109 protein-coding genes and 1 pseudogene (2 of these 110 running past the window's edge) are annotated in these 115343 nt (G+C 48.8%); 29 read left to right on the top strand and 81 right to left on the bottom strand.

Annotated features, from left to right (window positions below; all coding sequences use genetic code 11):
- The 8 genes from sdhA to zapA all read right to left on the bottom strand — a co-directional run.
- Positions 1-69, bottom strand: partial view of a succinate dehydrogenase flavoprotein subunit gene (gene sdhA, locus BUA12_RS01290; protein WP_072707561.1) — the 5' end (the start) only. The gene continues 1701 nt to the left of window position 1, outside the view; only the first 69 of its 1770 coding nucleotides appear in the window; the start codon lies at positions 67-69; its stop codon lies off the left edge, out of view.
- 17 nt (positions 70-86) lie between these two features.
- Positions 87-698: a succinate dehydrogenase cytochrome b558 subunit gene (locus BUA12_RS01285; protein WP_072707560.1), complete on the bottom strand. Its 612-nt coding sequence runs from the start codon at positions 696-698 to the stop codon at positions 87-89.
- 136 nt (positions 699-834) lie between these two features.
- Positions 835-2601, bottom strand: a complete 1767-nt coding sequence (uvrC, locus tag BUA12_RS01280) for an excinuclease ABC subunit UvrC (RefSeq protein WP_178138209.1) — start codon at positions 2599-2601, stop codon at positions 835-837.
- Positions 2602-2660: 59 nt separating this feature from the next.
- Positions 2661-2975: a thioredoxin gene (trxA, locus tag BUA12_RS01275; RefSeq protein ID WP_072707558.1), complete on the bottom strand. Its 315-nt coding sequence runs from the start codon at positions 2973-2975 to the stop codon at positions 2661-2663.
- A gap of 181 nt (positions 2976-3156) precedes the next feature.
- Positions 3157-5487, bottom strand: coding sequence for an endonuclease MutS2 (locus tag BUA12_RS01270; protein ID WP_072707556.1), 2331 nt, complete (start codon positions 5485-5487; stop codon positions 3157-3159).
- Between the two features lie 10 nt (positions 5488-5497).
- On the bottom strand, positions 5498-7192 hold the full coding sequence (gene polX / locus BUA12_RS01265; RefSeq protein ID WP_072707554.1) for a DNA polymerase/3'-5' exonuclease PolX: 1695 nt from the start codon (positions 7190-7192) through the stop codon (positions 5498-5500).
- A 28-nt stretch (positions 7193-7220) separates the two neighbouring features.
- Complete coding sequence (locus BUA12_RS01260; protein ID WP_072707552.1) at positions 7221-7754, bottom strand: CvpA family protein; 534 nt, start codon at positions 7752-7754, stop codon at positions 7221-7223.
- Positions 7751-8026: a cell division protein ZapA gene (gene zapA / locus BUA12_RS01255; RefSeq protein WP_072707550.1), complete on the bottom strand. Its 276-nt coding sequence runs from the start codon at positions 8024-8026 to the stop codon at positions 7751-7753. The genes BUA12_RS01260 and zapA overlap by 4 nt, the downstream gene beginning before the upstream one ends.
- A gap of 119 nt (positions 8027-8145) precedes the next feature.
- Here zapA and rnhC point away from each other — a divergent pair, with 119 nt between their 5' ends.
- Positions 8146-8817 carry a ribonuclease HIII gene (rnhC, locus tag BUA12_RS01250; protein WP_072707548.1) on the top strand — a complete coding sequence of 224 codons (672 nt, stop codon included), beginning with the start codon at positions 8146-8148 and terminating at the stop codon, positions 8815-8817.
- Between the two features lie 176 nt (positions 8818-8993).
- Here rnhC and pheT read toward each other — a convergent pair whose 3' ends face one another.
- The 6 genes from pheT to BUA12_RS01220 all read right to left on the bottom strand — a co-directional run bounded on the left by pheT (position 8994) and on the right by BUA12_RS01220 (position 15235).
- Positions 8994-11396 carry a phenylalanine--tRNA ligase subunit beta gene (gene pheT / locus BUA12_RS01245; protein ID WP_072707546.1) on the bottom strand — a complete coding sequence of 801 codons (2403 nt, stop codon included), beginning with the start codon at positions 11394-11396 and terminating at the stop codon, positions 8994-8996.
- Positions 11383-12435 carry a phenylalanine--tRNA ligase subunit alpha gene (gene pheS / locus BUA12_RS01240; RefSeq protein ID WP_072708833.1) on the bottom strand — a complete coding sequence of 351 codons (1053 nt, stop codon included), beginning with the start codon at positions 12433-12435 and terminating at the stop codon, positions 11383-11385. Before pheS ends, pheT begins: the two co-directional genes overlap by 14 nt.
- Positions 12436-12762: 327 nt before the next feature.
- Positions 12763-12990: a hypothetical protein gene (locus tag BUA12_RS01235; protein ID WP_072707544.1), complete on the bottom strand. Its 228-nt coding sequence runs from the start codon at positions 12988-12990 to the stop codon at positions 12763-12765.
- A gap of 63 nt (positions 12991-13053) precedes the next feature.
- Positions 13054-13293 carry a hypothetical protein gene (locus BUA12_RS01230; protein WP_072707542.1) on the bottom strand — a complete coding sequence of 80 codons (240 nt, stop codon included), beginning with the start codon at positions 13291-13293 and terminating at the stop codon, positions 13054-13056.
- Between the two features lie 137 nt (positions 13294-13430).
- Positions 13431-14168 carry a TrmH family RNA methyltransferase gene (locus tag BUA12_RS01225; RefSeq protein ID WP_072707540.1) on the bottom strand — a complete coding sequence of 246 codons (738 nt, stop codon included), beginning with the start codon at positions 14166-14168 and terminating at the stop codon, positions 13431-13433.
- Positions 14162-15235: a M42 family metallopeptidase gene (locus tag BUA12_RS01220; RefSeq protein WP_072707538.1), complete on the bottom strand. Its 1074-nt coding sequence runs from the start codon at positions 15233-15235 to the stop codon at positions 14162-14164. The genes BUA12_RS01225 and BUA12_RS01220 overlap by 7 nt, the downstream gene beginning before the upstream one ends.
- A 146-nt stretch (positions 15236-15381) precedes the next feature.
- On the opposite strand from BUA12_RS01220, the gene BUA12_RS01215 reads away from it, so the two are divergent.
- The 6 genes from BUA12_RS01215 to BUA12_RS01195 all read left to right on the top strand — a co-directional run bounded on the left by BUA12_RS01215 (position 15382) and on the right by BUA12_RS01195 (position 19816).
- Positions 15382-16449 (top strand): NAD(P)H-dependent flavin oxidoreductase, encoded by a 1068-nt coding sequence (locus BUA12_RS01215; protein WP_072707536.1) that lies wholly within the window; start codon positions 15382-15384, stop codon positions 16447-16449.
- Positions 16450-16484: 35 nt separating this feature from the next.
- On the top strand, positions 16485-16592 hold the full coding sequence (locus tag BUA12_RS13265) for a VOC family protein (protein WP_331463066.1): 108 nt from the start codon (positions 16485-16487) through the stop codon (positions 16590-16592).
- Positions 16576-17019 carry a VOC family protein gene (locus BUA12_RS13260; RefSeq protein WP_143146058.1) on the top strand — a complete coding sequence of 148 codons (444 nt, stop codon included), beginning with the start codon at positions 16576-16578 and terminating at the stop codon, positions 17017-17019. The genes BUA12_RS13265 and BUA12_RS13260 overlap by 17 nt, the downstream gene beginning before the upstream one ends.
- A 68-nt stretch (positions 17020-17087) precedes the next feature.
- The gene (locus BUA12_RS01205; RefSeq protein WP_072707533.1) at positions 17088-17924 is read left to right on the top strand and encodes a hypothetical protein; all 837 of its coding nucleotides are present in this window, start codon (positions 17088-17090) and stop codon (positions 17922-17924) included.
- Between the two features lie 33 nt (positions 17925-17957).
- The gene (locus tag BUA12_RS01200; protein ID WP_072707531.1) at positions 17958-18788 is read left to right on the top strand and encodes an SDR family NAD(P)-dependent oxidoreductase; all 831 of its coding nucleotides are present in this window, start codon (positions 17958-17960) and stop codon (positions 18786-18788) included.
- Positions 18789-18922: 134 nt separating this feature from the next.
- The gene (locus BUA12_RS01195; RefSeq protein WP_072707529.1) at positions 18923-19816 is read left to right on the top strand and encodes an RluA family pseudouridine synthase; all 894 of its coding nucleotides are present in this window, start codon (positions 18923-18925) and stop codon (positions 19814-19816) included.
- A 124-nt stretch (positions 19817-19940) separates the two neighbouring features.
- Here BUA12_RS01195 and BUA12_RS01190 read toward each other — a convergent pair whose 3' ends face one another.
- A complete protein-coding gene (locus tag BUA12_RS01190; protein WP_072707527.1) occupies positions 19941-20405 on the bottom strand; it encodes a thioesterase family protein in 465 nt (154 codons plus the stop codon).
- Between the two features lie 64 nt (positions 20406-20469).
- Positions 20470-21030, bottom strand: coding sequence for a TetR/AcrR family transcriptional regulator C-terminal domain-containing protein (locus BUA12_RS01185; RefSeq protein ID WP_072707525.1), 561 nt, complete (start codon positions 21028-21030; stop codon positions 20470-20472).
- 255 nt (positions 21031-21285) lie between these two features.
- On the opposite strand from BUA12_RS01185, the gene BUA12_RS01180 reads away from it, so the two are divergent.
- The 3 genes from BUA12_RS01180 to BUA12_RS01170 all read left to right on the top strand — a co-directional run bounded on the left by BUA12_RS01180 (position 21286) and on the right by BUA12_RS01170 (position 23526).
- Complete coding sequence (locus BUA12_RS01180; protein WP_072707523.1) at positions 21286-21522, top strand: C4-dicarboxylate ABC transporter; 237 nt, start codon at positions 21286-21288, stop codon at positions 21520-21522.
- 413 nt (positions 21523-21935) lie between these two features.
- Positions 21936-22907 carry a sensor domain-containing diguanylate cyclase gene (locus BUA12_RS01175; protein ID WP_072707521.1) on the top strand — a complete coding sequence of 324 codons (972 nt, stop codon included), beginning with the start codon at positions 21936-21938 and terminating at the stop codon, positions 22905-22907.
- 196 nt (positions 22908-23103) lie between these two features.
- Positions 23104-23526 (top strand): universal stress protein, encoded by a 423-nt coding sequence (locus BUA12_RS01170; RefSeq protein ID WP_072707519.1) that lies wholly within the window; start codon positions 23104-23106, stop codon positions 23524-23526.
- Positions 23527-23604: 78 nt separating this feature from the next.
- On the opposite strand, the gene BUA12_RS01165 is transcribed toward BUA12_RS01170, so the two are convergent.
- The 3 genes from BUA12_RS01165 to BUA12_RS01155 form a co-directional block, all read right to left on the bottom strand.
- Complete coding sequence (locus BUA12_RS01165) at positions 23605-25251, bottom strand: alpha-keto acid decarboxylase family protein (protein WP_072707517.1); 1647 nt, start codon at positions 25249-25251, stop codon at positions 23605-23607.
- 80 nt (positions 25252-25331) lie between these two features.
- Positions 25332-26405, bottom strand: a complete 1074-nt coding sequence (locus tag BUA12_RS01160; protein WP_072707515.1) for a C45 family autoproteolytic acyltransferase/hydrolase — start codon at positions 26403-26405, stop codon at positions 25332-25334.
- Positions 26406-26534: 129 nt separating this feature from the next.
- Positions 26535-28109, bottom strand: coding sequence for a flotillin family protein (locus tag BUA12_RS01155; protein ID WP_072707512.1), 1575 nt, complete (start codon positions 28107-28109; stop codon positions 26535-26537).
- 227 nt (positions 28110-28336) lie between these two features.
- Between BUA12_RS01155 and BUA12_RS13305 the strand changes: the two genes are divergently transcribed.
- A complete protein-coding gene (locus BUA12_RS13305; protein WP_084669804.1) occupies positions 28337-28816 on the top strand; it encodes a DUF378 domain-containing protein in 480 nt (159 codons plus the stop codon).
- 153 nt (positions 28817-28969) lie between these two features.
- On the opposite strand, the gene BUA12_RS01145 is transcribed toward BUA12_RS13305, so the two are convergent.
- Positions 28970-30154 carry an NAD(P)/FAD-dependent oxidoreductase gene (locus BUA12_RS01145; protein ID WP_072707510.1) on the bottom strand — a complete coding sequence of 395 codons (1185 nt, stop codon included), beginning with the start codon at positions 30152-30154 and terminating at the stop codon, positions 28970-28972.
- Between the two features lie 98 nt (positions 30155-30252).
- A complete protein-coding gene (locus BUA12_RS01140; RefSeq protein WP_084669802.1) occupies positions 30253-31131 on the bottom strand; it encodes a DMT family transporter in 879 nt (292 codons plus the stop codon).
- 239 nt (positions 31132-31370) lie between these two features.
- Here BUA12_RS01140 and BUA12_RS01135 point away from each other — a divergent pair, with 239 nt between their 5' ends.
- Both BUA12_RS01135 and BUA12_RS01130 read left to right on the top strand, forming a co-directional pair.
- Positions 31371-32561 (top strand): cation:proton antiporter, encoded by a 1191-nt coding sequence (locus tag BUA12_RS01135; RefSeq protein WP_072707506.1) that lies wholly within the window; start codon positions 31371-31373, stop codon positions 32559-32561.
- A gap of 147 nt (positions 32562-32708) precedes the next feature.
- On the top strand, positions 32709-33716 hold the full coding sequence (locus BUA12_RS01130) for an NADP-dependent oxidoreductase (RefSeq protein WP_072707504.1): 1008 nt from the start codon (positions 32709-32711) through the stop codon (positions 33714-33716).
- Positions 33717-33797: 81 nt separating this feature from the next.
- Here the strand turns inward: BUA12_RS01130 and BUA12_RS01125 are convergent, their stop codons facing one another.
- The 26 genes and pseudogenes from BUA12_RS01125 to BUA12_RS00995 form a co-directional block, all read right to left on the bottom strand.
- The gene (locus BUA12_RS01125; RefSeq protein ID WP_072707502.1) at positions 33798-35471 is read right to left on the bottom strand and encodes a glutathione ABC transporter substrate-binding protein; all 1674 of its coding nucleotides are present in this window, start codon (positions 35469-35471) and stop codon (positions 33798-33800) included.
- 175 nt (positions 35472-35646) lie between these two features.
- Positions 35647-36990, bottom strand: coding sequence for an MFS transporter (locus tag BUA12_RS01120; protein ID WP_072707500.1), 1344 nt, complete (start codon positions 36988-36990; stop codon positions 35647-35649).
- Between the two features lie 36 nt (positions 36991-37026).
- Entirely contained in the window at positions 37027-38130 is a 1104-nt protein-coding gene (locus tag BUA12_RS01115; RefSeq protein WP_072707498.1) for a 5-methyltetrahydropteroyltriglutamate--homocysteine S-methyltransferase, read from the bottom strand.
- A gap of 491 nt (positions 38131-38621) precedes the next feature.
- The gene (gene rplT / locus BUA12_RS01105) at positions 38622-38981 is read right to left on the bottom strand and encodes a 50S ribosomal protein L20 (RefSeq protein WP_072707494.1); all 360 of its coding nucleotides are present in this window, start codon (positions 38979-38981) and stop codon (positions 38622-38624) included.
- Between the two features lie 26 nt (positions 38982-39007).
- Positions 39008-39208, bottom strand: coding sequence for a 50S ribosomal protein L35 (gene rpmI, locus BUA12_RS01100; RefSeq protein WP_072707492.1), 201 nt, complete (start codon positions 39206-39208; stop codon positions 39008-39010).
- 24 nt (positions 39209-39232) lie between these two features.
- Complete coding sequence (gene infC, locus BUA12_RS01095) at positions 39233-39763, bottom strand: translation initiation factor IF-3 (protein WP_072708831.1); 531 nt, start codon at positions 39761-39763, stop codon at positions 39233-39235.
- A gap of 208 nt (positions 39764-39971) precedes the next feature.
- Positions 39972-41915, bottom strand: a complete 1944-nt coding sequence (gene thrS, locus BUA12_RS01090; RefSeq protein WP_072707490.1) for a threonine--tRNA ligase — start codon at positions 41913-41915, stop codon at positions 39972-39974.
- A gap of 302 nt (positions 41916-42217) precedes the next feature.
- On the bottom strand, positions 42218-43144 hold the full coding sequence (dnaI, locus tag BUA12_RS01085; RefSeq protein WP_072707488.1) for a primosomal protein DnaI: 927 nt from the start codon (positions 43142-43144) through the stop codon (positions 42218-42220).
- 4 nt (positions 43145-43148) lie between these two features.
- The gene (locus BUA12_RS01080) at positions 43149-44501 is read right to left on the bottom strand and encodes a replication initiation and membrane attachment family protein (RefSeq protein ID WP_072707486.1); all 1353 of its coding nucleotides are present in this window, start codon (positions 44499-44501) and stop codon (positions 43149-43151) included.
- Positions 44488-44961: a transcriptional regulator NrdR gene (nrdR, locus tag BUA12_RS01075; protein ID WP_072707485.1), complete on the bottom strand. Its 474-nt coding sequence runs from the start codon at positions 44959-44961 to the stop codon at positions 44488-44490. The genes BUA12_RS01080 and nrdR overlap by 14 nt, the downstream gene beginning before the upstream one ends.
- A gap of 113 nt (positions 44962-45074) precedes the next feature.
- Positions 45075-46082, bottom strand: a complete 1008-nt coding sequence (locus BUA12_RS01070; protein ID WP_143146082.1) for a glyceraldehyde-3-phosphate dehydrogenase — start codon at positions 46080-46082, stop codon at positions 45075-45077.
- A 68-nt stretch (positions 46083-46150) separates the two neighbouring features.
- Complete coding sequence (gene coaE / locus BUA12_RS01065; protein ID WP_072707481.1) at positions 46151-46750, bottom strand: dephospho-CoA kinase; 600 nt, start codon at positions 46748-46750, stop codon at positions 46151-46153.
- A gap of 21 nt (positions 46751-46771) precedes the next feature.
- Positions 46772-47635 carry an Fpg/Nei family DNA glycosylase gene (locus BUA12_RS01060; RefSeq protein WP_072707479.1) on the bottom strand — a complete coding sequence of 288 codons (864 nt, stop codon included), beginning with the start codon at positions 47633-47635 and terminating at the stop codon, positions 46772-46774.
- Between the two features lie 8 nt (positions 47636-47643).
- Entirely contained in the window at positions 47644-50244 is a 2601-nt protein-coding gene (gene polA, locus BUA12_RS01055; RefSeq protein ID WP_072707477.1) for a DNA polymerase I, read from the bottom strand.
- A gap of 107 nt (positions 50245-50351) precedes the next feature.
- Positions 50352-51838, bottom strand: a pseudogene (locus BUA12_RS01050) (AbgT family transporter).
- 194 nt (positions 51839-52032) lie between these two features.
- Positions 52033-53304 (bottom strand): NADP-dependent isocitrate dehydrogenase, encoded by a 1272-nt coding sequence (gene icd / locus BUA12_RS01045; protein ID WP_178138221.1) that lies wholly within the window; start codon positions 53302-53304, stop codon positions 52033-52035.
- 14 nt (positions 53305-53318) lie between these two features.
- Positions 53319-54437 carry a citrate synthase gene (locus tag BUA12_RS01040; protein WP_072707473.1) on the bottom strand — a complete coding sequence of 373 codons (1119 nt, stop codon included), beginning with the start codon at positions 54435-54437 and terminating at the stop codon, positions 53319-53321.
- Between the two features lie 255 nt (positions 54438-54692).
- Complete coding sequence (locus tag BUA12_RS01035; protein ID WP_072707471.1) at positions 54693-55484, bottom strand: hypothetical protein; 792 nt, start codon at positions 55482-55484, stop codon at positions 54693-54695.
- 109 nt (positions 55485-55593) lie between these two features.
- Positions 55594-57354 carry a pyruvate kinase gene (gene pyk / locus BUA12_RS01030; RefSeq protein WP_072707469.1) on the bottom strand — a complete coding sequence of 587 codons (1761 nt, stop codon included), beginning with the start codon at positions 57352-57354 and terminating at the stop codon, positions 55594-55596.
- 13 nt (positions 57355-57367) lie between these two features.
- Positions 57368-58327: a 6-phosphofructokinase gene (gene pfkA, locus BUA12_RS01025; RefSeq protein WP_072707467.1), complete on the bottom strand. Its 960-nt coding sequence runs from the start codon at positions 58325-58327 to the stop codon at positions 57368-57370.
- A gap of 109 nt (positions 58328-58436) precedes the next feature.
- Entirely contained in the window at positions 58437-59390 is a 954-nt protein-coding gene (locus BUA12_RS01020) for an acetyl-CoA carboxylase carboxyltransferase subunit alpha (RefSeq protein ID WP_143146057.1), read from the bottom strand.
- Positions 59390-60244 (bottom strand): acetyl-CoA carboxylase, carboxyltransferase subunit beta, encoded by an 855-nt coding sequence (accD, locus tag BUA12_RS01015; protein WP_072707463.1) that lies wholly within the window; start codon positions 60242-60244, stop codon positions 59390-59392. The genes BUA12_RS01020 and accD overlap by 1 nt, the downstream gene beginning before the upstream one ends.
- A gap of 26 nt (positions 60245-60270) precedes the next feature.
- Positions 60271-60684, bottom strand: a complete 414-nt coding sequence (locus BUA12_RS01010) for a FadR/GntR family transcriptional regulator (protein ID WP_072707461.1) — start codon at positions 60682-60684, stop codon at positions 60271-60273.
- A gap of 3 nt (positions 60685-60687) precedes the next feature.
- A complete protein-coding gene (gene ystJ / locus BUA12_RS01005) occupies positions 60688-61917 on the bottom strand; it encodes an NADP-dependent malic enzyme (RefSeq protein ID WP_072707459.1) in 1230 nt (409 codons plus the stop codon).
- Positions 61918-61989: 72 nt separating this feature from the next.
- The gene (locus tag BUA12_RS01000; RefSeq protein ID WP_072707457.1) at positions 61990-65130 is read right to left on the bottom strand and encodes a DNA polymerase III subunit alpha; all 3141 of its coding nucleotides are present in this window, start codon (positions 65128-65130) and stop codon (positions 61990-61992) included.
- A gap of 16 nt (positions 65131-65146) precedes the next feature.
- Positions 65147-66118, bottom strand: coding sequence for a DHH family phosphoesterase (locus BUA12_RS00995; protein ID WP_084669792.1), 972 nt, complete (start codon positions 66116-66118; stop codon positions 65147-65149).
- A 76-nt stretch (positions 66119-66194) separates the two neighbouring features.
- Between BUA12_RS00995 and BUA12_RS00990 the strand changes: the two genes are divergently transcribed.
- Positions 66195-66551, top strand: coding sequence for a YtpI family protein (locus BUA12_RS00990; RefSeq protein ID WP_072707455.1), 357 nt, complete (start codon positions 66195-66197; stop codon positions 66549-66551).
- 172 nt (positions 66552-66723) lie between these two features.
- On the opposite strand, the gene BUA12_RS00985 is transcribed toward BUA12_RS00990, so the two are convergent.
- From BUA12_RS00985 to cysK, 4 genes are all read right to left on the bottom strand, one after another.
- Positions 66724-67962 (bottom strand): DRTGG domain-containing protein, encoded by a 1239-nt coding sequence (locus tag BUA12_RS00985; RefSeq protein WP_245772719.1) that lies wholly within the window; start codon positions 67960-67962, stop codon positions 66724-66726.
- 111 nt (positions 67963-68073) lie between these two features.
- Positions 68074-68757, bottom strand: coding sequence for a metal-dependent hydrolase (locus tag BUA12_RS00980; protein WP_072707452.1), 684 nt, complete (start codon positions 68755-68757; stop codon positions 68074-68076).
- 53 nt (positions 68758-68810) lie between these two features.
- On the bottom strand, positions 68811-69329 hold the full coding sequence (locus BUA12_RS00975; RefSeq protein WP_178138208.1) for a GNAT family N-acetyltransferase: 519 nt from the start codon (positions 69327-69329) through the stop codon (positions 68811-68813).
- 165 nt (positions 69330-69494) lie between these two features.
- Complete coding sequence (gene cysK / locus BUA12_RS00970; RefSeq protein WP_072707450.1) at positions 69495-70412, bottom strand: cysteine synthase A; 918 nt, start codon at positions 70410-70412, stop codon at positions 69495-69497.
- 180 nt (positions 70413-70592) lie between these two features.
- Between cysK and BUA12_RS00965 the strand changes: the two genes are divergently transcribed.
- The gene (locus BUA12_RS00965; RefSeq protein WP_245772718.1) at positions 70593-71117 is read left to right on the top strand and encodes a hypothetical protein; all 525 of its coding nucleotides are present in this window, start codon (positions 70593-70595) and stop codon (positions 71115-71117) included.
- A gap of 34 nt (positions 71118-71151) precedes the next feature.
- Here BUA12_RS00965 and ald read toward each other — a convergent pair whose 3' ends face one another.
- On the bottom strand, positions 71152-72264 hold the full coding sequence (ald, locus tag BUA12_RS00960) for an alanine dehydrogenase (RefSeq protein WP_072707446.1): 1113 nt from the start codon (positions 72262-72264) through the stop codon (positions 71152-71154).
- A 159-nt stretch (positions 72265-72423) separates the two neighbouring features.
- On the opposite strand from ald, the gene BUA12_RS00955 reads away from it, so the two are divergent.
- On the top strand, positions 72424-72945 hold the full coding sequence (locus BUA12_RS00955) for a universal stress protein (protein WP_072707444.1): 522 nt from the start codon (positions 72424-72426) through the stop codon (positions 72943-72945).
- 44 nt (positions 72946-72989) lie between these two features.
- Here the strand turns inward: BUA12_RS00955 and BUA12_RS00950 are convergent, their stop codons facing one another.
- The 5 genes from BUA12_RS00950 to sppA all read right to left on the bottom strand — a co-directional run bounded on the left by BUA12_RS00950 (position 72990) and on the right by sppA (position 77450).
- Positions 72990-73451, bottom strand: coding sequence for a hypothetical protein (locus tag BUA12_RS00950; protein ID WP_072707443.1), 462 nt, complete (start codon positions 73449-73451; stop codon positions 72990-72992).
- 141 nt (positions 73452-73592) lie between these two features.
- Positions 73593-74783, bottom strand: coding sequence for an acetate kinase (locus tag BUA12_RS00945; protein WP_072707438.1), 1191 nt, complete (start codon positions 74781-74783; stop codon positions 73593-73595).
- Positions 74784-74792: 9 nt separating this feature from the next.
- Positions 74793-75707: a class I SAM-dependent methyltransferase gene (locus tag BUA12_RS00940; protein ID WP_072707436.1), complete on the bottom strand. Its 915-nt coding sequence runs from the start codon at positions 75705-75707 to the stop codon at positions 74793-74795.
- 139 nt (positions 75708-75846) lie between these two features.
- On the bottom strand, positions 75847-76434 hold the full coding sequence (locus tag BUA12_RS00935; RefSeq protein ID WP_072707435.1) for an RDD family protein: 588 nt from the start codon (positions 76432-76434) through the stop codon (positions 75847-75849).
- Between the two features lie 11 nt (positions 76435-76445).
- The gene (gene sppA / locus BUA12_RS00930; RefSeq protein WP_072707433.1) at positions 76446-77450 is read right to left on the bottom strand and encodes a signal peptide peptidase SppA; all 1005 of its coding nucleotides are present in this window, start codon (positions 77448-77450) and stop codon (positions 76446-76448) included.
- A gap of 86 nt (positions 77451-77536) precedes the next feature.
- Between sppA and BUA12_RS00925 the strand changes: the two genes are divergently transcribed.
- Positions 77537-78337 carry an NAD kinase gene (locus tag BUA12_RS00925; RefSeq protein ID WP_072707431.1) on the top strand — a complete coding sequence of 267 codons (801 nt, stop codon included), beginning with the start codon at positions 77537-77539 and terminating at the stop codon, positions 78335-78337.
- A gap of 19 nt (positions 78338-78356) precedes the next feature.
- Here BUA12_RS00925 and thiI read toward each other — a convergent pair whose 3' ends face one another.
- From thiI to BUA12_RS00910, 3 genes are all read right to left on the bottom strand, one after another.
- Positions 78357-79556, bottom strand: a complete 1200-nt coding sequence (thiI, locus tag BUA12_RS00920; protein WP_072707429.1) for a tRNA uracil 4-sulfurtransferase ThiI — start codon at positions 79554-79556, stop codon at positions 78357-78359.
- Positions 79553-80680: a cysteine desulfurase family protein gene (locus BUA12_RS00915; protein WP_072707426.1), complete on the bottom strand. Its 1128-nt coding sequence runs from the start codon at positions 80678-80680 to the stop codon at positions 79553-79555. The genes thiI and BUA12_RS00915 overlap by 4 nt, the downstream gene beginning before the upstream one ends.
- 70 nt (positions 80681-80750) lie before the next feature.
- The gene (locus BUA12_RS00910) at positions 80751-82445 is read right to left on the bottom strand and encodes a septation ring formation regulator EzrA (RefSeq protein ID WP_072707423.1); all 1695 of its coding nucleotides are present in this window, start codon (positions 82443-82445) and stop codon (positions 80751-80753) included.
- Between the two features lie 104 nt (positions 82446-82549).
- On the opposite strand from BUA12_RS00910, the gene BUA12_RS00905 reads away from it, so the two are divergent.
- The 3 genes from BUA12_RS00905 to BUA12_RS00895 all read left to right on the top strand — a co-directional run bounded on the left by BUA12_RS00905 (position 82550) and on the right by BUA12_RS00895 (position 84457).
- On the top strand, positions 82550-83020 hold the full coding sequence (locus tag BUA12_RS00905; RefSeq protein WP_072707418.1) for a GAF domain-containing protein: 471 nt from the start codon (positions 82550-82552) through the stop codon (positions 83018-83020).
- Positions 83021-83242: 222 nt separating this feature from the next.
- Entirely contained in the window at positions 83243-83845 is a 603-nt protein-coding gene (gene rpsD / locus BUA12_RS00900) for a 30S ribosomal protein S4 (RefSeq protein ID WP_072707417.1), read from the top strand.
- Positions 83846-84019: 174 nt separating this feature from the next.
- Positions 84020-84457, top strand: a complete 438-nt coding sequence (locus tag BUA12_RS00895; RefSeq protein ID WP_245772717.1) for a c-type cytochrome — start codon at positions 84020-84022, stop codon at positions 84455-84457.
- 36 nt (positions 84458-84493) lie between these two features.
- On the opposite strand, the gene BUA12_RS00890 is transcribed toward BUA12_RS00895, so the two are convergent.
- From BUA12_RS00890 to BUA12_RS00870, 4 genes are all read right to left on the bottom strand, one after another.
- The gene (locus tag BUA12_RS00890; protein WP_072707415.1) at positions 84494-84676 is read right to left on the bottom strand and encodes a hypothetical protein; all 183 of its coding nucleotides are present in this window, start codon (positions 84674-84676) and stop codon (positions 84494-84496) included.
- Positions 84677-84742: 66 nt separating this feature from the next.
- Positions 84743-85921 carry a M20 metallopeptidase family protein gene (locus BUA12_RS00885; RefSeq protein ID WP_331463065.1) on the bottom strand — a complete coding sequence of 393 codons (1179 nt, stop codon included), beginning with the start codon at positions 85919-85921 and terminating at the stop codon, positions 84743-84745.
- Entirely contained in the window at positions 85921-86514 is a 594-nt protein-coding gene (locus tag BUA12_RS00880) for a GNAT family N-acetyltransferase (RefSeq protein WP_245772716.1), read from the bottom strand. Before BUA12_RS00880 ends, BUA12_RS00885 begins: the two co-directional genes overlap by 1 nt.
- Before the next feature lie 394 nt (positions 86515-86908).
- Positions 86909-87820, bottom strand: a complete 912-nt coding sequence (locus BUA12_RS00870; RefSeq protein WP_072707407.1) for an alpha/beta hydrolase — start codon at positions 87818-87820, stop codon at positions 86909-86911.
- Positions 87821-87911: 91 nt separating this feature from the next.
- On the opposite strand from BUA12_RS00870, the gene BUA12_RS00865 reads away from it, so the two are divergent.
- Both BUA12_RS00865 and BUA12_RS00860 read left to right on the top strand, forming a co-directional pair.
- Complete coding sequence (locus tag BUA12_RS00865) at positions 87912-88475, top strand: histidine phosphatase family protein (protein WP_072707405.1); 564 nt, start codon at positions 87912-87914, stop codon at positions 88473-88475.
- A 15-nt stretch (positions 88476-88490) separates the two neighbouring features.
- Positions 88491-89546 (top strand): C45 family autoproteolytic acyltransferase/hydrolase, encoded by a 1056-nt coding sequence (locus BUA12_RS00860; RefSeq protein WP_072707404.1) that lies wholly within the window; start codon positions 88491-88493, stop codon positions 89544-89546.
- Here BUA12_RS00860 and BUA12_RS00855 read toward each other — a convergent pair.
- The 3 genes from BUA12_RS00855 to BUA12_RS00845 form a co-directional block, all read right to left on the bottom strand.
- Positions 89543-90733, bottom strand: a complete 1191-nt coding sequence (locus BUA12_RS00855; RefSeq protein WP_072707402.1) for a DUF418 domain-containing protein — start codon at positions 90731-90733, stop codon at positions 89543-89545. The genes BUA12_RS00860 and BUA12_RS00855 overlap by 4 nt on opposite strands.
- A gap of 95 nt (positions 90734-90828) precedes the next feature.
- Entirely contained in the window at positions 90829-91098 is a 270-nt protein-coding gene (locus tag BUA12_RS00850; RefSeq protein WP_072707394.1) for a hypothetical protein, read from the bottom strand.
- Positions 91099-91123: 25 nt separating this feature from the next.
- Positions 91124-92269 carry an MFS transporter gene (locus BUA12_RS00845; protein ID WP_072707392.1) on the bottom strand — a complete coding sequence of 382 codons (1146 nt, stop codon included), beginning with the start codon at positions 92267-92269 and terminating at the stop codon, positions 91124-91126.
- 119 nt (positions 92270-92388) lie between these two features.
- Between BUA12_RS00845 and BUA12_RS00840 the strand changes: the two genes are divergently transcribed.
- Positions 92389-92880 (top strand): hypothetical protein, encoded by a 492-nt coding sequence (locus BUA12_RS00840; RefSeq protein ID WP_072707391.1) that lies wholly within the window; start codon positions 92389-92391, stop codon positions 92878-92880.
- A gap of 25 nt (positions 92881-92905) precedes the next feature.
- Here the strand turns inward: BUA12_RS00840 and BUA12_RS00835 are convergent, their stop codons facing one another.
- Positions 92906-93853: a dipeptidase gene (locus BUA12_RS00835; RefSeq protein WP_072707389.1), complete on the bottom strand. Its 948-nt coding sequence runs from the start codon at positions 93851-93853 to the stop codon at positions 92906-92908.
- A gap of 205 nt (positions 93854-94058) precedes the next feature.
- On the opposite strand from BUA12_RS00835, the gene BUA12_RS00830 reads away from it, so the two are divergent.
- The gene (locus BUA12_RS00830) at positions 94059-95390 is read left to right on the top strand and encodes a YjiH family protein (RefSeq protein WP_072707387.1); all 1332 of its coding nucleotides are present in this window, start codon (positions 94059-94061) and stop codon (positions 95388-95390) included.
- A gap of 37 nt (positions 95391-95427) precedes the next feature.
- Here the strand turns inward: BUA12_RS00830 and tyrS are convergent, their stop codons facing one another.
- On the bottom strand, positions 95428-96690 hold the full coding sequence (tyrS, locus tag BUA12_RS00825; protein ID WP_072707385.1) for a tyrosine--tRNA ligase: 1263 nt from the start codon (positions 96688-96690) through the stop codon (positions 95428-95430).
- Between the two features lie 391 nt (positions 96691-97081).
- Between tyrS and BUA12_RS00820 the strand changes: the two genes are divergently transcribed.
- A complete protein-coding gene (locus BUA12_RS00820; RefSeq protein ID WP_072707383.1) occupies positions 97082-99616 on the top strand; it encodes a transglycosylase domain-containing protein in 2535 nt (844 codons plus the stop codon).
- 53 nt (positions 99617-99669) lie between these two features.
- Here BUA12_RS00820 and BUA12_RS00815 read toward each other — a convergent pair whose 3' ends face one another.
- Both BUA12_RS00815 and acsA read right to left on the bottom strand, forming a co-directional pair.
- Positions 99670-101337 carry a formate--tetrahydrofolate ligase gene (locus BUA12_RS00815; RefSeq protein WP_072707382.1) on the bottom strand — a complete coding sequence of 556 codons (1668 nt, stop codon included), beginning with the start codon at positions 101335-101337 and terminating at the stop codon, positions 99670-99672.
- A gap of 272 nt (positions 101338-101609) precedes the next feature.
- On the bottom strand, positions 101610-103322 hold the full coding sequence (acsA, locus tag BUA12_RS00810) for an acetate--CoA ligase (RefSeq protein ID WP_072707380.1): 1713 nt from the start codon (positions 103320-103322) through the stop codon (positions 101610-101612).
- A gap of 101 nt (positions 103323-103423) precedes the next feature.
- Here acsA and BUA12_RS00805 point away from each other — a divergent pair, with 101 nt between their 5' ends.
- Genes BUA12_RS00805 through BUA12_RS00795 form a run of 3 tightly spaced genes read left to right on the top strand, consistent with a single transcriptional unit; the run spans position 103424 to position 105864 of the window.
- Positions 103424-104056, top strand: coding sequence for a GNAT family N-acetyltransferase (locus BUA12_RS00805; protein WP_072707378.1), 633 nt, complete (start codon positions 103424-103426; stop codon positions 104054-104056).
- A gap of 18 nt (positions 104057-104074) precedes the next feature.
- Entirely contained in the window at positions 104075-104719 is a 645-nt protein-coding gene (locus BUA12_RS00800) for a CBS and ACT domain-containing protein (RefSeq protein ID WP_072707376.1), read from the top strand.
- Positions 104716-105864, top strand: coding sequence for an acetoin utilization protein AcuC (locus BUA12_RS00795; protein ID WP_072707374.1), 1149 nt, complete (start codon positions 104716-104718; stop codon positions 105862-105864). Before BUA12_RS00800 ends, BUA12_RS00795 begins: the two co-directional genes overlap by 4 nt.
- Positions 105865-105905: 41 nt before the next feature.
- On the opposite strand, the gene ccpA is transcribed toward BUA12_RS00795, so the two are convergent.
- From ccpA to BUA12_RS00750, 9 genes are all read right to left on the bottom strand, one after another.
- Positions 105906-106898 (bottom strand): catabolite control protein A, encoded by a 993-nt coding sequence (ccpA, locus tag BUA12_RS00790; protein WP_072707372.1) that lies wholly within the window; start codon positions 106896-106898, stop codon positions 105906-105908.
- Positions 106899-107049: 151 nt separating this feature from the next.
- Positions 107050-107532 carry a YtxH domain-containing protein gene (locus BUA12_RS00785; protein WP_072707370.1) on the bottom strand — a complete coding sequence of 161 codons (483 nt, stop codon included), beginning with the start codon at positions 107530-107532 and terminating at the stop codon, positions 107050-107052.
- A 38-nt stretch (positions 107533-107570) separates the two neighbouring features.
- Positions 107571-108092: a DUF948 domain-containing protein gene (locus BUA12_RS00780; protein WP_072707368.1), complete on the bottom strand. Its 522-nt coding sequence runs from the start codon at positions 108090-108092 to the stop codon at positions 107571-107573.
- Positions 108093-108181: 89 nt separating this feature from the next.
- Positions 108182-109480, bottom strand: coding sequence for a UDP-N-acetylmuramate--L-alanine ligase (gene murC / locus BUA12_RS00775; protein WP_072707366.1), 1299 nt, complete (start codon positions 109478-109480; stop codon positions 108182-108184).
- A gap of 25 nt (positions 109481-109505) precedes the next feature.
- Positions 109506-111206 (bottom strand): DNA translocase FtsK, encoded by a 1701-nt coding sequence (locus BUA12_RS00770; protein ID WP_072707364.1) that lies wholly within the window; start codon positions 111204-111206, stop codon positions 109506-109508.
- A gap of 9 nt (positions 111207-111215) precedes the next feature.
- Positions 111216-111809 (bottom strand): YtpR family tRNA-binding protein, encoded by a 594-nt coding sequence (ytpR, locus tag BUA12_RS00765; RefSeq protein ID WP_072707362.1) that lies wholly within the window; start codon positions 111807-111809, stop codon positions 111216-111218.
- Positions 111810-112616, bottom strand: coding sequence for a DUF1444 family protein (locus BUA12_RS00760; RefSeq protein ID WP_072707360.1), 807 nt, complete (start codon positions 112614-112616; stop codon positions 111810-111812). It lies immediately after the preceding gene.
- 20 nt (positions 112617-112636) lie between these two features.
- A complete protein-coding gene (locus tag BUA12_RS00755) occupies positions 112637-113626 on the bottom strand; it encodes a PTS sugar transporter subunit IIC (RefSeq protein ID WP_072707358.1) in 990 nt (329 codons plus the stop codon).
- 17 nt (positions 113627-113643) lie between these two features.
- Positions 113644-114723 (bottom strand): M42 family metallopeptidase, encoded by a 1080-nt coding sequence (locus BUA12_RS00750; RefSeq protein WP_072707356.1) that lies wholly within the window; start codon positions 114721-114723, stop codon positions 113644-113646.
- A 71-nt stretch (positions 114724-114794) separates the two neighbouring features.
- On the opposite strand from BUA12_RS00750, the gene BUA12_RS00745 reads away from it, so the two are divergent.
- Positions 114795-115091 (top strand): hypothetical protein, encoded by a 297-nt coding sequence (locus tag BUA12_RS00745; RefSeq protein ID WP_072707355.1) that lies wholly within the window; start codon positions 114795-114797, stop codon positions 115089-115091.
- Between the two features lie 11 nt (positions 115092-115102).
- On the opposite strand, the gene BUA12_RS00740 is transcribed toward BUA12_RS00745, so the two are convergent.
- Positions 115103-115343, bottom strand: partial view of a MalY/PatB family protein gene (locus BUA12_RS00740; protein ID WP_072707353.1) — the 3' portion only. The gene runs 962 nt beyond the window's last position; the window shows 241 of its 1203 coding nt (coding positions 963-1203); its start codon lies off the right edge, out of view; its stop codon occupies positions 115103-115105.

The following is a 115343-nucleotide window of genomic DNA, read 5'->3' as shown; positions in this document are numbered from 1 at the left end:
TGCCGCTTTAATCGTCGCCATAAGCCCGGCCAAACCGCCGCCAACGACGATGATCTTATTATTCGCCATGTTTTACACTCCTCTAATTAAATAAACGCTAATATTGCCTGGATACCGATAAAACTCACTATTACGAATACAAGCAGTGACACATATCCCATGATTCTCTGGGATCTGTCGGATTGCGTGATGCCCCATGTGATCGCAAAGCTCCATAAACCGTTAGCGAAATGGTAAACGGTTGCAAGGATGCCCACAATATAAAATACAAGCCATAATGGATTTTCAACAATATCCGCCACGAGGTCAAAATCCAGATCAGCACCCATGAATACCTGCACCCTTGTCTGATAGACGTGGATTGCTATGAATATGAAAGACAGGACCCCTGTCACCCTTTGCAGTAAAAAGCTGATATTACGGTATGTGCTGGGATAACCGTATTTATACTGGGCTGTGAAGGCTATGTATATACCATAAATTCCATGGAACAGTATCGGGACATAAATAACAAAAACTTCCAGAAATATTACAAATGGTAAGTTGCCCATAAAACCGGCCGCTTGGTTGAAAGCCTCCTCACCTCTGGTTGCAAAGTGGTTAACCACCAGGTGCTGAACTAAGAACACACCCAGAGGAATCACACCAAGCAACGAGTGGATCCGGCGTATTAAAAAGCTTGAATCTTGTTTCGACACTTGAATTCCCCCCTAACTATACTATCATTACGTTTTCACAATCTCTATTTTACGCTTATGGATATTATAAATCAAGGCACTTTCAAGTGTATTTGGCAATGTTATTATAACATTGTGAAAATTTAATCGCAGTTCGTCATGTGATGCTCTCGATAATATGCTCCGCCACTTTTTTAGGTATGCCGATTTCAGTGAAATCCTCCACACCTTTTTCCTTCATACGCTTGATCGATCCGAAATGTTTCAACAGTTTCTGCTTCCTCTTCGGACCGACACCTTCAATATTATCAAGCACAGACATCGATTGTGACTTGCTGCGCAGATTCCTGTGGAAACTGATCGCAAACCGGTGGACCTCATCCTGGATGCGCTGAAGCAGATAGAAGCTCTGTGAATTTTTCTTCAACGGCACGATTTCCGCATCATCCCCGAACAGCAGTTCAGCTGTCTGGTGCTTATCGTTTTTTGCAAGACCAGCCACAGGGATGTCCAGTGACATTTCATCAAGCAGCACCGATTTCACAGTGTTCATATGGCCGATCCCGCCATCCACGATGATCAGGTTGGGCAGAGGGAGTTTTTCTTTCAGCACCCTCGTATACCTTCTTCTGACCGCCTCCGCCATTGAAGCGTAGTCGTCGATGTTCTCGACCGTCCTGATCTTGAATTTCCTGTAGTCCTTCTTGCTTGGCCTGCCATCCACGAATGAGACCATGACGCTGACCGGATCCACGCCCTGGATGTTCGAATTATCGAATGCCTCAATGCGTATCGGCGTCTCGATATCCAGCGCTTCACCCAGCGCTTCAATGGCTTTGACGGTCCTTCTTTCATCACGTTCGATGATTTCAAACTTGTTCTCCACGGCAATCCGTGCATTCTTATGGGCAAGGTCCACCATCTCTTTTTTGGCACCGCGCATGGGCTGCAAGACTTTCGTGTCGATGATTTGTGAAATGATGTCTTTATCGAATTCTTTCGGTATATGGACTTCTTTTGGCAAAAGATTCGATTTGAGGTCATAGAACTGGACGATGTAACGGTGAAATTCCTCTTCCACATCATCTTTGATGGGGAAGAGTTCCGCTTTCTTCTCTATCAGATTGCCGTTCCTGATCAACAGGACGGAAACAGACATCCAGCCCTTCGCCACGCTGTAGCCGAATACATCCCGTGCCGTCATGTCCGCGGTCATCATCTTCTGCTTCATCATCGTATTCTCTATATGGCCCATCAAATCACGGTATTCCTTCGCCTTCTCGAATTCCAGCGATTCAGCAGCCTTTTCCATCTTGATTTTAAGGTCATCCATGATTTCCTCGGTCTCACCGTTCAGGAACCGTGTGATCCCGCGTTTCATCTCGTCATATTGATCCTGCTCCACGTTGAATACACACGGTCCGAGACACTGGCCGATATGATAGTAGAGACACAGTTTATCCGGCATGGTGTTACATTTCCTGAGCGGATAGATGCGGTCGAGCAGCTTCTTCGTCTCATGGGCGCTGTAGGCGTTCGGGTAAGGTCCGAAATATGTGCCCGTCGAGGGTTTGACCGTCCGCGTCACAAGTAATCGGGGGTGCTTCTCCCTGGTGATTTTTATGAACGGATAGCTTTTATCGTCTTTGAGCAGGACATTATATCTCGGATAGTGTTTTTTGATCAAATTCAATTCAAGGAGCAGGGATTCCACTTCAGTGGATGTGACGATGAAATCGAAATCCGTGATCTCCCGCACCAGCCGCATGGTCTTCTCATCATGCGCCCCGGTGAAATATGACCTTACACGGTTCCTTAGATTTTTGGATTTGCCGACATACAGTATTTCTCCGTATTTATCCTTCATCAGATAACATCCGGGCTCAGCCGGCAGTACCGAGAGTTTCAATTTTAATTCAGACATACTCATCCCTCTTTAAACTTATATGTACAAAAAAACCGCCAGGATTGGCGGTTAAATTATTAAGCGTGTTTTTCAATCAATGCAACCAGCTGTTCTTTAGGCTGGAATCCGACGACTTTATCAACCGGCTCCCCGTCCTTGAAAAGAATCAGTGTCGGGATACTCATAACTTCATATTCACTTGCAGTGGCGCCGTTGGCATCCACATCGAGTTTTGCGATGTTTGCTTTACCTTCAACTTCAACCGCAACCTCTTCAAGTACTGGAGCAATCATTTTACATGGTCCACACCAAGTTGCCCAGAAGTCCACCAATGTAACACCGTTGGAAACTTCTTCTTTAAAATTCTGATCGTTCACATCATATAATGCCATGTTAATATACCTCCATTATTTCCAGTTTATAAATTGATTATAACTTATTGTCTTTAAGTCCACAATCGAATTGCTTATGCGAAGAACAATAAATAGATTATTCCCGCAATGAACATGAGGACGCCCACCGCAATCAGCACCTTCGCCAATTTCAGCATATCAAAGTTATCCAAACCGTCACCTACTTCATTTCAACTATCGTCACTCCGAACCCGCCTTCATTCGGATGCCCCATCCTGTATGACTTCACTTTCGGGTGCTGTTTCAAATGTTCCTGCACGCCTTTTTGCAGTGCGCCCGTACCTTTGCCGTGGATGATCTCCACCTGGCTGTAACTGCTCAGGAGCACCTGATCCAGATACCGGTCGAGCGCCATGATGGCTTCTTCATATCTACTGCCTCTGAGGTCCAGGCTGCTTTTAACCACCGATTTGCCGGTCCGCCTTGCGACGGGTCTCGTGACCTTCTCTTTTTTTCGCTTCTTCAGTTCCTTGAGCGGGATGTTCATCTTCAGTATGCCCATCTGTACGATGGCTTCATCTTTTTCGATTGAAAGGATTTCCCCCTTCTGGCCGTAGGACAGGACGTCCACGCTGTCACCCGCCTCGAAACTTTCGGTCTTTTCATTCTCCACCTGCTGTTTCAACGATTCCTGATGATAGCTGTCCCGGAGACCTTTGCGTTTTTCGATGATTTCATGCTCTTCAAGGTTTTTGGCTCCGTCCGCCTTCATACTGTTCAATTCTTCAATGATTCCTTCTGCCTTCACCTCACTCTGCCTGATGACCCTGTTGGCTTCATGACGGGCTTCCTTGAAGAGTTTTTCCTTATGCTCCTGATACTGGTCATACTGCTCCTTGAGCTCACCCTGCAGTTGCCTCGCTTCCTGAAGCAGCCTTTCCGTCTCCTCTTCATATCCACGTGCATTTGTCGTATGGCTTTCAAGTGCAGTGATCATATCATTGACATCTTTCGAATCGGACTTGACGAGTTCTTTCGCCCTTTCGATGATGGATGGATCAAGCCCGAGCTTATTTGAAATCTCGAATGCATTGGAGCGCCCGGGGATGCCCATAAGCAGCCGGTACGTCGGTGAAAGCGTATTGACATCAAATTCGACGCTTGCATTCACGACATCATCCCGTGTGTAGCTGAAGGATTTGATCTGAGGGTAATGGGTCGTCGCTATCAGGGTCGACCTTTTGGCAAGCAGGTTTTCTATGATGCCGATCGCAAGGGCCGCCCCCTCTTCCGGATCCGTCCCTGCACCGACTTCATCCAGCAGGACGAGCGTTTCATCATCCGCATTGTCGATGATCACTTTCGTATTGGTCAGGTGGCTCGAGAATGTGGAGAGAGACTGCTCGATGGACTGTTCATCACCGATATCGCTGTAGACTTTCTTGAATACCGGCAGGACACTGCCGTCCCTCGCCGGAACCGGTATGCCCGCCTGTGCCATCAGCTGGCTCAGCCCCACCGTCTTCAGCGTGACGGTCTTACCGCCCGTATTCGGGCCGGTGATGATGACAGCCTGCGTATCCTCATCAACCATGATATCGTTTTTGACGACTTCTGCGCTGTCTATCAGAGGATGGAACGCGGCTGGAAGGTATATTCTCCGCGTGTCGCTGATTTCAGGTTTCGTACCGCCGATGCTCATGCCGTACTTTGCTTTCGCAAACACCATATCCAAATGATGCAGGTTGTCATCGGTCATGGAAAGTTCCTCCGACACTTCCGCAGTCCTTGCACTCAGATCATAAAGTATCCTTTCGATCTCCAGGGCTTCCTCATCCCTCAGGCTCTGTATGCGGTTGGTCATCTGGACCACCGCCATCGGTTCCATGTACACCGTCTGACCGCTCTGGGACATGTCATGCACGATGCCGTTGAAATCCGAACGGTGTTCAATCTTGACCGGGACGACATAGCGGTTGTTCCTCATCGTGATGATGCCATCACTCAGTTTCCTCTGCTGGTTGCCGCGGATGAGATCGTTCAGCTTCTCACGGATCTTTCCTTCTTCAGCATTGATCCTCCGCCGTATGCGGAGCAGATTTTCCGAAGCATGGTCCAGTACACCGGTCTCATCGACCGTAGCCGAAATCTTTTTATAGAGATGATGTATATCCGGCAGGTTCATGATGAAGTGGGAAATCCGTCCCACTTCCACTTCATCGCTCTCAAATTCCTCGAACAGATTATATAAAGAATGCTTTCTGAAAAGCATGTTTTTAATTTCGTTGAAATCACCGATCGATAACATACTGCCGATGAGGGCCCTGCCTACATGTTCCTTGATATCCGTGATGCCCGCCATTTCGACATTGCGGTACCTCAGGATGGTGGAAGCGTCATCCACTTCTTCTATCATGGTGCGCACCTCGTCCATATCATTGGAAACAAGAGCCGGAGTGACGGCCTGTCTTGTCTTATCACTTACGGCATGGCCCCTCATCTGTGAGAGTATCTTATCGAATTCAAGTGTTCTGAAAGTACGTTCATTCATACTAAAACCTCTATTTTTGCTTATTTAAGAAATCCCGGAATTCATCCCGCGTCATCGTGTTGATCACCTGGTTCTTCCTGATGAGACCCTTTTGCAGTGTGGCCACACCATACTTCATGAAGTCCAGGTGTTCCGTATGATGGGCGTCCGTATTGACCGTGAACATGACATCCTTATGGCGGATGACTTCTGCACCGAGGTCGAGCCTCATCGGATTCGCATTGACTTCAAGCGCCGTCCCCGTCTCTGCCGCAAGTTCAAACAATCTCTCCATATTGACGGGATAGCCCTCGCGTCTGCCGATCAGCCTGCCCGTGGGATGTGCGATATGACGGACATGGGGATTGCGGCAGGCGGACTCCAGCCTGTGCATGATCTCCTCTTCCGTCTGCTGGAAGCTCGAGTGGATGGCGGCGATGACGTAGTCCAGTTCTTTTAATATATCATCGGAGTAATCCAGTGTGCCGTCTTTCAAAATATCCATCTCGGTGCCTGAATAAACATCGATTTCTTCATATTCTTCATTGATGGCCCTGATTTCCTCAAGCTGGGCCATCAGACGTTTTTCATTCAGGCCGTTGGCGACCCTGAGACTCTTGGAATGATCCGTGATGACGATGTAGTCATATCCTTTTTCGATGCAGGCTTCGACCATTTCACGGACTGAAAAGGCTCCATCACTGTAGACGGTGTGCATATGGATGTCACCTTTGATATCTTCCGGCGTGACGATTCCACCGACATCAAGATCAGTCTCTTCACCCGTTTCGCGCATAGCCGGCGGGATATACTCCAGCCCGAAGTGGCTGTAGAACTCCGCCTCGGATTTGAAAGTGATCGTTTCCCCGTTCCTTTCTACCCCGTACTCGCTGATTTTTTCGTCACGTTTTTTTGCGATCTGGCGCATCTTCACATTATGTTCCTTCGAACCCGTGAAGTGATGCAGGGTGGAGTAATACTCACCTTCCGTCACGAAGCGAAAGTCCACGTTGATCTCATCCAGGTCGTCACGGATGATGATGGAGAGCTTCTTATCCCCTGACACCACAGTTTCTTTGACGAAATCCCTTGAGGTGATTTCATCCGTGAAGGCCTGAGGGTCATTGGTTATCAATATATAATCGATATCCCTGCTCGTCTCTCTCATGCGGCGCGCACTTCCGGCGACATCGAACCGCTCGACATGCCCGCTTTCCAATAGATGAGCCTCTACAATCTCCCTGAATTTCAGGATCTGGTTGATTGCGTATCTTTCAGGACGCATCAATATATCATCGATCGCCTGGCTGATGTTCTCTTCAGTCTTCTTGCCGAAGCCCGAAAGTGCGCTGATTTCTCCGTTTTGACAGGCGGTCTTCAGGTCTTCCAGTGTGTCGATGCCGAGCGCTTTGTAGATCTTCGCGATCTTTTTCGGTCCGAGCGTCGGGATCTTCGTCATCTGTACAAGACCGCCCGGTACGCTGTCCTCCAGTTCGGCCAGGACAGAGGACCCACCGGTTTCCACGTATTCGACGATCACGTCGTTGACACCTTTGCCGATGCCTTTGATATCGATGAACTTGTCGATCTCGGAAAGCGAACGCGGATCCGTTTCGAGGGCCTGTGCCGCTTTTCTGTATGCGGAGACTTTGAACGGGTTCTCCAGTGAAAGTTCCATATATGTAGCGATGTTTTCAAGTAATCTGATGATATCTTTTTTAGTCATGATTTCCTCCAAAAAAAGAGCCATATCTCTATGACTCAAGTTGTAACCACTCCATGAATCTGTCGGAGAGGACAAATGTGTTTTCCAGTATGAAATTAGCCAATCCTGAATCTTCGATAAGCGTTTGGATAAATTCTAAAGGGACCATTGACAGCATGAATAATATCACTGTCAGCACATAAATCATTTCAATGAGGCCAAGCACCGCACCGAATATTTCCCCGACGACACCGAATACCGGAATCTGCTGAAAATAATCAAAAGCACTGACGACGAGCTGTATCAATATCTTGGAGACTATGAAAATGATGAAGAACGCAGAGATGTCATAATAAGCATATTCAGCGTCCATGATATCCGGGAATATGGGGTTCGACAGCGTCTCCGTCGTCGATGGATACGGGAGTATCAAATCCAGTCGGTTGGCCAGGGTTTCATAGTTCAATGCGGCGATGGTGACTGCGGCCAGCGTTCCCACCAGGTGGAAAAACTGTAATATGAAACCTCTCCGGTAACCGACAACCACTCCGATTATAAGTAATATTAAAAGAATTAAAGTCATACGTCTCTTCCTTGATCAGTTTGTTCTTCAGGCTGCTCTTTTACGAGCTCATCATACTTTTGCTGAAGTTTTACATAGTCATCCATTACATTCACTGCTGTCAGAACTGCCTTTCTCGTCGTATCCAGGCCGGCACTCTTCGAGCCGATCTCCCGCATCTTCTGGTCGACAAGGTGTGCGATATGCCGGATATGTTCAGGTTCGTCCGTGCCGATGATGGTATACTGCTGATCGTAGATATCGACATATATACGGTTCCTGTATTCAGCCATGGCGTCACCGCCTCCTTTATCCAAACTGTTTACAATTATGTTATCATTAATTTATTATACTTATCGTGAATGATTTTAACAAGTAAAGTAATTAGAAAATAAAAAAGGGAATCTGATATATGAACTATGATGAATACAATACCATAGGCAGCGATGAAGCCGGTGTGGGCGATTACTTCGGTCCGATGACCGTGTGCGCCGCTTATGTACCGAAGGCCAAAATTGCACTGCTGAAGGAACTCGGCGTGAAAGATTCAAAAAACTTGTCCAACAACACGGTGATGAAGATCGCCGGAGACCTGATCCATACTGTCACCTACTCACTTGTCGTACTGGACAACCCCTCCTACAACAAGAAGATAGATGAAGGGTGGAACATCGTGAAACTGAAGGCGGTACTGCACGACCACTGCATCCGCAATGTCCATGACAAGCTGGCAGAAGATGAACGGGGTGGCATCGAAAAAATCGTGATCGACCAGTTCACCACATTGAACGCCTATAACAAATATGTCCCAGACCCGTTCATGATCGACAAGATCCATCAGGAGACGAAGGCTGAGAGCAAATCCCTTGCAGTCGCCGCAGCGAGCATCATCGCAAGGGCGAAATACCTGGAACAGATGGCGAACCTCGATGCCGCCCTCAAAGATAAAGTGCCGAGGGGTGCAAGCAAGCAGGTCGACGCCTTCGCGGCACGGCTCGCCAAAAAACACGGCATGGATTATCTCGACAACCTCACGAAAAAACACTTCAAGACGCGGGAGAAGGTACAGGCGCTGATGAAATAGCCCATGGACGCATTGGATGGGAGAGTTACTCGATTAAGTCGATGTAAATCTTAAGGATAATCGAATAAATTCCAATAAATCGATTAAATCTGTAAAAACCACAAATATCATCGAGACCATCAAAAATCCACAAATAAAAGCTGCAGGAGACACTCAAATCTCCTGCAGCTTTTTTATCATCCTCTCAATACATATCCTTCATCTTTCAACGCCTCAAGCACAGGTTGATGGATTGCTTCGACCGCTTCATCCGTCAGCGTCTCTTCCTTGTTCAGGTAAGTGAGCCGGATGGCGACGGACTTCTTATCTTCTTCTATCCGTTCGCCTTCATAAACATCGAACACATAGACATCAATCAAGTATTTCTCAGCAGCATTTTCGATGATTTCGACGAGTGTGCCGGCAGTGATGTCCCTGTCCGCCACAAGCGCAATGTCCCTCATGATCGACGGGTACTTCGGCAGCACTTCGTATTCGATGGTGCCCGACTTCACAGCAAGCAACGCATCGAGATCCACTTCGAAGACGACCGTCTGATCCAGATCGTGATCCTTTTCATGTTTTGGATGCAGCTCACCGACGAACCCGATATATTTTTCACCCAGCGTGATGTTCGCAGTACGTCCCGGATGCATCTCTGCATAGCTCTCTGATGGGACGTATTTGATGTCATCCTTCAACCCGAGTTTTTCGATCACACTGTCAAGAATGCCCTTCGCCGCATAGAAATCCGCCGGCACATGGCTGCCGAGCCAGTCCGTATTGTTCATCCTGCCCGTCAGTACGCCGCCAAGCTTTTCAATTTCCTCCGGCTGTGCATGCTGACCTTTGGAAATGAAGACCTTGCCCACTTCAAACAGCTGCACATCTTTTTGCTGACGGCTGGTATTGTACACCGCATTGTCGACCAGGTGCGGCACCAGGCTGTTACGGAGCACGGCCCTGTCCTCGCTCATCGGCATCATGAGGCGCAGGCCTTCGGTCCGTTCCGTGAACTGCGACGCCTTCTTCTCGCTTGTCAGTGCATAATTGATGGACTGTGACAGACCGAGTGCTTCAAGCTGATGGCGGATGATACGGTGCTTCTGCTGTGCATCGGTCAGCCTGCCCGGCGTGATGGTTTCGAATTTCGGAAGCGACGTCGGCAGTGCCTCATAACCGTATATCCTCGCAACTTCTTCTGTGATGTCTTCCGGAATCTGCAGATCATCCCGGCGTGACGGCACATGGATTTCAAGCTCATCACCACCCGACACCGTTTCAAGACCGAGTTTAAAAAGTGTTTCCTCGATCTCTGCCGTTTCAAGTTCCATACCCAGCCTGTCGTTGATGAAATCCGTCGACGTCCTGATCACTGAATCACTTGTATCCAGTGTCCCGTCGGAATTGTAACCGATCTGTACTTTACCTCCTGCATACTCCTGCAGGAGATAAGCCGCACGCTCGAGGGCCGGAATCACGAACTCATGGGAGACCCCCTTTTCAAAACGGCTGCTCGCTTCACTCCTCAGGTTCAGCCTGCCGCTCGTCCTGCGGATGGCCACCGGATCGAACACAGCGGACTCGATCACGACGTTCGTCGTCTGATCCGTCACCTCGGAAAAATCGCCGCCCATCACACCTGCGAGCGCAACAGGCCCTTTGCCATTCGTGATGACGATATCACTTTCATGCAGCGTGCGCTCTTTCTCGTCGAGCGTCGTCATCTTTTCATCCTTGCGCGCAAACCTCGTCACGATTTCTTTCGAACCAAGCTGATCGTAGTCGAACATATGAAGTGGCTGTCCGTATTCAAGGAGTACGTAGTTTGAAATGTCCACGACGTTGTTGATCGGGCGGATGCCTGCTTTCACCAGCCTGATCTGCATCCATATCGGTGCAGGCTTTATTTCCACATCTTTGACGACACGGAGGGCGTAGTAAGGGACCGCTTCACCATCCTCATTCTTCACGGTCACATCCACGTTTTCACCCGTTTCGGTGAAATCCGTCGACGGACGCTTCACTTCGCCGCCGTACAATGCTTTCGTTTCATAGGCCGCACCGATCATCGAGAGCGCATCTTTCCTGTTCGGGGTGAGGTCGAATTCCATCACCGCATCATCAAGATATACCGCAGGCAGTGCAGGTCCACCCGCTTCCTGCTCCCCGCTGAAGATGAAGATGCCGTCCTGGAACTCCTTAGGGACATACTCTGACGGTATGCCGAGCTCATCCAGCGAACAGATCATCCCTTCGGACACTTCGCCGCGCAGTTTCGCTTTTTTGATCTTGATGCCACCCGGCAGACGACCGCCCACCTGGCAGACGACCACATATGTGTCCGGCGCGACATTATCGGCGCCGCAGACGATCTGCTTCACTTCCCCGCCTGTGTCCACCCGGCACAGGTTCAGCTTGTCCGCATTCGGATGCTGCTTCACATCCTCCACGTAACCGATCACCAGATTTTTGATATCCGATGTATAATCGATGATGTCATCCACTTCGATGCCGCCGCGTGTGATCCGTTCCGACAATTCCTCTACATCCGCATCCACATCTATAAACTCATTTAACCACTCTTTAGAGACTCTCAAGTGTTTCGCCTCCATCTTCTGTTTGTTTGAATTGATTGATGAACCTTAAGTCGTTCGTATACAGGTGACGGATGTCCTCGATGCCGTACTTGAGCATCGCCACCCTGTCCGGGCCCATGCCGAATGCAAATCCGCTGTATTCGTCCGGGTCATACCCCGCCATCCTGAGCACATTCGGATGCACCATCCCGGCACCGAGAATCTCTATCCAGCCGGATTTCTTGCATACGCTGCATCCTGCACCTTTGCATTTGAAGCATGAGATGTCCACTTCGACGCTCGGCTCCGTGAACGGGAAGAAACTCGGGCGCAGGCGGATTTCACGTTCCCCACCGAAGATTTCCTTGGCGAAAAGCTCGAGCGTGCCCTTAAGGTCGCTCATGTGTATGTTCTTATCGATGACCAGCCCTTCAATCTGCGTGAACTGATGGCTGTGCGTCGCATCATCGCTGTCACGGCGGTACACCTTACCCGGGCAGATGATCTTCACCGCTTCTTTACCCCCACGTGCTTCAAGCACACGCGCCTGCACCGGTGATGTATGGGTCCTGAGCAGGATTTCCTCGGATATGTAGAACGTATCCTGCATATCGCGTGCCGGATGTGATTTCGGCAGATTGAGCGCCTCGAAGTTGTAGTAGTCCGTTTCGACTTCATAACCTTCCTGGATCTCATAACCGAGCCCGAGGAAGAAATCCTCGATATCTTCAATGATTCTGGATATCGGGTGCTGGGAACCGATGTTGAACGTGCGGCCCGGAAGGGTCACATCGATCGTCTCACTTTTCAGCCTTTCCTCCAAAGCCGCCGCTTCAATTTCAGCGCGCTTTTCTTCAACCGCTGCATCGATGTGCTGACGCAGTTCGTTCACTTTCTGTCCGTACGCCGGACGCTCTTCATTGGAAAGGTTCCTCATTTCTTTCATGAGACCCGTCACTTCACCTTTTTTACCGAGATACCGGACTTTCAAATCCTGAAGGCTCCTTGCATCCTCCACGGTCTTCAAAGACGCGTCGAAATCATCCTGAATCCGGGACATTTGCGATGTATCCATTTTATTCACTCCTTTAAAATAAAAAATCCCGCCCTTGAAACATCAAGGACGGGATTCCGCGGTACCACCTAAATTTCTGCATGATTAAATACAGACACTTCAAAAGATAAGGGTTTTACCCGTCACTTCATCCGTCAGGTGAACCTGACCCCATTCACCGTACGGCATTTCAGTCATGTGCCGCACTCCCTGAAGGTGAATGCCGGGGTCATTTATTCCTGTCTTCATGTGAAGCCTGCATTTTCATTTATAGAATCATTATAAGTCAAAAAATTAAAAAATCAAGCTTCCACGGGATTTTATGTGCTGGCGCTAATCGGCATCTTCCGCTTCTTCCTCAGACTGCCCCTCGCCTGTTTCATCGGCAGCGCCTTCATCAATCTCCTGAGTTTCTTCACCGGTTTCATTATCCGCCTCATCCTGGTCGCCTGTACCATGGTCCATTTCTTCAGCATCTTCGCCCAGGTCGGCATCGTCCTCGCCGCATGCGCCGAGCACCAATATCGAGGCCAAACCGCCGGCCAGTAAATATTTCTTCATATCCATCCTCCTAAAAATCATTGTCTCCGGTTGCATCTTTCACCTTAACACATGAATCAAATGCTATTCGGAATCTTCATCCTCATCATCAACATCAGATTCATCATCGAGCGTGTCCTGACGGTCCGACTCGTCATCTTCAGACTCTTCTTCGCCATTATCCGCATCGATTGCCGTGCCGTCCTCTTCCGCTTCCTGTTCCGTATCCACAGCATCATCGCTCATCTCAGGTTCTTCTTCGTCGCCACAGGCACCGAGCAGCAGTACAGATGCCAAACCGCCGGCCACCAGATACTTTTTCATAATAACCCTCCTAATGATTTTAATAATCGTTGTTAACATGTGTTTACCCAAACCCGGCACAATTTATTTATATTTCCTTAAAATTCAACGGATAAAGGCTCCATGACCTTATCATCATGGAGCCTGCAGACCTTGATTCATGATTTAAAATGATGCATCAGTATGCCACCGGCGATAGCGACATTCAGGCTCTCGGACCGTCCCGGCATATGGATCTTCACCGTACGGTCCACAAACCCGAGCAATTCGCCGCTGACTCCGCGGCCTTCGTTGCCGAGGACGACGAGCAGCCTGTCCGGTTGGGGGACCTCATCCAGGAACTCCGCATCCCTCAAGCTCGTACCGATGGTCATCCCGTCAAACTCCCGTATGGCCCCACCGGCATCAGCGACCTCTATGCTGATGTGGAATGTGCTGCCCTGTGCACTGCGGAGCACTTTATCACTGAAAGGGTCCACAGTCCCGCGGGAGACCACTACACGGTCGAAGCCGAATGCGTCCGCCGTGCGGATCAGACTGCCGAGATTGCCGGGGTCCTGCACATCATCCAGCACGAGCACTTTATCGCCCGAAACTTCAGGCGGCACATATGTGAGGGCCGCCATGACGCCCTGCGGGGCCTCAAGCTGCGATAGGGACTTCAGCACGGGCGCACTCACATAAACCACTTCAAAATCCGATGCATCGAAAGTGAAGGTGTAGTCCGCTTCAGCGATGAGGTAGTGGATCCTCTGACCTGCCGCCACCGCTTCCTCCACGAGATGTTCACCGTCGATCAGAAACATCCCCGTTCTGCTGCGCTCTTTCCTCTTATGCAGCTTACGCAGATTTTTGATGCGGGTATTGTCTTTTGAAGTGATGACCTCTCTTACCAAATGATGTTCTCCACTGTGTCATCGTCCAGCGATTTGACGATCTCGGTGATCAGTTTCACTGCATTGTTGACATCTTCCTTATGCAGGATGGAGACGTTGGAATGCATGTACCTGAGAGGCACCCCGATGTTGACGGAAGGCACCCCTTCGTTCGCAACGTGGAAACCGCCGGAATCCGTACCGCCGCCCGGCACCGCCTGGAACTGGAAAGGGATGCCGTTTTCTTCGGCGACCTTCTGGATATGGCGGCGGAAGCCGACATGGCCGATGTTGGAGGCGTCCATCAGGACGACAAGCGGGCCGTCACCGAGCTTGCCCTGGCCGTTTTCAGGCTTCATCCCCGGCGTGTCCCATGCGATGCCGACATCGACGGAAATCGCAAGGTCCGGCTTCACGGTGTTGGCGGAAGTCTTCGCACCGCGGAGGCCCACTTCTTCCTGTACAGTGGCGCCGCTGACGACGTTGATGCCGAGGTCTTCGCCTTCAAGATTCTGAAGCACATCGACCGCCACGACACAACCCATACGGTTATCCCATGCTTTTGCGAGCAGGTAGTTCTTGTTCGCCATCTCGGTGAAATCCATATAAGGTGTGATCTGATCGCCCGGTTTCACCCCCGCTTTCAGTGCCTCTTCCTTATCTGCAACACCGATATCAATGAACATATTCTTGATTTCAACCGGCTTTTTGCGCTCTTCAGGCGAGAGGGCATGCGGCGGCTTTGAACCGATGACGCCTGTCAGTATGCCGTCGTCCGTGATGACGTTCATGCGCTGTGACAGCATGACCTGATTCCACCAACCGCCGATCGGTGTGAACTTGATGAAGCCGTTATCGTCGATTTCTGTGACCATGAAGCCGATCTCATCCAGGTGCCCGCCGATCAGGAGCGTCTTTTCACCATTTTTGGCACGGCGCTTGCCGTAGATGCTGCCGAGGTTGTCCGTGATGATCTCATCACTCACCGGCTCGATGTATTCTTTCATGACCTGTTTCACATCATATTCAAAACCAGAGATGCCGTGGGCATCCGTCAAACTTTTCATCAATGTCAGTTGTTTATCCATTATGAGTCTCCTTTATCTTGTATTCCCCATCATTTTATCATAACCATTTCCATATCCGAAATAATAATACCGCTTTCAAAATCCCGGTAAAATGTTAGAATTGAAGTGCATTATTACATTCACGACTCAATGAAGAGGTGGAAAATATGTGGCACCAGACCGAAGTGACAAGACAATTGGACATCCGGTATCCGATCATCCAGGCACCCATGGCAGGCTCGACCACGCCTGAACTTGTTGCAGCAGTCTCCAATCAGGGGGGACTCGGCAGCATCGGTGCAGGCTATTACACTCCGGAAAAACTGCGTGAAGATATCAGAAGCACACGGGCACTTACGGATAAACCCTTTGCAGTGAATCTGTTCGTGCCGGAATACAATGAAGTCACCAACACCGAAATCCATCGTATGAAGGAAGTGCTCGCACCTTATCATGAAAATCTGGGAATCACCCAGGATGAACCGGAACTCAAACATGATGATGATTTCGACCACCTTGTCGACGTCATTGCCGAGTCCGGTGTGAAAATATGCAGTTTCACTTTCGGCATACCGGAGACTTCAACTATCAGGAAACTTAAAGCAGCGGGCGTCACCCTCATCGGCTGCGCCACCACGGTTGAAGAAGCGGTGATGAACGCTGATGAATGCATGGATATGGTCGTCATGCAGGGATATGAAGCCGGCGGCCACAGGGGCTCATTTTTAAATGATGCTCTTACCTCCACTGTCGGCACGATGGCACTCGTACCGCAGGCGGCCAATGCGGTGGATATACCCGTCATCGCGGCAGGCGGCATCATGGACGGCCGCGGCGTCTATGCGAGCCTTATCCTGGGAGCATCGGCTGCACAGCTCGGCACGGCATTCCTCACAACAAAAGAAAGTGCCGCACCCCGCATCCATAAGGATGCGATACTTGCCGGAGAAGAATCCGGGACGGTACTGACACGGGCCTTCAGCGGAAAATATGCAAGAGGCATAAGGAATGACTTCATGGCTGATATGGAGGCGTTTCAGGACGAAATACTCCCTTATCCATTCCAGAACCAGACAACGAAAAAGATGCGGAGTGAGGCGGCGAAGGCCGGAAGAAGCGACCTGCTGCACCTCTGGAGCGGCCAGGGCTTGAGGCTCGCCCGTGAGGGGGAGGCTGCGGAAATTTTCAGGGAGATCGTGAGAGAGGTGGAGACCATTTATGGCACTGGTCAATAGTGTTGTATGAGTCAAATCCTGAGGGGGAACTGAATATGATGATCAAAAAAATCGACCATATGGTGATGACCGTCTCAAGTATCGAGCAAACTTCAAAATTCTACAGGGATGTTTTGGGCATGGAGGTTGGTAAGATTTGGTGAAGACAGGACCGCTTTGAAGTTCGGCAGCCAGAAGATAAATCTCCACCAGGAAGATTCCATGATAGAACCTCGGGCTGCGTCGCCTGCAACAGGTTCTGCGGATGTATGCTTCATTACCGAAAAGTCCCTTCAAGATGCAGTCAACCACCTGGAGCTGCATGGTATCGAAATCGAGATTGGCCCGATCAACAGGACAGGCGCCGGCGGGAAGATCATATCACTGTATATAAGGGACCCGGATCACAACCTGATCGAGTTGTCGAATGATTTGCAGGCGTTATGGGTGGACGTGGGTGGGATCCGAATTGAAAACAGACCTTGGACAGGTCTGCTTGTCATTTGGTCGCCTGAGGATTTCAAGTCAGTCCTGCTTCGGCGGCCATGGGCCATGGATATTCCACTCCGCTGCTCACCTTCCAATGTATAATTAATTGCTATAAAGTCCGGGTATGATACTTTATAATAAAATCATAAATTCAAAAGATGGAGGACACCATGGAAATCACACTGCATAAAGACATCGCTGCGCATCTGCAGGATAAAAATATGATCCCCAACTACCCTGCATCCGGACACGGTGTGATATGCGAGGCGGAAGATGAAATACTCTCCTATCTGTATTACTCACTGAATCCCTACCACCCTTCAACACTTTACTTGAGGTTTGCCGTGCTGGATAAGAGTATAAAACCTGAAACTGTAGTTGATATGTATGAAAAATTGAAGTCGACCCTTCCTCTCTCCGACATCATCCTGGAGGTCCACTGCAGGCACGGGTTATATGAAAAGCTCATTGATGAACACGGCTTTGAGAAGTTCAGAGAGACTTACGAGCTTGAAGTGGACATCACTGAAATGTTCAGTCATTTCGATGGTGATGAAGCGGGAGGGGAAGTGACTGAGAAGAATTTCGAAATGACCGGCGAGCTGCTCGACATTTCTAAGAAAGTGTACGAATCCGTCCATCAATTAATTCCATTAAGGGAGATGAGCCTTGCCGGATGGGAGGGCCTCATCACTGATGAGTTGGATTTTAAAAATTCTATAGTGATTTATGATGAAACCGGAAAAATTACCGCTTATATGCTGATGTATGAGAATGATGAAGCATCAGTGGATGTCGGTTATTGTTATTATGCAGATACGGAAGCAAAGCAAAGTCTCATCTCAACGTTCAAAGATACATTGCTTCACCTGCTGGAAAAGGATTTTGAACAGATCAATCTGGAAGTGGACACGACGGACGGATATGCATATGAATTCTTCAAAAGTATTGTGGCGGATGAACAACCGGTACTCGTGAGCTATATCAGCCGGCAGCCGCAAGTATGAGGCATCATACACCATCATAAGAAGGAGGGGCTTATGAAACGTTTATCTGAATGTACAGTGCTGATCACCGGATCGACAGACGGTCTCGGTAAGGCGGCAGCGGAATGGTTTGCAGGAAAAGGTGCGGAAGTGCTCCTGCATGGCAGAAACGAAGATAAAGGAAGACGTACGCTTGAGGATATAAAAGAGGCAACCGGTAATGAAGAGCTGGAGTATTACAACGGGGACTTCTCCTCCCTCCGGTCCGTCAGCCGGGCAGCCGAAGATATACGTTCCGGTGGAAAGCAGATTGATGTCCTGATCAACAACGCAGGCATCGGCGGCGGACCGAAGTCCGGCAGTGCGCGCAATACAAGCGAGGATGGCTTTGAACTAATCTGGGCGGTCAACTACCTCGCGCAGGTATTGTTCACAAGAAAATTGCTCCCTTTATTGAAAAAGGATGCCAGAATCGTAAATGTCGCTTCCATCGGGCAGGCCGAGCTGGATTTTGATGATTTGAATACGGAAAAGAGTTATGACGGCTTTCTTGCATATGCACGCAGTAAACTGGCGTTGATCATGTTCACTTTCGACCTTGCTGAAGAATTGAATGATGAAGGAATATCCGTCAATGCCCTCCACCCTGCGACACTGATGGACACGAATATGGTCGATGAACATTTCGGCAGTTCGCAGTCTTCGGTGGCACAGGGACAGGAGGCACTCGCATTTCTTGCAGCTTCTGCAGATTTGGAAGATGTGACGGGTGAGTTTTATGACGGGAAAAACCGTTCAAAAGTATTGATGCAGGCATACGAGCCAGAATCGAGGCAAAAGCTCCGGGAAATCACCGAAGATGGACTGAAGGAGTTCATGAAATAAGTTCAATTAGTAATCGAGGTCCCTAGTATAGTAGAATTGAATTATAATATCATGACCGACTGTGGAAGTATTGAACGCTTTCTCTTGTGAAGGAAACCGGTATTTGAAGGAAAATCGATATGGAGGAAGTAGGAATGAAAAAAAGAAACGTTATAAATAAGCCTGAAGCGGAATGGACAGTGGAAGAACCTGCGGCATTGCTCGAATATTTGTTTGAAAAGATGCCCTCACGCAGCCGGAAAGCAGTAAAAGGTATTCTGAGCCGTGGCCAGATCAGTGTAAACGGCGAAACAACGACCCAGTTTGACGATGCACTCAAACCGGGTGACCGTGTCGAGATGGAGACGCGCACCGGAAAGCATGATGCAAAGATCAGAGGCCTTAAAATCCTGCATGAAGATCAGGACATCATCGTGATCGATAAAGAAGCGGGTATCCTGTCCATCGCATCTGAAAAGGAAAATCAGATGACCGCCTACCGTCAGCTGTCTGATTATTTACAGAAGGTCCATCCTAAAAACCGCATTTTTGTCGTCCATCGTCTGGACCGGGACACTTCCGGGGTGATGATCTTCGCAAAAAATAAGCAGGTCCAGCAGAAGCTGCAGAACGACTGGGGCAGCATCGTGTCAGAACGCACGTATATCGCACTCGTGGAAGGCAAAGTCGAAAAAGGGGGCACGGTCACTTCATGGCTCTCGGAAAACAAGGCACTGATCATGCGCTCCAGCCAGAACCCTGAAAAAGGAAAAAAAGCCATCACACATTATAAAGTGCTGAGATCCAACAACCATTTTTCGCTGCTGCAGGTGAACCTGGAAACCGGGCGTAAAAATCAGGTCCGTGTGCACATGCAGGATATCGGCCACCCAATCGTCCGTGATAAGAAATACGGCGCACAGACCAACCCCATCAAAAGGATGGGACTCCATGCACAGGCCCTTGAATTCAAACACCCGGCGACAGATGAATATGTGCGATTCGAATCAAAAGCACCGGCTGCGTTTTCCCGCCTGTTCAAAAAATAGCCCCATACTCCGCTCCCGCGCGTTGCCGGTGGGCGGATATTTTTATGTCAGAAGTCAATAAAATCCTTCGCCAAAGATTTAATACAAAAAATTAGACTGCCGGTTCTTAAGCCGGCAGTCTTCTTCATCTTCTGATACCAATCATACGTCCGATTTCCTTCGGTGTTTCCATGGCCCCCTGGCCGTCATAATACGCTTTGACAGCCTGATCAAGCACTTCCGGGAACTCACCCGGCCGGCCGGTTTCAGTATCCATGCCCATATACATCACTTCATAAGTGGCACACTGCGTCCCCTCTTCATTATGGAGGCTCATGAAGACATGCATCCTCTTGGCATCAAAGTCGTAAATCCTGATTTTGATCGTGATTTCTTCACCCGCAAACACTTCTTTCTGATAAACGATATGATTCTCCAGGGTGAAAGTGGTGAAAGACAATGCCTTGACCTTCTCCCCATCAAGTCCGAGATGTTTCATCCATTCAAGCCCGGCGTCGCTGAAGGCGCGGCTGTACTGGCCGTCATTCATATGGCCGTTGTAATCGAGCCAGGATTCAGGCACCGTGGTGCGGTATTCATATAAACCCATAGTCATCTTCCTTTACAAGTATTATATCCACTGTACCATCAGTCCATGAAAATTTAAACGGCATTCACCCATCCGATGTCAGATCCAATATGGAGTTGGATATCAGGTAGACATAGGCTTCAAATACTTCACCGGCCGGGGTGGCCGGCTCCTCTGTGATCCATTTCTCGAGAATATAGACGAGCCCTGAAGCATGGTACATCTCAACCACTGTCTGTGTGAGTGCAGATAAATTCTCATCAAGGTTCAAACCGTGCTTATCGTACACTTTATTGTAGAACAGCTGCATCTTGTCCCTGAGGACCGCTTCGAAGGAATTCTGTCCGTGCACCTGGAATGCCTGCGCATAAAAATCCCGGTTCTTTTCAAAATAGCTGAAGATCATCTTCAGCGATTCCCTTTCCATATCCGCCTCCATCATCGTATGTATTGCCTGGAAAAGCTCCTCTTCAAGGATCACTGAAAACAATTCGTATTTGTCCAGAAAATGATTGTAGAATGTCGCCCGCTTCACACCGGCATTTTCAGCAATCATCTGTACGGTGATTTTTTCAAACGGATATTGCGGAAGCAACATTTTAAAACTTTCTATCAACAGCGGCCGTGCATTTTTCTGTTCTGTCATGCATTTCCCTCCCGGTATCGTCCAAACAATTGAATTCCTGTTTTTCATATGACAATTCATCCATCCTGTTCCCGAATCCCGACAAATCTAATCTGAATGTATTCAAATCTGCACACCTTCTCCGATACGTTTGTTAGGCATATGCCGGTAATGGTTAATTTATAAGTAGAAAGAAAGACAAAGGAAGGCGATCATTCAGATCACCCCCTGGACGTCTTCCTCCTGAAACTATTTCAATGGAAAGGTGGTAAATTCATGAGTGAACATACTGAAAGACAATCAGAAAACAGTCTGAACAACACGACAGGACTGTGGGTCGGATGGATTGGTATCATCCTCGGTTTGATCGGTTTCTTCTGGCAGCCGGTTTTCCTCGGTATCGCAGCGATCATCCTTGGGATCCTCGGTCTGTTCTCCCCTCAGAAAGCACTTAATGGCGTCGCTTTGGCAATAGGTGTCATCGCGCTTATATACGGCATAGCCATATTATAACCTGACATTCAAGATAAGACTTTAAGAGATGATTGATGACAGCCCGGCCTCTTTAAAGGTTCGGGCTGACTTTTTACATAGAAATCTTTTGGTGAGAGGTTTCATTTTGCATTATGATCCTCTGGTCCGTGTTGAATATATGGACACCCTCCAGGAAACTTAAAAACAACAAGGTGCATACAATTCTGAATAACCTTCATTTCATGATGAGCCATTTCATTCTTATAATCATGAATCATTCTATAATTCCTTACTAAAGCGAGTAAAGGTATATATCGATTTTCATGCTCCCCGAATGATCATCCATTCTTAATGAATGGCACTATATATACCGATTTACCAGTCCCCGCAATTGAATGTCTTTCGCAAGTAGATTAAACTGAAGAGACATAAAATTCCACAGGAGGCACATGATGCAAAGCGACACAGAGTACTCAAGAGAAGAATTGATCAAAGAAATCGATTCATTGAAAAGGTTGAACAAGGAGCTGCTGGATACATTCCATGAGACGGAGAGGCTGGAGTTCGGATGGACGGGCAACCTGGGACAGTGGTTCTGGGATTTCACGGTCAATGAAGTGACATACAACCCGATGAAGGCCACGGCGCTCGGCTATACGAAAGAAGAGCTGCCGGAGAAGGTGGCCTATGAATTTTTCACGGAAAAACTGCATCCGGACGATTACGAACCCGTCATGCAGATGATGCGGGACCACCTCGAAGGCAAAATACCGGTCTGGGAAGTGAGGTACCGCATCCGGGCGAAGGACGGTTCATGGAAAGTCTACCAGGACCGTGGGAAGGTCACGGAACGGACGGAGGACGGCGCACCTCTTTTCCTAAAAGGCATCGTGTTCGACGTGACTGAGGAGGAGCAGGAAAAAGCGCAGCTGAAGAGGAAGAACAGCAAACTGAGGAGCCAGATGAGGATGGATGCCCTGACTTCCCTGTATGCTCGGCAGAGCGTGCTTCTGGAGCTGTCCTACCTCAAGGAGAGGGAAGATCCCCAGTCCATCATCGTTCTTCGTATTGACGATTATGCAAAATATGAAGAGGAGCTCGGCGTCGTGATGAGCGAAAACATTTTAAAGACCGCAGGTGGCATCATCCGGAGTGCAGCCGGCGGGAATCATTTCGCGGGGCGCTACCGGGAAACGGTCTTTATGATCCTGCTTGATGATGTGCGTGAGGAAGAAGCTTATGCAATGGCTGAAGAAATACGTGAGACGGTCATGACCACCGTATTCGAAGTGCCCCGGGACATTACGGTCAGCGGCGGCGTCGCGGCGTACATACCCGGTGAAACGGTCAGCGAACTGCTCCAGACGGTCACGGAGAAGTTGGTCGCAGCCCAGCGTCAGGGCGGCAACCAGGTCATCAGGTGACCCGGGGATGCCCTGAAGTTCACTCTCCCCTGCAATGGACAAAAGCATTGGGATGTTAAGCACAGTACCCTTTTTATATTCGATTGATGTTTTACACCCCTTTTAAATGGAAATCTAATATAATGAATGGCATAATAACATGAAAAATGATAATTTCTTTTTATCAATATTTAAAGACTTGAAAGGATGTGGGCTTATGTACGGAAAAATTTTGCTGCCGTATGATTTTGGCAACACTTTCACCAACGTCCCGGAACAGTTGGTGAAACTGACCAATAAAAATCCAAATGCTGTCATCACCATATTCCATGTCATCTCGGAAAATGAAATGGCGGATAATGTGAAATATCACGGTAAACATTTTGATGACATCGAAAAAGGTAAAGTTGAGGAACTCAAGCCTTTCACCGACCAGCTTGACGAACTGGGATTGAATTATGAAATCGTTATAAGATCAGGGCGGGTCATCAACGAACTGTTGAATGAAATCAAGGAAAATGAGTATGAAGTCGTCATCATGAGCAACAAGCGTGCCAAAATGGAACTCAAGCATGTACTGGGGCATGTCACACATAAAGTGGCAAAACGCGTCAACACGCCTGTCATGATCATCAAATAACTTGTGCTCTTCTGTCTAAAGAAAATACTAAAAAACACCCTTTTTTCAAAGGGTGTTTTTTTCTCATTCAACGGACTTTTAATCATCTTTTGCGTGTTCCCTTAAATTATGCAGATAAAGCGGCGCATCCATCGGATCCGTGACGAAGAGTTCTATGACACTAGGCCCATTAAAGTCTTCCGCATTTTCAATCGCCTCCTCCAGCGCTCCGTTTGTAGTCACCCGGGCTTTGAACACTTCCGTGACACTGGAGAAAGTATCGACCAGCGACATGTAATCCCACACGGGCACATCATTATACTCTGCATAAGGCCTGTCCGTGTTCAAATACCGTTCAATCGTATAGCCCTGGTTGTTCAACAGGAATATGACGGGCTTATAGCCTTTTTCAATGATGGTGCTCAGCTCCTGGGCCGTGAACTGGAAGGCACCCTCCCCGATGAACAGCAGTACACGGCGGTCCCTAGCCGCCACCGAGGCTCCGAGTGCCGCCGGTGTGCCATAACCGATGCTCTGCCATGCACCATGGGATATGAACGTTGTGCCTTCGGGCAGCTTCACCTGGCTCATGCCGTAAGAAAGCGTCCCTGTATCAACGACGAGTATATCATTCTTTTTAAGCATCCTTTGGAAGCGCGGGTAATAAGACTCCGCCGCAATTTCCTCTTCCGGTCCGCCGGCTGTATCATCATAGATGGAAGGCGGCGTCTCCACTTCCCCTTCTCTCCGGTTTCCGGATTTCTGAAGTGCTTCCAGTGCATCTGCTGCATGGATGCCTTCATACTTCTCACCCGCGACCTCGACTGAATGTGGATGGATGATGATCATCTTTTCGGTGTCGAGTTTTGCAGTATATTTTGAAAGGTTGAAGTCGGACCAGAGCATACCGACTGCAATGATGCAGTCGGCTGCCTCGACGCTCTTCTGCACTTCAGGATCGCCGAAGGCGCCGCCGTACATGCCGATGTACTGGGGATGCTGTTCATTGAAACCACCCTTCCCCTGCATCATCTGTGCCACCGGCACATTGAGCGCCTCGGCAAGCGATTGCACCTCCGGCTCGAGATGAAAGCGCAATGTGTTGAAGTCGACAAGCATCACTGGTTGATCCGCCTCTTCCAGCTGCACCTTCGCTCGATCCACAGCCGCTTCAAGACTCTTTTCATCTGTCTCCTCTACTGCTTCGGCAGCTTTCACCTCTCCAACCGGTTCAGTCACCTGATCGATCGGAAAATCCAGATAGACCGGTTTCTTCTTCTTTTTTGCGATGCGGATCGCTTTTGGAATCTCGGTGCCTGCATTCTCCTTCGTCACTTTGACGGCATAGGCAGTGATGTGTTCATACATATGCCTGAACACTTCAAAATTACCGTCCATCAATGTGTGATGGACATGATCTCCAGCCTCCTGCGCATCGAGATCCGGGGAACCTGCAATGTGTACCAATGGGATGTTCTCACTGTATGCTCCGGCGATGGCGTTCGAAGCACTCAATTCACCGACCCCAAAAGTCGTGATCAGTGCCGCAAGGCCCTTCACCTGTGCATATCCATCTGCTGCATAACCCGCGTTCAGCTCATTTCGATTATCGATCAGATCGATGCCATCGTAATCTTCCAGTGTATCGAGCAGGGAAAAGTTGAAATCTCCCGGCACACCGAAAATTTCGGTGATGCCCTCCGCCTTCAAATGATCGAATAGAAATTCTCCAACGGTTTTTGTCATTAACCAACCACTCCTATCTTGAAATGCGTTAATTAAGTGTTCCCCATAAGGGGCCGGATTAATCAACGGCATAGGAAGAGTTATCCCAGCACCCTGCTTTCACGGGTCATGTCTTCCATATTCACGAACGGGCGGTCGAATTCGAGCAGGCCTTTAATCTGTTTCACATACACATCATCGCCGGCGAGCCATTTGCCGAAATCGAAGATGACCGGTGCGCGGCCCGGTCCCATGGCAAACCATGCCTTCAGTTCTTCCGGAAAATAAACTGAAGTGTGGATGGTTCCGGCCGAGGCATCATATTTGTTTGAAAATATACCGTGTGCCGGATCGTTCATCACCTTATATGACTCATAAGCATTGTCCGCACCCTGTTGGCGGGTCTCGATCCTTTCTTCACGTCCCCGTGTCTCCTCCTGGCGGTAGCGGTTTTCCTCGTTCAATATATGAAAATGATTCGTGCATACATTCGCTGCCCTCACCACGACCTTCCTCGGGGACGCTTCGACAACATATGACCTGCCGCTCGTATCCATGACGGGGTAGCTGAATGAATGCCTGTGCGGAATATCCTTCAGCATTTCCACCGCTTCATCGACATCTGCACAGTTTTCAAGGATCAGCCGGCCGATCATGTTACAAATGAAGCCATCATCCGATTTCTTGCTGTGGGTGAAATTATAACCCAGGACAAGACCTTTTTCGTTCATGCCGTCGATCCTTCCCGTGATCTGCATCGAAGGACCGATCACCGCATATCCGCCGTCGGTCGGCTGATAGAACATGTACCGGCCTTCATAACCTTTCGGATGGCTGTCGTAATTGCGGACCATGAAATCATCACCTGTATAAATCGAACAGCCGCTCGTGACATATTCAAGATAATACCCGCCGAACTGGCGGATCGCATCGGGTGCCTCCATCTCCAGCGCATCAGCAAGACCTTCGATCTCCTCCAACAACAACGGGGAGAATTTTTTCATGACTCCGGTGAATTCATCCTCATCAATTATGAAGTGCCGGTGCTGCCGGGGTTTCCACTGGCGCTCACGGTTCGTCAATATGGGCGAATCTTTCAGCATCATCCCCTGGTGATATCCGAAGTCATAATGCGTGCCCCTGAATTGGATGACATCGCTGTAATACTGTTTCATTATGCGTTCACTCCTGCTTTTTTCTTTCTATCAGTGTACGTCATTCAGCTTCCGAGGGGAAATTTACGGCCTGTAAATGCTCGCCCCGGTTATACGGCAATAAAAAAATGACTCCGCAGAGTCATTTTCTTAGTAACCTTTATAATCCTCATAATAATCATCGACCGGATCGCTGTCCGGACGGTCTTCAGCGGGCGGCTCCAGGCCGTCTTCCGTGCCCCCGGACTCATCGGCACTTTCGTCTTCGGAAGTGGATGGATCATGTGGTGTCGGTTCATCTTCCTCGATTTCCCTGTATTCCGCTTCACTCTGCTCCCCTGCAGAAGCGGATAAATTGTTCAGGAACCCTTCCAGATCGAACCCTGTCATCTGCCCCATGCTTTCCTGCAGCTTTGCCATTGTACCCGTGACCGTGTTCGGCAGCGAACTCATCTGTTCACCTTTACCGCTGTCCAGGATTCGGATGGATTCGACATTGCTTAAGGAGTCGCTCACGGCTCTTGCGAACTCAGGCATGATTTCGATCAGCTGTTCAAGAATGATGACGTCCTTATGTTCAGCCATCGCCTTGGCACGGCGCTCGATCGCTTCAGCTTCCGCAAGGCTCTTCTCCCGGATGACTTCCGCCTCAGCCTTACCTTCGGCCATGCGGGCTTCAGCCCTCGCCTCGGCCTCTTTGGTCTGTGCATAGTAATCCGCCTCAGCCTGCTGCCTTCTGATCGCGACCTGCTGGCGTTCCAGCTCGACGTCGTTTTCACGCTCCAGCTGACGGAGTTTCAAATCATTCTGTTTCTCCTGTTCGCGGATTTCAAGACGCTGCCTTTCGACTTCCAGGCGGCGTTCTTCCTCTTCAAGCTGACCTGCAGCCCTTGCAGCGGCATTTTCCTTCTCGGTCTCCGCCAGGATCCTCGCATCTTTCAAATCCTTCTCTTTACGGCTTTCTGCGATGTTCATCTCCCGCTTGTACTGTTCATTGGAGATGTCTTCATTATCTTTCGCCTGCTGGATTTCCGTTTCACGTCTGTTTTCGGACTCTGCGATTTCCGCTTCTTTCTTCACCCGCGCAATTTGCGGACGCCCGAGATTTTCAAGATAATTCTCATCATCCCGGAGATCGGATAAGCCGAGTGATGTGATTTTGAATCCCATCCTGTTCAGCTGGTCCTGAGCGATTTCACGCACCTGCTCATTGAAGCTCTCACGGTCCTTATTGATCTGCTCGACCGTCATCTTGGACAAAATCGCACGGAGGTTCGAGTTCAGGACCTCGGAAATCTCATGTTCGATATCCTCCTGGTCTTTGCCCAGGAACTGCTCTGCATATTTCACTATGCCGTCGAGATCATCCGCGACTTTGACCGTTGCCACGGCCTGGCCGTAAATGCCGACACCTTCCAATGTGTAGACCTTAGGTGTCGATATCTGCAGCTGGAATGACTTCAGTGACACCCGGGTCCCCGTCTGGAACAGTTTCAATCTGTGACCGCCGCCACGGATGACTTTCATGTAGCGGCCCTGATCATCTTTATAGATGTTGGTCTCCTTCGTCTCATCCCCAAGATTCGGACCTGTAACAATCAACGCTTCGTTGGAAGGCACCGTCCGGTATCTCGCTTTCATGAATAGATACCAGCCGACAGCGGCAATCAGCAGCACGGCCACAATCGCAATGACTATAATCAACGTACCCGTTATTTCAAACATATATAAACCCCTTTCCCTTTTTAAACATTCATTTCTTTAAGAGTTCCATAAATCACTGACCGAGTCAATGGATAACAAGGCTTTTACATCTTTTCAACCATAAATGAAAAGACTGGAGGAGATGGGTGCTTTCTGTCCTCGATCCTTAAAAATATATGCATTTTACGTTTAGCCCTTTTTTATAAGGGAATACTTTCAGTAGCATGAAATAACAAGGAGGAGACTTTATGAAAGCATTGGACATGATTGCTTTGGCACTCGTGATCATAGGTGGATTGAACTGGCTGCTTGTAGGGCTGTTCGAATTCGACCTTGTGGCATCAATCTTCGGAAGCCAGGAAGACATCGGGGCCAAAATAGTTTATATCCTGGTTGGTTTGGCAGCACTGTACTCCTTAAAATTCTTTGGTCTCATCAACGACCATCATGAGATCGCAGATCGTTCCAATAGAACGGCAGCTACAAGTACTACGGGCACGACGGATACAGGTACAACAGGTACAGGTACTACTGGTGCGACCGGTACTACTGGCGCAACTGATGCGACCGACACTACAAAAGGCGCTGACGCGAGAACCGCCGGTGTTTCCGATCGAGATGATACGGTTGACCCTACCAAAGGTTCCACAAAGAACAAAACTGTAGATGCTGATACACGTACCGGTGCCGATACAAGAGATGTCGACGACCTGACGGACAAAAGATAAGCAGCATCATATCTATTCACAAAACGATTCATATATTAAAAGTCCTGTTCAGAAAGGTTTCTGAACAGGACTTTTAATATATGGCACTTTTTTATGCAAGGTACGATCGATTAAAAAGATGACTGCCGATCGGCAGTCATCTTTTTGACTCGTCTATGCCTTTCCGTTTAACAGTCCGTACCAGTACATGAACGGCAGCATATTCTTCTTGAACTGGTAGAACAGTTTCTTATCATCGGACTGATCCAGGAAAGTGGTTTCCTTCGGTATGTTGTCATAACCGAATTCCGCCAGGATCAACTCTCCGTACTCTGTAGCGACCGGACATGCCGTTTTGCCTTCATATATATGGCTCGGGTCTTTGTCCTCCATGCGTTCAATGAGATTATCGACAAGGATTTTGTATTGTTCCCTGACTGCAGCACCCATCTTCACCGTCGGCAGGCTGGCGGCGTCCCCGAGTGAAAATACAGTCGTGTAAGTGTTGTGCATCATGGTGTGCTTATCTACATCCACCCAGCCCCCGTCATCAAGCAGCCCGGATCCATTCAATGCGGCCGGTCCATGCATCGGCGGTGTGATGACCAGCATCTCAAACGGCACCGTATGCCGCTCTCCTGTTTCATGGTTTTTGAACACCGCTTCTTTCTCCTCACCCCGGACTTCAACCAGTTCCTCATTCAGTTTATAATCGATGTTTTTTGCTTCCAGCTGCTCTTTCAGGCTGTCACTGTATTTCTTCACCTCGAATATTTCAGCACGGCCCGACCTGAAGACAATATTGGCCTCACGATCATGTTTCTTAATGTAATCATCCATGGTGAATATCGAGTTTTCAGCTGAAACTCCACCTTTGATTTTTGACCGGGGTCTTGATACCACTATATTCCCCGTCATCGTATTTTTGAGCGATTCATACGTGTACCCTGTCAAATTGTACAGGTAGTTTGTAGTGACGCCGTTTTTACCGAGTGCGGCCTTAGCCCCCTTGATCGAGTCAAAATCCAATTCAAGGCCCATCGCCACCACCATGAAGTCGTAGCTGACCGTCGTCCCCCCTGCTGTCACTTCCCGTTTGACGGGATCAACACTGTCCACAAACGCCTTCATCCATCTGGCGCCTTTCGGTATCACTTTTTCCGTCGGTTTCTTCGTCGATTCGGGCTTCATTTCCCCGCTCCCGACAAGCGGCCAGCCCGGCTGGAAGAAGTGATACTCACTCGGTTCTATGATGAGGACTTCATTTTTCAGATCTTTTTTCTTGCTTAATATGCTGCTTGCGGTGGAAATCCCGCCGGCACCGCCCCCAAGTATGATCAAGCGAAAATGTCTTTTCATTCGTGCACCTCCGTTAAGATAAAACTTCTTATCTTAACTTCAATACCCTTATACCATAAAAATCATTCGTATTTACAGACTGTCATAGTGTAATCGGGTCATGTTTTCACATGTTTCCCCCGCCCCTGACTCTTCAGGAAGATATAGACGCCGCCCAGTACAATCACTCCGCCCACAAGCTGAAGGGGCCCCAGAGTTTCTGAAAGTATGAAGAAGGCGAGTATGGAGGCCCCCACCGGTTCGAGCAGCATTGCCATCGACACGGTGGTGGGGCTGACTTCATATAATAAGTAGTTGAATATGACGTGTGCAATCGTCGGGAAAATCGCGAGCAGCACGAATAACAGCCACTCTCCTGGCGGATATTCAAACAGTTCGGTATTTGTGATGATGTTGTAGGTCAACAGGAACACCCCGGCGATGCTGAAGACGAGGAAACTGTAAACCCAGTGCTTCAGGCTGCGCACTGCATTCTGCCCGATCATGAAGTAGCAGACGACCGCCACTGCTCCCAGGAACGAGAGGAAGTTCCCCGTGATGGCACTCAGGTCCGTAAGGCTGAAATCCCCCCAGCTGATGAGGACGACCCCGAGGAAGGAGACGAACACTGAAACCGCCACTCTGGCACTCACCTTTTCCCTGTACACCAGGTAGGCCCCGACCATCGCGATGATCGGCTGCAGCGCGAGGATGACCGTCGAACTTGCGACGGATGTCAGGTGCAGGGATTCGAACCAGAAGCCGAAATGCATGGCGAGGAACAAGCCTGCAATGATTAAAGCGCCCCACTCCCTTGCAGTCAGCTTAAGTAACTCGCGCCTGTATTTATAGACGACAGGTGCCAGCAGGAGACTTGCAAAAAACATCCTGTACATACTGATGATGCTTGCCGGCGCCCCGGACAGTTTCACGAATATGGCAGCGAACGCAATGCAGATGACGGAAATGGCGAGTAAGACGAGCACTGATTTTTTCAATATGTATTCCGGCCTCCTTCCGGGCATGATCTTCTTTTAATATAATGGCATTCTTTACATACAATCATACCAGAGTGTGATTGTATTTTGTGAACACTCTCCCCGGCCTTTTCAATGATGAACTGACCACCTGGAAATCTCATTAAAGGATGGTTGTGCAGTCCTCGGGGAGATGTGAAGGGTTTATGTAAAACTGACGAGGGAATTGAAAGTTAACTATACACAGGGGGGGTGTCGTCTTGTCCGCTTCACAGATGATACTGCTTTTATTGATCGGTTATATTGTTTTTACCATCGATAAAAAGCAAGAGAACTTTCCGGTACCGGTCATTTTAGTGCTGTGTGGTGTCAGTCTGCACTTCATGCCCTACTTTTCTTCAATTGAAGTGACGGAGAGCATGGTTTACCATGTGTTTCTTCCGGCGCTGCTGTTCACCGCCGCCTATCAGTTCCCGGCAGAAGGCTTCAGAAAAAATGCCGGCATCATCACTTTCCTCGCCACCGTCGGAATAATCTTGACAGTGGCACTGCTCGGCGCACTGATATATGTATTGAGCGGCCCCTTCGTTTCCATATCGTTCCTCGGCGCGCTTCTGATTGCATCAATCCTCACACCAACCGATCCGGTGTCCGTCACATCAATCATCAAAAGCGCTTCCGGTGATATGAAGGTGGTCGAAGTGGTCGAGGGTGAATCGTTGATCAATGACGGCACGAGCATCGTCATTTTCAGTACACTCGCCGGCATGTTCACCGGGAGCGAATCGGTCAGTATCTTATCATTTTTTTGGGAATTCCTCCTTGTTTCATTGGGAGGGACATTGCTTGGTCTCGCATTGGGATGGCTGATGGGCAAAGCCGTACATCTCACCCATCACAAGCAATATCAAGTGATGTTGAGTATCATATTGGCTTATGGCACCTTCAACCTGGCTGAAGCCATCGGTGTATCCGGTGTGCTCGCAACAGTTTTTGCAGGCATCATGCTGTCCTTCGAATATGGGCGGGCCACCAGGGAAGATCACTTCAGGGAGGCGCTGGATGGCTTTTGGGGCATCGCTGAACTGTCGATACTTTCACTGCTTTTCCTGTTGATTGGCGTTCAGGCGGCCAAATTCCTTGTCTTTGACGGATGGGGGTTTGCATTCATCATCTTTGCCCTTGCCCTGCTCGTCCGTTTCATCATCATTACAACCACCACTCAATTATTTCCGCACTGGCGCCGGCATATCAGTTGGCGGGAATCGGTGTTGATTTCATGGTCGGGCCTTAAGGGTTCCATGTCCGTTTATCTCATATTGAGCCTCTATGCCCAAAGCAGTCCAGGAGATGCCGAACTGATCATTTCCCTCTCATTTGCCGCTGTTTTGTTGTCACTCGGCATTCAAAGTCTTGGTGTATCACCGCTATCCAGGAAATTGATGAAATGATGTTTTTTTGAAATCAATGGTTTTTACCGTATGAACCGACCTGGAGTCATGAGGACCCTCCATGATGTAACTGAATCCATTATTTGAATCTCGTGCATACCGGGTAAGGGAGAAGTGAACCATTTCATTACACTGAGGAGGATTATCTTGAAGAATGAACAAATTGTTTTGGCAGAGCACCCGGACGGGGTGCCCGGCGACGAGGTTTTCAGATATGAGGAAGTTGAGACGGGCTCACCCGGTGACGGGGAACTGCTGATAGAAAGTGTCTATATATCAGTCGATCCGTACATGCGCGGACGGATGAACGATGCGAAATCATATGTTGAACCATTTAAGATTGATGCACCGCTGGCCGGCCACATCATCGGCAAAGTCGTCGAATCCAATGCGGACGGTTTTGAAAACGGGGATGTCGTGACAGGTGCCCTGCCGTGGAAGAAATTCATTACCGTCTCGGGTGATGCGGTCAATAAAGTGCCGTCGACGGAAGTGCCGCTGTATCTATACCTCAGCACACTCGGCATGCCGGGGCACACCGCATACGGTGGTCTACTGAATATAGGAAAGCCACAGGAAGGTGAAACCGTCGTCGTCTCTGCAGCATCGGGCGCCGTGGGGTCCGTCGTCGGACAGATCGCCAAAATCAAAGGTGCAAGGGTCGTCGGGATTGCAGGCGGTCCTGAAAAAGTGAAGCACCTCACCGACAATCTCGGGTTCGATGAAGGTGTGGACTACAAGGCCGATGATTATGCCGAAAGGCTTGCTGAAGCGGTGCCTGATGGAATCGATGTGTATTTTGAAAATGTCGGCGGCCCGGTGTCGGATGAAGTGTTCAACCATTTGAACCGTTTTGCCAGAATACCCGTGTGCGGTGCAATTTCAGCCTACAACAGTAAAGAGGACAACGGGCCGCGCGTACAGGCCAAACTGGTGAAATCCCAAGCCCTGATGCAGGGATTCCTCGTCGGCCAATTCAAGGATGAGGCTAAAGAGGCCAGCGAGCAGCTCGCAAAATGGATAGAAGAAGGGAAGATCAAATCCGAAGTGTCCATTGAGGCAGGCTTCGATAAGCTGCCGAAAGCATTCAGGAATCTTTTCACCGGGGACAACCTCGGCAAACAGATCGTCAAAGTGTCGGATGCACTGGATTAAAACAGCTGAACACTTTTAAAAGTTCTGATCAAATTTAAACCCACCAGTCTGCACTGGTGGGTTTACTTGTTGCATATCTTTTTATTCGCTTAAAGTCACATCTCGGAAATCCGGCTTATTATAGTTGTTGATGTACAATCCTTCCACGTCACTGCGCTGGGCGTTCATGCTGAGCGCCTGCCTCATATAGATCATCGGTGCCTCGTCCACAAGGATTTCCTGCAATTCATGGTAAATTTCCACACGTTCTGCCTCATCAGTCGTCGTCCTTCCCGCTTCAAGCAGTTCATCGATCCTTTCATCATCGGTGAAGGTGCGGTTCCCCTGGCTGCCTTCCATTGATGAATGGAACAATGGCCATACGGACTGGTCCGGGTCGCCTGTCGGATTCGGCCAGCCGAGGATGAAGATGTCATGATCGCCAGTGCCGGTCTCTTCAAGGTAGGCACCCCATTCCAGCTGGTCGACGGTGGCATCCACATTGATTTCCTGCAGTGCTTCCTGCAGGTAGATCGCGACATCGACCCGCTCCGGCGCATCATTGGTGATGATGCTGATGTCAAAGCCGTCTTCATATCCGGCTTCCGCCATCAGTTCCTGTGCGCGTTCGACATCATGTTCAAGCCCTTCCAAATCCTCATCATGCCCGAGCAGTTCGGGCTGGATCGGCCCTGCAGGAATCCTGCCGGTGCCGCTGTATATGCCGTCGATGATTTCCTCTTTATCCACGACATGCGAGATCGCCTGCCTCACCCTTTTATCGTCAAGTGGTTCTTTTTGCGTGTTGAACCCGATGAATTCCACTGCGATATTATAGAGCGTGTAAGATTCGGTTTCATCGTTATCCTCGATGCGCTGCAGATGGTTCGGCTCGAATCCGCCGATCATATGGGATTCGCCCGTCTCGAGCTCGGCAATCCTCGAACCGGTCTCCGAGACGACCCTGTAGGTCACTGTATCCAGGTTCATCGCTCCGCCCCAGTAATCATCGAATCTCGATAATGTGGTGCTCTCACCGGGATTCCTTTCCTCGAATTGGGCATAGTTCGTGCCGATGGGCTGTTGTTCCACCACAGTCCCCACTTCGCCTGAGATGTCATCCACTACAGCTTCATACTCCTCGCCGCCGGCTTCCCTCAATTCATAATAGTCTTCTACAGTCATATCCGAACCTGCAGATTCAAGTGCCGATCCGTAGTCTTCATCGATGACCTCCTTGCTGATCATGCTCGCACCGTCACTTGTCAGGTGGTTGAGGAGCGGTGCAAACGGATATTCCGTAGTGATCTCGACCGTATACTCATCGACGACCGCCACTTCCTCTATCATTTCAAACAGGTTCATCCTCGCTGATGCGGTCGCAGGATCCAGCAGACGGTCGAAATTCGCCTTGACTGCTTCTGCATTGAATACGCTGCCGTCATGGAACGTCACATCTTCACGCAGGTTGAAGACCCAAGTGTTGTCATCCGTCTGTTCCCAGTCCTCGGCAAGGAGCGGCTCGATCTCCATTTCCTCATCCTGCGTGAGCAGCGTTTCATAAATGTTGGTGTTGACCTGATCTGATGGCAGATCACTTACAGCGTGCGGATCGAGGGAAGTCAGATCACTGCCGTATGATACGACGAAATCCCCGCCGCCCTCAGCTTCGCCCTCCGTCCCATTTTCTGCTTCCGGATCCACATCCCCGTCATCCGTGCAGGCCACAAGCAAAAGAAGCACCGGCAGCAGTAGTAATGGTAGCTTTTTATTCATCCTATTCATCCTTCCATAATGATGGCATACATTTCCTACTCGTAAAGTATGATATACAAGAAGAAGGACGAATGCAAGACCTTGATCCGGCCAAAATCAAAGTGGCTGGAAAAATTAAAAAGTGGGTCCCTTTATGTTAAGGGACCCACTTTTATATTTGATGAATGTCTTTATTTTAAGTCTCACCTGCAACGGGCGCGGCAGTCTGCACCGTCTTACCGCTTCTTTCACGGACGAACAATAATGCAGTGCCCCCGAGGAGGCTTGGTATGGCGAATGCCATGAAGGCAGTCTGCGGCTCCAGGTTCGTCATCAGCACCAAACCAATCAATAACGGCGCTGTGATGGAGCCGAGCCTGCCGATGCCGACGGCCATGCTTAGGCCGGTTCCCCTGATATCCGACGGATAGAAGGCGCTGATGTATGGGTTCACCAGATTTTGCGTACCACCCGTACATGCCCCGCCGATCGCGATCAGCACATAGATGAGCAGCGGCTGCTGCGTGATGCTCAAAGCGATGAAGCATACAGCGCCGATCAGGTACATCGTGAGGAGCACATTCTTATGGCCGATCCGGTCGACCATATAACCACCGGTGAGCGAGCCGATGATCTGGCCGAGTGCAAGTATCATGATGAACGACATGCTTGAGGCGACATTGAACCCTGACTCCTGCATCATCGTCGGCAGCCATGTGTTCAGACCGTAAATCATCATCAGGCAGCTGAACACCATGACCCAGAAAGCGATTGTTGTGATCGCACGGTTGTCCGTGAACAACTGTCCGACCGGAAGGCCTTTGGAACCTTTTTTGGCTGCTGTATAAACGAATTCATCCGCCTTATCATAATTGCCGCCAGGATTCGCCCTGTTCAGTATTTCAGCAACTTTTTCCTTATGCCCTCTCGGCAGGTGGTAGGAAATCGATTCCGGGAACTGTTTGATCAGGAACGGCAGTGCGAGCAGCGGCAGTGCGCTCAGCAGATACATGAACCGCCATCCCAGGCTCTCAATGAAATACATTGCAGTGAGGGAGGCGATGATGGCTCCGATCGAATAGCCGGTGTACATCATTGCAACAGTCAGGGCCCTGTTCTTCTTCGGGGAATATTCGCTCATGAATGAGATCACGACAGGCATCAGACCGCCCATCCCGATTGCTCCGATGAAACGGAACACCAGAAACATCGTTGCACTTGTCGCAAGGCCTGCCAGTGCATTGAATACACTGATGAGCACGAGGCAGATGACCAGTATGCGTTTCCTCCCGATGACATCGGAGAAGGAACCGAGCACGAAAGTGCCGAGCATCATGCCGATCAGGGCATAGCTGCCGATGGCACCGCCTTCGGCAGCGGATAAGCCGAAGTCTTCCATCATGTGCGGAAGTCCTATTCCATATAATGCGATATCGAATCCGTCAAAAGCGATGGCAAAGAAACACCATAGAAACACGAGCAGATGGAACTTATTGAAGCGGCTTTTATCGATCGCCTCTTCCACGTGCACTTTCCGCACATTAACCCCTCCTGATATAAAAAATCTATTGTTTGATTATGACCATACTTCTCCTGCAATCTGGACGACATGCCGGATCTTCTCCCACTGCTCGTCCTCAGTCAGCAGGTTGCCCTCCTCTGTCGAGGCGAAGCCGCACTGCGGACTGAGTGCCAGCTGATCGAGCGGCACGAATTTTGAAGCTTCTTCAACGCGCTTCTTCACTTCTTCCTTGTCTTCCAGTTCGCCGTGCTTTGAAGTGATGAGTCCGAGGACGATCGTCAGGTCATCCCGTTCCACGTGGCGCAGCGGTTCGAACCCGCCGGCACGCTCCGTATCATACTCGAGGAAGAAGCCATCGATGTTGAGCTTTCCGAAAATTTCTGCAGCCACCGGCTCATAACCTCCTGAAGAGATCCATGTGGAGCGGAAGTTTCCGCGGCAGATGTGCATCGTAATCTTGAGATCTTCCGGACGGTCCGCCACTGCCTTGTTGATCGTCTCGAGATATTTCTCCACGAGATGATCAGGATCCAGCCCCTTTTTCTTCAATTGTTCTTTCTGCTCATCCGAGCAAAGGTATGCCCATGCCGTATCATCCAGCTGCAGGTATCTGCATCCTGCATCATAAAACTTCCTGATTGCCGTCTTGTAAGCTGCCGCAAGGTCTTCGAAGAAGATTGCTTCATCCGGGTAGACCGCCGAATCCACTTCACCTCGGAAGTGCAGCATGCTCGGGCTCGGTATCGTCACTTTTGCCGTGTGCTCCCCTGCCTGCTCGTTCAGGAATTTGAAGTCCTCCAGGAAAGGATGCTCATCAAAGCCGAGTTGACCGGTGACTTTGATGGCACGTGATTTCGTCGCTTTGCCCTGGAACTGAATGCCGTCGCCACTCCAGTAACCTTCGACACCCGTCAGGTGCTCGAGGAAATCGAAATGCCACCATGCACGGCGGAATTCACCGTCTGTGACCGCTTCAAGTCCGGCTTCTTTCTGCTTTTTCACGACTCTCTTTATTTCTTCATCTTCTATTTGTCTGAGCTCCTCTGGAGTGATTTCCCCCGCCTCAAGCTCGCGTCTCGCATTTTTGATCCGTTCAGGCCTGAGGAGGCTCCCCACCTGATCCGCACGATATATGTTTTTAGTATTTACCTTTGTCATGACCACCACTCCAATTTATGTATTGGATAAATGCTACCATGTCTATGGGATATAGAATAACAGTATTTTTGAATAACTCGATATAGCTTTTTGCTATATCAGGAATTGAAGTGTGACAGGTGAAGGATGGCTGCGCTTACAATTTTGGAGGAATGATCCTGAAAGTCGATTATCTTCACGGATTTTTCCAACTTAATCGATTTCAGGGACGATATTCGATTATCTTCGTGAAATTCCTCCAACTTAATCGATTTCAGGGACGATATTCGATTATCTTCGTGAAAGTCCTCCAACTTAATCGATTTCAGGGACGATATTCGATTATCTTCATCGGATTAGTCTGACTTAATCGAAGTGCCATATAATTTACGCTTCGGCTGCGCCCCGGTAGAAGCCAAATTACCCTGGTCTCCCAGCCCCTCAAAAAAAGCATGACAAAAAACCCCGCTGCATCTGTTCAGCGGGGTTCCAATACCTATATATTATATTACTTATTTAGACAAAGCGTCTTTCGCTTTGTTTGCAAGCTCAGCAAATGCCGCTTCATCAGAAATCGCAATTTCTGAAAGCATTTTTCTGTTCACGTCGATGCCTGCCACTTTGAGGCCATTCATCAGACGGCTGTAGCTGATGTCATTTTGACGTGCTGCTGCGTTGATACGTGTAATCCAGAGCTTTCTGAATTCACGCTTTTTATTTTTACGGTCACGGTATGCATACTGACCTGATTTGATTACCTGCTGTTTTGCTGTTCTGAACAGAGTACTCTTGGAACCGACGTACCCTTTTGCCTGCTTTAATACTTTTTTACGTCTTTTACGTGACGTCAATCCGTTTTTTACACGTGTCATCGTTTATTCCTCCTTGAAAAAGTGTTTTATTTAGCGCGTGCCAGTAAGTGCTTCAGTCTTTTTGAATCTGATTTGGCAACTAAAGTCGCCTTTCTCAGATGACGTTTTTGTTTTGTAGACTTGTTTGCGAATAAGTGGCTTGTGAACGCTCTGCCACGTTTGAATTTACCTGTGCCGGTTTTCTTTACGCGTTTTGCGTAACCTTTGTGTGATTTCATTTTTGGCATTTTTCTGACCTCCGAATTTAATGGTTATTTGTTTTCTGTGATGGGTGCAACAACCAGGAACATGGAACGGCCTTCCATTTTAGGTCTCTGTTCGACTGTTGCAACATCTTTGAGTTCCTCAGCAAAACGTTCCAATACTTTACGACCGATATCTTTGTGGGTGATTGCACGACCGCGGAAACGTATGGAAACTTTGACTTTATCTTCTTTGGCAATGAACTTCTTCGCATTTCTCAATTTAGTGTTGAAATCATGTTCTTCAATCGTTGGCGAGAGTCTGATTTCCTTTAAACTGATTGTCTTCTGCTTTTTACGTGCTTCTTTATCTTTCTTCTGCTGTTCGTACCTGTACTTTCCATAGTCCATGATGCGGGCAACAGGCGGCTTGGCCTTAGGTGCAACCAGTACCAGATCCAATTCCACACGTTCTGCCATTTCCATAGCTTCCCTCGTCGGTTTGACACCGAGCTGTTCACCGTCCTGTGCAATTAAACGAACCTCTTTGGCGCGAATACGATCATTAATGATTGTTTGGTCTTTTGCTATCTTTGACACCTCCAGAATATTTAAGACGAACAAAAAAATAGCGGGTGCATGTAAATGCGCCCGCTAATCACCATCAATACATTCATGCAGCATACGAATCCCGTATACGCATAGTATTTTTGAAACCCGGTCACTGCTTTATAAGCGTTTGCGGGTGAGAAGCGGGTGCTCCTTCTTGTCCGTTCTTATCAACTCTTACTACTATACAGGCCACCTGTTATTTTGTCAAGCTTTTTTTGAGCCTGATTTCATCGACGAGGTGCCAGACGAATTCTTCCTTCTCGAAAGTGTTCTGTTTCTCATCCCCATATTTGCGGACGTTCACTTCATTGCTTTCAATTTCCTTATCGCCGATCACCACCTGATAAGGGACTTTACGCATCTGTGCATCACGGATCTTGTAGCCGAGCTTCTCATTGCGGTCATCGATGCGGACGCGGATGCCGTGTGATTTCATCTCGTCCTGCACGCTTCTCGCATAGTCGTAATGAAGGTCGAGGTTGACCGGGATGATTTCCACCTGCTGCGGTGCGAGCCACAGCGGGAATGCACCCTTGTACTCTTCAGTCAGGAATGCGACGAAGCGTTCCATCGTGGAGACGACGCCGCGGTGGATGACGACTGGACGGTGTGCTGCGCCGTCACTGCCTGTGTAAGTCAGGTCGAATTTTTCAGGCAGCAGGAAGTCCAGCTGCACCGTGGACAGAGTCTCTTCCTTGCCGAGTGCGGTCTGCACCTGCACATCGAGCTTCGGGCCGTAGAATGCAGCTTCGCCTTCAGCTTCCACATATTCCAGGTCCATCTCATCGACTGCTTCCTTCAGCATCGCTTCCGCTTTCTGCCACATCTCATCATCATCGAAGTATTTATCCGTATCCTCGGGATCACGGTAGCTCAGACGGAAGGAATAGTCTTCGATGCCAAAATCCTTATACACTTCGATGATCAGCTGGACGACGCGGATGAACTCTTCCTTGATCTGATCGGGTCTCACGAAGACATGGGCATCGTTCAAAACCATGCCGCGGACGCGCTGCAAGCCGCTGACCGCCCCGCTCGCTTCATACCGGTGCATCATGCCGAGCTCTGCAATGCGGATCGGCAGCTCCCTGTATGAATGCTTTTCATTTTTATAAATCATCATATGGTGCGGACAGTTCATCGGCCGGAGCACGAGTTCCTCGCCATCCATGTCCATCGGCGGGAACATATCTTCGTGGTAATGATCCCAGTGCCCGCTCGTCTTGTACAGATCGACACTCGCCATGATTGGTGTATATACATGGTCATAACCGAGGGAGACTTCCTTATCGACGATGTATCGCTCGATTTCTCGGCGGATCGTCGCGCCGTTCGGCAGCCATAAAGGCAGCCCCGCCCCCACTTCCTGACTGTTCTGGAAGAGTTTCATCTCCTTGCCGATTTTACGGTGGTCACGCTCTTTGCGTTCTTCCAGCAGTTGAAGATGGGCATTCAGGTCTTTCTTGTTGAAGAACGCGGTGCCATAGATCCTCTGGAGCATCTTGTTATCCGAATCACCGCGCCAGTATGCACCTGCCGTCGATAACAGCTTGAAGGATTTAATTTTGGATGTCGTCGGCACGTGGACCCCGCGGCAGAGATCTGTGAATTCCCCCTGGGAATAGATGGTGACGGACTCATCTTCAGGAATCGCCTCGATCAGCTCCTGCTTGTATGGATCGTCCTTGAACAGCTCCTTCACTTCATCACGTGAGAGGACCCGGCGTTCAATCTCCACATTCTCATCCACGATGCGCTGCATCTCTTTTTCGATTTTCGGGAAATCTTCTGAGGAAATGCTCTCCTCCATATCGAAGTCATAGTAGAATCCTTCATCTATGACCGGGCCGACACCAAACTTCACATCACCGTATAATCTCTTCAGTGCCTGCGCCATCAGGTGCGCCGTCGAGTGCCTGAGCACTTCCAGCCCTTCTTCATTCTTGTTGGTGAACAGTTCTATGTCGCTGCTCGCTTCGATCGGCCGGCGGAGGTCGTACATCTCACCGTCGACCTTAGCAGCAACCGCCGCCTTTTTCAGCCCTGGGCTGATTGATGCGGCAACCTCCTCCGGTGTCACGCCGAAATCATATTCTTTAGCATTGCCGTCAGGAAATTTGATTTTAATCGCTTCTGTCATAACATTCATCCTCCCATAAAATAAAAAAACGCCCCTCTGTATAGTAGAGGGACGGCTATAACCGTGGTACCACCCTGATTCACGACCGGCGCACGCCGGTCATCTCAAGTCGGGATGTAACGGTCCCGGCCGGCCGGGCATTAACCGGCAAATCGAAAGGTAGTGACGGCCGACGGTTTAATGCACATCTTTCAGCAGATGATATGCTCTCTTTGAAAAAACCCATCAGTGTCTCGTCCTTTGAATTTTATTAATGAAATTTACAGATTAATTATACTTTAAAAATTATTTTAACGCAACAGTCACCTTGTCCTGTAGTTATCGCCGGTCATCCGGACTTCTTTGCACAGGGCGCGTATGCGCTCCGTCATCCGCCTGGCCTTCGTCTCTTCCACACCATTCTCCTTCGTCCGTGAATACCGGTACTCGAGCTCATCGATCGAGAAATTGGAGCTGATGAACGTCGGCAGCTTTTCGACCATGCGGGAATGCAGTATGCCCGTGATCACTTCGTCCCGCGCCCACGGGGTGACATCTTCGGCACCGAGGTCATCGAGGATGAGCACATGTGCACTTTTGATGGCCCTGTACTTTTCATCCGTCGTGCCGTCCCTGAACCCGGACTTCAGGTCACGGAGTATTTCAGGCACATAGACGATCAGGGATGAGACGGACTTATCCTTCAATTCGTTGGCGATGCATCCGAGTATATAGGATTTGCCGATGCCGAATTCACCGTGGATATACAGCCCCCGGCTCTCTTCACCGGAAGCGACCGCCTCCGTCACCTGAATCGCCTCTTTCAACACTTCGCTGCGGTTCGAATCCTCATCGAGGTAGATCGTGTCGAACGTCGCATTTTTGATGTCTTCAGGCACATGATAGGATTGGATCAGATTTTCACGCTTCCTGAATTCATCATTCCTGACCTTGATCGGGCACGGCGTGTAGAACATGTTCGCACGGCCGTTCCGGATTTCAATGTTGATGATATATCCGTCAGGATGATTGTCGCAGCCGCCTGCGCTGTTTTCACTGCATTCGAGCGGCTGATCTGCATAATGCTTCAAAGTGATCAGGTCGTTTTTGATCATCGAAGCGGTCAGCGGATTTTCCTCATCTTGAATCAGGTCCACAATTTTGGGGTTGCGGATGAGTTCCTGGTAAATCCGTTCGTTGTTTTCTTCTATTTTCCTGTTGTTTTTAATGAATTGGTTGATCGGCTCCATACTATCACCTGTTTTTTCTGAATTCCTCAATCATCTTCTGCAGTTCCGGGTCATCTTTGGCGGTCTTCTTCACAGTGCCGGACGTTTTATCCGGCTTTTCTTTTTTCGTTTGTTTCTGCACCGCCGGGGCGTCCTGCTTCTTCGACATCCATTTCGGTGCCTTTTCACCCTGGCGTTCGGAAGGTATGAACCGCCGCTTCCGCTTCTCCTGCTGTGCATCCCGCTCCTTTATGGCAGCGATAGCTTCATCTGGGTGCTGGTACCCTTTTTCCATCCAGTCCTTAGCGATGGTCATCGTGTAATTATAAGGCAGTTCGCCTTCCATTTTCAAATAAACATATTCAAGCAGTATATTGACGACACCGTGGCTGAGCGTCGTATTGACTATGATGTCGGTGACCAGTTTCAAATCGATGTCCGTCGGCATGCCATGCCGCAGATCACGCAGCCGGTCGATCGGGTTCGTTTCATTCAGCATCCGGATATAGCCTGCATCCGAATCCGAACGGCCCTCTCCGGTGTTTTCACCACCGGGGGCTTCAAGGACGGGGCTGACCTGTTTCGATTCCATCTGGAAATACTTCCTCGCTTCATATTTCAGTTTGGCCGTGTCGATGCCGTGGTAATTCGATGTCACCTTCAGCAGTATATTCTTCATGTCATATGCATTCAGGTTGAAGAGTACACTCAGTTTCACGATCAGCATCCGGACTTCTTTCGTGAAGTATTTACGATCTATGATGGTGCCCTTCAGATGGGTGAACAGGACCTCGAAGTCGAAATCATCGAGATCCACATTGACGCCGGCCGATACAGCTTCCTGTTTGAAGTTCTCTTTCGGCAGTGTAAACGCGGGGTCGTTATTCGGGTTGAAGACTTCGGTGAATTTCGCCGTCACTTCAGTGATGTTTTCCGGGAGCGCCGGATATACGAGGCGCTCTTTTCTGATTTTGTACTGGGCATTCCCTACTTTTCCGTAAAGGTACATGCTCAGCATCGGATCTTTGAAGAAGACTGCGGGGCTGAGCGGGAGCAGCAGTTCATAGACGAACAGGTCTTCATGTGCATTGTTCGAGACATGGCTCTTCAGCAGGCCGATGCCCTCCAGCTTACGGATCATTTCCATCAGGTCGGACAATGATATGGACAAGGCATCCATGAATTCCTTATGGAAACGGATCGCGAGCGGCTCATGATGCTCCGTCGATTCGAACATGTAAATATAAACCATCGATGCCTTTGGACCGATCAATGGCAGATACAATTCATTCAGGCTCGTCATATAGTCTGCACCGGCGTGCATCGGCCTGTAGATGATGAACTCGGTATTCGGCTTCAGACGATTATTGATGTTCATCGTCGTTGCTGCCTTTTGTCAGCTGATTCAGAGCTTCCATCAGCTGGTCTATATCTTTGAATTCCTTATACACGGAGGCGAACCGGACATAAGCCACCTGATCAAGCGTCATGAGCTCCTGCATGACGAACTCCCCGATATCATTTGATGAAACTTCCGCCTTATTGAGGTTTCGTAAGCTCGCTTCGACCTGGTCCGTGCGTTTTTCAAGCTCTTTGTAGGGTATCGGCCGCTTCTCGCACGCCCGGAGCAGTCCTGCAAGCACTTTATCCCTGTTGAAGACTTCCCTTGTGCCGTCTTTTTTCACTACGACCAGAGGTGTGACTTCTATCCGCTCGAATGTAGTGAAGCGAAACCCGCAACGCTCACACTCACGCCGGCGCCGGATCGCTGCCATTTCATCCGTATGGCGTGAATCGACCACTTTTGAGCTGCTGTGCTGGCATTGTGGACATTTCATAAATGATCACCCCTTTTTAACGTTTTGTTCCTTTATATTATATCAAATTTTATGCATTCTCTATAGAGATAGAAATAAAAAAAGCCCGGAAATCACTCCGGGCTTGGGACAGCTTATAGTTTTTCCGCAATCTTTTCAGCCAGTTCGACGGTGCGCACGGAATACGCCCACTCGTTGTCGTACCATGCCAGCACTTTGACTTTATTGTCGTCCATGACCATGGTGAGGCTTGCATCGATGATGGAACTTCTCGAATCAGTGTTGAAGTCCCTGGAAACAAGCGGCTCGTAAGTGACACCAAGGATGCCTTTCATATCGCCATCGGCATACTTTTCGAAAATTCCGTTCACTTCCTCCGCCGTCACTTCCTTCTCAAGGTCCACCACCAGGTCGACGAGGGAGACGTTTGGTGTCGGTACACGAAGCGCCATGCCGTCAAGTTTCCCTTGAAGCTGAGGCAGCACTTCACCGAGGGCTTTTGCGGCACCCGTGGAGGTCGGTATGATGTTTTCAGCAGCCGAACGCGCACGGCGCAGGTCCTTATGCGGGTTATCTATACTCTTCTGATCATTTGTATATGCATGGACCGTCGTCATCAGACCATTGATGATGCCAAACTCGTCATCCAGTATTTTTGCGACCGGAGCGAGGCAGTTCGTCGTACATGAAGCATTTGAGAATACTGTATAATCATCCACACTTAGGTGTTCATCATTCACACCGACGACGACCGTCTGTACTTTGCCGCCTTTGGTCGGACCGGTCAGAACCACTTTTTTGGCCCCTGCTTTGATATGTCCGGAAGCTTTTTCCTCACTGTTGAATTTGCCGGTCGCCTCGAACACGATGTCAACACCAAGGTCGGACCAGGGTAAATTCTCAGGATTACGGTCGCTTACAATCTTCACCTCGTGGTCATCGATGAGCAGCGCACCTTCTTTGGGCTCCACTCTTTTCTGCCACTTTCCGTGAGTTGAATCGTAATTAATCAGATGAGCAAGCGTTTCAGCCGGGTAGCTTGCATTCACTGCCACAACATCCAAATGTTCGGATTCTGATGCAATCCTGAAAACCATCCTGCCGATTCTGCCCAACCCGTTTATCGCAACTTTTTTCATGATAAATCTCCTTCGTGTTATACTTTTCATAAATAGTATAACACATTTAATTTCTTAGAAAAGCCCATTTATTACAATTCTTCATTTTGCAATTCTTTCAGGAATTCATCGATCTGCCTGAACAAATTTTCCTCTTCGCCGTTATTGTCAAACACACGGTCACTGAGTGCTTTCTTCTCATCAAGGGACATCTGGCTGTTGATCCTCGCTGCAGCATCCGCTTCATTCAGACCGTTTCTCGACATCAGCCTGTCCAACTGATTTTCCCTCGTCACATAGACTGTCACGGTCAAATCACACTTTTTGTCCAGGCCGTTTTCAAACAGCAGCGGTATGTCCAGGAAGACATGGTCTTCTTTTATGAATGCCTCCTGGTCCGCATTCATCATCCGCCGGATTTCCGGGTGGGATATTTGATTCAGTTTCTGCCTCTCTTCCGGATCATTGAAGATGATCTTGCCGAGGGCCGCCCGGTCGATCTCTTCATCGTCATCCAGAATGTGCGCGCCGAAAGCATCGATTATCTTATGATAGCCCGGACTGCCCTTTTCGGTCACTTTCCTCGCATAGACGTCCGCATCCAGCACTTTGAAACCCTGTTCTTCTATGTATGCGGATGCTGTGGACTTACCACTCGCAATACCGCCCGTCAAACCGATCACCTTATACATCGCTGCAATCCTCTCTTAGAGCTACCGCTGGCACTTCGTACAGTAGAACGTGTTGCGCCCGGCGATGACCCTGGTCATTATATTATGCCCTGCAGGGCAGGTTTTCCGCTGGTATACCTTGAACCGATTCTGCATTTCCCCGCTCCCTCCGGTCGAGCTCCGGTAATCGGATATGGTCGATCCGCCCTGGGACAACGACAGCTCGAACACATCGACGATCGAATGAAACAGTTCCCTGAGCCTTTTGACTGAAACGTTCCCGGCTTTTCTTGTCGGCAGGATGCCTGAATCATAAAGGCTCTCACAGGCATAGATATTCCCTGCCCCTGTCACCACGGTACTGTCCATGATCACCGCCTTGATCGCTTTTCCGGCATTCCTCGGGTGCTTCACAGCACTGATGAAATGTTCCAGCGCCCCTTCATCGTCATATTCCGGCGCCATCCTGACAACGGGAAGGAAATCGCCCAGCCTGTCTATCGTCCTCAGTTCGCCGAACCGGCGGATATCTGCATACACAAGCATCGTTTCGTCGGACAGGTGGAATATGACCTGCCAATGTTTCCTGAAGTTCTGTTCGACGATTTCATCCAGCGTCTTCAGATGGAAAAATGCACCGCTCATCCCCAGATGACCGATCATGTATTTCACCTCATCATCATTTTGAAGGATGAAGTACAAGTATTTTCCGCGGCGTCCGAGCGAAATGATATTCATATTTTCCGCGTTGTCTGTAAATGTGTCCACCGGCTCTTTGACGATCGTCAGTTTTCCGGAGTTATGACCGCTTCTCACCTTCTCCGAAACTTCAACTCTTTCTATCTTCAGGTTCTGAACCGTGGACAGTTCCCTTTTCACCAATTCAACTTCCGGTAATTCCGGCACATCCTCACCTACTTCACTTCGTACCAGTCACTGCCGTAGCCGTGTTCGACTTTCAGCGGCACACCGATATCGAGTGCATTCTCCATAATATTTTTAATCACTGTGATGAAATCTTCGACTTCGTCTTTCGGTACATCGAAGATCAGCTCATCGTGGATCTGCAGCAGAAGCTCGGCCTTGAAACCCTGGGCCTTTTCATCTTTGGCATAATTGACCATGGCGAGCTTGATGATGTCCGCTGCACTGCCCTGTATCGGGGAGTTCATGGCCGTCCGTTCGGCCACGCTCCTTGCATTGAAATTTTTATTGTGGACATCCGGGATGTAGCGGCGCCTGTTGAGCAGCGTCTTCACATAACCGTCCCGCTTGGCATCCTGGATGATCGAACTCATGAATGCTTTGACTTTCGGGAAGGAGGCAAGATAATTGTCGATGAAAGTCTTCGCCTCCTTACGTGTAATGCCGAGGTTCTGGCTGAGCCCATAGTCGCTGATCCCGTAGACGATGCCGAAGTTCACCGCTTTGGCATTCCGTCTCATCGTCGATGTGACATCTTCACGTGCCACGTTGAACACTTCCATCGCCGTCTTCGTATGGATGTCGAGGTCGCTCGTGAATGCCTCCTGCATCGTCTCATCCCCAGTGATTGCAGCAAGGACGCGCAGTTCAATCTGTGAATAATCCAACGCGAGCAGTACATGGTTTTCATCTTTGGGTACGAATGCACGCCTGATGCGCCGTCCTTCATCCAGGCGGATCGGTATGTTCTGCAGGTTCGGCTCAACTGATGACAGCCGTCCGGTCTGTGCAAGCGTCTGGTTGAAGCGTGTATGGATTCTGGAATCCTCCCGCACTTCCTTCTGCAGGCCGATCACGTACGTCGACTGGAGCTTGGATATCGTGCGGTAATCCAGCAGATGCCGGATGATTTCATGTTTGTCCTGCAGTGCTTCCAGCACATCCACGGCCGTCGAGTATCCGGTCTTCGTCTTTTTGATGACAGGCAGGCCGAGTTTTTCAAACAGCACCACACCCAGCTGTTTCGGAGAGTTGATGTTGAACTCCTCCCCGGCCAGTTCATAGATGTGCGACTTCATCTCCTCAAGTCTTCCCTCGATCTCCTCTTCCATTTCAACAAGGCGCCCAGGCAGGACGCTTATCCCCCTGAGTTCCATTTCTGCGAGCACTTTGGAAAGCGGCACTTCAAGATCATGGTACAGGTCCGCCATTTCATCCTCGGCAAGCTTTGCCACCATTTCATCTTTTGCGTTGTGGACGGCCATCACCTTATCCTTAAGGAATTCGATCATTTCTTCTTCGGACGGGGTCTTCTTGTTGCGCCCTTTGCCGTAATGGAAGTCATCGCTGTTGATATTGATGCCGTAGGGGCTCACCGTCTCCGCCACATCGATGATCTTTTTCGACGGGTCCAGCAGGAAACTGGCCATCATGATGTCATGCGTGAAACCGGTGAACCCGATGCCGAGCTGGCGCAGCAGCGCAATCTGTCTTTTGATGTCATACGCGTTCACTTCTTCGCGTGCGTCCAGGAATGCTTCCAGGGCTCCGGCATCAACATCATCGATATTTTTGACGTAAACTTTTTCCCCGTCGGTCACTGCGATGAATTCCGGCCTGTGATATAAATAGTTGGCCGCATGGACTTCAAGGTGGAGGGAGACTTTCTTCCCAAGTTCAGAGAGTTCCCCCGTCATCGCGACATCGAATGCGCTGATATCTTCGGTCTCCGCTGCATCCATCTTTTGAAGCAGGGAATTGAACTCATATTCTTTGAACAACTCATATTTCTTGTCTTCGGAATCATTCCTGAATTCAAGGTCGTCGATTTCAAAATCCAGCGGCACCTCCCTGTGGATGGTCGCAAGGCTCTTGCTCATGAGTGCTTCTTCATTGAACGCCTTCAGCTTCTCCTGAAGTTTTTTGCCGCCTGCCGCCTCGGCATTCTCAAGCACCTTCTCCACCGTGTCGAACTGATGCAGCAGCTTGAGGGCAGTCTTCTCCCCGACGCCCGGTATGCCAGGTATATTGTCGGACTTGTCTCCCATCAGCCCTTTCAGGTCGATGATCTGTCCGGGTTCCAGGTCATAGATCTCCCTGATGCGCTCAGGTGTGTATGCTTCGATGTCACTGATCCCCTTTTTGGTGAAGTATATGACAGTGTGCTCACTTGCAAGCTGGGTGAGGTCTTTATCCCCAGTGATGATGATCGTCTTCATCTTCTCTTTATCAGCCATGTCTGAAAGTGTCCCTATGATGTCATCCGCTTCGTACTCATCCAGCTCGAAACGTTTGATGCCATAGGCATCGATCAGCCGCCTGATCGGTGCGAACTGTTCCCCGAGCTCCGGCGGAGTCGACTGCCTTCCGCCTTTATAGTCCTTATACTCCTTATGCCTGAAAGTGGACTTTCCTGCATCGAAAGCGACGAGGAAGTGTGTCGGCTCTTCTTCCTTTATGATGCGCTCGAGCAGCCTCGCATAACCGAAGACCGCATTCGTATGCAGGCCGCTTTGATTGGATAATAGGGGCAGCCCGTAAAACGCCCTGAAAGCCACACTGTTGCCATCGATTAAAATTAACTTCTTCATGAACCAGTCTCCTCAGATTGTATTATCATCACTGTAAATTATACATGTCTTAAATCGATAAAGAAATGAAAAAAGGCACAGTATGAACTGTGCCTTTGAAAAATTGCTTATCCAGGATAATGGATGGGTGCATCCGGGCCGAGCGGAATGCCGAGCAGCATCCAGACGATCAGCATTATGCTCCAGGTGACGAGGAAGAAGATCGAGTACGGCACCATCACTGAAATCAGTGTGCCGATGCCGATGTTCCTGTCATACCTCTGTGCAAATGCAATGATGATCGCAAAGTATGTCATCAACGGTGTGATGATGTTGGTCGATGAATCGGCGACGCGGTATGCCATCGTGGTCAGTTCCGGCGAATAGCCGAGCTGCATCATGATCGGCACAAAAATCGGTGCCATCATCGCCCACTTCGCACTTGCGCTTCCAACGAACAGGTTGATGAAAGCCGTCACCAGAACGAAACCGATGATCAGCGGAATCCCCGTCAAATTCATGTTCTCAAGCATGTCTGCCCCGTAGACGCCGATGACCAGACCCAGGTTCGATTCGTTGAAATAGGCAACGAACTGACCCGCTGTGAACGCAAGCACGATGAACATGCCCATCGAGGCCATCGTTTTGGTCATCTGTGCCGCCACGTCTTTATCATTCCTGATCGTACGGGTCACGATGCCGTATACTAGACCCGGGATGAAGAAGAGTATCGCGATGATTGGCACCAGTGCATCCATGAACGGCGACTGGATGATCGTATCGAGGTATGCCCCCTCGTCCCCGCGCATCGGTGATGCCGGGAAGGCGACGAGTGACGCCGCAAGGATCAGGCCGACGATGACCGAGATGAATGCGAGCAGCATCCCTCTTTTTTCAACTTTCGTAAGGGGTGCCATGTAGTCCTCTTCTTCTTCATCGGTGTCCGCACCATCAGAAAGTGAAAACTTCCCAAGTCGCGGTTCGACGATCTTATCAGATACGAACCAGCCGACAAGCGTCAGTACAAATACACTTGTTGCGATGAAGAACCAGTTCATCGTGACGTTCATCGTTTCCGCGTAGGCAGGGTCTATCGTCGCGGCAGCTGCAGTGCTGAGCTCTGCGAGCATCACATCCGTCCCGCTGAGGAGCAGGTTTGCCGAGAACCCGGCCGAGACCCCTGCAAATGCAGCAGCCAGTCCTGCCAGCGGATGCCTGCAAACACCAGTCCTGCTGTGATCAGGCTTTTAGGTATGGATAATACAAATCCGCGCAATGCAGCGCTGATCAGACCTGAATGTTCGGCGACCCCGATGCCGAGCATCGTCACCAGGACGACGCCGAGCGGTGCGAAGTTTATGAAATTATCTGTCATAGTCAGGAATATGTAGTTGATGCCTTCCACACTCAAAAGGTTTGTGACTTCTACAGTCCCCTCTTCCTCTCCCGGATGCTCAACCGATACGTCCATCATCGAGAAAATCCACGATCCGATCAAAGTCAGACCTGCAAGTATCGCAAACAATGTGACCGGATGAGGCAGTTTATTGCCCAGCCATTCTATAAAGTCCAGAAACTTTTGGAAGAACCCTTGATTACTTTTACCATTTTCCATTCAAACTTCCCCCCTAAAAAAATAAAAATCACCATGAAGGTGAGATGCCGCGTCACATTATAAACGCTTACACCCTGATTTTCAAATATCCCCGTCCGTGGACCGGGAGTTGGAAGTATGGCGGGAAAGAGCAGTTATACGAATGCCCGCCCAATAAAAAAGCATGGCACAGAGTGCCATGCTTCATCACTTTATTAGTCCATGTTTTTGACGAGTTCTTCACCGAATTCGGAGCATTTGACTTCTTTTGCACCGTCCATCAGTCTTGCAAAGTCATAAGTCACAACTTTGGAAGCGATCGTCTTTTCCATTGCCTTGGTGATCAATTCAGCCGCTTCGGTCCATCCGATGTGCTCAAGCAGCAGCACACCTGAAAGGATGACGGATGAAGGGTTCACTTTGTCCTGTCCTGCGTATTTCGGCGCAGTACCGTGTGTCGCTTCAAAGATCGCATGACCGGTTTCGTAGTTGATGTTCGCTCCCGGTGCGATGCCGATGCCGCCGACCTGCGCAGCAAGTGCATCCGAAATGTAGTCACCGTTCAGGTTCATCGTCGCAACCACGCCGAACTCCTTCGGACGGAGGAGGATCTGCTGCAGGAAGATGTCCGCAATCGAATCCTTGATGATGATCTTGCCGGCGTCTTCAGCTTCGCCCTGTGCTTTATCCGCAGCTTCGCGGCCGTCTTTTTCAACGATTTCATCGTATTCCTTCCATGTGAACACTTTATCCCCGAATTCCCTTTCAGCGAGGTCGTAGCCCCAAGCTTTGAAGGCACCTTCCGTGAATTTCATGATGTTGCCTTTGTGCACGAGTGTCACGGATGGACGGTTGTTGTCGATCGCATAATTGATCGCTGCACGCACGAGGCGCTCCGTCCCTTCTTTTGATACCGGCTTGATTCCGATGCCTGAAGTTTCAGGGAAGCGGATGTTTTCAGATCCCATTTCATTCCGGATGAAATCGATGACCTTTTTGACATCGTCCGTTCCTTCCTGGAATTCGATGCCGGCGTAGATATCTTCAGTATTTTCCCTGAAGATCACCATGTCGGTATCTTCCGGGCGTTTGACCGGTGAAGGTACACCGTCGAAATATCTCACCGGACGCAGGCATGTGAACAGGTCCAGCTTCTGACGCAGTGCCACGTTCAATGAACGTATGCCGCCGCCGATGGGTGTCGTGAGAGGCCCTTTGATCGCAATCAGATATTCATTGATTGCATCGAGTGTGTCCTGAGGCAGCCATTCGCCTGTTTCATCATATGCTTTCTGACCTGCCAGCACTTCTTTCCAGTCGATTTCCTTTTCACCGTTATATGCTTTTTCTACAGCGCCGTCCAGCACTTTTTGAGCAGCATTCCAGATGTCCGGTCCTGTGCCGTCACCGATGATGAATGGGATGACGGGATTGTCTGGTACATTGAGTTTTCCATTATTGGTTGTAATTTTTTCACTAGCCATTATATTGCCTCCAAATTTTATGATCTGTTTTCGATTGGTTCGTATTTCCTGTCCGTGGCACCGACGTATTCAGCTCTTGGTCTGATCAGTCTGTTGTCTGCGTATTGTTCCAGGATGTGCGCTGTCCAGCCGGACGCACGACTCATTGCGAAGATTGGTGTAAACAGGTCCGATTCTATGCCGAGTGAATGATATACAGTCGCACTGTAGAAGTCCACGTTCGGCAGCAGGCCTTTCTCCTCTTTGACGATGTCCGCAATCTTCGTTGAGATTTCAAACAGTTCACTGTAACCATTTTCATCAGTGAGCTTCATGGACATATCTTTAAGATACTTCGCCCTCGGATCCCCGTCTTTGTAAACCCTGTGGCCGATACCCATGATCTTTTCTTTATTATCAAATTTTTTCTGTAAGTAACCTTCTACATTGTCGAGGGAACCGATCTCTTTCAGCATTTCCATCACCTGCTCGTTTGCACCACCGTGCAGCGGGCCTTTGAGCGCACCGATTGCAGCCGTCACACCGGAATATACGTCAGACTCGGTACCGACACATACGCGGGCGGTGAAAGTCGAAGCGTTCAGCTCATGGTCCGCCTGCAATACCAGCACTTTGTTCATTGCCTCCACTTCCGTGTCCGTCGGCTCTTCCCCGTTGAGCATATAAAGGAAGTTGGCAGCATACGTCAAACCCTCTTTAGGTTTGACCACTTCTTTGCCCTCCCTGATCCGTGCAAATGCAGCAACCAGTGCCGGCATCTGGGCAAGAATCCGCACCGCCTTGTTTTTCGATGCCTCGACCGAGCTGTCCTCGGCGTTTTCATCATAGTGGGCCGTCAGTGACAGGCCGGTTCTTATGGCTGACATCGGGTGGACCTTGTCAACCGGATATAATTCAAAATGCTTATAGATGTTGTCATCCAAAGTCATCAAATTGAACAATTCATCAGTGAATGCATCCAATTCCTGCTGATTCGGCAACTGATCATTCCACAAGAGATAAACCACCTCTTCGAACAATGCATTTTCAGCAAGATCGTCAATTTCATATCCACCGTACGTCAATTGTGACCCGATGATGGAACTGATCTTGGAATCAGCAACAACTACCCCTTCTAAACCTTTGTTTTCAGGCATTTCAAATCCTCCTCTAAATTACTATTACTAATATTCATAGTTTCTCCCATTATATCAAATAATAAATGATTGTGAATGAATCAATATAAGCCCAAAGGTTGTGAAAGCATTTACAAAAACGCTTTCAATCCCCATCGCCAAAGGATTTATGCATTATTTATACATTGTGATCACGTATGATAAGAAACGTTTAATTATCTTATCATACGTGATAAGTTTTCATTATAAAAGACCAATTAATGAATAATTGGTCTTTTACATGCCGCTCGGCTTTTCGATAACGGGTATATTATTGATGTTTTCAATTGTAAAAGTCGAAGACAGCTCCGTTTCTTCACCGTCGTTCACCAGTACGGCCGTCATCTCACCGCCGGTATAACGGTATTCTTCGTCGAAAGTCAGAGTGATTTCACCGGAGACATCATCGGCCGCCTGCAGCAGATCAGCCATTTCTTCGCTCATCAGATTTTCCGCATCTTCCGCATCTTCGACCTGCATCATCAATTCGTATCCGTCTTCAGAGCGCTCCACTCCGCCGGAACGGTACCGATCCAGGTCACTGATCAAATCCCTGTAGGCTGTGCCGTCTATATCCATTGCTTCCGCCTGCTGCTCAAACTGATTCCCGCTGTATATATGATGTTCGTCTTCAAAGATGTAATGGGTCACCGTCGCCTCGATATGGTTGATTGCCACTTTCAGTTCATCCTGGTCGCTGTGTGTGGTGATCATCCGCACCGCATCGGATGTATCGCCGTCTTCAATCAGGAAGACCTGATTCAATTCATAACTGTCGGTCTCTCCCCACTCATCCTGGGCGGCATCGATCAATTCGTCAGCGGACGTTTCAGGCTCGCCGTTGGCCTCTTCCCGGTCTTCCTCACCATTTCCTGAAGATTCTTCTGTTGTTTCTTCTGTTGTTTCTGTGGTATCAGCCGTTTCACCCGACCCTTCTTCGGAGGAGCCGGCATCTTCCTCATCGCCGTTACATGCAGACAATATCAGAACAAGAGTAAACATCGTCATCAATAAAAAACGCTTTTTCATATGAACACCTCAAAATTATTATACCAGTGAAATTTTCATAGTAAAACAAAAACATGAATAAAAGACGCCTGTCAGCGTGATTGAAGCTGACAGGCGTCTTTCGGGGGCCTTAAAGTACATTCGCATGCCCGCTGTAAATGGAATGCTGTTCTGCATCTATCGTCACCAATTCACCATCTTCGAGCAGCTCGAATGCTTTTGCAGCGCCGACGATGGTCGGGACGCCGAGGTTCAGGCCGATGATTGCACCATGTGAAGTCAGTCCGCCCTCTACCGTGACGAGTCCTGCCGCTTCTTCCAGGAGCGCCGTCATTTCGGGTTCCACAGACTGGAGCACGACAATTTTATCTTTAAGGTCTTTTGATTTCAGTTCCTCGAAATCACGGGCCGCCACAACTTCCCCCACCGCACTTCTCCTGCCGATCCCCTGTGCTTTCAGCAGCACATCACCGACTACATGCAGTTTCATCAGGTTTGTCGTGCCGGCATGGCCCGTCGGCACACCTGCAGTGATGATCAGCAGGTCGCCGTTGCTCGCATACCCTTTTTCCAAGGTGACGGCGACGGACATGTTGAGCAGGGTGTCCGTATCTTTGGTCGCATCTTCCACGATGGGATGGACGCCCCACACGAGTTCCAGCTGCCTCGCCACATATCCATACGGTGTAACGGCAATGATATCCGCCTGTGGTCGGTATTTGGATATCATCCTCGCCGTATGGCCGGACTCCGTTGCAGCGACTATCGCCTTCGAGTTCAGGTTCAGTGCCGTATGGGCCACTGAAACTCCGATGGCTGTGACAAGGTTCGGCTGCTGGACTTTCGTCCGTGCAGACAACATTTTTTTATAATCCTGTGCTTCTTCGGCGGAAACCGCAATGGAAGCCATCGTCCTCACCGCTTCCACCGGATAGTCCCCGGCTGCCGTTTCCCCGCTCAGCATCACTGCATCCGTACCGTCATAAATGGCGTTTGCCACGTCACTGGCCTCAGCGCGCGTACAACGCGGATTCACCTGCATCGAATCCAGCATCTGGGTCGCCGTGATCACGGGTTTACCGATCAAATTGCACTTCCTGATCAGATCTTTCTGGACCATCGGCACGCTCTCCGGCGGTATTTCCACGCCCAGATCTCCGCGTGCCACCATCAGGCCGTCGGATATTTCAAGGATGGAGTCGATATTATCGATGCCTTCCTGGTTTTCAATTTTCGGAATGATATTGATATGTGTGGCATTGTGCTTTTCAAGAAGATCGCGTATTTCAAGCACATCTTTGTTCCTTCTAATGAAACTTGCGGCGATGAAGTCCACTTCCTGCCCGATGCCGAAAATGATATCCTTTTCGTCCTTTTCCGTGATGCCCGGGAGGTTGACCGAAACCCCCGGCACATTGACGCCTTTTTTATTTTTGAGCACACCGTCATTCAGGACCTCGCAGAGTATTTCATTCGAAGATTTATCGATGTTCTTTATCTTCAGTTCCACCAAACCGTCATCCAGCAGTATTCTGCTGCCGGAGTCGACGTCATCGATCAGTCCTGCATAAGAAATCGAGAACTTCTCGGATGTCCCTGTGACTTCGTCCATGCTGACGATGATATCCTGCCCTTTCTTCAGTTCGACTGCACCATTTTCCATGGAGTGCGTCCTCATTTCCGGCCCTTTTGTATCCAGCAGTATACCGATCGTCTTATCCAGTTTCCGGGCCACTTCCCGGATATTTTTGATACGCGCCGCATGTTCTTCGTGGTCGCCGTGCGAAAAGTTCAGCCTGGCGACGTTCATACCTTCATTCATCAGTTTTTCAAGCATTTCCGGTGACTCTGAAGCTGGTCCGATGGTACAGACAATCTTAGTGTTTCTCATTAATTGCATCCTCCTAAATTGATAACTCTTGTGATAGTTTATATAAAACTCTGTCGATCTGATGATCCTCTGCAAATACTTCATCGAATGATGTCTCGGTCAGACGGTTGTTCTCAATGCCCACTGCACAGCCGGAAACGCCGTCTTTCAATAGATCCACCGCAAATGCACCGAGTCTGGATGCAAGCACCCTGTCGCTGCCCGTCGGCTTGCCGCCGCGCTGCATATGGCCGAGTACACTCTCCCTCGTATCGACATTGATGTATTTCCTGAGTTCCCTGCCGCACTCACCTGCAGACATCACACCTTCGGCAACGATGATGATCGAATGCTTCTTGCCCCGGTTCATGCCGGCTTCTATCCGTTCCGCGACAGCTTTGACATCGGATACATCTTCGGGTATAAGAATGGTCTCCGCGCCGCCGGCGACGCCCGCCCAGAGAGCGAGGTCTCCCGCGTCCCTGCCCATCACTTCAATGATGAACGTTCTTTCGTGGCTGGTCGCCGTGTCGCGGATTTTATCGACGGCATCGACGATCGTATTCAATGCCGTGTCAAAACCGATGGTGAAATCAGTGCCGTTGATATCGTTGTCAATCGTTCCGGGGACGCCGACCGTCATGATGCCTTCCGCATCCAGCCTCTCGGCACCTCTGTAACTTCCGTCGCCGCCGATGACCACAAGCGAATCGATTCCGCGTCTGCTCAGATTCTCAATGGCATTTTTCCTGACACCTGCATCGATGAACTCCGGGCATCTTGCCGAGAAAAGCTTTGTCCCCCCCCTTTGGATGATGTCACCGACATCACCGAGTTCAAGCTTCTCTATATTATCCGTGATCAGGCCCTGAAACCCCTGGTAAACACCATAGACTTCATAACCTTCAAAAATACTCTTCCTCACCACTGCACGGATGGCCGCGTTCATGCCGGGCGAATCTCCGCCGCTTGTCAAAACTGCCAGTTTTTTCATATATAGTCCCCCATCTGGTTACTTACTCTAAAAGTATCATATACATTTTATTCTAGCCATTATTTGTACCCGCAAAACGTCCCCAATAAAAAAGCAGCCCGGAGGCTGCTTATGTCTGTTCTTCATATTCACCGATTGCCATATATTTCTGGAATCTGTCCTCAACGAGCTCATCACCCGACAATTTTTCAAGCTGCGTGAGGTGATCGGATAATGTCTCATCCAGACTTCTGAACACATAATCCTTATCGTTATGCGCACCGCCGTCCGGCTCCTTGATGACTGTGTCGGCGATGCCGAGCGATTTCAGGTCGTCTGCAGTGATCTTCAGTGATTCTGCCGCAATCTCTTTCAATGAAGCATCCTTGAACAGGATGCTCGCGGCACCTTCCGGTGAAATGACCGAGTAAGTGGCGTTTTCAAGCATCAGCAGACGGTTGCAGACGCCGAGCGCCAGGGCTCCGCCCGAGCCGCCCTCCCCGATCACTATACTGATGACAGGCACTCTCAAACCCGCCATTTCAACCAGGTTCCGGGCAATCGATTCACTCTGCCCGCGCTCTTCTGCGGCCTTCCCCGGATATGCACCTTTCGTGTCGATGAAGCATATGACCGGCCGGTTGAATTTATCCGCCTGCTTCATCAGCCTGAGTGCTTTCCTGTAACCGTCAGGGTGTGCCATGCCGAAATTGCGCCGGATGTTGCCTTTTGTATCCCGGCCCCTCTGGTGGCCGATCACAGTGACGGGTGTGCCCTTGTACATGGCTATCCCCCCGACGATTGCCGCATCATCGGTGTAAACACGATCGCCGTAAAATTCCATGAAGTCGTCGAATAAAGTTTCGATGTACTCGAGGGTGGTCGGCCTGTGCATGTATCTTGCGATTTCCACCCTTTGCCACGGCGTCAGGTTTTCATAAATTTCTTTTTTCTTTTCATCGACCTTATCTTCAAGGAAACTGATTTCCTTTGTAAGGTCCAGTTTGTTTTTGGCAGCATACTTCTCCAGCTCTTTGATCTTGTCCTGGAGTTCCTTCAACGGTTTTTCAAATTCGAAAGCCATCATCTCACCTCGCTGTGCATGGATAAAATCCGACTTAAATAGTCGCGCATGTCGCGTCTGTCCACAACTTCATCAAGCTGCCCGTGTTTGAGCAGAAATTCGGCAGTCTGGAAATCATCCGGCAATTTTTCTTTGATCGTTTCCTCGATCACCCTCCGGCCGGCAAAGCCGATCAGGGCACCGCGTTCAGCCAGATTGATGTCGCCGACCGATGCAAAGCTTGCCGATACACCGCCGGTGGTCGGGTGCGTCATGTAGGCGATATACAGCAATCCAGCATTGTGATGCCGCTCCACTGCCACACTGACTTTGGCCATCTGCATCAGGGAGATGATGCCTTCCTGCATCCTCGCACCGCCGCTTGCGGTGAAGACGATGACGGGCAGTTTCTTTTCCGTGGCATGGTTGAAGGCACGCGCCAGCTTCTCACCTACTGCGGCGCCCATGCTGCCCATGCGGAACCTCGGATCCATGATGGCGATCACCACAGGTGCACCGTCAATCAGACCCTCGCTCACGATCACAGCTTCGTTCAGACCCGTTTTCACCTTGTCACTCTCAAGCTTCGACTCGTAATTTGGAAAATCCAGCGGATTCACCGACGTGATCCCTTCGAACAACGGTGTCTCCGACCCTTCGTCCAGCAGGGCTTCCATCCTGTCGGTGCTCGTGATCATCAGGTGATGATCACAGTTCGAGCAGACGTTGAGCCTTTTATAGAGCTCCTTTGAATACAGTATCTTCTTGCAGTTCGGGCATTTCGTGATGATCGACTCACTGTTTTGAGATACACCGGGCTCTTCTTTTTTATCGTTCGCTTTTTTGTTCAACTTGAAAAATAAATCCCTTAACATATTTGAATTCCCCATTTTTAAACAGCTTATCGTCCTGTATATTTTTTTAATATCACATAAATTTTCCTCATGATCTTATTGTCATAAGAGAGGACGGTTTCATCACCGCCGGTTTTCCTGCCTACGTACTCTTCCATCATGTGCTGGACTTCGCTCAATTCCCGCCTCTGCTTATCCGTGCGGACCAGATATTTTGCGATCAGTTCGAACAGCTGATGGCTGTCGATGTCAGCAAGGTACGTGCCTTCGCCCCGCTTGACATATATGATCCCCAAAAACTCGAGGGCCCTCAGCGCCTCCCGGACACTCTGCCTGCTGACATTCAGGTTTTCACTCAAATATCTTTCACTGGGGATCTTTTGTCCGACCTGGATCCGTTCGGAATCGATGATCATGTAAATTTCCTCTATAACAGCTTCAAGTCCTTTTTTTTCACTCATATTTTACCCCGATTCAGTTAAGTCGATCGTTTTGTCGTAGACATCCTGGGCGTCCACCTTGATCCTGCTGACACCCGAATGCATCGCCGCTTCAGCGACCGCCCTGGCCACCGATGGCGCGACAAGCGGATTGAACGGGTCAGGGATGACATATTCATTGCTCAGTTCGTCTTCCGGAATCAACTCGGCAATGGCACGCACCGCCGCTTTTTTCATTTCCTCATTGATATGGGTGGCGCGGACGTCGAGCGCCCCCCTGAAGATGCCGGGGAATGCGAGGACATTGTTGATCTGATTCGGAAAATCACTGCGGCCCGTGCCGATCACCCTCGCCCCTGAAGATAACGCAATATCCGGCATGATTTCGGGGTTCGGATTCGCCATGGCGAAAATTATGGACTCATCCGCCATCGACCTCACCATATCTTCCGACAGTGCATTGGCGACAGAGACACCGATGAAGACATCGGCACCTGCGATCACCTCTTCAAGCGTCCCTTCAAGGTTGTTCATGTTCGTGTATTTACTGATATCTTCCTTGATGGGGTTCATGCCATTCGGACGCCCTTCATAAATAGCACCTTTGGAGTCGCACATGATCATATCCTTCACCCCGAAGCTGTGCAGAAGTTTGACGATGGCGACGCCTGCGGCCCCTGCGCCGTTCAACACCACTTTTATATCCTTAAAAGAGCGCCCTGTCAGCTTCAGTGCATTCAAAAGACCGCTTAAAGTGACGATGGCCGTACCGTGCTGGTCATCGTGGAAGACGGGAATGTCCGTCTCCTTTTTCAGCCTTTCTTCTATTTCAAAGCAGCGCGGTGCTGATATGTCTTCAAGATTGATTCCGCCGAACACCGGGGTCATCAGTTTGACCGTATTGACGATTTCATCGACATCGTTCGTCTTCAAAGCGATTGGAAAAGAATCGACACCTGCAAATGCCTTGAGCAGTACGCTTTTGCCTTCCATGACGGGCAGGCTGGCTTCTGCACCGATATTGCCGAGCCCGAGTACCGCAGAACCGTCCGTAACCACCCCGACGGTGTTCCCCTTGATCGTATAATCGAAGAGGGTTCTCGGATCTTCATATATTTCCTTGCATGGCTCAGCCACCCCCGGTGAGTAAGCCAGGCTCAAATCATTTTTATCCTTCAGCTCGACTTTCGAATTTACACTGAGTTTTCCCTGGTTAATTTTGTGCATGTGCAGTGCGTCATCTCTTAAAGACATTCAATCAACCTCTCTTTTTTGGTGGTCATACCACTCTGTATATTACCAAATTATCATAATTTACACAACAACTTATGCCATAAATCTCAAGTCAGACGGTTCAATGATATTTTGCAGATTTTCCAGGCTGTGACCGGCTATCCTGCCAATGATGCGATTCTCTTCGAATGAAAAGACGATGATCCCCGACTCGCCCAAAAGGTGATCGAAGTCGTATTTATCCTCATTCCTCACATAGATCTTTTTCACGCTTTTCAAATAATTTTCTTTGAAAGCTGCCAGTTCTTCCACCTTTTCAATGATCATCTGCGCCCGGCCCTTCCTTTCATCAAGCTTCCCCCGCACAACGAGCACACCTGCCTCGAGCTTCGGATGCTCGGTGAAATAGACGTTCGGAAAAATCACAGCGTCCATGTCGGTGATGCCGTCCGTGATTTTGGCAAATGCCATATTCTGCCCTTTTTTGGTCTTGATGACCTTCAACTCTTCAAAGAACACAAGGTAGGTGCCGTATAATTTCTGCTGGCTGAACATGTTGAACGGAATGGACTGGTTCTCATGCTGGATCAGCTTGATCGGATGACTGGAAAGGTAGAAGCCGAGTGCGGCCTTTTCGCCTTCGATCTTTTCCATCTGCGTCATCTCCTCCACATATTCATATTCCTTTTTGACATTGAAACCGAGCGCGCTTAAGAACGATTCGGTTGAGAACTCCTCTGCATTGATATCTTTCAGATGGCCCATCGACTGGAGCATGGTTTTGCGGTTTTCTTCAAATCCGTCCAGCGCACCTGAAAGGATCAGATTTCTGAGCACCTTTTCCGATAAATTGATGTCGGCCCGCGTCTTCAGATCATATATATCTTCGAACGGCCCCTCCGACCTCGCTTTCAGGATCGATTCCGCCGTCTTATATGTGACACCTTCAATCATCCCTAAGCCGAGTCTGACACCTTTTTCCGCCGTGTTGCTGTACCGGGACCTGTTGATGTCCGGTGGGAGGATTTTGATTTTCAGGAGTTTCATCTCTTCGATCAGTTCATTGATTTTGGCATGATTGCCGATGTTCTGCATCAGTATCACTGAATAAAAGATATCCGGGAACCGCGTTTTTATATAGGCCATGATGTATGCGATCTTGGAATAGGCCACCGCATGGCTTTTCGGGAAACCGTAATCTGCAAACTTCATGATGAGGTTGAAGATATGCTCGGCGAGTGATTCTGCATATCCTTTATTTTTTGCCCCGTCAATGAAGTTCTCTTTTTCCCTGTACAGCGTCTCCCGGTCCTTTTTACTCATCGCCCGCCTTAATATATCCGCCTGGGCGTATGTATAACCGGCGATTCTGCTTGCAATCAGCATGATCTGTTCCTGGTAGACGATGACCCCGTTCGTCTCCCTCAATATATCCTCCAGGTCTTCATGGGGATACGTCACGGTTTCCGGCTCATGCTTGCCGCGTACGAAGTTTGGTATTTCCTTCATCGGGCCCGGGCGGTATAAGGCCAGAACGGCGGCAAGATCCATGAATTCCGTGGGTCGGACCTCCCTCAGCACATTGCGGATGCCCGCCGATTCCAGCTGGAAGACACCGAGGCCGAGCCCGTGCCCGAGCATTTTATAGACCCTCGGATCTTCTTCAAGATCATGGATGTCGATCGAGCCGCCCCTGTAACTGATCATGTTCACCATTCTTCTGATCAGGGAAAGGTTTCTGAGCCCGAGCACATCGATTTTGAGCAGCCCGGCACCCTCCACTTCGTTCATCGGCCATTGGCTGATCGTGTGTCCTTCAGTGAACATGATCGGAATGTTCTCCGTAAGTTTCGTCTCGCTCACCAGCACCCCGGCCGCATGTGTCGAGGCATGTCTCGGCAGTCCTTCGACGGAGAGGCATACTTCCCTGTACAGCTTGTACTTGTCATCACCCGACATCAGCCTTTCGAAGGCGTCACTGCTGAAAGCCTTATCGAGTGTGACGTTCAATTCCGGGCCGATGATGCCGGCGATGTATTTCAGTTCCTCATCACTGAAATTCAAAACCCTGCCGACATCCCTTGCCGCCATTTTGGCACTGAGGGTGCCATAGGTGATGATGTTGGATACGTTCATCCGGCCGTACTTATCTATAAGATACTCCACAACTTCATCCCTGTTCGTATCTTCAAAGTCGATGTCGATGTCCGGCATCGTCACACGTTCAGGGTTCAGGAAACGTTCGAACAGCAGGTTGTATTTGAGCGGATCGACTTCGGTGATGTTAAGAAGGAACGATACGAGGCTCGCACTGGACGAACCGCGGCCGGGCCCGACATATATATCATTACTTTTCGCATAATTGACCGCATCACTGACGATGAGGAAATAATCGGAGTACCCCATGCTCGTGATGACATCAAATTCATATCTCAGCCGTTCGGTATATGCCGCACTGCCGTCCGTCTTCTCCTTGAGCTGCCTGTTCAGCTGCCGCCGGAGGAATGCATCCGAATCATCATTATCAGGGTGCGGGAAATGCGGGAGCGTGGTGCCGACTTTCGGCACCGGCACATTGCATTTGCCGACGATTTCTTTATTCGCATCGAGAAACGGCCACATTTCCTCCGGCACATCTTCTTTTTTCAATATGTATTCCCCACCGGTGATTTCGGTGAGTTCATGCGGTTCCAGCCGGTCGTTGTCCCGGATGGCGTTCAGCACTTTAAGCGCCTTCCTGTCCTCCTTCCGCATATATCTTGAAGTGTGTATGAACACACGTTTATGGCTCGTCCCTTCTATATGGTGAGCGGCATATTTATCGTCGGGGTCTGTCGGGAGTTCCTCCAGCAATGCTGTACCGGTACCGGATTTGGCGATGCAGACACAGCCCTGGACATTTTTCATAAAGAAGTCTTTCGGGGTTTTGGTGATGCCTTTATATGAAAGCATCGCAGAGGTTCTGATGAGGGAGCGGTACCCCTCGTCATTTTTTGCATATAAGATGAACGGGATGCCGCCAAGGCCGTCGTCAATGAGTATCTCCATGCCGGCGAGCGGTTTGATGCCGTAAGCCGGTGCTTTAGACAGCAGCTGATAGATGCCGTGCATATGGTTCAAATCGGTCACAGCGACGGCAGTCTGTCCATCTTCCTTCAGAAGATTCAAAAGAGGATCAATTTTAATATTACTGTTCAGAAATTCGTAACTCGAATGGACATTCAAATTGATCATTTCAATCTCCTCCTAATCATTCCTGTTCGATTTTTTCTTCCAGTGCCCGGATGAGGCTTTCAACTTCATCCTTATGGCCAAGCGTGATGCCTGCGGCAAGCGGATGGCCGCCGCCGCCGAAGTGCTGTGCCACGTCATTGATCACCGTGGATTTTGAGCGCAGCCTGACTCTGACTTCGTCCCCTTCCTCGATTGCCATGAACCACACACCCACTTCATCGAGGTCCCTGTAGAGATTGACGCTCATGCTCGCTTCATTGCTGCTCACGCCGAAATTTTCAAGTTCTTCGCGGCTGATGAAAATATGGAGTAGTCCGCTCGGACGCAGGGTGAAGTGATTGATGAGATGCCCTTTGAACCTGAAGGATTCAAGTGAGGTCTTCTGCATCTCCTGGACCATTCCGGCTGCATCGAAATCATACTTCTTAAGTTCCGAAACGACGTAGTGCGTCATGCTTGTCGTATTGTTGAATAAAAACCTGCCGGTGTCGCCGACGATGCCCATGTATAGGAGCTTCGCCACTTCACCGTTGACGTAGTCGTTCTGAAAACCCCACATGTTCGTGAGCAGATACAAGAGCTCCGACGTGGAGGATACATCCGTCTCGACCAGGTTGATATCACCGAATGAATCATGGTCCGGGTGGTGGTCGATCTTGATCACTTTGGCATCTGCCGGTATTTCCCCGTCGATGCGGTCTTTATTTGCCGTATCCACCACAATGTACAACGCCCCGCTGCCCACTTCCGCTTCATCCATGTTCCCGAGGAAAGACAGGCTCGGCTCGGCTTCCCCGAGCGCACTCACCTTCTTGTTCGGAAAGATTTTCCTGATGATTTCCTTCAGGCCAAGCTGGGCGCCGTAGGCATCGGGGTCAGGCCTCACATGCCTGAAAATGATGATTTCGTCGTATTGGTTGATCATATTCAGTACTTTTTTGTAATTTTCTTTTAATGATGTTAAATCATTTATATAATTTGTGAACAAAATGGATTCTCCCTTTAAAAAGATTTACTAAGTAATCATAAAATATTATACTACATGAGGAATGGAGTTGTAACTGATGGAGTTAATGTATCAAATCATCGTCTCATCACTTGTCACACTGCTGCTTCTTTCTTTTTTCATGTTCCTGATTTATAAGATCAGACAGTTCAGGACCAACCGCGAAGTACGGACCGTCTACTACAAGAGCATCTCAATGATATGGCTCGGCATCGCAATGCTCTCTTTCGGACTGAACTCGATCGTCCAGTTCGGGACTGCCGTTTCATACCTGGTGGGGATCATCTTCATAGTCTTCGGCGGCTATAACATCTGGTACTACAACAAAGCACGCCGTAAATTCAAAGGCAACCTGCCGATTGAGGAAAAAGCATGGGAAGAGTTTGAAAGGAATAAAAAGACAAGTCGCAGATAGACCGGCAGAAATGCCGGTTTTTTATTTATCGTGCGGGAGGGCAGTTCCTCCGATTTGGACAGCCATTTTCCTCCCCATCAGATCGGATCCCTCTTCTTTTCCCCGCTTCAGACCGGGTTTAACGCACCCAAGACCTGCTTCTCCGCCGGCTCTGCCCTGACCCGGACCGGCATCATTTGAAATACTGGACCATGAGCCCGACTTTACTGTACAGTACACCATCGGTCATCGTCTTGATTTCCATCCGGATATACTGATCGCCGATGTCCAGGATCTCCCCCTTCATTTGGATGTTCTGATTGATCTGGACGAGCTTCAAGTTGGTCATATGGAGCGAATCGATATGGTAGTTCGCGATATCATGCTCCCTCGCCACCATCATGATCATCCTTTCCACGAGCCGCATGAATCCGGTCTGTGTCAGTGTACCGAATTCATCAGTCATGAACGGCATCACTTTTATATGCAGTTCATTTTCCTTGATGGTGATTTCGCGGTCGATGATCTCTTCAGTCGACATGCCCGTCTGCAGCGTGTGCGGGACCGCATCTTTGAAGACGTCCCGGCGATGGACGACGCCGAGGAATTGGAGTGAATCACCGACAATCGGGATGATGTTCAGCTGGTGCCAAGTCATCATCTGCCTCAGGCTCTGGATCGTTGTATGGGACGGTACATGGATATCCTGGTGGAGGTGGTTCTTGTAGTTGTCTTTGTTGATGTATGCGACATCCTGAGACTTCAAAGTACCGAGGAACTGATCACCGTCCAGCAGGAAGCTGATTTTGTCATTTGAGACGAAACGGGAATGGTCTGCATTCAGGTCAACCGAATAATCATTCTGTTTGATCATGAGATCATTTGCCGTGGTCACCTCATTGATCAATGACAGGCTGTAGAGTTCACGATGTATGATCGAAGCGATCGAGAACGTATCATACTCCGTCGAAATGACAGGGACTTCATGCGCTTCGGCTTTCTTCAAAATTTCCTGGGAAGCACCGAACCCGCCGGTGATCAGAATCCCGGCACCGCTGTTGATTGCCCGCAGTTGTGCATCTTCCCTGTTTCCGACGATCAAAAACGCACTGTCTTCCAAGTATTTCTCGATTTCCTCAGTCCTCATCGCCCCGATGATGAACCGGCTGATTTCCCGGTCCAGATACTGGTCTCCTGTCAATACAACCCCCTGGATGACACGGTTCACCTGTTCGAATGTCAGATCCCCGACGATGTGATCCTCCTTTTTGATGATCCTGATCGTCCCGACACGTTCGATCGTCTTGACCAGCCCTTCTTTTTCAGCCTGTTTGATCGCACGGTAACTTGTACCTTCAGACACCCTGAGATAGCTTGAGACCTGTCGGACGGAAATCTTCGTCCCCTCCGGCAGCCCTTGTATGTATTCCATTATTTTCTCCGCTTTGGTTTTCATCATTTTCATCACCTTGACTACATTATACCTGTTTGGTCACAAAATAAAAAAGACCTGCCGCAAGGCAGGTCTTCCAAAGTATGCACGTTAAAATTTGACGGATTCGCCGGGCTTGAGCAATTGACAGTCCGCATCGACTTTCTCTTCAAATTTTCCGGCATCCACTTCGATCGGCGGGAATGTGTTGTAGTGAACCGGTACGACTGTTGCCGGTTTCACCAGTTCGTTCACAGCATAGGCAGCATCATCGATACCCATGGTGAAATGATCGCCGATCGGAACGAACATCAGGTCGATCGGACCATTGATGTCGCTGATCAGTTTCATATCACCGAACAGGCCTGTATCCCCGGCATGATAAACCGTCTTGCCGCCGATATTGAAGACCAGCCCGGTCGGCATGCCCGTGTACTGTATGGTGCCGTCTTCGTGCGTGAAGCTCGAAGAATGGAATGCATGGACCATCTTCACCGTCCCGAATTCAAAATCGAAGGTGCCCCCGATGTTCATGCCCACCGCATTCACACCCTGCGCATCCAGCATGTCGGCAAGCTCCACCGGTGCCACCACCGTGGCATCATTTTCCCTGGCGATTTCCACTGTGTCACCCACATGATCATTATGCCCGTGGGTCAGAATGATATAATCGACTTCCACATCTTCAACTTTCAAATCAGTGAGTCCATTGCCGTTTATGAATGGGTCGACGATCGCTTTCTTCCCGTCATTCTCAAACATTACAACAGAATGGCCATGAAAACTAATATTCATGAATTCTACCTCCAAGAGATTTGTTTTAACCCTCTTCCCTTAACATGGGCTGTTTAATCATCGCTGCGGTACACCGTATTGAAAATCCAGTTTTTGAACAACATAAACCGCTCTTCGCTCAGGGCTTCCGGATAACTCATCAGGACAAGCGGGATCCCCGGATGGTTTTCATTGATGACCGGCTGGGTATAACCGCAGCCGGAGAGATGGTAACCGTTCCTCTCATAAAAGGCGATCCTCCTTTTTTGCATTTCATCTGCAGGAGGTTCGACTTCCAGTATGACAGGCTTATCCCTCAGCGTGTGGTATGCCTGCAGGAGCTTCGTCCCGATGCCGCCACCCCTGGCATGCGCACTGATTGCAAAGTGTTCGACGAACCTGTGGTCCGGTCCGTCCCACTCAGCCACAAAACCGATGATCTCCCCATTCCCCTTCAGACCGTACAAATGATATCCTTCAACATCCAGCAGTTTTCTCTGCCTTTCTTTTGTCCGGCGTTCACTTTCGGGAAAACTGCTTTCCATGATGGCATAAACCTCTTCAAAGTCCTCTTTCTTCAGTTCTTCAAGCATATATGACCTCTCCTTCAGACGGACCGCGTCCTCCTGTTGAGTCTGTACGGAAAATCGGAAAAAATCCGGATGCAGCATCAAACACATATGGAACAATCCGATTTTCCACTCTTTTCCGGACGGCGCGTCATAGATTCAGCCAGCCATCCGGCTCGGCATCTGCCTCTATTCTATCAGCCCCATGCTCAAATATCTCTCACCGGAGTCAGGTGCGATGCATAAGACTCTTTTGCCTTTGCCGAGTTTCCGCCCCACCTGGATCGCCGCATGTACCGCCGCTGCAGCCGACGGCCCGACGAACAATCCTTCTTCTTTGGCGAGCCTCCTGAACATGTTCACAGCATCGTCGTCGTCGATCTGGATGATTTCATCATACACGTCTTCATTCAGTATGTTCGGGATGAAGCCCGGGGAGGTCCCCACCAATTTGTGCTTACCGGGCTTTCCACCGGAAAGTACCGGAGACCCGCTCGGCTCCACGACTGCCACATGCAGTCCCGGAAGTTCATCCTTCAATGTTTCGCCGGTGCCGGTAATCGTGCCCCCGGTGCCTGAAGTCGCCACAAATGCATCCAGGTCACCATCCATCTGCTCGAGTATTTCAATTGCAGTGGTCGTCCTGTGGATATCAGGATTCGCATAGTTTTCAAACTGCTGCGGTATGAAAGCATTCGGGATCTCCGCTTTCAATTCCTCAGCCCTTTTGATCGCACCGGGCATCTTTTCTTCACTTGGCGTGAGCACCACTTCTGCACCATATGCTTTCAACAGGTTGATGCGCTCCTCGGTCATATTGTCAGGCAGCACGAATATTGCTCTGTATCCTTTTGCAGCAGCATTCATCGCTAGTCCGATGCCGGTGTTCCCGCTCGTCGGTTCGATCAATGTGTCCCCGGGTCTGATCAGCCCGTCCTCTTCCGCCTTTTTTATCATGTTGTAGGCTGCACGGTCCTTCACGCTGCGGGAAGGGTTGAACATTTCAAGTTTGACGAATATGTCCGCACTGTCTTCCGGTACGACTTTATTCAGTCTTACAGCAGGCGTTCCGCCGATCAATTCTGTCATATTTTCATATCTGGTCATTTTAATCACCTTTAAATTAGAGTCATACCGAATTATAAAGGAAAACATTTTGCATATCAAATAAGTAGGAATTGTAACTGCTGAAAACAGCCGCCAGTATGTTAATATATTCTCGAGGTGAAAAAAATGAAAACTCTATATCATTGTCATAATTTAAATACAGATTCCCGATCCCTCGTCATGTCACAACGGGACTTCAATGCCCCGAACCCTGTGATTGCGGATATGGCGAAATCCCTGAATCCGGGCGCCGAGATTTTCGTCAGCGTGAACCATGCTGACGAAAAGGAGCCATTCATGCACAAGAACATCGTCTTTGAAACGGTCAAACATTTTAAAAATGTGGAAGGTTATATCACCGATGAGGTGTTTACGGACAACCATCACCACTTGGACTCCATGTTTGTGAACGAGCTGTCGAAGCTGATCGGAGACAGACACTTCATAATAGGGCCGGCTTTCTCCAGAACCCCTTACTTCAGACAGAGCCACATCCTGGATGAGCTCATCGAGTATGATGTTTCCGGTGTGATGTTCGACATCCGCGGCGTTGATTTCAAAAACTACAGTGAACTTCAGCCGTTGGCGAAGCTGAAGATCCATGCCAAAAAAAGGATTGAGATCATTCCCGTCGTCGAGTCTGAAGAAAAGCGTGAAGCGCTTTTAAAAAACATACCTTTCGATGTCGTATATATACACCCATAAAAAAACGGAGTGCAGGCTGCACTCCGTTTTCACTTTACAATAATTCTCTGACGTCTTTATATTCGAGGTCCTGTGCTTCAGCAACAGCCTTGTAGGTTACATGTCCATCGAGTGTATTGAAGCCGCCAAGCAGCATCGGGTTGTCCTGAGCCGCTTTACGGTAGCCTTTGTTGGCGATTTGCACACCAAGGTTCATGGTTGCGTTGGTGAGCGCAATCGTGGATGTACGCGGCACCGCACCAGGCATGTTCGCCACTGCGTAATGGACTACATCGTGTTTGATGTATGTTGGATCGTCATGGGTGGTGACCTTGTCGGTTGTTTCGAAAATTCCGCCTTGGTCGATTGCAATATCGATGACCACGGAGCCCGGACTCATTGATTTGACCATATCCCCTGAAACCAGCTTCGGTGCTTTGGCACCCGGGATCAGCACAGCACCGATGACCAGGTCACTGTCTTTCACCGTGTTGGAGATATTAAGAGGTGAGGACATCATCGTCTGGATACCCGAACCGAACAAGTCATCCAGTTCCCTTAATCTCTGCGGGTTCAAGTCCAATACATTGACCCTCGCGCCTAATCCGATCGCCATCTTGGCGGCATTCGTGCCGGCCATGCCTCCGCCGATGATGGTGACGGTTGCCCGCTCCACTCCGGGCACGCCAGCGAGCAGAATCCCTTTTCCGCCTTTTGTCTTCTGCAGGAATTCGCTTCCAATTTGCGTCGCCATACGTCCTGCGACTTCGCTCATGGGTGCAAGCAGGGGCAGCGAACCGTTGGGCGCCTGGATGGTTTCATAGGCAATCGATACAACCTTTTTATCGAGAAGCGCTTCAGTCAGCTCCACTTCAGGTGCGAGGTGGAGGAACGTGTAGAGAATCATCCCTTCTTTGAAGTGACCGAACTCTTCCTTCAAAGGTTCCTTGACCTTGACGACCATCTCAGCATCCCATGCTTCAGCTGCAGAGCCTGCAATGTCAGCACCGGCATCTATGTAATCCTGATCTTCAAAATAAGAAGCAGCGCCGGCACCCGTTTCCACTTTCACAGTGTGTCCCGCCGTTACGAATGCATGGACACCCCCGGGCGTCAAGCCTACCCTGCTTTCATTATTTTTGATTTCTTTAGGTACCCCGATTATCAATCTAAAACATCTCCCTTCTTTGATTGAGTCAATTGTATCACGAGTTTTTAAATTCGTCATGATTATTCAATGAGGATTATTGTCAATTTTCCCAATTGTAGGTATAATGATATTTGAAAGAGCATATTACATCATTGTAAGATGAAAGGGGTTTCAAAAATGATAGAATACAAAAACTTTTTAATTGCAGTCGACGGCTCCAGGGAAGCAGAATGGGCATTCCACAAAGCGCTCGGCGCAGCAAAACGTAACAACGCAAAACTGACTATCATTAATGTCATCGACACTCGCTCATTTGCATCTGTTGAAGCATACGACCGTTCCATCTCAGACCGTGCAAATGAATTCGCCAAAAAATTATTGGATGGTTATGAAGCACTGGCTCATGAGCAGGGTCTTAAAGATGTTGACAAGATTATCGACTATGGTTCCCCGAAAGCGATCATTCCTAAAAAAGCAGTTGAAAAAACAGGCGCGGACATCATCGTCTGCGGTTCCTCCGGTCTTAACGCAGTTGAAAGGTTCATCGTCGGCTCGGTTTCCGAAGCGATCGTAAGGAACGCCCGTGTGGATGTTCTGGTCGTCAGGACTGAAAACATCCCGACAGACTTCGAAACGACTGTCGCCACGGAAGAACTTGTATCCGAAGGTCAGGAAATCGATGAAGAAACAAAGCGATAAACCACGCTGAATGACAAAGAGCCCTCAAATGAGGGCTCTTTTCTTCATTCATGTTCACGGGCTGTGGTATTTTCGCCCAGCAGCTTCAGCATCACCATATCCGTAAATTCCGCATAATCCATGCTGTTGATCTCCCATGTGCCTTCGACCACATATACTTCATCCTCCGTATATTTATCGAGGGGAAGGATGAACCTCTCTTCCCGGACATCAACCTCCAATGCATGACTGGGGCCGGTATAGGAAATGACGATGTTTTTCCTCATTCCCGATATATGGATGGAAGTATCCAGATCATCATCCCCGCCTGAAGTGATGCGCAAATCGATACCCTTTCCTTCAAAACTCTTTTTATAATCCTCAAATTCTTCAAGTATACGGTCAAGCAGCTTCCTGCCCCCGGCATGGTCAGGTTCAGAATTTTCATCATCCTCAACAGTTTCAGCCTCTTCCTCCCCGGCTTTGAGCTTTTCATCGAATACATTCACTATTTCTTCTCTATCCAAAATGATTCCTCCTTAGAAAGTCATCTGTTTCACTCTTAGTGTATTTTCCCGATTTTAAGGAGTGCAAACCATTGCTCCGCACAAATGGAAAATCACTCCAGCTTTTCCAAGGCTGAAGTGATTTAAGATGACGCTGTGCGTCTACATTCCGGAAATCCGCATGACATCCCTCGCGATCATGAGTTCCTCTCGCGTCGGGATGATGATGATTTTCACCGGTGAATGCGGATAGTTGATGAATTTTTCCTGACCCCTTACATCATTCATGGATTTATCAAAATAAACACCCATGAATTCGAGGCCTTCCAGCACCTTTTCACGGACGATGTCCGAATTTTCTCCGACGCCCGCTGTGAATATGATCGCATCAAGGCCGCCCATGCGTGTGGCATACGAACCCATATACTTATGGATCCTCTCACCGAAGACATCAAGGGCGAGTTCCGCACGGCGGCTCCCATTCCTCGCTTCTTCTTCGATATCCCGAAGGTCGCTTGAAAATCCACTGACCCCGAGCAGCCCGGATTCTTTATTCAGGACACTCAGCACTTCCGATGCGGTTTTGCCGGTCTTTTCCATGATGTATGGGATGAGTGCCGGATCGATATTCCCCGACCGTGTGCCCATCGTCACCCCTGCGAGCGGTGTGAAGCCCATTGATGTATCAACGGACTTCCCGCCCTTTACAGCTGCGATGCTTGCACCATTGCCGAGATGACAGCTGATCAGCCTCAGTTCATCCAGGGGTCTGCCGAGCATTTCACTCGCCCTCCGGGTCACATATTTATGGCTTGTACCGTGGAACCCGTACTTTCTGATGCCATAGTCTTTGTAGTAACTGTAAGGGAGGCTGTACAAGTACGAGCTTTCAGGCATACTTTGATGGAAGGACGTATCGAACACGGCGACGTGGGGCACATCCGGCAATTGTTCCCGGAAGGCCTGGATGCCCATCAGGTTGGCCGGATTGTGGAGCGGGGCAAGTTCACTCAATTCTTCGATCTTCCCGACCACTTCATCAGTAATCAGAACGGAATCATCAAACGCTTCCCCGCCGTGGACCACCCTGTGGCCCGAACCGGCGATTTCATTGATATCATCCACTGCGCCATTTTTGACCAGCGCTTCAAGCATGACATCGACCGCTTCTTCATGCGTGTCGAACTTCTGCTCTTTGGACTTCTTTTCGCCGCCGACCGTAATTGAAAAGACACCGTCCCCCATTCCAATCCGCTCTGCCTGTCCTTTGGCAATCTCCACTTCCTGCGGCATCTCAAAAAGCTGGAATTTAAATGACGAGCTTCCTGCGTTGACCGCTAAAATTTTAGTCATGTTCTCCACCTACTTTTTCTTAACAGCATATTTTTCATACCACGCATCCGTCCTGTCAAGGAACAGCTTCATCTGTTCTGCATTTTTGAAGTCGGGCACGTCACCAAGGAGCACTTCTATGTCCTCAATGGGCTTATATCCTTTTTTCAGGACAATAATCGACTTATGCATATTTTCCGTCTTGAATAATGTGTCCGGAAGATTCAAAAACATCAGCAGGGTCGCCTCTGTCGATACGAACTCCTTGATCGTCTCATTGTTCTCTTCAAGAATGTTCGAAGGTACGACGAAGATGCCGATACCATCTTCCTTCAGGCAGCTCATCGCCGCTTCCAGCATCAGAAGATGTGCAAAGCTTCTCCCTTCTTTGAAAGCAGTCGTGAAGCCTTCGACATCAAGTGGATAATAGCCGATCGGAAGATCCCCGACCGCAATGTCCATTTCGGTCAGTCTGGCAGGTTCGATGATATTCTGAGGATAAATGTCCATCGGGACTTTAAGAAATTCACACAATGCGACATTGAAACGGGCCAGCACCGGATCCACTTCCGCACCATGGAGGTTCACGTTTTCCGCATGTTCCCTGATCGTCATCGACAGGTGGCCCGTGCCGCTCCCCGCGTCAAGTACATTGATTTCATCCTCTTCCTTGAAGAGCTGTACAAGATGTGCAATCAGATAACCGATCGAATCCGGTGTCAACTGGTGATTCGGCTGCACACTTTCCTTATTCAGCTGATAAAGATAGGCAAACTGGACGCCCTTCCTCATGTCGGCGTAGTCATACTTCCCCTCTTCGATCTGAAGGGAGAGCAGTACCTCCGTCATCGCTTCGACCCTCGAAATACCGCTGTTTTCCTCCAGGACTTTTTCAGTTCCGTCCACGATCAGCTGATATACTTTTTCCAAATTACTTTTCGCCATTATATCCCCACTCACATAAAATATGGACTGTCCATCACTGAACAGTCCTTTTCACACATTATATTACATTTTATGAAAATTTCAAAGCATCGAAGGCTGCATAGTCAGCCGGCCCATCCGTCCCGGGCATGGACTGCCATTAAATGTGATTTCTGCCATGACCCAAACCATCTACCTGATGGTCAGATCGTCCCTGTCCGGTCATACCCGCTTTGATTTCCTTTTTGTAGAGGTTGAAGCTGTTCTTCACCACATAAGTATCCGCGAAGTAATCATGCAGGCCGATCCTGCGCTCTGTGAACAGGACCACGAGATAAGGCAGGTACCACAATGTATTGTTGATGTATCTGCCGACAAGCTCACGGAATATGACCTGGGACAGTGAAAGCTTGTCTGAATCCCTGCCCACTACAGTGATTCCCGTAATCATTTTTCCGAGTGTCGCCTGCGCAAAGTACGTCATCAGTATGAAGTACAGGTAATAAAGAACTCCGGTGGCGATATTCGCGACACTGAGCATCGGTGTCAGAAAGTAGACATCCCCCACTCCTGCCAGCTGGAGGACAGGATGGATGATGATCTGACTGAGCCCCCATATTGCAAGGCCGTCGATGATGAATGCCACCGCCCTGCTCAGGAAAGATGCACTCGACATGTAGTCGAGTTTGTCGGTCAATGTATCATGTGCCGGCTGGTATCTGACTGTTTCCGGTTGTGCATTTTCCATACTGTCCCTCCTTATCTGTCATACAGGTACATCGGCTGCAGGCCTTGACGGTGATTGATCAGATGCTCTATACGTGCGATGTCATTCTGGCCTGTGAATTCGCCGATGAGGCTTTTCACGCCATAGTTCAGGTTGATGCCTGCAAAGTTATTGGCATAGCCATATTCGATGATCTGGGGGTTGCCGCCCACTTCTTCCTTCAATGCGGCGATTGCATCCTCAAGATAACCGATTTCGTCCACAAGTCCGTTATCCATAGCGTCTTCACCGAGATAAATGCGGCCGTCCGCCAGGTCCCTGACCTCGTCTTCACTCATGTCACGGCCGTCTGCGACGACCTGCACGAAGTCATCGAACATGCTGTCGACCATACCCTGCACGTATTCCGCCTCTTCCTCGCTCGGCCCCTTTGTCGCACTCAGCATTTCCTTCATATCACCACTTGTGTAGGTGTTGAATTCGACGCCGATATCTTCGGCAAGCTGCTCGAAATTCAGCGACTGCATGATGACGCCGATCGAACCGGTCATGGTCTCTTCCGATGCGAATATCCGATCAGCCGGTGCGGAGACATAATATCCTCCGGAAGCCGCCATGCCGCCCATCGCGCTGTATATGGTCTTGCCCGCTTCTGCTGCTTCCACCAGGTATTTATGTATTTCGGCTGATTCATATACTCCGCCCCCTGGTGAATCCACATTGAGAAGGACTGCCTGTATGGTGTCGTCTTCTATGACCTGCTTCAATGATTCGATGACGAGCTGATGATTATACTGGTCTGCAGAAAGCATGCCCGGCTGGCTGCCCGTGTCGATGATACTGCCTTCGATATTGATCATCGCAATCTGGCTGCCCGGGTTCCCCTGCTCAACAATCTGCGTCGGCGGGAAGTCGCCGCCTGTGAACTGGTCGAATGTATCCTGGAAATCGCTCGCCCACAGACTGGTGAAGATTGAAAAGAAGATGCCGAAGACAAGCAAAGCTGCAGCAATCACTGCTGCGATAATACGTTTCATGAACTCACTCCCTGTTATTTAATCCCATTCCCTTTTATGATAACATATAGATGGTATATTCAAATAATATTTGAGGGGTGGCACATGTGGATCAATTCAAAAATGTATATTTTTTCGACCCTTTCGGCAAAGATACCGAAAGGATCAGAAAAGATCTGATCGAAGTCTTTAAAAGTATAGATATCAATACTGTGGATTCAAGCGCGGAGGCCGACCTGATCGCTTCGATCGGAGGCGATGGCACATTCCTGCAGGCCGTAAGGAAAACCGGATTCAGGAATGACTGCGTCTATATCGGCATCGCCATAGAAAGAGATGACTATATGTATGTGGACTTCTGTTACAAGGACGGCCATGAAATTGAAGAAGCCCTGACTTCCGAGGCGACGCATGTGCGCAATTACCCCACCATCGAAGTGAAGATCAATGACAATCAGTCGAGCTTCTGCCTGAACGAATTCACACTCCGTTCAAGCATCGTCAAGACGATCATGATGGATATTTACATTGATGACTTCCTGTTCGAACAGTTCCACGGTGATGGCATTTTAGTGTGCACACCGACCGGTTCGACCGGTTACAACAAATCCTTAGGCGGCGCCGTGGTGGATCCGCTGGTCAAAGCAATCCAGGTGACGGAACTCGCGAGCGTCAACAACAACAAGTACAGGACGCTCGGCACCAGTTTTCTGTTGAATAAAGACCGCCCGCTGACATTGATGATCGATAAAAGCCGGGATTACTACCCGATCATGTCGCTCGACAATGAGGCGCTGAGCCTGCAGAACACTGAACAGGTCAGCATAAAGGTGTCGGACAGGGTGATTAAAACCTTGAAGCTTCCAAACAATACATTCTGGCATAAAGCGCAAAGAAACTTCCTGTAATCACAGGAAGTTTCTTTTTTTATAATAGATCTTCGAATGCCTCATCTTCATCCTGACCGTTTGGAATATAAGTCTCGATTCCTGCCAGCGCCTTTTCGATCAACGGTTCAAAGTCCACCCGCTCCTCGAATTTCCTGACTTTTTCAAGCGACGGCTTCGTTTTCGGGGATTTCGGTTTGAAGATCGTGCAGCAGTCTTCATATGGCAGTATGGATGTTTCATAAGTCCCGAATTGCTTCGCCATATTGACGATGTCATTTTTCTCCAAAGTGAGCAGCGGCCGGAGTACCGGCAAGGTCGTCACTTCATTGATCGCATACATGCTCGTCAACGTCTGTGAAGCAACCTGCCCGAGGTTTTCCCCGTTGATCACCGCTTCCGCTCCTGTCGTCCCCGCCAGTCTCTCGGCAATTTTGAGCATGACACGCCTTGTGGAAGTCATCGATAAATTGTCGGGTATGCGGTCATACAAGGTCGTCTGCAGCTCGGTGAACGGCACGATATGCAGCTTGATGTCATACCCCGTCCGCTCAGTCATTATATCGATGAGCTTCTTCACTTTTTCAGTGGCTTCCGGACTCGTATATGGCGGCGAATGGAAATGGACCGCCTCTATTTCCACGCCTTTTTTCATGACGTCCAGCCCCGCAACCGGGGAATCTATCCCACCGGAGAGCATGAGCAGCCCTTTACCGCCGGTGCCGAGGGGTAGGCCGCCGAGACATTTTATGGTGTCATAATACATGTAAACTGCCTCACGCCGTATTTCTGCAGTAATCTTATAGTCCGGCTGCCTGACATTCACCGTCAGGTCATCTGTATTTCCAAGCACGTGGGCGCCAATCATACCCTGAATATCGTGCGTCTCCATCGGGAATGTCTTATCAGCACGCTTCACTTCTATTTTGAATGTCCGGTCTGCATCAAAATCCGCGGTGAACTCCAGGGCAGTCTCCTTCATCGCCGCTTCCGTCTTTTCAATCCTCACCACCGGCGAGACACTCAGTATCCCGCTGATGAGTTTCAGCTTGCCGATGACGGCGTAAGCATCCTCATCCCCGAGGACGATATATGCACGGTCCCTCGTCGTCTTTATATGGACATCCATACCCTCGAGCGCACGGTTCAGACGTTTCCTCAAAGCGTCGATGAAGATTTTCCTGTTCCTGCTCTTTAAAGTCATTTCACCATAGCGGATTAAAATATGATCGTATTTCATCTTAAAACATCTCCTATTTCTTCGTATACCTCTTTTAATGCACTAATCAGCACTTCGACATTTTCCGTCTCGGTCTCCCTGGACATGGAGATCCGTATACTCCCGTCGATCACTTCCGGACTCCGGTTCATTGCCGTGAGCGTTTCATTTGAAGCGGCGCGCTTTGAAGCGCAGGCACTCGTCGTGGATACCATGACGTTCTTCTCCGAGAGGGCATTCACCACGACTTCTCCTTTTGCGCCGGTAAAGGATAGATTGATGATATGCGGGACATCGGATGGCTGGATGACGATGGACTCCAGACCGTCAAGCTCACTTCTGAGTGAGTGGTTATATCCTTCGATCCTTGCGAGGTCATCATCCATGTCCTCAAGGGTGAGCCTCAGCGCTTTCGCCATCGCGGCCACCGCAGGCAGATTCACCGTGCCGCTCCGGATATCGTATTCATGGCCGCCGCCGAAATGGATCTGCCCTGAGGATTTCCCTTCTTTCAGCATCAGGGCCCCCGCACCTTTCACTCCATGGAATTTATGTGCGGAAATGCTGAGTGAGTCCACACCTCGATAATCAATGGCCGCTTTTCCAACAGCCTGTGTGGCGTCGACATGAAAATGGACTTTGGGATAATTCATGAGCGCGTCTTTAATCTCTTCGACGGGCTGGACCGATCCGACGATGTTATTGACTGCCATGACGGCGACCAATACGACATCTTCATTCAACAGCGACTCCAGATGCCCGACATCGACCCTGCCCTCCCCGGTCGTGCGGATGAATTCAACATTGAAGCCCTCACCCCCATAATGGTCGACGATGTTGATCACGCTCGGATGTTCAATCTGACTGACGAGGATCGTGCGGCCGAATCTTTTTTTCCTTTCCAGGGTGCCCTGTATGGCGATGTTATTGCTTTCAGTCGCCCCTGATGTGAAAACGCATGTGTAATTCGGCAGACTGAACAATTGAAGCACCTGCTTCCTTGAAGCCTCAAGCAGTTTCGCACTGTCCCTGCCCGCCTGATGTATGCTTGCGGTGTTGAAGTAATAATTTTCGTTGACTTTATTGAAAGTATGCAACACTTCTGCATACGGTTTTGTCGTCGCAGCATTATCAAAATAATGCATCAAATCTCTCCTTCCATGGAAAATGACTTAGAATATTAATATTCTAAGTCATTACAATATACTTATGGATTCACTTTTCATCATAATCATTTTCAATTTTGCGGGCAGCACCGGGCTCCACCTTTTCAAGTGCACCTTTGATGATTTCAAGAGAGCGTTTATATCTGCTTTCCTTGAACATTCGCTCGGATTCACGGATCTGCTTGTCAAAAGCATGATCGTCCCTGCGGTATCTGTTGCCATATTGTATCATGATTTCAGCAAGTTCAGCATCCCTCAGCAGTTCATAGGCCTCCTGCTCGAACTCATTCAGGCTCATCACCGTCTGATTGACTTTATCTTTGATGTATTGGACATTCAGCGGACGTTTGCTGAAATACTCCTCAATTTTGCTGAGGTTGATATCCAGCTCGTTCTTGATGATCACGAATCTTTCCGGGACTTCCGGCAGGTTGGATGTCACCAGCTTGCGGTAGACCTTCTCTTTTTTGTCCTCTATATAAACCGCATTCTCTTTTGCCTCTTCGGCATCTTCCCTTAAATTGATCAGATGTTCCTGGATTTTCTCCTGCTCATCATTGATTTCCAGAATCTGGTCTTTGATATGGGAGACCCTGTTTTCAACTTCGCTGTACCTCGCATTCGTCTTCGATGTTTCGGTGATGATTTCATCATACACATCCACAAGGTTTTCAATCTCGTGCTCGAATTTCTGGACTGAATGGATATCGCTGTCATTGATATAGAAGCGGTCCTGCATATATTGGATTTCAGTTCTGAGTGTATAGTTCGAGTTCCTTGCATGGAACAGCTCATCCGTGATGAGCGGCTGATCCTGATCCACTTTGATTTTGGCTTTCACTTCGATTTCGATCAATTCGAGGATATCGTCCACCTGGTTGTTGATATCGTCGAGGATTCTCCTTGCCTCATCAAGATCCAGTCTGGAGATCAAAGGTTCCACCAGATTCAGCTTGCCTTTTAAAGTCGACAGCTTCCCCTCCACTTTGATATGTTCCAGATCATAACCTTCGGCTTTCAGGTCACGGCATCCGAATCTGATCTCCTGGAATTGGGCAGGCAGATCCTTCTGGACTTCCCTGATCAGAACCGGAATATCATCCATGTTCTCTTTCAATGTCTGCAGATCACTGCGCACATTTTCTATATGACGCCCGGCACTGACATAGTTGCCGCCATTGATCATGACATCGTACTCATTGATTTCAGGTTCGAAGCTGTCGATCAGCTCTTCGAGCGGTCCGCTGGCATCACCGAATTGATACGCACTGGCCAGTACATCCCGCTTGGCCTCCCTGTGAATCTTTTCCGCTTCAGCCCGGGCGATCGCCGATTTTTCGCCCGTCTGCACCAGCTCATCGATTTCCGAAGTCAGCTGGTCATACTTGGAGCCGGCCTGGTTGATTTCCGTCTCGGCCTGTTTCACTTTGGCGTTGCTGTCATTGAATTTGAATTTCTCAAGATCCCTCTTCGCATCTGACAGCCTGTTTTCAGAGGTATCGAGTGCTTCCTTCAACGAAGTCTGCCATTCTTTCTGCCATCCGGCATACAGCTTTTTGGCTTCACCGTGCAGATTCAAATCTTTCACTTTAAATAATTCGTCCTGGAAAGGCAGTGCCCTGACCTCTTCCAATTTTTCGAATTTATAGTTGATGTCTTCCAGTTTCGTGTTTCTTATGTAAAAAACTACAGCAACTGAAATTGCTATTAATACGATGATTCCGATGAGTAGATAGACCCACATACGCTTACCTCCTACATATATAATCAATTATAGCCTAAAAGCTTGAAACAAAAAACATATAATTATATAATTCATAATTAATTTGAAGAACGAGGTGATTGGATATGTTTACAGAAACAAATATTACAGATTATGATCAGTTGAACAAGACTTTAGCAAGTCTGCTCGAAGGCGAAACGGACAGGATCGCCAACTTATCAAATGCTGCCGGACTGCTCAACCAATTTTTGAAGGACATCAACTGGGTTGGCTTCTACCTCTATGAAGAGGAATCGGACCAGCTTGTCCTTGGACCATTCCAGGGACTCCCTGCGTGTGTCAGGATCGACAACGGCAAAGGCGTCTGCGGCACGGCGTTCAAGGGTATTGATGTATTCGTCGTCGATGATGTCCACGCATTCCCGGGCCACATTGCATGTGACGCCAACAGCAAATCGGAAATCGTCCTCCCCATCTACAAAAACGGTCAGCCCATCGGTGTGCTTGATATCGACGCCCCTGTTTACGGGCGGTTCAGCGAAGAAGATCGTCTCGGTCTGATCGATTTCGTAGAAACCTTGAAGAAATACCTCTGATGGTGTTGACATTCACATAAGTTTTATGTAGAATATACTATTGTGTAAATGAACGGATTAAGTAGCTTACAATCATCATGTGTACGTATGTGGTTCCCATCAGTTGGTGTGTTGTGTAACCAATGCTATGAGGCGAAGGCACTTTAAATCATATACCCACATGGGCGGTTGTTACCTTATGATGTTTATTGCATAAATAAAACACAATAAGGAGGAGTCAAAATGGCTCGTTTTACAGGTTCAATTTGGAAAAAATCCCGTCGTTTGGGTATCTCCCTGACAGGTACGGGTAAAGAGTTGGAGCGTCGTCCATATGCACCAGGTGATCATGGACCGACCCAGAGAAAGAAAATTTCGGAATACGGTCTTCAGCTTCAGGAGAAGCAGAAGCTTCGTTATATGTACGGAATCAACGAACGCCAGTTCCGCACGATCTTCGATCGTGCAGGCAAGATGAGAGGGGTCCACGGTGAAAACTTCATGGTCCTTCTTGCATCACGTCTTGATGCCGTCGTTTATCAGCTCGGTCTTGCACGTACGCGCCGTCAGGCACGTCAGCTTGTCAACCACGGCCACGTTACTGTGGACGGCGGCCGCGTGGATATCCCTTCCTACCAGTTGAAGCCGGGGCAGACGATCGGACTTCGTGAGAAATCGCGTAACCTTGACATTGTCAAAGAAGCGGTTGAAGTGAATAACTTCGTACCTGACTATTTGACATTCGATGAGGAAAAAATGGAAGGTACATTTGTACGTCTTCCTGAACGTTCGGAACTCCCTGCTGAGATCAACGAACAGCTGATCGTTGAGTACTACTCAAGATAATAGGAAATTTTCTTTTAAAAGGCTGATGCCCATTGATTTTCAATGGTGCATCGGCCTTTTTTCATCGATTGACGTTTCTTCCGTCAGCCTTGCCGTCATAAGGATTCTTTGTTAATCCGTTGATTTATGATATATTTAATCTGTATTAATATTTCAATTTTGAGGGGTGAGGTTATGGATTTGAAGAAGTATCTGATGGCGGGCGGCCTTTCGCTGGTACTGGTCCTTGGTGCATGCGGCGGCGATGACGGCGCGGATGAAACCGATGAGGCAGCTACAGAAGAAGAGACGACCGGGGATACCTCAGATGATGCAGCAGATGAAGAGTCTGCTGAGGAAGAGACCGCCGGGGAAGATGCAGCGGAAGAAGATGACGGCGAAGCATCCACCGGTGATGTTGATGCGGAAGGCATTGCGCAGAACTCTTGTGCTTCCTGCCACGGCGGGGACTTCTCGGGCGGCATGGGACCGGCACTTGCCGGCACGGATATGAATGAAGACGAGTTCAACGACATCGTAAGGAATGGCGAAGGTTCAATGCCTGCTTTCAGCGAAGATCAAATTGACGATGAGGAACTTTCTGCACTCTACACTTACTTCAGCGAATATTAATGAAAAGACCGTCCTGTTGGACGGCCTTTTTTAATATCATTTCACTTCACGTACTGCTTTTATCAGGTTTGGAAAGATGGAAAAACCATCGACTTCCATGTAAGACTTCTTGTAAGCGGCTGCCACTTCAAGTTCTTTCCTCAAAGTCTCTGCAGTATGGCTTTCAGTTTCCAGCGTCTCTTTTTTTCCTGACTTATAAACGATTTCTATTTTAGACATGTTCCTACCTCTTATCTTCAAAATGTAATAATAATATTACCATATATCCCATTCCATAGTGATGATTTAATGCTGATTTTCCTTTAATGTCTCGAGTGTGTCGATCGCCCCCTGGCTCATCGCCTCGATACCATACTTGAAAGCATCCTCATTCACTCTGAAGGATGGATTATGGAGCGGCTTCTGCCCTTCCCCGATCGATGTCCCGAGCCAGTAATAGACGCCCGGGTACTTAAGCAGGAATCTTCCGAAGTCTTCACCGGCAAGGCTCGGCCTGAGATCCGGCAGCGCCTCTTCACCATATAATTTCGATATGGTGCCATGCATGTGTTCCGCCCATTTCCCTGAATTCACGGTTGCCGGATAACCGTCCAGGTATTCGATCTCAACCGACGCCCCCATCGCCTCTGTGACATTATCGACTATTTTGTGGAACCGCTCTTTGACCAGGGCTTTCATTTCATTGGACTGTGTGCGGATCGTTCCCACGATTTCCGCCGTTTCAGCGATGACATTATGCTGGGAGCCGGCCTGGAATTTCCCGACGGTCACGACCGCAGGCTCGAACGGGTCTGAGTTCCGGCTCACTATGGTCTGCAATGCATTGACGACCTGGGTGCCGACGATGATTGCATCCACAGTGTCATTCGGCATGGAAGCATGGCCCCCGGAGCCTTTGATGATCAATTTGAAGCGGTCGGAATTCCCCATGATCGGTCCGGCCATCACGCCGAACTGTCCGACCGGGAGGCCCGGCCACACGTGCTGTGCGAGCAGGACATCCGGCTCCCGCCCTTTGAATATCCCCTCATCCATCATGCGCTGGGACCCGCCGGTCGGCGATTTCTCTTCTGCCGGCTGGAATATGAGAAGGACGGTGCCGTGGATCTCATCGCGCCTTTCCATCAACACTTTACCCACGGCAACCAGCATCGAAGTGTGGGCATCGTGCCCGCAGGCATGCATGACACCCTCATTTTCCGAACTGAATGATTCGCCTGAAACTTCATGGATCGGCAAAGCATCGATATCCGCCCGGAGGCCCACCGTCTTCCCTTCGTGTTTCCCTTCGATGATGGCGAGCACGCCAGTGCCGGCAAAGCCCGTTTCAAAAGGTATATCAAGTGCCTGAAGTTGTTTTTGTATGCGCTCCGATGTTTCAAATTCCTCATCACTCAGCTCGGGGAACCTGTGCAGTTCCCTTCTGAAGTCCACCGCTTCTTCCACTATCTGATTAATATTCATCATGCTTCCCCCTTCAAATAATAATCGATCTGTGAATCTTCAAGATTATCCCCGATATGGTCACTGCCGTGCTCAAGCATCCATCCCGTATCATCGTAATTCATCTTTTTTGCCACACCTGTGCCCTCCAACGGATGATTCAGATTCAACTGCAGCACATGCCTCAGTTTACCGCCATACATATATCTCGTGTTGACTATTTTGAATCCGAGACGCAGCTTATCCTTCAGGCTTGGGAGGTTCGTCGGCATCACTGTGGTGAACACATAATTGAAACGCCCGTCATCCCTGACCTTTTTAATGAGTTCCCGGCCGAGCTTCGTCTGCAGCCCCTGTCCGCGCTCGTCCGGATGGATGAAAGTGATTTCGGAATAGATGACTTCCTCCCTCTGTTCCACACCGCCATCGGCTGCCAGGTGCTCCGGATCGTCAACCGGCGGGATGTACATGGCCCGCACCGCTTTAAGTTCTCCCCCCGTGAACATCCCGATGATGAATCCCTGCTCGATCATCTCACTGAACTCCTCCGGACCGATGGTCTCCAGCACTTCCTTATCATCAAGATCTTCGTAGACCCTATCCTGCAATTCCATTACGTCCTCCAGTTCATCCGGAGTGATATATTTATATTCCAACAATGCACCAGCTTTCAATTTGTAATTGATAAACATTTTCGTATATGAAACGATTATGTGTAAAAATGTTTATTTCTTCATCGCTTTGGCTATATGAATGACGAGGGAGTTGGTGTATCATGACAATTTTAGTCAAGTATAGTGACACCAAGAATAACAAAACAATGTATCACCTTGTAAACGATTCAAGTGATACGGAGCATATAAAAGAACATTATATGAAAAAAGTGAGTCGTTGCGATGATCCGGCATATAATATGATGGAGATCATATATCCTTATCATACCGAGAGAATTAAAATTTACGAATTGAATTACAGGAGACCTTCATAGCGTCTCCTGTAATTTTTTGTTTAAAGATTGACTTTCAGCCATGTGAACATCAGATCGAGCCATCGGCTCGCCCGCACATTCACTTTGCCGGTCAGTTCCGTCGCAAGGCTGAGCCCGTGTTCGCCTTGCTGGAACGTATGGAGTTCCCATGGGATTCGATGCTCATCCAGTGATTTGGCGAAATCCAGTGAATTCTGCACGAATACAAGCTGGTCCTCCATCGTATGCCAGATGAATGTCGGCGGCGTATCGGATGAGACGTAATCCTTCAGTCGGCTCAGCTTCACACTCTTCTCGTCAGGCACCGCCCCGTAGATCATCCTTGAAGCGATTTCCATGAATTTAGGATCCCCCGTGCCCCTTTCCTCCGCAATCTCCTTGTTGAGCACATAATCGAGTATCGGATAACTTAAAATCTGGAAGTTCGGCCTGAACCATCTGTTCTCTATACCTACAGCCTCCTTAAGCCAGTCACTCGACCAGTGCACACCGAGACTCGCAGCAAGATGCCCGCCTGCAGAGAAGCCCGCCACGCCTATTCTGTCCGGGTCGATATTGAACTCATGACAGTTCTCCCTGATGAAAGTCATCGTCCTCGCAAGCTCCGTGAGAGGCGTCGGAAATTCGGATCCGAGCTCTTTGTCATCTTCCACCATTGCTGCCAGCTGGTAAAGCTCATCCCGCGTCGGTGTCCTGCCTTCCTTCTCTATCGCGCTGCCGATTGTTGAATAGTTCAGGATGAAGACATGGTACCCTTGTGCCAGGAACTGGTAGGCGACAGGTTCGGCCTCCCTTTTGGAAACATACATATAGCTTCCGCCGGGGCAGATCACCACGGCCGGGTGACCTTTCGCCGTCTTTTCCTGAGCCCCGAGCATCATGGTCACTTCCGCATGGTGATCCCCGATATAAAAACTTTGCAGATTCATCATTTAACACCTCTCAATAATTTGAAACAAAGACATCTTACAGTCATATTAATGGTATCATATAATTTAATAATTTTATCCCGAGGTGTTGTAAATGACGAAGATTTTCTTGGTAAGACATGGAGTGACTGAATTCAATCAATCGCTGCGCCTGCAGGGTTCGAGCGATATTCCCCTGAATGCATCAGGAATCGATCAGGCAAAAAAGGCCCGCGAATTCTTCAAGGACGAAAATATCGAAATCATGCTCTCCAGTCCACTTTCCCGCGCATATAAGACTGCAGAAATCATCAACGAACACCACAATCTTGATATCAAAGTGTTCGATGAACTGAAAGAACAGTACTTCGGTCCACTGGAAGGCGAGCACATAGAAAATATACGGTTGAGATATCCCCAGGGCGACCTGCCCGGCGCCGAATCCTTCAAATCCCTCACGGGGCGGACACGCAGGATGATGGCTTACATCGAAGAGCATCATATGGGGAAGAATGTGATGGTCACGGCACATTCGAGGACGATCAAGTCATTTTTATCCATGTATACCGGGGAGGTACATATGGTGCTTACAAAATTGGATAATTGTTCCCTCAGCATGATCGAACATCATGATGATGACTGGATTGTGACAGCTTATAATATAAATACACAAAATTGATACGGAGGTGTTCCAATGGCAGAAATCATCATGAACGTAAGTCAGTTCAGGGGCAGCCATTATGACTATGGCATCCATCAGGGTGAACAGCTTAAAGAAACCCATTATATGGAGAACCGTGAGTATGAGTGGGTGAAGAGACGTCCGAAATTCCAGCTCGATCATGAAGAAACCAGAAAATTATATATGGAGATCGCGCCTTCAATATGGGAGGAACTCGAGGGGCTTCAGGACAGCCTTAAAATCAGTGATGAATCGGTTTTATTGAACTTTGCACATTACAGGGTCAGCCCGAAAGATTCAGGCTGCAGCGTGTTCCTGGATGATGACCACTTCATTCGGAATTATGATTACCACCCGAACGCTTACGACGGCGTCTACAAGCTGTTCAAGCCCGAAGCTGGAAGAGGATATGCCCATACCGGCCCCGCTTCGCGTGTGACCGGCCGGATGGACGGGATGAATGAACACGGCCTTGTGGCCGGTTATAACTTCATGAATCGTAAAACACCTTTTGACGGTTTCACCTGCTTCATCATCTCAAGGTTCATACTTGAAACATGCAGGACGGCGGAAGAAGCACGGGTACTTCTCGCAAACATCCCTCACAGAGGCGGCTTCAGCTACATCGTCCAGGATAAGGGCAATGATTCATTCATCGCGGAAACGTCACCACGAAACGTCGTCTTCAGGGACTCGGCGATATGCACAAACCATTATGAGGAGATGCCCGGGGAAAACAGGAGATACATGAAAGATTCCCTGGAAAGGCAGGATATTCTCACAGATATCACATCCCCCACCAAAGAAAGCCTGAAAACCCTGTTCACTGATGAGGAAAAAGGATTGTACGTCGACAACTATAAGAGCTGGTCCGGCACGATCCATACATCCTACTACGATAAAGATGACCTGACGACGGAGTTCCGTATCGGCAACGGTGATTTCCATTTTGTCGATTTTAAAAAATGGCTGGATGGCAGTGACCTTGAAACAGACCACTTCCGATCAACCATTGATACGGACCTGCCCTTCACCACTGCCGACTGGCAGCGGAAGAAGCGCCTTTAACGTCTTGATATGGGCATGACTTTCCAGTAGGTCACCATCCGCCACAGCCATTCCAGCGGCCCAAAGCGGAATACTTTCATCCACATCAGACTGTAGATGACCTGGATGATGAATACACCGAGTACAATCGGGATGAAATAAACTGCATCCACGCGGTTGAAGAGATTGAAACCGTAGAATATCACCATCATGATCACGGTCTGCATGATATAGTTCGTGAGCGCCATCTGACCCACCGGCTGCAGGATTTTGACGAGCACCGGAACCCGGCGTGCGATGATCAGGAACAATGCGATATAACCGAGTGACATCAGCGGTCCGCCTAACGTATTGGCGAGCAGCGACAGCATGTTCCATCCACCGTTCAGCGTCTCATACGTCATCGCATAGCCGGTGAGGGCCTTCACAGGCAGCCCCACGCCGATGCCGATGCCGGCGACCCTTTTGATCAGGCGCCTGTGCCTGTCGAGATCGTTGAAGATGCCTTTCTGACCCGCATACAGCCCAAGCAGAAAAACCGCAAGGACGATGGGAACTAAAAATACGACGTTCATCAAGTTCAACCCCAAAAAGGCCGCATTGATGCCGAGCAGTCCGATGTAGTCGTTATTGTGGATCGTTCCGGTCATGTCGAACCCCAGCGAAAATGTCCCTTCCATCGGTATTTCCATCATGAACATGGGAATCGCCGCCATCAGTAAAAATACGGTGAATACCGAAAGTATGACGATGCTGATGATCAGGTTCACTTTCGCTCTGAATTTATAGAAAATCAGAAGAAGGATGCCCGTCACGGCGTAAGTCCATAAGATGTCGCCGTACCACAAAAAGACGCCGTGCAGTATGCCGAATATGAGGAGCATGCCCATCCGGCGCAAAAACAATACATTGGTCGACTGCACCTTCCTCTGTGCCCTCGATAAGAATATGTAGAATCCAAGGCCGAATAGAAATGAGAACATCGTATAGAAGTTCGCCGTCACAAAAGTGTTGATGAAGAAAATCGTCCATTCATTGTACTGGCCGGTAAACCGCTCCGTCTGCCGCATTTCCATGGCGTCCTGCATCATGGGCGTGGCAAAGGACATGATGTTCATCAATAATATGCCCAGTAATGCAAACCCTCTGATGCCGTCGATTTCATGGACCCTGTCGGAAATAGCCGTCGGCTGATGACTGTTATTCACATGCTCACCTCAACATTTTTTATTCGATGCACCTCCATTATAAACCTTCAGAATGAAAATAAAAAACTGAACGGCGGATTTGCCGTTCAATTTTTCTACCATAATACAAGGTCTACAGACTGTCCTGTAAAATATGAATACAAATAATAAACAAGCAGACCGATCAGGGGCAGGAATACAAATGCGAATACGAATACTCTGAGCAGACGGATGAACAGTGAATACAGTATCCTGAGGAGTACAATCCCCCCGACTGCGATCAGCATATTCACAAATGTGAATTCAACATTTGCGATTTCAAAATAATTCAGCAGGTAGATGGATAACAGCCCAAGCCCTGCATATAACAAAATTCTCATCACCATAAAAATCCCTCACTATCCATTCTCCCTAATTATACAACCTTTTTTCCTCTTTGACTAACAGAGCGAATACGATGCCGATCAAAATGATGAAGAAGCTGAGCCAGGGGGCAAAACTGATATCAAAACGGCTGATGAAGAGTCCCCCGATGACAGCACCGATGCCGATTCCGAGATTCAGTCCGGACATGTTCCAGCTGAAGACATTGGCGGCTGAACCTTCGACCGAGTCGACCAGGCCCGACTGTACCGCCGGGCTCGTACTCCACTGGAACAGGCTCCATACGAAGAGGTTCAGGTAGAACAGCACAGGGACACCGTACAGGAGCGGCATGAGCAGCATGGTGACCGAAAACAATGCGAGCATCGTCACTATCGTCTTCTTCGGGCCGAATCTGTCCACCAGATTACCGCCTAGGACCGTGCCGGCCATCCCGCCGGCCCCTGCGATGAACAATGCTGCAGAAACGTTGGTGAGCGTATAGCCGTTCGATGTCATGAGCGGCGAAATGTAACCGAGGACGATATAATTACCGATCAGTACAGACATCGTCACGCCGATATAGAAAATGACGTTCTTCATATTCTTGATGTGTGTCTTTGATGTGCTGTCCTTGTCCGTCGCTTCTTTGTCAGGCGCGAGCAATATCAATGCAAGGCCGACAAGCAGAGCGAGCACGATCACAAGAAGGAAAATGATTCTCCATCCAAACATCGTACCGAGCAGTGTACCAAGCGGAATCCCGAAGACATTCGCAGCTGAAAAGCCCATATAGACGAGCGCGATCATCTTACCGCGCGTACTCGGCTCCGACAGCAGCACCGTCATGTCCAGTATTTTCACTATGAACACCGCTGCCGCCATCGCTGTGATCACCCTGCCGAGAGCAAGCATCAGAAATGTGCTGGAGAGCCCGAATATGATATTTCCGATGATGAACACCACAATGGAGATCAGGATGACCGGCTTCGGTTTATACCTTTCAGACAGTTTTACCAACAGCGGGCCGAAAAATGCAAAACTCACCGCGTACACGGTGATCAGCTGCCCCGTCACAGCCACGCTGATTCCGAGGTCATCACTCATCAGCTCAATGATTCCCGAAATGATCAATTCCATCATGCCGAGCAGGAAAACCCCGACAGTGAAAGTGACCAATAATTTTTTATTCATAATTTCACCTATCACTTCCAAAAATAATCAACCCGGGTATTATACAATATTGATGAAAGAATTAAAACCAAATGTTTTATACCGCTCCATGGTAAAATAAAAATAAAGCGGGTGACAATATGAAAAAAATGATTCTTTTAATATCTGCTGTCAGTTTCATATTGATGGCATGCAACGAGGGGGAAGTATCGGAGCTTGAAGATATGTATGAGGCTTTCAACAGGAACCACGAAGAATTGAGGAACAACGTGGAAAGGGAGCTGGACCATGTGAGGGAGGCCGGTAACCGGGAAGAACAGCTCGACATCTATTACAATAATCTGCTGCCTCAATTCGATGATTTCAAGGCAGTGATCAATAATTTCGAATTCGGCAGTACGGAGAACCTTGAGTTGCAGGAATCCATGCTGGATTATATCGACAGCCTGGAAAATCTCACCCGGATGTATGGCCAGTTCAATTTGAGCTTCTATGTATCCAATCCATTGGACGAAGAAGACTTCTCCGAATCTTTTGAGGGGGACCTGGAGGAAATACGTGCACAGGAAGTCGAAGTCGAGCGGAAATATGAGGCGGTTGAAGACCAATACAATGAAATTACAGAAGAGTAAAAGGCTGTTTCCAGCCTTTTTTTCTTTATCCGAAAATATGGATGAAGTTGCGGTGGGCGATTTTTTCCGTAAAGTCCCCACCATATTTTTCAACGAAGGCATCGACGAGATTCCGATATTCACCCGAATGGCGGAGCCCCTCGGGATAAGTGGATATGCCGTCAAAATCAGAACCGATTCCGATATGATCGGCACCGCCTAGACTGATGATCCGGTCGATATGCGGGAACAGCGCTTCAATGCCAAGTGCCCCTTCCCCGATGAAAGGTGGACAGAAGACAATATTGATCATGCCGCCTTTTTCAATGATTTTTTCAATCTGTTCATCCGTCAGATTGCGAGGATGATCGAATACACCCCTCGCGTTCGAGTGGCTGGCAAACACCCGGTCAGCCGTATCGATGATGTCATTGAAGCCCGGGACGTTCAAATGGCTGACATCGACGAGGATGTCATCGGCATTGCACAGCTCTATCACTTCGTGACCGAAGTTCGTAAGCCCTGCCCCTCTGTTCTCACCGACGCCGTCCGCAACCAGGTTGGCATTATTCCACACAAGCCCGAGTGACAGGACGCCCAGCCTGATCAACGTGCGCAGTTTCATCAGGTCGTTGCCGAACGCATCGGAACCTTCCAGCGTCAATACCGCCCCGATTTCATGCTCTTCCAGGCGGCCGATCTCTTTAAGGTCTTTGATATGTACGACATTTTCACAGCTCAGCACCTCATTATAGAACAAATCCACCTGCTCGAGGGCGTGCTGCCATTTTTCATTATCCGGTATCTTCGGAGAAATGAAAATCGCGAAAAACTGGACTTTCACCCCGCCATCTTTAAGACGCTCATGATTCGTATCGATTTCCTCTGAGTCCTGAAAGCGCATCGATGGCTTATCATCCATGAAGCCAAGGGCGTTCCTCCTGTTTTTTTGCAGCTTCAACAGTGCATCACAATGTGTATCGATAATTTTCAAATGCTCTTCCTCCTTCCACTTTTCATTATACAGACTATCCGCCTGACTACAAAAATATAAATATTTTTATACATTTTTTAAAAATTATTGAATTGATATGTAGCAGGGTATACACTTGAATCATCATAAGAAAACGTTTTCCCTGAGATTTTCTATTTACTTTGCAATTCTAAATTGTATAATCATATTGAAAGAAGGGATATTTATGAATAAAACTGCAACTTTATTAAAATTCTTGATTCCGTCACTGATTGGTGTCTTCATGTTCTTATTCCCGATGACGGATGCAGAGGGGAATACGACGATACCGGTCGCCTATCTGGCGGGGCTGCTGCTGGATATGCTGGGGCATGAAACCATATTGATCATCATCATGGTCATCATCGCTTTATCAGCTGCCCTTACCGCGATTTTCAGCTGGGTCACCCGTCCGGAATCGAAATTGCTGGCAGATCTTTTCAGCGTCACTCCCATATGGGTCATCATCAGACTGCTTGGTGCAGTATTTGTAGTGATGACATATTTTGCGGCCGGACCTGAAATCATCATATCGGAAGTCACAGGCGGCATGATCTTCAATGATTTGATGCCTACACTGTTATCGGTGTTTCTTTTTGCGGGCATACTGCTGCCCCTCCTGTTGAATTATGGCCTGTTGGAATTCATCGGGTCACTGTTCACCAGGATAATGCGGCCGCTGTTCACTCTGCCGGGACGCTCCACCGTCGACAATCTCGCGTCATGGGTCGGGGACGGTACTATCGGTGTCCTGCTGAGCAGTAAGCAGTATGAGGACGGCTACTATACGAAAAGGGAAGCGACAGTCATCGCGACGACGTTTTCCGTCGTATCCATCACCTTCACTGTGGTGATCCTCGATTTGATCGGTCTGATGGATTATTTTGGCGCATTCTATCTGACGATCCTTATCGCCGGTCTTGCGGCAGCTTTGATCATGCCAAGGATACCACCGCTCTCCGGAATCGATGATACATACTACCGTGAAGATCGGAAGTTGAATGAAGCCGTTCCAGAAGGATACAACCCTGCAACCTGGGGATACAGGCAGGCGATGAACCGGGCCAGAAAAGCTGCAGGTTTCGGGGATTATCTCAAGGATGCATTGAAAACGGTCGGGGACATGTGGTTTGCTGTGTTGCCGATCGTCATGGCAATCGGGACACTCGGTACGATCGTCGCCGAATACACACCGGTGTTCACCTGGATAGGTGCACCTTTCGTTCCCCTCCTCGAATTGATGGGACTGGAAGAAGCACAGGCGGCATCGGAAACTTTGTTCATCGGATTTACGGACATGTTCCTCCCTGCCATCCTGATTGAAGGTGTTGCATCGGATATGACGCGCTTTGTCATCGGTGCATTGAGCATCACCCAGCTGATTTATTTATCTGAAGTCGGCGGTGTGATACTCGGTTCCAAAATCCCTGTCGGCCTCGGCAGGTTATTCATCATCTTCCTGCTCAGGACGGCGATTACACTGCCTATAATTGTCGTGATGGCCCACATCATCTTTTAATATACAAAAACGAGTCCGGATGCTCCGGACTCGTTTTTTACTTGCTATAGGTCACCATATGGTATTTTTTCTTGCCCCGGCGGATCACTGTGAATTCACCGTCCAGTTTATCATCGGCAGTCATCACATGATCCACATCCTGCTGGCGTTCGCCATTGATGTAGATGGCACCGTTGGTGATATCTTCCCTCGCCTGCCTGCGTGATGATGAGATTTTGGTCTCGACCAGCACATTGACAAGCATTTCGTCATCGCCATCAAAGTTTGCCGTCGGCACATCTTTGAACGCATTTTTCACTTCTGATGAGGTGAGGGACTTGATGTCCCCGTTGAATAAAGCATCCGTGATCCTCTCCGCTTCCCGAAGCGCATCTTCACCATGAAGAAACCTTGTCGTCTCTTCAGCGAGTGTCTTTTGTGCTTTGCGCAGATGAGGTTCCTCCTCGACCGACTTGGCGAGCGCCTCGATTTCCTCTTTTCCAAGGAAAGTGAAGAGCTTCAGGAATTTGATGACATCTGCATCACTCTGATTCAGCCAGAATTGATAGAATTCATATGGTGATGTCCTTTCGGGATCGAGCCAGATGTTACCGGATTCGGTCTTGCCGAATTTCTTGCCGTCCGCTTTAGTGATCAGCGGTATGGTCATGCCCTGGGCATCATTTTCACCGTACATCCTCCTCATCAGGTCAAGCCCGCTGACGATGTTGCCCCACTGGTCCGATCCGCCGATCTGCATCTTAACATTATAATGCTTGTTGAGGTGTCCGAAATCGATTGCCTGCAGTATCGTATAAGTGAACTCGGTGTATGAAATCCCTGTTTCAAGACGGGACTGGATTGCATCCTTACCAAGCAGGTAATTCAAACCGACATGTTTTCCGTAATCCCTTAAGAAGCTGATCAGGGATATCTCCTTCAGCCAGTCTTTATTGTTCACCAGAACTGCACTGTTTTCATCGTTGAAATCGAACACGCGGCCCATTTGTTCTTTAATTCCCTCGACATTCCGGTCGATCTGCGCTTCCGTCAGAAGCTTTCTTTCTTCCGCCTTGAATGAAGGGTCTCCGATCATGCCGGTGCCCCCGCCGATCAATACGACTGGACGGTGACCATAATCCTGAAACCGCCTTAGTGTGAGGAATGGTACCAGATGACCGATGTGCAGGCTGTCGGCGGTGGGATCTGCCCCGCAGTATATCGATACCTGCTCGTTGTCCAGCAATTCCTTTATCTCTTCTTCATCGGTCATCTGATAGATGATTCCACGATATTTCAAATCCTCAAATAATGCACTCACTTGCAATTCCTCCTAAAATTTCAAATAAAAAACACCCTACTGATAAAAGTATGGGTGCAGAGCACGGTACCACCAAACGGTTTCGCTGAAAGGACATACGCTGTCCGGACGCCTGAATGATTCACGCGGGTGTATTCATGATATATTCCTCACCGGTTTCCAGCACCCACCGGCTCTCTGCATCAGAATATCTTCACTACTTGTCCCACACATTCAGGTGATATTATTTTAATGTTATAATAACATTTCCAATGGAATTGTCAACTTCCGGCAGTTGTTCCGGCTGTGGAAAAGTTGTCAAGGTTGCGGTGGTTTAAAACCCTAAAAGGGTTGATATCACTATCTATAATTATTTTATCTGTGGTATAATGTCCGTTGATAGGAGGTTCACATGAAGAAGAATATAAATGATTTTACAGAAAATATAAAGAAAATGTTCACGAGAGGGGAACCGCGCGGTGATAAAGATAAAGTCACCGGCAGCACCTTCAGGGAGAAGTTTTCCAATATAAACAGCAGGATGAAAAAAGCAGGCTCTCCGCTGAGGGTGGGATTCTTCACTACATATGAAACGGTGTGGAATGTCATACTGTTCATCATTCTGACCGTCTCATTACTGGGCCTGCTCGCATTCAGTGTCGGCCTCGGTTATTTTGCCGCTCTGGTGAACGACGAAGAGGTCCAATCCAATGAGGAGCTTGTCGTCTCATTGACCGAGATGACAGAGAGCACCACCGTGGCTTTCGGCTCCGGTGAAGCCCTGGGTACGCTCCGTGCCGACCTGATCAGGGAACGTGTGGACTATGAAGATATCAATTCTTATGTCATGGATGCAGTCATAGTCACCGAAGATGAACATTTTTACGAACATAACGGCGTGGTGCCGAAGGCCTTCATGCGTGCAGCTTTGCAGGTGTTTGCCGGCGGGGATGACAGCACGGGCGGAAGTACACTGACCCAGCAGCTTGTTAAGAACCAGCTGCTCACGAGCGACACGACATTTGACAGAAAAGCGATTGAAATACTCCTCGCCTTCCGCGTGGAAAAGCTGCTTGAAAAAGATGAGATCATTGAAGCGTACTTGAACGCGGTCTCATTCGGACGTAATGCGAATGGCCAGAACATCGCCGGCATACAGGCAGCTGCAGACGGCGTCTTCGGTAAAGACGCCGAGGATTTGAATCTGGCGGAAAGTGCTTTCCTCGCAGGAATGCCTCAGAACCCATATGCATATACACCATTCATGCAGGGCGGCGCAGTGAAAGATGAAGAGTACCGCCAGGCTGGTCTGAACCGGCAGGAGTTCGTTCTTGACCGTATGCTTCTTGAAGGCAAGATCACCGAGGAAGAACATGGAGAAGCACTCGAGTATGATATTTATGAGAATCTGACCGACAGCGTCGTCGTACCGAACCAGAACTACCCGTTCCTTACGGATGAAATCGAACGCCGCGGCATCCAGATTCTGAAATATATACTCGCTGAAGAAGACGGAATATCACGTGAGGATATCGACTCCACTCCGCTTCTCAACCAGGAATATACAGAACAGGCGAACCAGGCACTGAGATATCAGGGTTATCATATTACGACGACCATTCAAAAGGATATTTATGACCTGATGCAGGATGTGAAAGACAACAACTTCTACTATTATGCAGACAGAAGTTCAGAGGATGCGGTCGATGCTGATGAATCCGATGCAGAAGAGGAGATGTTGCAGCACGAAATCGGTGCTGTACTGAAAGAAAATGATACAGGCAGGATACTCGGTTTCATCGGCGGACGTGACCATGATGAATCTTCGGTCAACCATGCAACGCAGACTGCACGAAACGTCGGTTCGACGATGAAACCGCTGATCACATTCGGTCCGGCACTGGACAAGGGCATCATCGCACCGGATACAGTCCTGCTGGATGAGAAATTCGAAATTCCTGAACTGGATTGGGCACCGGCCAACTATGATTATGAGGAAGAATTCGGACTCATCTCCGCCAAGCATGCACTCAGCAACTCATACAACTTGAGTACATTGAGATTATGGGCAGATGTCCGGGAAGAAAATCCGCGGGAATACTTTGAACGCATGAACCTGCCGCTGCAGACAGATATGAATCCTTCATTACCGCTCGGTCCAAATGACTTGAGCGTGGTACAGAATGTCGATGCCTTCTCCAGTTTTGCACAGGATGGTACGATGACGGAAGGCTATATGATTGAAAGTATAACAAGCCCTGACGGTGAGGTCGTATTCGAACATGAATCGGTGGTGAATGAGGTCTGGAAAAATTCCACTTCATTCCTAATGTCGGACATGCTGACGGAATCATTCCAAACAGGTTCCGCCTACCACATCAGTGACTTTTACGACAGTATAAGCGGTGAATATGATTTTGCAGCGAAAACAGGTACATCCAACAACTTCGTCGACTCATGGTTCATGGGTTACAATCCTGAAGTCACCCTCGGCCTTTGGATGGGTTATGATGAGAACATCCCCCAGGTTTCAGGCTATGAAGGTGAACAGTACTTCCACATATACAACTGGCGTAACCTGACACAGGAACTTATGGCGCTTGCACCCGATCAGATGGGACGCGGGGCTTCCTTCCAGCAGCCTGACTCTGTAAGAGAGAGGGAATACTGTGCACTGACAATGGAAACGGAAAGTGATTGTGAAGAGGACTTGGATGAGCCGATTGAAGGGCTTGTAGCTGAAGATACAAGACTCAGTGATAAAAGCAGCCTCAACCATCCCGACATCCAGGCAAGGATGGGTGCAGCATTTGATGACGAGCTGTCGAACTCATCACTCAGAGGTCTCGTCACCAACACTTATGACGACCGCTACACAGTCGGCAGTTCATCATCCGCCAGTGATGACGACGATGACGATGCCGATGACGAAAATGCTTGGGATTAAAATTTAAATTGAAAAAAATACCGGCCAATTGGCCGGTATTTTTTATTTCAATTTTAGAATAATCCTTTTGAAGTACCGTCAGCATCAACATCCATGTTGACAGCGGATGGTTGCTTAGGAAGTCCAGGCATAGTCATGATGTCACCTGTAAGGGCAACAACGAAACCTGCTCCAGCTTTGACGATCAGTTCTCTTACAGTTACAGTGAAACCTTCAGGACGGCCGAGTTTAGTCGGGTCATCACTCAGTGAGTACTGTGATTTAGCCATACATACCGGCAGGTCACCAAAGCCGTTGGCTTCGATTTCAGCAAGCTGTTTTTTAGCCTTATCTGCAAGGATTACGCCGTCACCGCCATAAACTTCTTTGACGATTGTTTCGATTTTCTGATCGATTGGAAGATCAAGATCGTAGAGGTGTTTGAATTCCTGAGGCTCATCAAGCACTTCAAGAACGTGGTTCGCAAGGTCTACGCCGCCGGCGCCGCCTTTTTCCCAAACCTGAGTCAGTGCAACGCGTACGCCCTGCTCCTTACACCAGTTCAATACGAAGTCTCTTTCTTCATCAGTGTCGGTTACGAAGTCGTTCAATGCAACAACCGGTTCGACACCGAATTTACGAGCGTTCTCAATGTGTTTGCCTAAGTTAACAATACCTTCTTTAAGAGCGTCGACATTCGCTTCCCCAAGATCGGCTTTGGCAACTCCGCCATTCATCTTGAGTGCACGGATTGTCGCAACGAGTACGATTGCATCCGGCTTGAATTCGCCTTTACGTGCTTTGATGTTCATGAACTTCTCTCCACCGAGGTCGGAACCGAAACCACTCTCCGTCACTACGATGTCAGCAAGTTTACGAGCTGTGTTTGTAGCGATTAAAGAGTTACAGCCATGGGCGATGTTGGCGAATGGCCCACCGTGGATCAGTGCAGGCGTACCTTCCATAGTCTGTACAAGGTTTGGTTTGATCGCTTCTTTAAGAAGCAGAGCCAGTGCACCTTCGACTTCAAGTTCTTTGGCAGTCACAGGTTTTCTGTCATACGTGTAAGCAATGACCATCTGACCGAGCTTCTCTTTAAGGTCCATGAGGTCTGAAGCCAGACATAATACTGCCATGATTTCACTTGCAACAGTGATGTCGAAGCCATCTTCACGCGGTACACCGCGGCTTGGTCCGCCAAGACCTACAACCACTTGACGAAGTGCACGGTCGTTCATGTCAAGGACCCTCTTCCAGGTGACACGACGCGGGTCGATATTCAGTTTGTTGCCATGGTGAATGTGGTTGTCAATGAACGCGGAAAGAGCGTTGTTCGCTGTTGTGATCGCATGCAGGTCACCATTGAAATGAAGGTTGATCTCCTCCATCGGCAGCACCTGGGACTGACCGCCACCGGTCGCTCCACCTTTAACACCCATAACAGGACCTAATGATGGCTCACGAAGTGCAACCATTACATTTTTCTCCAATTTATTGAATGCATCTGATAAACCTACAGTTACAGTGGATTTACCTTCTCCGGCCGGAGTCGGGTTCATCGCGGAAACAAGAACAACTTTTGACTTGTTTACGTCCCCTTCAACCTGATGAATGTCCACTTTCGCTTTATGTTTACCATGAAGTTCCAAGGCCTCATTAGGAATGCCGGCTGTAGCAGCGATATCTTCGATTGGCTGGATATCCGCTTTAGCAGCAATTTCCTGATCTGTTAAATGTGCCATTATCTCATCTCCTAAAAGAATAATATTGAGTTATGCTGAGGCATAACACTTACAGTCTCATTATGCCATATTCAAGTGAATTATTCCACAAACAATGCATTTTCAAAATATTCGGATAAAATAATCACTATCCCCTCAACCCTTAAAACGCTTACATTCTATACAATGATTTTTAAGGGGGACAAATGCAGATGCAAACACTTGCATTCCAGGCACCATAAGGAAAAACGCATGAAAAAATCCCTCCCCTTCGTCAGGGGGGGATCGGGTGTTTAATCTTCATCCATGCTGGATAAATCTCCTGCATCGATGTTCAGTTCCCATGCTTTGAGGACACGGCGCATGATTTTACCGCTTCGCGTCTTAGGCAGCTTGTCCTTGAATTCAATCTCCCTCGGTGCTGCATGTGCAGCCAGTCCTTCTTTCACGTACTTCCTGATTTCTTCCTTCAGTTCATCTGAAGGATCGTAGCCTTCCCTCACAGCGATGAAGGCTTTGACGATTTCACCCCTCACAGGGTCAGGTTTGCCGATGACACCGGCTTCCTGGACTGCAGGGTGTTCCACCAGTTTCGACTCTATCTCAAATGGTCCGACCCTCTCGCCGGCTGTCATGATCACGTCATCCACACGTCCCTGGAACCAGTAATAGCCTTCCTCATCTTTATATGCAGAATCTCCGGATATATACCACTCACCTATGAAGTAGGAATCGAATTTCGGCTTGTTCTTCCAGATTTCCCTCATCATGGCAGGCCATCCTGTCTTAAGCGCGAGGTTGCCCATTCTGTTTGCCGGCAGTTCATTCCCTTCGTCATCGATGATGGCAGCCTCGACACCCGGGATCGGTTTACCCATCGACCCGCCTTTGATTTCCATGGCAGGGAAGTTCGTGATCATATGCGCACCGGTTTCGGTCATCCACCATGTATCGTGGATCCTCAAGTTGAAGACTTCCATCCCCCACTTCACGACTTCAGGGTTCAGAGGTTCACCGACGGACAGTAAGTGGCGCAGTGAACTTAAATCATAGTCTTTGATGATTTCATCACCTGCACCCATCAGCATCCGGAATGCGGTCGGCGCACTGTACCAGACAGTGACCTTAAGATCCTCTATAGCACCGTACCATGCTTCAGGTGAGAATCTACCGCCTACGACGACATTCGTCACCCTGTTCAGCCATGGTGCAAAAATACCGTAGGAAGTGCCGGTCACCCAGCCCGGGTCCGCTGTACACCAGTAGACATCGTCCTCTTTCAGGTCAAGGACATATTTACCTGAAATATACTGCTGGATCATTGCATAATGGACATGCAGGACACCTTTTGGCTGCCCGGTTGAACCGCTTGTGTAATGCAGTATCATGCCGTCTTCCTTATCGAGCCATTCAGTATCGAATTCTTTTGAAGCGTTTTCAAAAGCCGCGTCGAAATCGAGATGATTCTCATCTTCGGTGCCTCCGACCACAATCACTTTTTCAAGGTTCGGCAGGTCATCGGCCGGTATGCGCCCGACCAGTTCAGGAGTGGTGACAATCACTTTCGCATCACTGTTTTCCAATCTGTCTTTGACCGCCTTTTCCATGAAGGCCTCGAATAACGGGCCGACGATCGCTCCGACTTTCAAGGCCCCGAGAAGAGAGAAGTACAATTCCGGTGAACGTGCCATGAAGATGAACACCCTGTCCCCCTTCTCCACACCTGCTTCATTTTTCAGGACATTTGCCGCCTTGTTGGATGCATCCTGCATATCTTTGAATGTATAGGACGATTTCGTCTCCCCATTTTTGTACAGAAGTGCAGTTTTGTCTCCATATCCTTCATCCACATGTTTATCGATGCATTCATATGCCATGTTGAATTTATTAGTTTTCGACCAGGAAAAATTCTTTTCGATTTCCCCCCAGTCGAAGTTTTCATACACCTCTTCATAATTTTTCATGTTTGGATTTTCATCCGTGACTTTGTAACGCTCTACTTTCATGCTTTATCCCCCTATATGTTTTATGTTACCTATTCATAGTATATAATAATGATAACGTACTTTTCAAAATTTTTAAAACCAACAATCCGGGAGGTGTGAATGTGCAGCACCAAAAAACTTATCATCAGGAAATAATCTACCTCAACGACAAAGAAATCATAATCGAGGGCCCTGCGTCCCCCGATGCTTTGGCGTCCTATACATTTGATGAAGGTTTGGATGCTTTCAGGTTGCCAAAAGAGCAATACGCAGCGCTTCTTGAGATATCAGATCTTGAAGAAGGCAGAGTGATCGTTGCTCGCAACGGCACTCACATTGTGGGGTATGTCACGTATCATTACCCAGACCCGCTTGAAAGGTGGTCGGATAATAATCTCCCTTATCTCCTTGAACTCGGGGCAGTTGAAATCGCACTCGATTACCGCAGCGGCGGCATTGCAAAAAAGCTGATCCAATTATCGATGGAAGATTCCTTTGTTGAAAATTATATCATCATCACCACTGAATATTACTGGCATTGGGATTTGAAAAATACGGAACTCGATGTCTATGAATATAAGGATCTGATGATCAGACTGATGGCCAGTGCCGGATTCGAAGTCTTCCAGACCAACGACCCTGAGATTTCGGCACATCCCGCGAACACTCTGATGGCACGTGTAGGAAAAAATATAAAAAGGGACCAGATGATGGAATTCGATAAAATCAGGTTCAAAAACCGTTTCTTTTTTTAATGTTTAGGAGGATTTATTATGTTGGTAGAAAGAATCATGACATCCCCGGTGCGGACACTGGCGCCTGACAACAGTATAGAAGAGGCTTTGAACATGATGGCAAAGTATTCATTCAGGCATGTCCCGATTGTAAATGAAAATGAGAAGCTTGTAGGCATCGTCTCCGACAGGGATATAAAGATGACCCTGCCCTCCGTGCTGTCGGACGATGATCCGGATATGAAGCTGGATGAACCACTGTCAAGAATCATGAGGACCAATGTGACATATTGCCATCCTCTCGATTTCGTCGAAGAAATCGCACTCGATTTTTACCATTTCTCAATCGGTGCCATACCTGTCGTCCGTGAAGGCAGATTAGTCGGCATCGTCACCCAGAAAGATATGCTGAACACATTTTTGGAGCTTACAGGCATTAAGGAACCCGGATCCATCATTGAAATAGATAGCGAGGACAGGACGGGTGTCATTCATGACATCGGTAAAATATTCAAGGATTTGAACATCAGGATCATCAGTGTGTCGGTCTATACCAACAAAGAGACTAAAGGGAATAAAATCATTGTACTGCGCGTCCGTGCCATGAATCCCCGGTTTGCTATAGAAAAATTGCAGAATGAGGGGTTCAAAGTCCTGACTCCCGACAAGATGGGCACACTATGAGACCATTATATGTGTATGACAAATCATTATTGGAATACCGGTTCAATGACCAACACCCCTTCAATCAGATGCGCGTGAAGATGACCACTGATTTACTGATCGATGCAGGATTTCTAAAAAAAGAAGATATCATCAAACCGAGAATGGCCACTGACGAAGAGCTTCTGCTGGTGCACAAGCCGGATTATGTGGAAGCGGTGAAGAAAGCCGGCAATGGCGGGCTGCCCGACTCCCAGCTTGAGAGTTACGGCCTGAATACCGACGACACCCACACTTTTGACGATATGCATGAGAAGAGTAAGATGCTTGTCGGCGCAACATTGACCGCTGTTGATGAAGTCATGAAAGGCAATGCAAAAAAGGTGCTCAGCCTCTCCGGCGGTCTTCATCATGGTTTTGCAGGCCGTGCCAGCGGCTTTTGCATATACAATGATTCGGCTGTCGCCATAGAATACATGAGGAAGCATTACGGCATGAAAGTATTGTATATCGACACGGACGCCCATCACGGTGACGGCGTCCAGTGGACGTTCTATAATACGAACGAAGTGATGACCTATTCCATCCATGAAACAGGAAGATACCTCTTCCCAGGCACCGGTTCCACGACAGAGAGGGGCGGCGATGAAGGTTTCGGATTTTCAATCAACCTGCCTGTCGATGCATTCACTGAAGATGATTCTTTTCTAAGCGTTTTTGAAAGCAGTATAGAAAAAGCCATCACCCATTTCAAACCGGACATCATCCTCAGTCAGAACGGGGTCGATGCGCACTACAGGGATCCGATGACCCACCTCTCGCTGACCTCAAGGTCATTTGAGGAGATCCCACGAATCGTGAACAGGCTGAGCGATCAATATACGGACGGGAAATGGATTGCCGTCGGAGGCGGCGGATATAACATCTGGCAGGTGGTCCCGCGGATGTGGGCCCAAATCTGGCTTGCGATGCTTGATGAAAACCCGCCCGCAGGGCGGCTGCCCGGGCCATTCATCGAAAAATACCGGGTTAAATCGAAAGTTGATTTTCCGATGGAATGGCAGGACGATTTAAGTGATTTCGAAGAAATACCCCGCAGGATGGATATCACTGAGAAAAACGATAACATGCTCCGGCGGATCTTAATGTATCTGGATCAAATATAAAAAACCTCTGAACGGAGAGATTTCTCCATTCAGAGGTTTAATCATTTCGTGGAAGATCTGTATTCGATGGTGTACGGCAGGATGACGTTCGGTTCATCTACCGGTTCATCCTTCATATACTTGGTCAGGAGCCTCATACCCACAGCGCCGATGTCGTAGAGCGGAATCGCTATGCTGGTCACAGGCGGACGCATCATATGCACCAGCCGCGTGTTGCTGCAGCTCACGAGCTGCAGCCTGTTCGGAAAGCTGATGCCACGGTCGAGTGCCCCGTGCAGCATACCGACAGCCGCCTCATCGCTCATCGTGATGAAGACATCCACATTTTGACTGTCCATCAGCTTGTCAAAGACTTCCCGTCCCGCATGGTAATGTGTCGCCACCTCTTCGGTATACTCTTCTTTGAATGGCAGACTGTAATCGCTGTAAGCTTCTTTCAGTCCATCTTCAATGTGGCGTTCCAATTGTTCGGAATATAATGCTTTGACGAAATAGACGTCCTTGGCACCCTGATCGAACAAATGGCTGGCGACTTCTTTAATCGCTTTGAAGTAGTCGATGTTCACGGAAGGCAGGTTGGCATCTTTTTCACTTGTCCCGCAGATGACTACAGGAATATTTGAACTTTTGATGTCCTCGATTGTTTCATCATTGATTGTACCGCCCAAAAACACGATGCCGTCCACCTGTTTGCTGACGAGGTTCAGAAATGAATCTCTTTCTTTTTCAGGATTATTATCCGTATTTGTAATGATTGTCTGATAGTTGTACATTTCCGCTATATCATCCAGCCCTCTCGCCAGTGATGAATAATACAAGTTGGAAATATCAGGTATGATCACCCCTACAGTCGTCGTTTTCTTGCTTGCAAGTCCACGAGCGATCGCATTAGGCCTGTAATTTAATCTTTTTATGACTTCCTTAACTTTTTTTCTGGTCTCTGGTTTAACGTTTGGATTACCATTAAGTACTCGAGACACTGTAGCCATGGAAACTTTTGCTTCACGTGCCACATCATAAATAGTTACCGTCATATATACACCCCCGAGTTAAAAATGTAAGCGTTTGTTCTTAATAATAACACGAAACACCCTCAGGTTACACTATAATTTGATTGTTTGTTCTAAAAATCACATAAATACTAAAAAAGAACCACATGCCTCAACATGTGGTTCTAAGTGGAAATTATTTTTCTTCATCCGGCTGCTCGGAATATTTCGACATATCCACTTTGCGCGGATCTTCGGTGCCATCATCTGCAACATCATCCTGAATGGCTCTCTTTTGAGCCTGAATCTCTTTTTCATCGATGTCTTTGATGCGTTGCTTTTCCTCATGTTCACTTTTTTTGACGACCATATCATCTTTCTTTTCTTCAATCTTCGAACGCAGCTCTTCGGTTTTCTGTTCCGCTTTCTCTTTCAACGATTCATCATCGGAACCTTCACCCTGCTTTGCGTTGAACGTTTCAGTAAGCTTGTTGGTCGTACCTGAAATATCATCCCTCAATGCATCACCGGATTTTGGAGCGAGGAATAATCCGCCCACTGTGCCTACAATCAGACCGATTGCCAGGCCGATTGAAAAATCCCGGCCGGTGGTGCTGTGGATCTGTTCTTCATACTCCTCCACCCCGTGAAGATGGCGATCTCTGTTATAAGTTTCCATAAATCATGAAGACCTCCTTTACGCTTTCAGAATGGGTGTCATTTATCCTGTTCTTCCTTGTAGCCAGGTGAGCTGACTGCAACCGGCAGGTTCTCATCTTTTTCGCCGGTAGAACGTGTACTGGTGTTATAAGATTTGTTCCTGCGCTGTCTCATCTGCCATTTGTCGGCAACTTCCATTGCGACGTTGGACCATTGGACAACCTGCGAAATCTTCTCCTCATTCTGCGAGATGTTGTGAGTGATGGAGTTCGTCACTCTGTCCACAGAACTGTTCAAGTTGTTCACTGAGTCGCCCATGCCCTGGACTGCATCCACAACTGAATTCAGTTTTTGCGATTTGCCCTGGATATCTTCAGTCAGACGGTTTGCTTTATGAAGTAAGTCTGTAGACTCTCTAGTGATACCCTGAATCTGGCCTTCCACCCCATCAAGTGTTTTTGCAATATGATCAAGATTCTTTTTAACAGGGATTAAAACGTAAGCAATAGCAACTGCCACTACAAGCAGTGCAATAGCTGCCACACCTGCGGCAATAGCCAGTATAAGCTGCCAATCCATAATTAAACGCCTCCATATTCTTCTGTCAATTTTTTATTCATTATTTAAAATAACCTAAATCATCACTCAGTAAACATTAATTTGAATGATTATGATAATAATTCCGTGAACCGCTTCTCGTATTTCTGTATATCCCCGGCACCCATGAAGATGATGACCGCTTCAGGATGGTTGTTCAAAAGGCTGATGTCATCATCGTGCAATACCGTCGCATCAGGGATCAGTTCCACCAGATCCGCACTCGACAGATTGCCCGCGGCCTCTCTTGCAGAGCCGAAAATATCCACGATGTATGTCTTATCTGAGCCGTTCAGCGCTTCGGCGAATTCATTCAGGAATTTTTCAGTCCGGGAAAAAGTATGAGGTTGAAATACTGATACAATTTCACGCCCGGGGTATTTTTTACGTGCCGTTTCCAGAGTCGCATTGATTTCTTTCGGGTGATGGGCATAATCATCGACGATGACCATGTCGTTCAGATGGGTTTCACTGAAACGGCGTTTCACACCGCCAAAGGTCAAAAATGCCCCTTTGATATTTTCCATATTCAGTGATTCAAGGTAACATACCGCAATCACGGACAGTGAATTCAGGACATGGTGATCTCCGAACATGGGGATCTTGAATGTATCTTTATATTCTTCACCGATTACCACATCAAACTCGGTGCCCCCCTGGGCAAACTTTATATTTGAAGCGACGATGTCGTAGTCACCTTCCAACCCGTAAGTATACAGCGGCACGTTCACATTGATCCTGCTGATATTATCATCGCCCCCATAGGCGATGACCGCCTTTTTGGCCTGGGAGGCCATTTCATTGAAAGCCTCCACGACGTCATCCAGGTCTTTGAAGTAGTCCGGGTGGTCGAAGTCGATGTTGGTGATGATTGCATAGTCCGGATGGTAGCTCAGAAAATGCCTTTTGTATTCACAGGACTCGAATGTGAAGTAATTGCTTTCCCTGATACCGAACCCTGTACCATCACCGATCAGAAAAGTCGTCTCCACATCACCGTTCATGACATGGCTGAGCAGGCCGGTGGTCGAAGTCTTCCCATGGGCCCCTGTGACAGCGATGGATGTGAATCCGCTCATGAAGTCCGCGAGATATTTATGATAGCGTATGACCTCATATCTCATCTCCATGGCTTTTTTTATTTCGACGTGATCGTCATTGAATGCATTGCCGGCAATATAAGTGTAGTCTCCGACTACATTAGCGGCATCAAAAGGGAGGATTTCAATCCCTTTGTCCCTCAATTGAAATTCCGTAAACACTTCCTTATCAATATCGGATCCACGGACTTCATGGCCCAGATCGTGGAGGACTTGAGCCAACGCACTCATCCCTGCACCTTTTATACCAATAAAATGAAATTTTTTCACGGGGTCACCAAACTTTCTTAATGTATTAAGACTGTTGCTCACGAATGAACGTAAGAATCTTTTCTTTGGTCTGCTGTTCGATTTCTCCTCTGTTCACCCTGAGTGGCTTATTTGAGGTCGGTATCTGAATCAGCATATCATTACCGGTCACTAGATTTTCCGCCCCGTTGATCACCTGATTCTTATCATCCTTGTAGGAAATCCTGGTCTGCATCATCTGGAGAAGATCATAACGTATTTTAGCGGACAGGTCTCCGTGGCGCATCACCAGGTGGATGCCGAGCGGTTTACCCATCTTCAATATCTGGATGATGATATTCAAGGTTGCAGCATTGCTGCTCCGTACCAGGTCGCTCAAATCATCCACGACGACCACCATGACACTCTTTTTGTTGGCATGGCTGACACGCTGGTTGAAACTTGAAATGTTGCGTACGTGCGCCCGCCTGAACTGGTTCTGCCTCGAACTCAATTCCTGCATGACATCACTCAGACACTCCCCCGATCCAAGACTTTGAAAATCGGAGAAGAGATGGGGCAGGCCCTTATAATCGCTGAATTTTTCGCGGCTGAGTGCAAAAGTGAATTTCAGGTCATGTGACGTATGATTCATCAGCAATGACATGAGCAGATTGTCAATCAGATGTTCCACTTCACCGTCCCCGCCCCCGTGCACCAGCAGATGGCCGGCCTTCAGAAGTTCAAAACTGAAAATCTGGTCATCAACGATCTTGCCGAGAGTGAATTTGAAATCATCTTTCCTGAGCTTCAGACTGCTCTTCTGGAATAAAGTGCTGAAATATACCGGCTTCGGTTCCCTGACGGGGATTTCGATGCCCACATTGCTCGTCCCGATTATCGGTGCGACGATCCGCATATTTTCGACAGGCAGATGGGGAATGAGGTGCTCCTTCAGCCTGGGAATGTTATTGATGCGGAAACTCCGGCTCAATTGGATTTCGTATGTGCCGATCACCCCGTTGGAAACGTACCTGTATATGGTTGCAGGGGCGCCGACTGTTTTGAAGGCCCGGATGATTGCTTCGCTCAATTGCTGATCTTCTTCTGCATAATCCGGCGCCTGATTTCTGCCGAGCATATTTAAAGAAGGCAGACTCTGTGTGGGACCCGAGCGCTTTTCCGGGGAGCGGGCTTTCATTCTGACTTCCGTCCCCATCGGCCATGTCGGAATTTTTTCCTCGAGCAGGTCCTCTTTATTCTTTCCGAGAGGTCTGCCTGCCGGTTTCAGACTGTACTTCTCTTCCGCTTTCTTCCCGCGCTTTTTTTCAGCCGTCTTTTTGCGGCTTTCGTCGCGGGCTTTTTTACGGTTCCTTTCCCTGACGATTTCCCTGACGATGACGGATGGTATATCATCATAGTTGGTGTCATCTTCAAAAGGTCTTTCCCTCACCTTTTCGTCACTGGGGGAAGCGGGCTGATCCGCCTGTTTTTTTCGCAGTCCGTGAACAGCCGACGGGATTTCCCTCGCTTTTTTTATTATGAAACTCGAGTTTTCTTTTTTGGGCATATGTGTGGATGGACGGGGCGCCTGCCTTGCAGGGCGTTTTACGAAACCGTCGGTTTCGGTCCGGTCTTCATGGACCGGGCCTATAGTTTCGTTGCTGAAATCATTCCCTAGATCCAATGGGAACCTGAAACGTTCTTCTGATACGCGCTTTTCATCATCCACCGGTTTGAATTCCCTTCTTCTTCTTGACCTGGACATAATTTCACCCTACTTCACTTCAAATGGCTCGCCGGCCGTATAGTCGTCGCTCAGGACATAAATACCGTCCACACCGTCATCTTCAAGGTTGAGCTCCGTTTTTGAACAAATCATCCCGTATGATTCGATGCCTCTTAATTTCGATGGCTTGATGAGCAGGCCGTCCGGCATCCATGCCCCGGGCCTCGCCACGACGACTTTTTGTTCCGATGCGACATTCGGCGCCCCGCAGACTATGTTGAGCGTTTCATCCCCTACATCGACTTTGCAGACACTGAGTTTATCAGCATCCGGGTGCTGTGACTTCTCTTCGACATATCCGACGACGAATTTCGGTCTGAGGTCCGCTTCGATTTCCGGTTCCCCGGCCGCCTTAAGGACATCATTGATATTATTCAAATGTTTTTCATTCGGACTGACATTCACCGCACCCTCTTCAAGGTCGAACTTTTCCGAAGCATTGAAGATGTTGAGGCCGACGACTCTGTCACCGTCCATGATGACCGTCAGGCCATCATGGTGCTTATATGATGGTGACGCGGCATTGTCCAAAGATACGAATAAAACATCGCCTACGTGTGGTTTATTATAAGTCAGTTTCATTTACTTCCCTCTTTTTGGATTCTTTTGTTTACCGAGTATGAACACCGGTTGTAATCTTTTGTCTTTGTATGAAAAGGATAATGATGTGATCGGCGTGAGCCCTTCTGTGAAATACTGCATCATCATCTGTGCCATGATATCGTAGCCGACCTGATTTTTCACATCAGCGATGATCAGTACATCCTGATGCGGCAGGCCGACCATCATTTCGCCTTCACATATATCATACATCTCATTCAGGAATTTTTCATTCAAAATTCTCGAGGCATCGTAGCCGTCGTTATGATTCACAAAATAAAAGTCATTTTCCTGTACGGTCTGCTTCTTATGGCCGATCTTCAGGTTTTCAAGGTTATTGTATGCAAGCACTCTGATATTTTCCCGGCTCATGTCAAATGAGGCAGCGAGTTTTTCATCAATCAGGCGGTAAGTGTTTTTGAGGTCGATTGCATAATACACCCTGGTTTCGTTCGTATGGTCATCCATAATGAATGCATGCCCGTCTTTGGTTTCCTTGTGGAAGCTCGTGGACCTTACAACCGGATAGATCATCGACTGGTCGAGGTTGACCGGTTCTTCCGCCATACTGTTCAACGTCTCTTCTATATAATAAATGATTTCATCGATGAATTTTTCGCTGTTTTTGGCCTTCTGGGCTGCTTTTGCGAGCTCAATATCGACACCTTTTTGGTTGTCTTTCCGCTCCACCCTCAAAGCTTCGTCCTGCCTGTTGAATTTGAAATCGAAATCATTCCCCTTCGATTCCAGCCTTTCAATGATAATATCTTTCAGTTTAAAAACATTCATGCGAATGCCTCCATTAATTTTTACTTATTTAGTACGATGACCTGGTCACCGTCCTTGATCATGTTCATCTGGCGCATCAAAGCATAAATGATGTAGGTGACGAGTGCCGGCAGGATGATGTGGAACACTGCAATCAGCACCATCACCTCTGTTGAAGGTCCCATCGTTTCTATTGCCATGATCTGGCCGACGAAACCGCTTGTACCCATCCCTGCCCCGGCCGCATTGTTCTCCATCGGGAAGAACACTGTCATGACCGGCGCGATGATCGCACTGGCAAGCGTCGGGGGCACCACGATGAAGGGGTTCAGGAAAATGTTCGGCACCTGCAGCATTGATGTGCCGATACCCAGGGAAATCAGACCGGAAACGCCATTGTCCCTGTAGCCCTGGACCGCGAAACCGACCATATGGCAGCAGCACCCTATCACTGCGGCACCTGCTGCGAGGCCGCTGATTTCAAGCATCAGGGCAAGCGCCGCGCTCGACAACGGTGTCGTCAGCATCAGGCCGAAGACCACCGCAACGAGAATCCCCATAACGAAGGGACGTTGTTCAGTGGCAAAGACGATGAACTCACCGATATTCGTCATGAAATTCCCTATCCAGGGACCTACGAACTGGGCGACAAGGTACCCCGCGGTGATGGTTAAAAGCGGACTGATGATGATGTCTATTTTGGTCTTCCCGCTGTAGAGGCGGCTGATTTCCACTGCAGCGATGCTCGCTATGAAGCTTCCGGCTGCGCCTCCAAATTCATAGGCGGCATAACTGACGACGACAGTCGAGAAAATGACAAGCGGGGGTGCTTTCAAGCCATAACTGATTGAAGCCCCGATTGCTGCCCCTGTCAAAGCCATCGCAATGGCCCCTATATCCGTCATGAAGGTTAAATATGGGATATAGGTGCCCATGGTATCCATGATCAATCCGATGATCAGGGATGAAAAAAGCCCGAGCGCCATGAAGCTCATCCCGTCGATGAACCATCTCCTCAATAATTTCCTCATAGGTCATCCCCGTCCGATCAGTTGCCGTTCAGTGTATCGACCACATTGGTATTTACACCCTTGATCAATCCTGAAAGGAATTTGTGCGCTTCAACATAGTCATTATAATTGATGATCGAGTGTGAAGTGTGGATGTAACGTGCACATATTCCGACCACACCTGTCACAACACCTTCCCCCGAGACGTGGATGCTGCCTCCATCCGTCCCTCCGGGGGAAGTGTAATATTGATATTTTATCCCATTATCTTCGGCAATTTCAATCATATAATCCCTCATCGGTTTGGAGAGGATCATGGAACGGTCCATTAAGCGCAGCAAAGTCCCTTCCCCAAGCCTGCCAAGGTCGTCACTTTTGCCCATCATATCATTTGCCGGTGAACAATCCACTACAAATGCAACATCAGGTTTGATGCGGTTACTGCTCGCTTTGGCGCCTCTCAGTCCCACCTCTTCCATGACATTGGCACCGACATACAGGTCGCAGTCGAGTTCTTCATCCTTCAGGGCCTCAAGGACTTCTATCGCAATCAGGCAGCCGTATCTGTTATCCCATGCTTTTGCAAGCAACTTCTCCTCTTTTTCCATGACCTCGAATTTTACATCAGGTACGATGGAGTCACCTGGCGCTATGCCCATCTCTTCAATCTCCTCCCGGCTGTCCGCACCGACATCGAGGAGCATGTCTTTGATTTCAGTCTTTTTATCTTTACCGCCTTTACGGAAATGCACCGGTACGCTCCCGACGATGCCGGTGATTTCCCTGTTGTCTTTGGTGCGCACTTTCAGTTTCTGGCTGAGCAGGACATCGCTTGACCATCCTCCGAGCGGAATGAATTTGATCAGTCCGTTCTTTTTAATTTCCGTCACCATGAAGCCCACTTCATCCATGTGTGCGGCGACCATGACTTTCGGGGCATCTGCTTTACCGCTTTTTTTGACTGCAAAAATACCACCCAGCCCGTCAGTGATGATTTCATCGGACAACGGCTCGAGCGCTTTCCTCAAGTATCCCCTGATCAGATCTTCGAAACCCGGGGCCCCGTGCAGTTCAGTCAGTGTTTTCATTCTCTCGACTGTTTTTTTTGATATTTTCATGATAAATCCCCTTTAATTATGATTTTCATTTAATCCATATGGTAAACTACATTTAAGAAGGAGGTAGTTTTATGTCTAAAAGAAGAATATTTTTACTCGTCTCAGTCGTCACAGCACTCCCATTCCTGATATGGTTCTTCCTTTACAGAACGGTGGATGCACAGAAAGTGATCGACGGACTGCATTTACAATTTGATGACGTTTCATTCATCTCACTGGATTATCAGACGGATGAAAGGAACCTGCTCGGTATGAAATCGAAAATCATCAACGGCATCGTGCATGTCGGCGAAGGCGAAGACACTTCGAAATACCAGTTCACCGCTGATGCTTATACAGGTGAAATCATGGAGATTACTAATCAGTAATCTCCTGTTTTTTATATTTTCCCATCCTTTTTCAAGCCGTCGATCGTTTTATGGATCCGTTCCATCCCCATTTCGATCCTTTGCCTGCTTGAGGCCACGTTCATCCTGAACCGTCCGTTCTCAGCCACATCGTAGATATGCCCGGGCGATACCGCAATACCCCCGATATCCACAAGTGCCTTATGCATCACGTCATCCGGAATGCCGCACTGCTCAAAACTGATCCACGCAAGGTAAGTGGACGCCGGCTTT

Source organism: Lacicoccus alkaliphilus DSM 16010, assembly GCF_900142805.1.
In the GTDB taxonomy this organism is placed as follows: Bacteria; Bacillota; Bacilli; order Staphylococcales; family Salinicoccaceae; genus Lacicoccus; species Lacicoccus alkaliphilus.
Note: the sequence above shows the minus strand (reverse complement) of the source record. Positions and strands in the feature narration are given on the sequence as shown.

What these genes read in the sequence shown, in the direction of transcription:
- uvrC (WP_178138209.1), bottom strand. Translation starts at nt 2,601, where the DNA reads ATGTCTGAATTAAAATTGAAACTCTCGGTACTGCCGGCTGAGCCCGGA.
- trxA (WP_072707558.1), bottom strand. Translation starts at nt 2,975, where the DNA reads ATGGCATTATATGATGTGAACGATCAGAATTTTAAAGAAGAAGTTTCC.
- BUA12_RS01270 (WP_072707556.1), bottom strand. Translation starts at nt 5,487, where the DNA reads ATGAATGAACGTACTTTCAGAACACTTGAATTCGATAAGATACTCTCA.
- polX (WP_072707554.1), bottom strand. Translation starts at nt 7,192, where the DNA reads ATGACTAAAAAAGATATCATCAGATTACTTGAAAACATCGCTACATAT.
- BUA12_RS01260 (WP_072707552.1), bottom strand. Translation starts at nt 7,754, where the DNA reads ATGACTTTAATTCTTTTAATATTACTTATAATCGGAGTGGTTGTCGGT.
- zapA (WP_072707550.1), bottom strand. Translation starts at nt 8,026, where the DNA reads ATGGCTGAATACAGGAACCGTATATATGTCGATATCTACGATCAGCAG.
- rnhC (WP_072707548.1), top strand. Translation starts at nt 8,146, where the DNA reads ATGAACTATGATGAATACAATACCATAGGCAGCGATGAAGCCGGTGTG.
- pheS (WP_072708833.1), bottom strand. Translation starts at nt 12,435, where the DNA reads ATGTCCCGGATTCAGGATGATTTCGACGCGTCTTTGAAGACCGTGGAG.
- BUA12_RS01235 (WP_072707544.1), bottom strand. Translation starts at nt 12,990, where the DNA reads ATGAAGAAATATTTACTGGCCGGCGGTTTGGCCTCGATATTGGTGCTC.
- BUA12_RS01230 (WP_072707542.1), bottom strand. Translation starts at nt 13,293, where the DNA reads ATGAAAAAGTATCTGGTGGCCGGCGGTTTGGCATCTGTACTGCTGCTC.
- BUA12_RS01220 (WP_072707538.1), bottom strand. Translation starts at nt 15,235, where the DNA reads ATGGATAAACAACTGACATTGATGAAAAGTTTGACGGATGCCCACGGC.
- BUA12_RS01215 (WP_072707536.1), top strand. Translation starts at nt 15,382, where the DNA reads ATGTGGCACCAGACCGAAGTGACAAGACAATTGGACATCCGGTATCCG.
- BUA12_RS13265 (WP_331463066.1), top strand. Translation starts at nt 16,485, where the DNA reads ATGATGATCAAAAAAATCGACCATATGGTGATGACCGTCTCAAGTATC.
- BUA12_RS01205 (WP_072707533.1), top strand. Translation starts at nt 17,088, where the DNA reads ATGGAAATCACACTGCATAAAGACATCGCTGCGCATCTGCAGGATAAA.
- BUA12_RS01200 (WP_072707531.1), top strand. Translation starts at nt 17,958, where the DNA reads ATGAAACGTTTATCTGAATGTACAGTGCTGATCACCGGATCGACAGAC.
- BUA12_RS01195 (WP_072707529.1), top strand. Translation starts at nt 18,923, where the DNA reads ATGAAAAAAAGAAACGTTATAAATAAGCCTGAAGCGGAATGGACAGTG.
- BUA12_RS01190 (WP_072707527.1), bottom strand. Translation starts at nt 20,405, where the DNA reads ATGGGTTTATATGAATACCGCACCACGGTGCCTGAATCCTGGCTCGAT.
- BUA12_RS01185 (WP_072707525.1), bottom strand. Translation starts at nt 21,030, where the DNA reads ATGACAGAACAGAAAAATGCACGGCCGCTGTTGATAGAAAGTTTTAAA.
- BUA12_RS01180 (WP_072707523.1), top strand. Translation starts at nt 21,286, where the DNA reads ATGAGTGAACATACTGAAAGACAATCAGAAAACAGTCTGAACAACACG.
- BUA12_RS01175 (WP_072707521.1), top strand. Translation starts at nt 21,936, where the DNA reads ATGCAAAGCGACACAGAGTACTCAAGAGAAGAATTGATCAAAGAAATC.
- BUA12_RS01170 (WP_072707519.1), top strand. Translation starts at nt 23,104, where the DNA reads ATGTACGGAAAAATTTTGCTGCCGTATGATTTTGGCAACACTTTCACC.
- BUA12_RS01165 (WP_072707517.1), bottom strand. Translation starts at nt 25,251, where the DNA reads ATGACAAAAACCGTTGGAGAATTTCTATTCGATCATTTGAAGGCGGAG.
- BUA12_RS01160 (WP_072707515.1), bottom strand. Translation starts at nt 26,405, where the DNA reads ATGAAACAGTATTACAGCGATGTCATCCAATTCAGGGGCACGCATTAT.
- BUA12_RS01155 (WP_072707512.1), bottom strand. Translation starts at nt 28,109, where the DNA reads ATGTTTGAAATAACGGGTACGTTGATTATAGTCATTGCGATTGTGGCC.
- BUA12_RS13305 (WP_084669804.1), top strand. Translation starts at nt 28,337, where the DNA reads ATGAAAGCATTGGACATGATTGCTTTGGCACTCGTGATCATAGGTGGA.
- BUA12_RS01145 (WP_072707510.1), bottom strand. Translation starts at nt 30,154, where the DNA reads ATGAAAAGACATTTTCGCTTGATCATACTTGGGGGCGGTGCCGGCGGG.
- BUA12_RS01125 (WP_072707502.1), bottom strand. Translation starts at nt 35,471, where the DNA reads ATGAATAAAAAGCTACCATTACTACTGCTGCCGGTGCTTCTTTTGCTT.
- BUA12_RS01115 (WP_072707498.1), bottom strand. Translation starts at nt 38,130, where the DNA reads ATGACAAAGGTAAATACTAAAAACATATATCGTGCGGATCAGGTGGGG.
- rplT (WP_072707494.1), bottom strand. Translation starts at nt 38,981, where the DNA reads ATGACACGTGTAAAAAACGGATTGACGTCACGTAAAAGACGTAAAAAA.
- rpmI (WP_072707492.1), bottom strand. Translation starts at nt 39,208, where the DNA reads ATGCCAAAAATGAAATCACACAAAGGTTACGCAAAACGCGTAAAGAAA.
- thrS (WP_072707490.1), bottom strand. Translation starts at nt 41,915, where the DNA reads ATGACAGAAGCGATTAAAATCAAATTTCCTGACGGCAATGCTAAAGAA.
- dnaI (WP_072707488.1), bottom strand. Translation starts at nt 43,144, where the DNA reads ATGGAGCCGATCAACCAATTCATTAAAAACAACAGGAAAATAGAAGAA.
- BUA12_RS01080 (WP_072707486.1), bottom strand. Translation starts at nt 44,501, where the DNA reads ATGAACATCAATAATCGTCTGAAGCCGAATACCGAGTTCATCATCTAC.
- nrdR (WP_072707485.1), bottom strand. Translation starts at nt 44,961, where the DNA reads ATGAAATGTCCACAATGCCAGCACAGCAGCTCAAAAGTGGTCGATTCA.
- coaE (WP_072707481.1), bottom strand. Translation starts at nt 46,750, where the DNA reads ATGTATAAGGTGATCGGTTTGACGGGCGGTATTGCGAGTGGTAAGTCC.
- polA (WP_072707477.1), bottom strand. Translation starts at nt 50,244, where the DNA reads ATGAAGAAGTTAATTTTAATCGATGGCAACAGTGTGGCTTTCAGGGCG.
- BUA12_RS01040 (WP_072707473.1), bottom strand. Translation starts at nt 54,437, where the DNA reads ATGCCTGAAAACAAAGGTTTAGAAGGGGTAGTTGTTGCTGATTCCAAG.
- BUA12_RS01035 (WP_072707471.1), bottom strand. Translation starts at nt 55,484, where the DNA reads ATGAAAAAGCGTTTTTTATTGATGACGATGTTTACTCTTGTTCTGATA.
- pyk (WP_072707469.1), bottom strand. Translation starts at nt 57,354, where the DNA reads ATGAGAAACACTAAGATTGTCTGTACCATCGGACCAGCTTCAGAGTCA.
- pfkA (WP_072707467.1), bottom strand. Translation starts at nt 58,327, where the DNA reads ATGAAAAAACTGGCAGTTTTGACAAGCGGCGGAGATTCGCCCGGCATG.
- BUA12_RS01020 (WP_143146057.1), bottom strand. Translation starts at nt 59,390, where the DNA reads ATGGCTTTCGAATTTGAAAAACCGTTGAAGGAACTCCAGGACAAGATC.
- accD (WP_072707463.1), bottom strand. Translation starts at nt 60,244, where the DNA reads ATGTTAAGGGATTTATTTTTCAAGTTGAACAAAAAAGCGAACGATAAA.
- BUA12_RS01010 (WP_072707461.1), bottom strand. Translation starts at nt 60,684, where the DNA reads ATGAGTGAAAAAAAAGGACTTGAAGCTGTTATAGAGGAAATTTACATG.
- ystJ (WP_072707459.1), bottom strand. Translation starts at nt 61,917, where the DNA reads ATGTCTTTAAGAGATGACGCACTGCACATGCACAAAATTAACCAGGGA.
- BUA12_RS01000 (WP_072707457.1), bottom strand. Translation starts at nt 65,130, where the DNA reads ATGATCAATTTGAATGTCCATTCGAGTTACGAATTTCTGAACAGTAAT.
- BUA12_RS00990 (WP_072707455.1), top strand. Translation starts at nt 66,195, where the DNA reads ATGGAGTTAATGTATCAAATCATCGTCTCATCACTTGTCACACTGCTG.
- BUA12_RS00985 (WP_245772719.1), bottom strand. Translation starts at nt 67,962, where the DNA reads ATGGAATACATACAAGGGCTGCCGGAGGGGACGAAGATTTCCGTCCGA.
- BUA12_RS00980 (WP_072707452.1), bottom strand. Translation starts at nt 68,757, where the DNA reads ATGAATATTAGTTTTCATGGCCATTCTGTTGTAATGTTTGAGAATGAC.
- BUA12_RS00975 (WP_178138208.1), bottom strand. Translation starts at nt 69,329, where the DNA reads ATGCTTGAAGAACTGAAGAAAGAGGACTTTGAAGAGGTTTATGCCATC.
- cysK (WP_072707450.1), bottom strand. Translation starts at nt 70,412, where the DNA reads ATGACCAGATATGAAAATATGACAGAATTGATCGGCGGAACGCCTGCT.
- BUA12_RS00965 (WP_245772718.1), top strand. Translation starts at nt 70,593, where the DNA reads ATGTCACAACGGGACTTCAATGCCCCGAACCCTGTGATTGCGGATATG.
- BUA12_RS00955 (WP_072707444.1), top strand. Translation starts at nt 72,424, where the DNA reads ATGATAGAATACAAAAACTTTTTAATTGCAGTCGACGGCTCCAGGGAA.
- BUA12_RS00945 (WP_072707438.1), bottom strand. Translation starts at nt 74,783, where the DNA reads ATGACTAAAATTTTAGCGGTCAACGCAGGAAGCTCGTCATTTAAATTC.
- BUA12_RS00940 (WP_072707436.1), bottom strand. Translation starts at nt 75,707, where the DNA reads ATGGCGAAAAGTAATTTGGAAAAAGTATATCAGCTGATCGTGGACGGA.
- BUA12_RS00935 (WP_072707435.1), bottom strand. Translation starts at nt 76,434, where the DNA reads ATGGAAAATGCACAACCGGAAACAGTCAGATACCAGCCGGCACATGAT.
- sppA (WP_072707433.1), bottom strand. Translation starts at nt 77,450, where the DNA reads ATGAAACGTATTATCGCAGCAGTGATTGCTGCAGCTTTGCTTGTCTTC.
- thiI (WP_072707429.1), bottom strand. Translation starts at nt 79,556, where the DNA reads ATGAAATACGATCATATTTTAATCCGCTATGGTGAAATGACTTTAAAG.
- BUA12_RS00915 (WP_072707426.1), bottom strand. Translation starts at nt 80,680, where the DNA reads ATGCATTATTTTGATAATGCTGCGACGACAAAACCGTATGCAGAAGTG.
- BUA12_RS00910 (WP_072707423.1), bottom strand. Translation starts at nt 82,445, where the DNA reads ATGTGGGTCTATCTACTCATCGGAATCATCGTATTAATAGCAATTTCA.
- BUA12_RS00905 (WP_072707418.1), top strand. Translation starts at nt 82,550, where the DNA reads ATGTTTACAGAAACAAATATTACAGATTATGATCAGTTGAACAAGACT.
- rpsD (WP_072707417.1), top strand. Translation starts at nt 83,243, where the DNA reads ATGGCTCGTTTTACAGGTTCAATTTGGAAAAAATCCCGTCGTTTGGGT.
- BUA12_RS00895 (WP_245772717.1), top strand. Translation starts at nt 84,020, where the DNA reads ATGGATTTGAAGAAGTATCTGATGGCGGGCGGCCTTTCGCTGGTACTG.
- BUA12_RS00890 (WP_072707415.1), bottom strand. Translation starts at nt 84,676, where the DNA reads ATGTCTAAAATAGAAATCGTTTATAAGTCAGGAAAAAAAGAGACGCTG.
- BUA12_RS00885 (WP_331463065.1), bottom strand. Translation starts at nt 85,921, where the DNA reads ATGAATATTAATCAGATAGTGGAAGAAGCGGTGGACTTCAGAAGGGAA.
- BUA12_RS00880 (WP_245772716.1), bottom strand. Translation starts at nt 86,514, where the DNA reads ATGGAATTGCAGGATAGGGTCTACGAAGATCTTGATGATAAGGAAGTG.
- BUA12_RS00870 (WP_072707407.1), bottom strand. Translation starts at nt 87,820, where the DNA reads ATGATGAATCTGCAAAGTTTTTATATCGGGGATCACCATGCGGAAGTG.
- BUA12_RS00865 (WP_072707405.1), top strand. Translation starts at nt 87,912, where the DNA reads ATGACGAAGATTTTCTTGGTAAGACATGGAGTGACTGAATTCAATCAA.
- BUA12_RS00860 (WP_072707404.1), top strand. Translation starts at nt 88,491, where the DNA reads ATGGCAGAAATCATCATGAACGTAAGTCAGTTCAGGGGCAGCCATTAT.
- BUA12_RS00850 (WP_072707394.1), bottom strand. Translation starts at nt 91,098, where the DNA reads ATGGTGATGAGAATTTTGTTATATGCAGGGCTTGGGCTGTTATCCATC.
- BUA12_RS00845 (WP_072707392.1), bottom strand. Translation starts at nt 92,269, where the DNA reads ATGAATAAAAAATTATTGGTCACTTTCACTGTCGGGGTTTTCCTGCTC.
- BUA12_RS00840 (WP_072707391.1), top strand. Translation starts at nt 92,389, where the DNA reads ATGAAAAAAATGATTCTTTTAATATCTGCTGTCAGTTTCATATTGATG.
- BUA12_RS00830 (WP_072707387.1), top strand. Translation starts at nt 94,059, where the DNA reads ATGAATAAAACTGCAACTTTATTAAAATTCTTGATTCCGTCACTGATT.
- BUA12_RS00820 (WP_072707383.1), top strand. Translation starts at nt 97,082, where the DNA reads ATGAAGAAGAATATAAATGATTTTACAGAAAATATAAAGAAAATGTTC.
- BUA12_RS00815 (WP_072707382.1), bottom strand. Translation starts at nt 101,337, where the DNA reads ATGGCACATTTAACAGATCAGGAAATTGCTGCTAAAGCGGATATCCAG.
- acsA (WP_072707380.1), bottom strand. Translation starts at nt 103,322, where the DNA reads ATGAAAGTAGAGCGTTACAAAGTCACGGATGAAAATCCAAACATGAAA.
- BUA12_RS00800 (WP_072707376.1), top strand. Translation starts at nt 104,075, where the DNA reads ATGTTGGTAGAAAGAATCATGACATCCCCGGTGCGGACACTGGCGCCT.
- BUA12_RS00795 (WP_072707374.1), top strand. Translation starts at nt 104,716, where the DNA reads ATGAGACCATTATATGTGTATGACAAATCATTATTGGAATACCGGTTC.
- ccpA (WP_072707372.1), bottom strand. Translation starts at nt 106,898, where the DNA reads ATGACGGTAACTATTTATGATGTGGCACGTGAAGCAAAAGTTTCCATG.
- BUA12_RS00785 (WP_072707370.1), bottom strand. Translation starts at nt 107,532, where the DNA reads ATGGAAACTTATAACAGAGATCGCCATCTTCACGGGGTGGAGGAGTAT.
- BUA12_RS00780 (WP_072707368.1), bottom strand. Translation starts at nt 108,092, where the DNA reads ATGGATTGGCAGCTTATACTGGCTATTGCCGCAGGTGTGGCAGCTATT.
- BUA12_RS00770 (WP_072707364.1), bottom strand. Translation starts at nt 111,206, where the DNA reads ATGTCCAGGTCAAGAAGAAGAAGGGAATTCAAACCGGTGGATGATGAA.
- ytpR (WP_072707362.1), bottom strand. Translation starts at nt 111,809, where the DNA reads ATGAAACTGACTTATAATAAACCACACGTAGGCGATGTTTTATTCGTA.
- BUA12_RS00760 (WP_072707360.1), bottom strand. Translation starts at nt 112,616, where the DNA reads ATGAATGTTTTTAAACTGAAAGATATTATCATTGAAAGGCTGGAATCG.
- BUA12_RS00755 (WP_072707358.1), bottom strand. Translation starts at nt 113,626, where the DNA reads ATGAGGAAATTATTGAGGAGATGGTTCATCGACGGGATGAGCTTCATG.
- BUA12_RS00750 (WP_072707356.1), bottom strand. Translation starts at nt 114,723, where the DNA reads ATGAAAATATCAAAAAAAACAGTCGAGAGAATGAAAACACTGACTGAA.
- BUA12_RS00745 (WP_072707355.1), top strand. Translation starts at nt 114,795, where the DNA reads ATGTCTAAAAGAAGAATATTTTTACTCGTCTCAGTCGTCACAGCACTC.